114 protein-coding genes and 4 pseudogenes (2 of these 118 running past the window's edge) are annotated in these 109,997 nt (G+C 72.6%); 53 read left to right on the top strand and 65 right to left on the bottom strand.

The features are described from left to right. Together HDA43_RS00255 and HDA43_RS35650 are read left to right on the top strand one after the other, a co-directional pair. On the top strand, nt 1–290 hold the 3' end of the coding sequence (locus HDA43_RS00255; RefSeq protein WP_246423874.1) for a polysaccharide lyase 8 family protein. It extends 2,119 nt beyond the left edge of the window; the window shows 290 of its 2,409 coding nt (coding positions 2,120–2,409); its start codon lies beyond the left edge, outside the window; the stop codon is at nt 288–290. 61 nt (nt 291–351) lie between these two features. After that, nucleotides 352–480: a hypothetical protein gene (locus HDA43_RS35650; protein ID WP_281395001.1), complete on the top strand. Its 129-nt coding sequence runs from the start codon at nt 352–354 to the stop codon at nt 478–480. A gap of 120 nt (nt 481–600) precedes the next feature. Here the strand turns inward: HDA43_RS35650 and HDA43_RS00260 are convergent, their stop codons facing one another. Next, on the bottom strand, nt 601–1,761 hold the full coding sequence (locus HDA43_RS00260; protein WP_179817735.1) for a saccharopine dehydrogenase family protein: 1,161 nt from the start codon (nt 1,759–1,761) through the stop codon (nt 601–603). Nucleotides 1,762–2,128: 367 nt separating this feature from the next. Here HDA43_RS00260 and HDA43_RS00265 point away from each other — a divergent pair, with 367 nt between their 5' ends. Together HDA43_RS00265 and HDA43_RS00270 are read left to right on the top strand one after the other, a co-directional pair. Further along, entirely contained in the window at nt 2,129–2,911 is a 783-nt protein-coding gene (locus HDA43_RS00265) for an ABC transporter ATP-binding protein (protein WP_218911531.1), read from the top strand. After that, nucleotides 2,905–5,292 (top strand): ABC transporter permease, encoded by a 2,388-nt coding sequence (locus HDA43_RS00270; protein WP_179817736.1) that lies wholly within the window; start codon nt 2,905–2,907, stop codon nt 5,290–5,292. Before HDA43_RS00265 ends, HDA43_RS00270 begins: the two co-directional genes overlap by 7 nt. A gap of 110 nt (nt 5,293–5,402) precedes the next feature. Here the strand turns inward: HDA43_RS00270 and HDA43_RS00275 are convergent, their stop codons facing one another. Continuing rightward, nucleotides 5,403–5,636 (bottom strand): formate/nitrite transporter family protein, encoded by a 234-nt coding sequence (locus HDA43_RS00275; RefSeq protein ID WP_218911532.1) that lies wholly within the window; start codon nt 5,634–5,636, stop codon nt 5,403–5,405. An 85-nt stretch (nt 5,637–5,721) separates the two neighbouring features. Beyond that, the gene (locus HDA43_RS00280) at nt 5,722–8,580 is read right to left on the bottom strand and encodes a helix-turn-helix transcriptional regulator (RefSeq protein ID WP_179817737.1); all 2,859 of its coding nucleotides are present in this window, start codon (nt 8,578–8,580) and stop codon (nt 5,722–5,724) included. A 126-nt stretch (nt 8,581–8,706) separates the two neighbouring features. On the opposite strand from HDA43_RS00280, the gene HDA43_RS00285 reads away from it, so the two are divergent. The 3 genes from HDA43_RS00285 (at nt 8,707) to HDA43_RS00295 (ending at nt 11,590) form a co-directional block, all read left to right on the top strand. Next, nucleotides 8,707–9,189: a cation:proton antiporter regulatory subunit gene (locus HDA43_RS00285; RefSeq protein WP_179817738.1), complete on the top strand. Its 483-nt coding sequence runs from the start codon at nt 8,707–8,709 to the stop codon at nt 9,187–9,189. 8 nt (nt 9,190–9,197) lie between these two features. After that, a complete protein-coding gene (locus HDA43_RS00290) occupies nt 9,198–10,358 on the top strand; it encodes a cation:proton antiporter (protein WP_179817739.1) in 1,161 nt (386 codons plus the stop codon). A gap of 209 nt (nt 10,359–10,567) precedes the next feature. Beyond that, on the top strand, nt 10,568–11,590 hold the full coding sequence (locus HDA43_RS00295; RefSeq protein ID WP_179817740.1) for a serine hydrolase: 1,023 nt from the start codon (nt 10,568–10,570) through the stop codon (nt 11,588–11,590). 25 nt (nt 11,591–11,615) lie between these two features. Here the strand turns inward: HDA43_RS00295 and HDA43_RS00300 are convergent, their stop codons facing one another. Both HDA43_RS00300 and HDA43_RS00305 read right to left on the bottom strand, forming a co-directional pair. After that, complete coding sequence (locus HDA43_RS00300; RefSeq protein ID WP_179817741.1) at nt 11,616–12,386, bottom strand: ABC transporter permease subunit; 771 nt, start codon at nt 12,384–12,386, stop codon at nt 11,616–11,618. Then, a complete protein-coding gene (locus tag HDA43_RS00305; protein ID WP_312872853.1) occupies nt 12,383–13,096 on the bottom strand; it encodes an ABC transporter ATP-binding protein in 714 nt (237 codons plus the stop codon). The genes HDA43_RS00300 and HDA43_RS00305 overlap by 4 nt, the downstream gene beginning before the upstream one ends. A gap of 164 nt (nt 13,097–13,260) precedes the next feature. Here HDA43_RS00305 and HDA43_RS35655 point away from each other — a divergent pair, with 164 nt between their 5' ends. From HDA43_RS35655 to HDA43_RS00320, 3 genes are all read left to right on the top strand, one after another. Further along, nucleotides 13,261–14,418 (top strand): sensor histidine kinase, encoded by a 1,158-nt coding sequence (locus tag HDA43_RS35655; protein WP_179817743.1) that lies wholly within the window; start codon nt 13,261–13,263, stop codon nt 14,416–14,418. Nucleotides 14,419–14,421: 3 nt separating this feature from the next. Then, nucleotides 14,422–15,069, top strand: coding sequence for a response regulator transcription factor (locus HDA43_RS00315; protein ID WP_179817744.1), 648 nt, complete (start codon nt 14,422–14,424; stop codon nt 15,067–15,069). 199 nt (nt 15,070–15,268) lie between these two features. After that, nucleotides 15,269–15,820 (top strand): hypothetical protein, encoded by a 552-nt coding sequence (locus tag HDA43_RS00320; RefSeq protein ID WP_179817745.1) that lies wholly within the window; start codon nt 15,269–15,271, stop codon nt 15,818–15,820. Nucleotides 15,821–15,947: 127 nt separating this feature from the next. Here the strand turns inward: HDA43_RS00320 and HDA43_RS00325 are convergent, their stop codons facing one another. The 3 genes from HDA43_RS00325 to HDA43_RS00335 all read right to left on the bottom strand — a co-directional run bounded on the left by HDA43_RS00325 (nt 15,948) and on the right by HDA43_RS00335 (nt 18,772). Continuing rightward, nucleotides 15,948–16,766 carry an ABC transporter ATP-binding protein gene (locus tag HDA43_RS00325; protein WP_179817746.1) on the bottom strand — a complete coding sequence of 273 codons (819 nt, stop codon included), beginning with the start codon at nt 16,764–16,766 and terminating at the stop codon, nt 15,948–15,950. Between the two features lie 131 nt (nt 16,767–16,897). Continuing rightward, nucleotides 16,898–17,914 carry an ABC transporter substrate-binding protein gene (locus HDA43_RS00330; protein WP_179817747.1) on the bottom strand — a complete coding sequence of 339 codons (1,017 nt, stop codon included), beginning with the start codon at nt 17,912–17,914 and terminating at the stop codon, nt 16,898–16,900. Nucleotides 17,915–17,956: 42 nt separating this feature from the next. Next, nucleotides 17,957–18,772, bottom strand: coding sequence for an ABC transporter permease (locus HDA43_RS00335; protein ID WP_179817748.1), 816 nt, complete (start codon nt 18,770–18,772; stop codon nt 17,957–17,959). A 143-nt stretch (nt 18,773–18,915) separates the two neighbouring features. Here HDA43_RS00335 and HDA43_RS00340 point away from each other — a divergent pair, with 143 nt between their 5' ends. Then, nucleotides 18,916–19,998 (top strand): LacI family DNA-binding transcriptional regulator, encoded by a 1,083-nt coding sequence (locus tag HDA43_RS00340; RefSeq protein ID WP_218911534.1) that lies wholly within the window; start codon nt 18,916–18,918, stop codon nt 19,996–19,998. Between the two features lie 281 nt (nt 19,999–20,279). On the opposite strand, the pseudogene HDA43_RS00345 reads toward HDA43_RS00340, so the two are convergent. The 3 genes and pseudogenes from HDA43_RS00345 to HDA43_RS00355 all read right to left on the bottom strand — a co-directional run. Beyond that, nucleotides 20,280–20,933, bottom strand: a pseudogene (locus tag HDA43_RS00345) (RNA-guided endonuclease InsQ/TnpB family protein); the annotation flags it as partial. A gap of 301 nt (nt 20,934–21,234) precedes the next feature. Further along, on the bottom strand, nt 21,235–21,459 hold the full coding sequence (locus HDA43_RS00350) for an HGxxPAAW family protein (RefSeq protein ID WP_179817749.1): 225 nt from the start codon (nt 21,457–21,459) through the stop codon (nt 21,235–21,237). Between the two features lie 25 nt (nt 21,460–21,484). After that, the gene (locus HDA43_RS00355; protein WP_179822532.1) at nt 21,485–21,922 is read right to left on the bottom strand and encodes a MarR family winged helix-turn-helix transcriptional regulator; all 438 of its coding nucleotides are present in this window, start codon (nt 21,920–21,922) and stop codon (nt 21,485–21,487) included. Between the two features lie 89 nt (nt 21,923–22,011). Here HDA43_RS00355 and HDA43_RS00360 point away from each other — a divergent pair, with 89 nt between their 5' ends. From HDA43_RS00360 to HDA43_RS00370, 3 genes are all read left to right on the top strand, one after another. Continuing rightward, a complete protein-coding gene (locus tag HDA43_RS00360) occupies nt 22,012–22,194 on the top strand; it encodes a hypothetical protein (RefSeq protein WP_179817750.1) in 183 nt (60 codons plus the stop codon). A 205-nt stretch (nt 22,195–22,399) separates the two neighbouring features. Continuing rightward, nucleotides 22,400–23,572 (top strand): Gfo/Idh/MocA family protein, encoded by a 1,173-nt coding sequence (locus HDA43_RS00365; RefSeq protein ID WP_179817751.1) that lies wholly within the window; start codon nt 22,400–22,402, stop codon nt 23,570–23,572. A 159-nt stretch (nt 23,573–23,731) separates the two neighbouring features. Beyond that, entirely contained in the window at nt 23,732–23,968 is a 237-nt protein-coding gene (locus HDA43_RS00370; protein WP_179817752.1) for a DUF5302 domain-containing protein, read from the top strand. 24 nt (nt 23,969–23,992) lie between these two features. Here the strand turns inward: HDA43_RS00370 and HDA43_RS00375 are convergent, their stop codons facing one another. The 3 genes from HDA43_RS00375 to HDA43_RS00385 are packed head-to-tail and all read right to left on the bottom strand — an operon-like array spanning nt 23,993 to nt 25,099. Continuing rightward, nucleotides 23,993–24,361: a DUF4180 domain-containing protein gene (locus HDA43_RS00375; protein WP_179817753.1), complete on the bottom strand. Its 369-nt coding sequence runs from the start codon at nt 24,359–24,361 to the stop codon at nt 23,993–23,995. Next, entirely contained in the window at nt 24,354–24,674 is a 321-nt protein-coding gene (locus HDA43_RS34225) for a hypothetical protein (RefSeq protein ID WP_218911535.1), read from the bottom strand. Before HDA43_RS34225 ends, HDA43_RS00375 begins: the two co-directional genes overlap by 8 nt. After that, complete coding sequence (locus tag HDA43_RS00385; RefSeq protein WP_179817754.1) at nt 24,671–25,099, bottom strand: helix-turn-helix domain-containing protein; 429 nt, start codon at nt 25,097–25,099, stop codon at nt 24,671–24,673. Before HDA43_RS00385 ends, HDA43_RS34225 begins: the two co-directional genes overlap by 4 nt. A 211-nt stretch (nt 25,100–25,310) precedes the next feature. Here HDA43_RS00385 and HDA43_RS00390 point away from each other — a divergent pair, with 211 nt between their 5' ends. After that, nucleotides 25,311–25,841 (top strand): shikimate kinase, encoded by a 531-nt coding sequence (locus HDA43_RS00390; RefSeq protein ID WP_179817755.1) that lies wholly within the window; start codon nt 25,311–25,313, stop codon nt 25,839–25,841. 119 nt (nt 25,842–25,960) lie between these two features. On the opposite strand, the gene HDA43_RS00395 is transcribed toward HDA43_RS00390, so the two are convergent. Next, a complete protein-coding gene (locus HDA43_RS00395) occupies nt 25,961–26,434 on the bottom strand; it encodes a TIGR00725 family protein (RefSeq protein ID WP_312872858.1) in 474 nt (157 codons plus the stop codon). 142 nt (nt 26,435–26,576) lie between these two features. Here HDA43_RS00395 and HDA43_RS00400 point away from each other — a divergent pair, with 142 nt between their 5' ends. Beyond that, on the top strand, nt 26,577–27,125 hold the full coding sequence (locus tag HDA43_RS00400; RefSeq protein ID WP_179817757.1) for an AAA family ATPase: 549 nt from the start codon (nt 26,577–26,579) through the stop codon (nt 27,123–27,125). Between the two features lie 65 nt (nt 27,126–27,190). On the opposite strand, the gene HDA43_RS00405 is transcribed toward HDA43_RS00400, so the two are convergent. The 7 genes from HDA43_RS00405 to HDA43_RS00435 form a co-directional block, all read right to left on the bottom strand. Then, nucleotides 27,191–27,754, bottom strand: a complete 564-nt coding sequence (locus HDA43_RS00405; RefSeq protein WP_179817758.1) for an RICIN domain-containing protein — start codon at nt 27,752–27,754, stop codon at nt 27,191–27,193. 454 nt (nt 27,755–28,208) lie between these two features. Further along, the gene (locus HDA43_RS00410) at nt 28,209–28,559 is read right to left on the bottom strand and encodes a hypothetical protein (protein WP_218911536.1); all 351 of its coding nucleotides are present in this window, start codon (nt 28,557–28,559) and stop codon (nt 28,209–28,211) included. 274 nt (nt 28,560–28,833) lie between these two features. Continuing rightward, on the bottom strand, nt 28,834–29,496 hold the full coding sequence (locus HDA43_RS00415; protein ID WP_179817759.1) for an RICIN domain-containing protein: 663 nt from the start codon (nt 29,494–29,496) through the stop codon (nt 28,834–28,836). Between the two features lie 385 nt (nt 29,497–29,881). Next, nucleotides 29,882–30,277, bottom strand: a complete 396-nt coding sequence (locus HDA43_RS00420) for a VOC family protein (RefSeq protein WP_179817760.1) — start codon at nt 30,275–30,277, stop codon at nt 29,882–29,884. A 263-nt stretch (nt 30,278–30,540) separates the two neighbouring features. Next, nucleotides 30,541–31,161 carry an SRPBCC family protein gene (locus HDA43_RS00425; protein ID WP_179817761.1) on the bottom strand — a complete coding sequence of 207 codons (621 nt, stop codon included), beginning with the start codon at nt 31,159–31,161 and terminating at the stop codon, nt 30,541–30,543. Next, a complete protein-coding gene (locus tag HDA43_RS00430) occupies nt 31,158–31,547 on the bottom strand; it encodes an ArsR/SmtB family transcription factor (RefSeq protein ID WP_179817762.1) in 390 nt (129 codons plus the stop codon). Before HDA43_RS00430 ends, HDA43_RS00425 begins: the two co-directional genes overlap by 4 nt. A gap of 186 nt (nt 31,548–31,733) precedes the next feature. Beyond that, nucleotides 31,734–32,360 carry a TetR/AcrR family transcriptional regulator gene (locus tag HDA43_RS00435; protein WP_179817763.1) on the bottom strand — a complete coding sequence of 209 codons (627 nt, stop codon included), beginning with the start codon at nt 32,358–32,360 and terminating at the stop codon, nt 31,734–31,736. Nucleotides 32,361–32,590: 230 nt separating this feature from the next. Here HDA43_RS00435 and HDA43_RS00440 point away from each other — a divergent pair, with 230 nt between their 5' ends. The 4 genes from HDA43_RS00440 (at nt 32,591) to HDA43_RS00455 (ending at nt 37,685) form a co-directional block, all read left to right on the top strand. Next, nucleotides 32,591–33,724, top strand: a complete 1,134-nt coding sequence (locus HDA43_RS00440; protein WP_179817764.1) for an FAD-dependent oxidoreductase — start codon at nt 32,591–32,593, stop codon at nt 33,722–33,724. A 154-nt stretch (nt 33,725–33,878) separates the two neighbouring features. Further along, nucleotides 33,879–34,760 (top strand): carotenoid biosynthesis protein, encoded by an 882-nt coding sequence (locus HDA43_RS00445; protein WP_312872859.1) that lies wholly within the window; start codon nt 33,879–33,881, stop codon nt 34,758–34,760. Between the two features lie 140 nt (nt 34,761–34,900). After that, on the top strand, nt 34,901–36,397 hold the full coding sequence (locus HDA43_RS00450) for a phytoene desaturase family protein (RefSeq protein ID WP_312872860.1): 1,497 nt from the start codon (nt 34,901–34,903) through the stop codon (nt 36,395–36,397). 154 nt (nt 36,398–36,551) lie between these two features. Further along, a complete protein-coding gene (locus HDA43_RS00455; RefSeq protein WP_179817765.1) occupies nt 36,552–37,685 on the top strand; it encodes a glycosyltransferase family 2 protein in 1,134 nt (377 codons plus the stop codon). Here HDA43_RS00455 and HDA43_RS00460 read toward each other — a convergent pair. Then, the gene (locus HDA43_RS00460) at nt 37,627–38,259 is read right to left on the bottom strand and encodes a glycerol-3-phosphate acyltransferase (RefSeq protein WP_179817766.1); all 633 of its coding nucleotides are present in this window, start codon (nt 38,257–38,259) and stop codon (nt 37,627–37,629) included. The two genes, HDA43_RS00455 and HDA43_RS00460, sit on opposite strands and share 59 nt — an antisense overlap. Nucleotides 38,260–38,299: 40 nt before the next feature. On the opposite strand from HDA43_RS00460, the gene HDA43_RS00465 reads away from it, so the two are divergent. Next, nucleotides 38,300–39,055, top strand: coding sequence for a spheroidene monooxygenase (locus tag HDA43_RS00465; RefSeq protein WP_218911537.1), 756 nt, complete (start codon nt 38,300–38,302; stop codon nt 39,053–39,055). Between the two features lie 23 nt (nt 39,056–39,078). On the opposite strand, the gene plsX is transcribed toward HDA43_RS00465, so the two are convergent. The 20 genes from plsX to HDA43_RS00560 form a co-directional block, all read right to left on the bottom strand. Beyond that, complete coding sequence (gene plsX, locus HDA43_RS00470) at nt 39,079–40,065, bottom strand: phosphate acyltransferase PlsX (RefSeq protein WP_179817767.1); 987 nt, start codon at nt 40,063–40,065, stop codon at nt 39,079–39,081. A gap of 165 nt (nt 40,066–40,230) precedes the next feature. Then, nucleotides 40,231–41,130: a phytoene/squalene synthase family protein gene (locus HDA43_RS00475; protein ID WP_179817768.1), complete on the bottom strand. Its 900-nt coding sequence runs from the start codon at nt 41,128–41,130 to the stop codon at nt 40,231–40,233. Continuing rightward, a complete protein-coding gene (gene crtI / locus HDA43_RS00480) occupies nt 41,127–42,596 on the bottom strand; it encodes a phytoene desaturase family protein (protein ID WP_179817769.1) in 1,470 nt (489 codons plus the stop codon). Before crtI ends, HDA43_RS00475 begins: the two co-directional genes overlap by 4 nt. Nucleotides 42,597–42,872: 276 nt before the next feature. Next, a complete protein-coding gene (locus tag HDA43_RS36220) occupies nt 42,873–43,415 on the bottom strand; it encodes an antibiotic biosynthesis monooxygenase (protein WP_218911538.1) in 543 nt (180 codons plus the stop codon). A gap of 102 nt (nt 43,416–43,517) precedes the next feature. Then, nucleotides 43,518–43,991 carry a hypothetical protein gene (locus HDA43_RS00490; protein WP_179817770.1) on the bottom strand — a complete coding sequence of 158 codons (474 nt, stop codon included), beginning with the start codon at nt 43,989–43,991 and terminating at the stop codon, nt 43,518–43,520. A 51-nt stretch (nt 43,992–44,042) separates the two neighbouring features. Then, nucleotides 44,043–45,152, bottom strand: a complete 1,110-nt coding sequence (hypE, locus tag HDA43_RS00495; RefSeq protein ID WP_312872862.1) for a hydrogenase expression/formation protein HypE — start codon at nt 45,150–45,152, stop codon at nt 44,043–44,045. Continuing rightward, nucleotides 45,149–46,276, bottom strand: a complete 1,128-nt coding sequence (gene hypD, locus HDA43_RS00500) for a hydrogenase formation protein HypD (protein ID WP_179817771.1) — start codon at nt 46,274–46,276, stop codon at nt 45,149–45,151. Before hypD ends, hypE begins: the two co-directional genes overlap by 4 nt. 6 nt (nt 46,277–46,282) lie before the next feature. Then, a complete protein-coding gene (locus HDA43_RS00505; protein ID WP_179817772.1) occupies nt 46,283–46,561 on the bottom strand; it encodes a HypC/HybG/HupF family hydrogenase formation chaperone in 279 nt (92 codons plus the stop codon). Next, entirely contained in the window at nt 46,509–46,901 is a 393-nt protein-coding gene (locus tag HDA43_RS00510) for a hydrogenase maturation nickel metallochaperone HypA/HybF (protein WP_179817773.1), read from the bottom strand. Before HDA43_RS00510 ends, HDA43_RS00505 begins: the two co-directional genes overlap by 53 nt. Nucleotides 46,902–46,986: 85 nt before the next feature. After that, complete coding sequence (locus HDA43_RS36590; RefSeq protein ID WP_373287446.1) at nt 46,987–47,091, bottom strand: DUF6893 family small protein; 105 nt, start codon at nt 47,089–47,091, stop codon at nt 46,987–46,989. 22 nt (nt 47,092–47,113) lie between these two features. Then, nucleotides 47,114–47,605: a hydrogenase maturation protease gene (locus tag HDA43_RS00515; RefSeq protein ID WP_179817774.1), complete on the bottom strand. Its 492-nt coding sequence runs from the start codon at nt 47,603–47,605 to the stop codon at nt 47,114–47,116. After that, nucleotides 47,602–49,245 carry a hypothetical protein gene (locus tag HDA43_RS00520; protein WP_218911539.1) on the bottom strand — a complete coding sequence of 548 codons (1,644 nt, stop codon included), beginning with the start codon at nt 49,243–49,245 and terminating at the stop codon, nt 47,602–47,604. Before HDA43_RS00520 ends, HDA43_RS00515 begins: the two co-directional genes overlap by 4 nt. Then, on the bottom strand, nt 49,242–49,874 hold the full coding sequence (locus tag HDA43_RS00525) for a DUF6084 family protein (protein ID WP_179817775.1): 633 nt from the start codon (nt 49,872–49,874) through the stop codon (nt 49,242–49,244). The genes HDA43_RS00520 and HDA43_RS00525 overlap by 4 nt, the downstream gene beginning before the upstream one ends. After that, nucleotides 49,867–50,505: a DUF5947 family protein gene (locus HDA43_RS00530; protein ID WP_179817776.1), complete on the bottom strand. Its 639-nt coding sequence runs from the start codon at nt 50,503–50,505 to the stop codon at nt 49,867–49,869. The genes HDA43_RS00525 and HDA43_RS00530 overlap by 8 nt, the downstream gene beginning before the upstream one ends. Next, nucleotides 50,502–51,197, bottom strand: coding sequence for a NifU family protein (locus tag HDA43_RS00535; protein WP_179817777.1), 696 nt, complete (start codon nt 51,195–51,197; stop codon nt 50,502–50,504). The genes HDA43_RS00530 and HDA43_RS00535 overlap by 4 nt, the downstream gene beginning before the upstream one ends. Further along, nucleotides 51,194–52,999 carry a nickel-dependent hydrogenase large subunit gene (locus tag HDA43_RS00540; protein ID WP_179817778.1) on the bottom strand — a complete coding sequence of 602 codons (1,806 nt, stop codon included), beginning with the start codon at nt 52,997–52,999 and terminating at the stop codon, nt 51,194–51,196. The genes HDA43_RS00535 and HDA43_RS00540 overlap by 4 nt, the downstream gene beginning before the upstream one ends. Nucleotides 53,000–53,001: 2 nt before the next feature. Next, the gene (locus tag HDA43_RS00545; protein ID WP_179817779.1) at nt 53,002–54,093 is read right to left on the bottom strand and encodes an NADH-quinone oxidoreductase subunit B family protein; all 1,092 of its coding nucleotides are present in this window, start codon (nt 54,091–54,093) and stop codon (nt 53,002–53,004) included. 137 nt (nt 54,094–54,230) lie between these two features. Next, nucleotides 54,231–54,923, bottom strand: a complete 693-nt coding sequence (locus tag HDA43_RS00550) for a D-sedoheptulose-7-phosphate isomerase (protein WP_179817780.1) — start codon at nt 54,921–54,923, stop codon at nt 54,231–54,233. Nucleotides 54,924–54,941: 18 nt separating this feature from the next. After that, nucleotides 54,942–55,340 (bottom strand): HypC/HybG/HupF family hydrogenase formation chaperone, encoded by a 399-nt coding sequence (locus HDA43_RS34590; RefSeq protein WP_179817781.1) that lies wholly within the window; start codon nt 55,338–55,340, stop codon nt 54,942–54,944. Then, nucleotides 55,337–55,957 carry a D-sedoheptulose-7-phosphate isomerase gene (locus HDA43_RS00560; RefSeq protein WP_179817782.1) on the bottom strand — a complete coding sequence of 207 codons (621 nt, stop codon included), beginning with the start codon at nt 55,955–55,957 and terminating at the stop codon, nt 55,337–55,339. The genes HDA43_RS34590 and HDA43_RS00560 overlap by 4 nt, the downstream gene beginning before the upstream one ends. Before the next feature lie 413 nt (nt 55,958–56,370). Between HDA43_RS00560 and HDA43_RS00565 the strand changes: the two genes are divergently transcribed. From HDA43_RS00565 to HDA43_RS00575, 3 genes are read left to right on the top strand one after another with little or no spacing between them, the layout of a single operon-like run. Next, nucleotides 56,371–57,108 (top strand): thioesterase II family protein, encoded by a 738-nt coding sequence (locus HDA43_RS00565; protein ID WP_246423875.1) that lies wholly within the window; start codon nt 56,371–56,373, stop codon nt 57,106–57,108. After that, a complete protein-coding gene (locus HDA43_RS00570; protein ID WP_179817784.1) occupies nt 57,105–57,944 on the top strand; it encodes a metallophosphoesterase family protein in 840 nt (279 codons plus the stop codon). Before HDA43_RS00565 ends, HDA43_RS00570 begins: the two co-directional genes overlap by 4 nt. Beyond that, nucleotides 57,941–58,582, top strand: a complete 642-nt coding sequence (locus HDA43_RS00575; RefSeq protein ID WP_179817785.1) for a 4'-phosphopantetheinyl transferase family protein — start codon at nt 57,941–57,943, stop codon at nt 58,580–58,582. The genes HDA43_RS00570 and HDA43_RS00575 overlap by 4 nt, the downstream gene beginning before the upstream one ends. A gap of 130 nt (nt 58,583–58,712) precedes the next feature. Here the strand turns inward: HDA43_RS00575 and HDA43_RS00580 are convergent, their stop codons facing one another. Next, nucleotides 58,713–59,525: a hypothetical protein gene (locus tag HDA43_RS00580; protein ID WP_179817786.1), complete on the bottom strand. Its 813-nt coding sequence runs from the start codon at nt 59,523–59,525 to the stop codon at nt 58,713–58,715. A gap of 254 nt (nt 59,526–59,779) precedes the next feature. Here HDA43_RS00580 and HDA43_RS00585 point away from each other — a divergent pair, with 254 nt between their 5' ends. The 7 genes and pseudogenes from HDA43_RS00585 (at nt 59,780) to HDA43_RS00615 (ending at nt 64,780) form a co-directional block, all read left to right on the top strand. Then, nucleotides 59,780–60,178, top strand: a complete 399-nt coding sequence (locus HDA43_RS00585) for a nuclear transport factor 2 family protein (protein ID WP_179817787.1) — start codon at nt 59,780–59,782, stop codon at nt 60,176–60,178. 122 nt (nt 60,179–60,300) lie between these two features. Continuing rightward, entirely contained in the window at nt 60,301–61,200 is a 900-nt protein-coding gene (locus HDA43_RS00590) for a phosphotransferase (protein ID WP_179817788.1), read from the top strand. Between the two features lie 94 nt (nt 61,201–61,294). Then, a pseudogene (locus HDA43_RS36595) lies at nt 61,295–61,375 on the top strand (NUDIX domain-containing protein); the annotation flags it as partial. Nucleotides 61,376–61,653: 278 nt separating this feature from the next. Beyond that, nucleotides 61,654–62,763: a tyrosine-type recombinase/integrase gene (locus HDA43_RS00600; protein WP_179817789.1), complete on the top strand. Its 1,110-nt coding sequence runs from the start codon at nt 61,654–61,656 to the stop codon at nt 62,761–62,763. A gap of 601 nt (nt 62,764–63,364) precedes the next feature. Next, nucleotides 63,365–63,520, top strand: coding sequence for a hypothetical protein (locus tag HDA43_RS00605; RefSeq protein WP_179817790.1), 156 nt, complete (start codon nt 63,365–63,367; stop codon nt 63,518–63,520). Beyond that, nucleotides 63,520–64,245: a helix-turn-helix domain-containing protein gene (locus tag HDA43_RS00610; RefSeq protein WP_179817791.1), complete on the top strand. Its 726-nt coding sequence runs from the start codon at nt 63,520–63,522 to the stop codon at nt 64,243–64,245. Before HDA43_RS00605 ends, HDA43_RS00610 begins: the two co-directional genes overlap by 1 nt. A gap of 154 nt (nt 64,246–64,399) precedes the next feature. Then, the gene (locus HDA43_RS00615) at nt 64,400–64,780 is read left to right on the top strand and encodes a DUF4238 domain-containing protein (protein ID WP_179817792.1); all 381 of its coding nucleotides are present in this window, start codon (nt 64,400–64,402) and stop codon (nt 64,778–64,780) included. Between the two features lie 321 nt (nt 64,781–65,101). Here HDA43_RS00615 and HDA43_RS36225 read toward each other — a convergent pair whose 3' ends face one another. Then, nucleotides 65,102–65,695: a pentapeptide repeat-containing protein gene (locus HDA43_RS36225; protein ID WP_179817793.1), complete on the bottom strand. Its 594-nt coding sequence runs from the start codon at nt 65,693–65,695 to the stop codon at nt 65,102–65,104. 73 nt (nt 65,696–65,768) lie between these two features. Next, complete coding sequence (locus tag HDA43_RS00625) at nt 65,769–68,366, bottom strand: AfsR/SARP family transcriptional regulator (RefSeq protein ID WP_179817794.1); 2,598 nt, start codon at nt 68,364–68,366, stop codon at nt 65,769–65,771. A gap of 57 nt (nt 68,367–68,423) precedes the next feature. Between HDA43_RS00625 and HDA43_RS35660 the strand changes: the two genes are divergently transcribed. After that, nucleotides 68,424–71,897, top strand: coding sequence for a WD40 repeat domain-containing serine/threonine-protein kinase (locus HDA43_RS35660; RefSeq protein WP_179817795.1), 3,474 nt, complete (start codon nt 68,424–68,426; stop codon nt 71,895–71,897). A gap of 265 nt (nt 71,898–72,162) precedes the next feature. On the opposite strand, the gene HDA43_RS00635 is transcribed toward HDA43_RS35660, so the two are convergent. After that, on the bottom strand, nt 72,163–72,399 hold the full coding sequence (locus tag HDA43_RS00635; protein ID WP_179817796.1) for a hypothetical protein: 237 nt from the start codon (nt 72,397–72,399) through the stop codon (nt 72,163–72,165). On the opposite strand from HDA43_RS00635, the gene HDA43_RS00640 reads away from it, so the two are divergent. Both HDA43_RS00640 and HDA43_RS00645 read left to right on the top strand, forming a co-directional pair. After that, complete coding sequence (locus HDA43_RS00640; RefSeq protein WP_179817797.1) at nt 72,386–72,553, top strand: hypothetical protein; 168 nt, start codon at nt 72,386–72,388, stop codon at nt 72,551–72,553. The two genes, HDA43_RS00635 and HDA43_RS00640, sit on opposite strands and share 14 nt — an antisense overlap. Before the next feature lie 296 nt (nt 72,554–72,849). After that, nucleotides 72,850–73,488, top strand: a complete 639-nt coding sequence (locus HDA43_RS00645) for a DUF4238 domain-containing protein (protein WP_179817798.1) — start codon at nt 72,850–72,852, stop codon at nt 73,486–73,488. Between the two features lie 132 nt (nt 73,489–73,620). On the opposite strand, the gene HDA43_RS00650 is transcribed toward HDA43_RS00645, so the two are convergent. Both HDA43_RS00650 and HDA43_RS00655 read right to left on the bottom strand, forming a co-directional pair. Beyond that, nucleotides 73,621–74,190, bottom strand: a complete 570-nt coding sequence (locus tag HDA43_RS00650; protein WP_179817799.1) for a dihydrofolate reductase family protein — start codon at nt 74,188–74,190, stop codon at nt 73,621–73,623. Nucleotides 74,191–74,975: 785 nt separating this feature from the next. Further along, nucleotides 74,976–75,833 (bottom strand): hypothetical protein, encoded by an 858-nt coding sequence (locus HDA43_RS00655; RefSeq protein ID WP_179817800.1) that lies wholly within the window; start codon nt 75,831–75,833, stop codon nt 74,976–74,978. 484 nt (nt 75,834–76,317) lie between these two features. Between HDA43_RS00655 and HDA43_RS00660 the strand changes: the two genes are divergently transcribed. Both HDA43_RS00660 and HDA43_RS00665 read left to right on the top strand, forming a co-directional pair. Further along, nucleotides 76,318–77,192, top strand: a protein-coding gene (locus HDA43_RS00660) for an IS5 family transposase (RefSeq protein WP_376770444.1) whose coding sequence is annotated in 2 segments (ribosomal slippage) — nt 76,318–76,686 and nt 76,689–77,192 — 873 coding nt in all. Because the reading frame shifts where the segments join, the coding sequence is not laid out codon by codon here. A 194-nt stretch (nt 77,193–77,386) separates the two neighbouring features. Continuing rightward, on the top strand, nt 77,387–78,433 hold the full coding sequence (locus HDA43_RS00665) for an IS630 family transposase (RefSeq protein WP_218911540.1): 1,047 nt from the start codon (nt 77,387–77,389) through the stop codon (nt 78,431–78,433). A 62-nt stretch (nt 78,434–78,495) separates the two neighbouring features. On the opposite strand, the gene HDA43_RS00670 is transcribed toward HDA43_RS00665, so the two are convergent. After that, nucleotides 78,496–78,993, bottom strand: a complete 498-nt coding sequence (locus HDA43_RS00670) for a tautomerase family protein (RefSeq protein ID WP_179817802.1) — start codon at nt 78,991–78,993, stop codon at nt 78,496–78,498. Nucleotides 78,994–79,087: 94 nt separating this feature from the next. Between HDA43_RS00670 and HDA43_RS00675 the strand changes: the two genes are divergently transcribed. After that, nucleotides 79,088–79,579 carry a winged helix-turn-helix transcriptional regulator gene (locus tag HDA43_RS00675; protein ID WP_139578314.1) on the top strand — a complete coding sequence of 164 codons (492 nt, stop codon included), beginning with the start codon at nt 79,088–79,090 and terminating at the stop codon, nt 79,577–79,579. A gap of 529 nt (nt 79,580–80,108) precedes the next feature. After that, nucleotides 80,109–80,339 carry a hypothetical protein gene (locus HDA43_RS00680; protein ID WP_179817803.1) on the top strand — a complete coding sequence of 77 codons (231 nt, stop codon included), beginning with the start codon at nt 80,109–80,111 and terminating at the stop codon, nt 80,337–80,339. A 164-nt stretch (nt 80,340–80,503) separates the two neighbouring features. Here HDA43_RS00680 and HDA43_RS00685 read toward each other — a convergent pair whose 3' ends face one another. Together HDA43_RS00685 and HDA43_RS00690 are read right to left on the bottom strand one after the other, a co-directional pair. Continuing rightward, nucleotides 80,504–81,043 (bottom strand): DUF5313 family protein, encoded by a 540-nt coding sequence (locus HDA43_RS00685; protein ID WP_179817804.1) that lies wholly within the window; start codon nt 81,041–81,043, stop codon nt 80,504–80,506. Beyond that, entirely contained in the window at nt 81,040–81,369 is a 330-nt protein-coding gene (locus HDA43_RS00690) for a PadR family transcriptional regulator (RefSeq protein WP_179817805.1), read from the bottom strand. The genes HDA43_RS00685 and HDA43_RS00690 overlap by 4 nt, the downstream gene beginning before the upstream one ends. Before the next feature lie 270 nt (nt 81,370–81,639). Between HDA43_RS00690 and HDA43_RS00695 the strand changes: the two genes are divergently transcribed. Beyond that, nucleotides 81,640–82,029: a hypothetical protein gene (locus tag HDA43_RS00695; protein WP_218911541.1), complete on the top strand. Its 390-nt coding sequence runs from the start codon at nt 81,640–81,642 to the stop codon at nt 82,027–82,029. A gap of 497 nt (nt 82,030–82,526) precedes the next feature. Here the strand turns inward: HDA43_RS00695 and HDA43_RS00700 are convergent, their stop codons facing one another. Together HDA43_RS00700 and HDA43_RS00705 are read right to left on the bottom strand one after the other, a co-directional pair. Beyond that, the gene (locus HDA43_RS00700) at nt 82,527–82,766 is read right to left on the bottom strand and encodes a hypothetical protein (RefSeq protein ID WP_179817806.1); all 240 of its coding nucleotides are present in this window, start codon (nt 82,764–82,766) and stop codon (nt 82,527–82,529) included. A gap of 351 nt (nt 82,767–83,117) precedes the next feature. After that, nucleotides 83,118–83,250 (bottom strand): annotated as a pseudogene (locus HDA43_RS00705) (transposase); the annotation flags it as partial. A 474-nt stretch (nt 83,251–83,724) separates the two neighbouring features. Here HDA43_RS00705 and HDA43_RS00710 point away from each other — a divergent pair. Beyond that, nucleotides 83,725–85,641, top strand: coding sequence for an ABC transporter ATP-binding protein (locus tag HDA43_RS00710; RefSeq protein ID WP_179817807.1), 1,917 nt, complete (start codon nt 83,725–83,727; stop codon nt 85,639–85,641). Then, the gene (locus HDA43_RS00715) at nt 85,638–87,575 is read left to right on the top strand and encodes an ABC transporter ATP-binding protein (RefSeq protein ID WP_179817808.1); all 1,938 of its coding nucleotides are present in this window, start codon (nt 85,638–85,640) and stop codon (nt 87,573–87,575) included. The genes HDA43_RS00710 and HDA43_RS00715 overlap by 4 nt, the downstream gene beginning before the upstream one ends. 85 nt (nt 87,576–87,660) lie before the next feature. Here the strand turns inward: HDA43_RS00715 and HDA43_RS00720 are convergent, their stop codons facing one another. Further along, complete coding sequence (locus HDA43_RS00720; RefSeq protein WP_179817809.1) at nt 87,661–88,548, bottom strand: EamA family transporter; 888 nt, start codon at nt 88,546–88,548, stop codon at nt 87,661–87,663. Nucleotides 88,549–88,653: 105 nt separating this feature from the next. On the opposite strand from HDA43_RS00720, the gene HDA43_RS00725 reads away from it, so the two are divergent. Next, nucleotides 88,654–89,154 (top strand): MarR family winged helix-turn-helix transcriptional regulator, encoded by a 501-nt coding sequence (locus HDA43_RS00725; RefSeq protein ID WP_179817810.1) that lies wholly within the window; start codon nt 88,654–88,656, stop codon nt 89,152–89,154. Nucleotides 89,155–89,250: 96 nt separating this feature from the next. On the opposite strand, the gene HDA43_RS00730 is transcribed toward HDA43_RS00725, so the two are convergent. Then, nucleotides 89,251–90,096, bottom strand: coding sequence for an MBL fold metallo-hydrolase (locus tag HDA43_RS00730; RefSeq protein WP_179817811.1), 846 nt, complete (start codon nt 90,094–90,096; stop codon nt 89,251–89,253). A 157-nt stretch (nt 90,097–90,253) separates the two neighbouring features. Between HDA43_RS00730 and HDA43_RS00735 the strand changes: the two genes are divergently transcribed. Beyond that, on the top strand, nt 90,254–90,940 hold the full coding sequence (locus HDA43_RS00735; RefSeq protein ID WP_179817812.1) for a class I SAM-dependent methyltransferase: 687 nt from the start codon (nt 90,254–90,256) through the stop codon (nt 90,938–90,940). A gap of 322 nt (nt 90,941–91,262) precedes the next feature. Beyond that, nucleotides 91,263–92,222: pseudogene (locus HDA43_RS00740) on the top strand (RNA polymerase sigma factor); the annotation flags it as partial. A 93-nt stretch (nt 92,223–92,315) separates the two neighbouring features. Here HDA43_RS00740 and HDA43_RS00745 read toward each other — a convergent pair. Continuing rightward, the gene (locus HDA43_RS00745) at nt 92,316–92,687 is read right to left on the bottom strand and encodes a hypothetical protein (protein ID WP_179817813.1); all 372 of its coding nucleotides are present in this window, start codon (nt 92,685–92,687) and stop codon (nt 92,316–92,318) included. 183 nt (nt 92,688–92,870) lie between these two features. Here HDA43_RS00745 and HDA43_RS00750 point away from each other — a divergent pair, with 183 nt between their 5' ends. Both HDA43_RS00750 and HDA43_RS00755 read left to right on the top strand, forming a co-directional pair. Further along, entirely contained in the window at nt 92,871–94,307 is a 1,437-nt protein-coding gene (locus tag HDA43_RS00750; protein WP_179817814.1) for an amino acid permease, read from the top strand. A gap of 29 nt (nt 94,308–94,336) precedes the next feature. Continuing rightward, entirely contained in the window at nt 94,337–95,401 is a 1,065-nt protein-coding gene (locus HDA43_RS00755) for an LLM class flavin-dependent oxidoreductase (protein ID WP_179817815.1), read from the top strand. Between the two features lie 7 nt (nt 95,402–95,408). Here HDA43_RS00755 and HDA43_RS00760 read toward each other — a convergent pair whose 3' ends face one another. From HDA43_RS00760 to HDA43_RS00770, 3 genes are read right to left on the bottom strand one after another with little or no spacing between them, the layout of a single operon-like run. Continuing rightward, a complete protein-coding gene (locus HDA43_RS00760) occupies nt 95,409–96,644 on the bottom strand; it encodes a cytochrome P450 (RefSeq protein WP_179817816.1) in 1,236 nt (411 codons plus the stop codon). Nucleotides 96,645–96,665: 21 nt separating this feature from the next. Continuing rightward, nucleotides 96,666–98,063: an NAD(P)/FAD-dependent oxidoreductase gene (locus HDA43_RS36230; RefSeq protein ID WP_179817817.1), complete on the bottom strand. Its 1,398-nt coding sequence runs from the start codon at nt 98,061–98,063 to the stop codon at nt 96,666–96,668. Then, nucleotides 98,050–98,286 carry a ferredoxin gene (locus HDA43_RS00770; RefSeq protein ID WP_179817818.1) on the bottom strand — a complete coding sequence of 79 codons (237 nt, stop codon included), beginning with the start codon at nt 98,284–98,286 and terminating at the stop codon, nt 98,050–98,052. Before HDA43_RS00770 ends, HDA43_RS36230 begins: the two co-directional genes overlap by 14 nt. Before the next feature lie 344 nt (nt 98,287–98,630). On the opposite strand from HDA43_RS00770, the gene HDA43_RS00775 reads away from it, so the two are divergent. Continuing rightward, on the top strand, nt 98,631–100,232 hold the full coding sequence (locus HDA43_RS00775) for a phospholipase D family protein (protein ID WP_179817819.1): 1,602 nt from the start codon (nt 98,631–98,633) through the stop codon (nt 100,230–100,232). A 106-nt stretch (nt 100,233–100,338) separates the two neighbouring features. Beyond that, nucleotides 100,339–100,857 carry an endonuclease/exonuclease/phosphatase family protein gene (locus HDA43_RS00780; protein WP_376770485.1) on the top strand — a complete coding sequence of 173 codons (519 nt, stop codon included), beginning with the start codon at nt 100,339–100,341 and terminating at the stop codon, nt 100,855–100,857. Between the two features lie 88 nt (nt 100,858–100,945). Here the strand turns inward: HDA43_RS00780 and HDA43_RS00785 are convergent, their stop codons facing one another. The 3 genes from HDA43_RS00785 to HDA43_RS00795 all read right to left on the bottom strand — a co-directional run bounded on the left by HDA43_RS00785 (nt 100,946) and on the right by HDA43_RS00795 (nt 104,553). Further along, on the bottom strand, nt 100,946–102,847 hold the full coding sequence (locus HDA43_RS00785) for an ABC transporter ATP-binding protein (protein WP_179817821.1): 1,902 nt from the start codon (nt 102,845–102,847) through the stop codon (nt 100,946–100,948). An 85-nt stretch (nt 102,848–102,932) separates the two neighbouring features. Next, nucleotides 102,933–103,475 carry a DUF4142 domain-containing protein gene (locus tag HDA43_RS00790; RefSeq protein WP_179817822.1) on the bottom strand — a complete coding sequence of 181 codons (543 nt, stop codon included), beginning with the start codon at nt 103,473–103,475 and terminating at the stop codon, nt 102,933–102,935. 160 nt (nt 103,476–103,635) lie between these two features. After that, nucleotides 103,636–104,553 carry an SDR family oxidoreductase gene (locus HDA43_RS00795; protein ID WP_312872872.1) on the bottom strand — a complete coding sequence of 306 codons (918 nt, stop codon included), beginning with the start codon at nt 104,551–104,553 and terminating at the stop codon, nt 103,636–103,638. A gap of 170 nt (nt 104,554–104,723) precedes the next feature. On the opposite strand from HDA43_RS00795, the gene HDA43_RS00800 reads away from it, so the two are divergent. The 3 genes from HDA43_RS00800 to HDA43_RS00810 all read left to right on the top strand — a co-directional run bounded on the left by HDA43_RS00800 (nt 104,724) and on the right by HDA43_RS00810 (nt 107,196). Further along, nucleotides 104,724–105,575: a helix-turn-helix transcriptional regulator gene (locus HDA43_RS00800; protein WP_179817823.1), complete on the top strand. Its 852-nt coding sequence runs from the start codon at nt 104,724–104,726 to the stop codon at nt 105,573–105,575. 152 nt (nt 105,576–105,727) lie between these two features. After that, nucleotides 105,728–106,600 carry a metalloregulator ArsR/SmtB family transcription factor gene (locus HDA43_RS00805; protein ID WP_179817824.1) on the top strand — a complete coding sequence of 291 codons (873 nt, stop codon included), beginning with the start codon at nt 105,728–105,730 and terminating at the stop codon, nt 106,598–106,600. After that, nucleotides 106,597–107,196: a dihydrofolate reductase family protein gene (locus HDA43_RS00810; protein ID WP_179817825.1), complete on the top strand. Its 600-nt coding sequence runs from the start codon at nt 106,597–106,599 to the stop codon at nt 107,194–107,196. The genes HDA43_RS00805 and HDA43_RS00810 overlap by 4 nt, the downstream gene beginning before the upstream one ends. A gap of 51 nt (nt 107,197–107,247) precedes the next feature. On the opposite strand, the gene HDA43_RS35670 is transcribed toward HDA43_RS00810, so the two are convergent. Both HDA43_RS35670 and HDA43_RS00820 read right to left on the bottom strand, forming a co-directional pair. Further along, nucleotides 107,248–107,370 carry a hypothetical protein gene (locus HDA43_RS35670; protein ID WP_281395004.1) on the bottom strand — a complete coding sequence of 41 codons (123 nt, stop codon included), beginning with the start codon at nt 107,368–107,370 and terminating at the stop codon, nt 107,248–107,250. 83 nt (nt 107,371–107,453) lie between these two features. Continuing rightward, complete coding sequence (locus HDA43_RS00820; RefSeq protein ID WP_179817826.1) at nt 107,454–108,287, bottom strand: IclR family transcriptional regulator; 834 nt, start codon at nt 108,285–108,287, stop codon at nt 107,454–107,456. A gap of 122 nt (nt 108,288–108,409) precedes the next feature. On the opposite strand from HDA43_RS00820, the gene HDA43_RS00825 reads away from it, so the two are divergent. Together HDA43_RS00825 and HDA43_RS00830 are read left to right on the top strand one after the other, a co-directional pair. Then, nucleotides 108,410–109,063 carry an ABC transporter permease gene (locus tag HDA43_RS00825; protein WP_179817827.1) on the top strand — a complete coding sequence of 218 codons (654 nt, stop codon included), beginning with the start codon at nt 108,410–108,412 and terminating at the stop codon, nt 109,061–109,063. Beyond that, a protein-coding gene (locus HDA43_RS00830; RefSeq protein WP_179817828.1) for an ABC transporter ATP-binding protein crosses the window boundary here: on the top strand, nt 109,050–109,997 show its 5' portion. It continues 90 nt past the right edge of the window; 948 of the gene's 1,038 nt are visible here — the first part of the coding sequence; the start codon lies at nt 109,050–109,052; the stop codon falls past the right edge of the window. Before HDA43_RS00825 ends, HDA43_RS00830 begins: the two co-directional genes overlap by 14 nt.

Here is a 109,997-nt window from a genome sequence, read left to right on the forward strand (position 1 = left end):
TCACCGCCGTCAACTTCTGGAACGGCGGGACCGCCGGGCCGCTGACCGCCTCGGCCCCGTGCGCGGTGCTGGTCAGGGAGCGCGGCGACGGCACGGCCACGCTGACCGTCGCAGACCCCCGGCGCGACCTGGACGAGCTGACCGTGACCTGGGAGCGGCCGGTGTCGGCGGTGCCGCGCGGCCACCCGCTCCTGACCGCCGCGGCGGCCGGGCGGAGGCTCACCCTCACCTGGGGCCGGCTGGCGGACCGCGAGGGCGCCTCGCACACGGTCACCGTACGGCTCGGCTAGCGTCCTCACCGCGGCGGGGACGCACGGGACGACCCCGGGCCCGCGGTGAGGTCGGCGGCGGGTGAGCACCATGGTCCAGTTGGTCAGCCAGGTCCTCTCCCCGTCCACGGAGAACGCCTGCGCCCGGCGGGCGGAGTCCCCGGTGATGTCCGACCGGATGAAACGCGCCCGGACCGGGGTGCCCTCGTAGGTGTCGTCGCCGTAGAACTCGCCCCGGCCGCCGGAGTTGCGCGCCCGCCTCGACGGGGCGGCGGCCCGGGCGGCGGCCGCCCGCTACGCGGGCTCCTGATCGGACGGCCCGCCGGGCGGGTCAGGCGCGCGAGTCGCTCAGCACCCGGAAGGTGACGCCCGCGCGGCGCAGCCGGTCGGTCAGCGCGTCGCCCATCGCCGCGGCCGGGGTGAGCTGGCCCGCCGCCTCGGGCAGGTCGTCGAAGGCCAGGCACAGGGCCGACTCGGCGAGCATCTTGGCGGTCTCCTCGTAGCCGGGGTCGCCGCCCGCGACCTCGGTGACGACGCGTTCGCCGCCGCCCCGGCCGAGGAAGGTGACCTTGAACCAGCCTTTGGCGCGCTGCTCCGGGGTGGGGCCGTCGCCCGCGGCGATCCGGCCCGCCAGCCAGGAGCGGGCCGGGGGAACCTGGGCGAGCGCGGCGAGGGCCCCGGCGCCCGCGGCGAGGCCGAGCGCGGTGGGCAGCCGCCGGACGGCGACGTGGTGGCGGTAGGTGAAGTCGGGGCCGTAGCGTTCCAGCGCGCGGGCCGAGCGGGCGATGACCTGCGGGTCGAGCGTGGGCAGCGGCAGCGCCCAGCCGCCGACGTAGCGGGGCGTCCCGGCGCGGCCCCGGGCGCGGCGACCGACGGGGCGTTCCTCGATCCGGCGGCGGGCCAGCGCGGCCTCGGCCGTACGGCGGGCGCGGGAGAGCACCAGGAGCGCGGAGGCCAGGGTGCCGCCGGACGGCCGGCCGCCGGCCCGGACGAACCCGTCCATCTCGATCGGCACGCCCTCGGGGAGCCGCTTGACGGTGAAGTAGGCGCCCAGGTCGTGCGGAACGGAGTCGAACCCGCAGGCGTGCACGAGTTTCGCGCCGGTCCGCACGGCCCGGTCGTGGTGGCGGAGGTACATCAGGTCGATGAACTCCGGCTCACCGGTGATGTCGGCGTAGTGGGTGCCCGCCTCGGCGCAGGCGGCCACGACGTGCTCGCCGTGCAGGGTGTACGGGCCGACCGTGGTGGCGACGACCCTGGCCTGGCGGGCGACGTCCGCGAGCGAGGCGGGGTCGGTGACGTCGGCGTGCAGCAGCGGCAGGCCGGGGAGTCCGACGCGCTCGGTGACCGCTTCGAGCTTGGCGCGGTTACGGCCGGCGACGGCCCAGCGGACGCCGGGACCGGCGTGGCGGGCGAGGTATTCGGCGGTGAGGCCACCGGTGAAGCCGGTGGCGCCGAGGAGCACGATGTCGTACGGGCGATCTTCGGGCATGGGATGAGACTCCCCGCTCCGGGAGCCGCCACACAACTCGCCGGGATGTCCCTGACGGATCCGGGGCGTTCCGGGTGTTCCTGGGCGTTTCGGGGCCCCGGCGCACCGACCCGCCCGGACCGCAGCGGTCTGTCCGTACCGCACCGGCCCGGCCGGGTCCCGGACGGGCCGGACGCCCGATCCGCAGCCGTTCCCGTCCGACAGGTTCCAGTCATCTGTCCGATACCGGGCGGGAGGCGGCCTCCGTAGCGTTCCAGTCGTGAAACTCGCGACTCCTCCGCTCCCTGAAGAGAGCGGCTTCTCGCTTTCCTCGGCGGAGGTGGGCGACGGACAAGCCCTGCCCGTTCTGAACGCAGGAACCGTATCAATGAAGCGATTCTCCCACCGGGTGAACCCGGCAGTCCCCTCGCTAGATCTGATGGAAGCCCTGGGCTCGGCGGTCGAGCTGACGGGGGTCACCAAACGCCACGCGCACGGCGTCGTCGCCCTGGACGACGTGACCGTCTCCTTCGCGCAGGGCACGTTCACCGCCGTGATGGGGCCGTCCGGCTCGGGCAAGTCGACGCTGCTGCAGTGCGCGGCCGGACTGGAGAAGCCGACGTCGGGCCGGGTCATGCTGGACGGCAGGGACCTGACCCGGCTGCCGGAGCGGAAGCTGACGCTGCTGCGCCGCGACCGCGTCGGCTTCGTGTTCCAGGCGTTCAACCTGCTGCCCTCGCTCACCGCGGAGCAGAACGTCGCGCTGCCGCTGAAACTGGCGGGCCGCCGGGTGGACCGCGAGCTGGTACGGCGGAGCCTGGAGGCCGTCGGCCTGGGCGACCGGGCCGGGCACCGTCCCGCCGAGCTGTCGGGCGGCCAGCAGCAGCGCGTGGCCATCGCCAGGGCGCTGGCCGCCCGGCCCGCCGTCCTCTTCGGCGACGAGCCGACCGGCGCGCTGGACACCAACACCAGCCGGGACGTGCTGCGGCTGCTGCGTTCGCTGGTGGACCGGCACGCGCAGACGATCGTGATGGTCACCCACGACCCGGCGGCGGCCGCGTACGCCGACCGGGTGCTGTTCCTGGCCGACGGCCGGATCCGCGGTGAGCTGCTCGACCCGACGGCCGAGGACGTCTCCGCCCGGATGCTGCTGCTGGAGGAGTCGTGCTGAGCGTCGCGTGGAGCACCCTGCGCACCCGGCGGGTCTCCTTCCTCGGCACCTTCCTCGCCCTCGCCCTCGGCACGGCGCTGATCGCCGCGATGGGGCAGTTGCTGGCCGTCACCGTGGACTCCCCCGACCGCGGCCCGCAGCGCTACGCCGCCGCGCCGTTCGTGATCGTGCCGGACGGGCGGGTGCACGTGCGCACCTGGCGGGGCGAGCAGAGCCTGCCCCTGGTGGAGAAGGCCGGTCTGGACGCGGAGCTGGTGGCCCGTTCTCCCGGCGCAGTCGTGGACCGGGCCTTCCCGGCCCGGCTCGCGGGCGGGCCGGACGTGACGGGCCGGCCCTGGGCGGCGCGCCGTACGGCGCCGCAGCGGCTTCTCGCAGGGCGGGCGCCGCGGAGCCCGCGGGAGATCGCGGTGAGCACCGGGGCGCGTGTGGGTGACACGGTGACCGTGCTCACCCGGGCGGGGGCCGAGTCGTACAACGTGGTGGGGGTGACGGACGGCCCGCCCACCGTGTTCTTCACCGACCGGCGGGCCGCCGCCCTGTCGCCGCGCGTCGACGCGCTCGCCCTGTGGAGCGCGCCGGGCGGCACGCTCCCGCCGGGGACGCGGCTCCTCACCGGGCAGGACCGGGCGCTGGCGGACCCGAGCCGGGAGGACGACGCGCGGGCGCGCGACAACGCCGTCACGATCGTCGGCATCGCCGCCGGGTTCGCCGTTTTCATCGCGGTCTTCGTGGTGTCCTCGACGTTCGCGTTCGCGGTCGCGCAGCGGCGCCGGGAGTTCGCGCTGCTGCGGACCCTCGGCGCGACCCGCCGCCAGGTGCGCCTCATGGTGTACGGCGAGGCGTTGCTCGTCGCCGTGGCCGCCTCCGCGCTGGGCGCGCCGGCCGGTCCGGCGCTCGCCGGGCCCATCCTGGACCGGCTGGTGGGTCTCGGGATGGCGCCGTCATGGCTGGTGCCGGGCACGTACACCTGGCCGTCCGTCACCGCCTTCTGCGTCGGCGCGGTGGTCGCGCTGGCCGGGGTGGCCGTCGCGGCGGCGCGGGCCGGGCGCGTCCACCCGGCGGAGGCCATGCGTGAGGCGGTGGTCGAGCCCGGCGTGATGACCTGGGGGCGCCGGATCTTCGGGGTGGGGCTGCTCGGCGCCGCCCTGGCCTCAATGGTGGTGACCGCGGTGCGCGACCCGCTGAGCGCCGCGAACGACAAGTCCTTCATGCCGGTCGTGATGCTGCTGGTGACGGCCGCCGGGCTGCTCGCCCCGGCCGTCGTGCGGCCCGTCACCCGGCTGGTCGCCGCGCCGCTGGGCCGGCTCCGCGGCGCGGGCGCCACCGTGGTGACGGCGTCGGCCACCGCCTCCGCCCGGCGGACCGCGGCGACCGCGGCGCCCGTGCTCGTCGCGGTCGGGCTGGCCACCGCGCTGCTCGGCGCGGCCGCGATGAACGACGCGGCCAAGGCGGCGATGCGGACGGCGCCGGTCAGGGCCGACTACCTGGTGCTGCCCGAGGGGGCGGCGGGCCTGGACGACCGGCTCCTCGGCCGTCTGCGGGACGTGCCCGGCGTGGAGGTCGTCGCCGCGGCGCCGACCGGCGTCTACACCCTTGAGGGCGCGACAGCGCTGATCAGGCGGCCCGCCGAGGCGATGGACCCGGCGGGACTGGTGAACGTGCTGGCCCCGCCGGTGACCGCGGGGTCGTTGACGGCGCTGAACGACCGGACCATCGCGGTCTCCGAGACCTGGGAGCTGGCGCTGGGCGACACCGCGAAGCTGTGGCGGGCCGACGGCAGCCAGGTGTCGCTCAAGGTGGTCGCGCTGCTCGGCGCCGGATCCCCGGCCGACTCCTACGTCACCCCCGCGCACGCCTTCTCCGCGCCGGTGACCACCGCGTACGTGCGGCTGCGGCCGGGCACCTCTCCGGACGCGGCCGGGTCCGCGCTGCGGCGCGCCGCGGCCGGGCACGACGTCCGGGTGCTCACCAGGGACGCCTGGGCCCGCGCGACGGGCGACCGGCACGGCTCGGCCAGCCGTCTCGGGCTGCTGGTGGTGCTCGGGATCATCCTCGCCTACACCGCGATCGCGCTGGTCAACACCCTGCTGATGGCGGCGTCGGACCGGACGGCGGAGCGGGCGGCGCTGCGGCTGCTGGGCGCGACCCGCGGCCAGGTGCTGCGGTACGCCATGGGCGAGTCGCTGCTGGTGGTGGCCGTCGGCGTGGTGCTGGCCGCCGCCGTCGCCGCGGTGGGCCTGGCGGGGCTGTGGGGCTCCCTGGTGCAGATCGCCGGGCCGGTCGCGGTCAGCGTGCCGTGGCCCGAGGTCGGCGCGGTGGCCGCCGGGTGCGCGGTGCTGGCGGCCCTGTCCGCCGCGGCGCCGCTGCTGCGCCGGGGCTGAGCCGCCGCGGCCGGGGCGCGGCGGCGGGCCGCCGCTCCGGACCGGAGTCGGGGCCGGAGCCGCTGGACGGGTGAGTCCGAAGTCCGGTCAGTGGCCTCAGGCGATCGCCGTCAGCCGTGGTGGCCGCGTTCCTCGGCGAGGCGGTGCGGCACCCTCGCCAGCCGCAGGAAGGTCACCAGCCCGACACCGCCGACGAGGTTGCCCATGACGGCCCAGCCCAACGCCGCCAACCAGTCCAGGTAGCCGAACGGAGCCTGGCCGGTGATCAGGGCGGTGAACATCAGGATCGAGTCCAGCACGCTGTGGAACAGCTGACCTCCGGCCAGCAGAGCGCCGAACAACACGGTAGCCGGACTCCGAAGACTCACTCACCGAGGCGTCATGCCCCTTGCGGCGGCCGCTACCCCTCGCGCACCCGGACCTACTCGTCTAGGTCGCGGTGTCGGGGTCCAGGTCCGGGCCGAGACGTGCCAGTTCCACCCGGGAGGAGACGCCGAGCTTGGGAAAGGCCCGGTAGAGGTGGTGGCTGACGGTCTTGGGGCTGACGAAGAGCCTGGCGCCGATCTCCCGGTTCGTCAGGCCCGTCACGGCCAGCCGTACGATCTGCAGTTCCTGGGGCGACAGCGCGGCCAGCCGGTCGGAGGCGGCGGGCGCCGCGGTGGCCTCACCCGCGGCGCGCAGCTCGGCGGCGGCCCGCCGTGCCCACGGGCCGGCGCCGAGCCGCTGGAAGGTCTCCAGCGCGGCCCGCAGGTGGGGTCGGGCGTCGCGCCTGCGACGCTCGCGGCGCAGCCACTCGCCGTAGCCGAGCCCGGCCCTGGCCCGCTCCAGCGGACGGCCGTGCGGCCGCAACGCGGCGGAGAAGATCTCGTCGTCCGGCTCCAGCAGGGCACGGCAGCGGGCCAGCACCGCGTCGGCCCAGTCGAGCCGCGCGACGTCCACCCACTCCGCCAGGCGCTCCAGCGGCTCCTTCGCGCGGTCCGGCAGGCCCGCCCGCACGGCGGCCTCGATCTGGTCGGGGGCGAAGTAGACCGCCTGGATCTGGTGGCGCACCGGCCCGGTCAGGGCGGCCTCCAGCCGGTCCAGCGCCCGCGTGTGGCGGCCGAGACTCAGGTCGAGTGCCGCCAGCGCCCACTCCGACCAGGCCAGGCCGTTGGCGATCCCGGTCGCGGCGAAGTGGTCGGCGCAGCGGACGGCCAGCCCGGCGCAGCGGCCCTCGTCGCCCTCGACGGCGGCGATCCAGGCGAGGATGCCCTCCAGGTAGCCGGTGCGGTGCGGCTGGCCGGTGTCGGCGGCGATGCGCAGCCCCTCAGCGGCGTCGGCGGCGGCGCTGCGGAACCGGCCGAGGTAGAGCTCGGCCCCGGCGAGCGTGACGTAGGCGATCGGCAGCAGGCCGGTCATGCCGAGCGTCCTGCACTCCTCGACCAGCGCGACGGAGATCTGCCGCTGCGTCTCGAACTCGCCGACGAGTCCCGCCACGAACGCGCCGTTGATCCGCAGGCCGTAGGAGCCGCGTTCGATGCCGCGGGCGTCGCGCGCCAGGGGGCGCATGGCCGGCAGCGCCCCGGCCGGGCCGGCGTTCAGCGACACGGCGGCGGCCTCGACCGCGTCCACCGCGGCGTCCAGGCCGTCCTCCGGGCGCAGGCGCAGGCGGCGGAGCCGTGCCGCCGCCTCCTCGACCCGCCGCGGGTCGCTGAGCTGCCAGGCGTTGCGTCCGGCGTCGACGAGCATGAGGCCGGCCGCCACCGGGTCGAGCTCGGCGACCCGGTCGGCTCCGGAGAGCAGGATGTCGTGCGCGGTGTGGACGGAGCCGCGTTCGAAGGCGATCCTGGCGCGCAGTTCGGCGAGCCTGGCGATGGAGCGCGGCTCCTCGACGAGGCGGACGGCCCGTTCGGCCAGCGCCTGCGCCCGCTCCGGCAGCCCCGCGTCGGCGGCGGCCATGGCCGCCTCGGTCAGCCGCCTGGCCAGCGGCCCGGGATCGGCGGTGAGCTCGGCGGCGCGTTCGAGGGCGGCCGCCGCGGCCGCGTGGCCGTGCCGTTCCCTGGCGCGCCCGGCGGAGCGCTCCAGCGCCGCCGCGGCCTGCTCGTCGGGGCCGAACGCGGCGGCGGCCAGGTGCCAGGCCCGCCTGTCGTCCTCGCCGTCCAGCGCGTCGGCCAGCGCCCGGTGTACGGCGAGCCGCCTGTCGAAGGGGGCGGAGTGCGTGGCGGCGGCCCGCATGAGGGGGTGGACGAAGGCGGCGGCACCCCCGCCGACGGTGAGGAACCCGGCGCGTTCCGCCACGCCGAGGTCCGCCGCGTCCAGCCCGAGCCGTCCGGCGGCGCGCAGCACGGTGCCCAGGTCACCGGTGTCCTCGGCGGCGACGAGGAGGATCATCGACCGGGCGCCGTCCGGCAGCCCCGCGATGCGGGCCTCGTACGCCTCCTGGATCCTGCGCGGCAGCGGCATCGGGGTGAACGGATCGGCGGTGCGCGGCAGCTCGATCAGCGCCAGCGGGTTGCCGCGGCTCTCGGCCAGGACGCGGTTCCTGACCCCCTCGGCCAGGTGCGGGTCGCGTTCGGCCAGCAGTTCGGCCGCCGCCCCGGCGTCCAGCGGGCCCAGCCGCCGCCCCGCCAGGCCGGGGGCGTCGAACCCGTCACGCGCGGCGAAGACCAGCGCGACGCCCTCGGCGTCGAGCCTTCTGGCCGCGAACAGCAGGGCGTCCGCCGACGCCCGGTCCAGCCAGTGGGCGTCGTCCACCAGGCAGAGCAGCGGACCGTCCTCGGCGATCTCCGACAGCAGGGACAGTGTGGCGAGCGCGATGAGGAAGCGGTCGTCCCCGGCGGCGTCGCCCAGGCCGAGCGCGCCGTTCAGCGCGAGCGCCTGCGGCCCGGGAAGCGCCCGGACGCGGGCCAGCTCCGGCCGCAGCAGCTGGTGCAGCGCGGCGAACGGCATCTCGGCCTCGGTCTCCACCCCGGCGCTGCGCAGCACCCGCAAGCCCTCCGCGCGGGCGGCCGCGTACTCCAGCAGGGCGCTCTTGCCGATGCCCGGGTCGCCCTGGAGCACCAGGGCGCCGCTGCGTCCGGTCCGCGCCGCCGCCAGGAGGTCGTCGAGGACCCGCCGGTCCTCGTTCCTCCCCTTGAGCGGGGGCGTCGCCGCAGGTGGGGGCGTGCCCCCGGCCGTGGGTGTCGCCCCGGGCGCAGGCGGCCATCCCCCGGGCGAGGCCGACCTGCCGGACGCGGACGGTCCTCCCTCCGGCGTGGACGGCGGCCGAGCCGGTGGCGGAACGGGCGACGGGAGACGCGGCGTGGTCACCGCGGCAGGATAAAGCCTGCCCGGGGGGCCGGGATGGCATCCTCCGGTTCGGTTCAGGAACGCCTCAGCCTATAAGTTCGTTGCAAAAACCAGACATTTTCCTGAACGAACGAAGGGTTGGGAACGGTGGAGGTCGAGCAGACGGCGCTGCCCGGGATCGGTTTGCGGCACGAGTTCACCACGCGGTCGGGGCGCCGGGTCGGGGTCGTCTCCCACCGGACGGGCCGCCGCGACCTGGTCATATACGACCGCGACGATCCCGACCGGGCATGCGAGGCCGTGAAACTCAACGACGAGGAGGCCGACGTCCTCTGCGAGCTGCTCGGCGCCCCGCGCATCGTGCAGCGCCTCAACGACCTGCACCGGGAGGTCGAGGGCCTGGTCAGCGTCCAGCTCCCGGTGCTGGCCGGCACGCCGTACGCCGGGCGGACCATGGGGGACGCGCGGGTCCGCAGCCGCACCGGCGCCTCCATCGTGGCCGTGGTCCGCGGAGGCCAGGTGTTCGCCAGCCCCGGACCCGACTTCGGGCTCGCCGCCGACGACGTGATCGTCGTGGTGGGCAGTCCGGAGAGCACCTCCGCCGTCGCCGACATCCTCACCAACGGATAGGCCACCGGGTGCACGACATCGCGATACTTTTCCTCGAACTCGGTGCCGTCCTCCTCGGGCTCGGCGTCCTCGGCGCGCTGGCCATGCGCGTCGGCATCTCTCCCATCCCGCTCTACCTCCTCGCTGGACTGGCGTTCGGCCAGGGCGGCATCCTGCCCCTGGCCACCAGCGAGGAGTTCATCTCGGTCGGCGCCGAACTCGGCGTCATCCTGCTGCTGCTCACCCTCGGCCTGGAGTACAACGCCGACGAGCTCCTGACGAGCCTCAAGGGCAACGCCCCGGCCGGCCTCGTCGACCTGGTGCTCAACGCGGCGCCCGGCGCGATCTGCGCGCTGCTGCTGGGCTGGGGCCCGGTCGCGGCGGTCGCCATGGCCGGCGTGACGTACGCCACCTCCTCGGGCATCACCGCCAAGGTCCTGTCGGACCTGGGGTGGATCGGTAACCGCGAGACCCCGGTGGTGCTGTCGCTGCTGGTCTTCGAGGACCTCACCATGGCGATCTACCTGCCGGTCCTCACCGCCATGCTGGCCGGGCTGAGCCTCGCCGCCGGCGCGGTCACCGTGGCGATCGCGCTGGGCACGGTCAGCGTCGTGCTGGTGGTGGCGCTGCGCTTCGGCCGGTTCATCGAGTCCTTCGTCTCCAGCCCCAACTCCGAGGTGCTGATGCTGAAGGTCGTCGGGCTGGCGCTGCTGGTCGCCGGGGTGGCGCAGCAGCTTCAGGTGTCGGCCGCGGTCGGCGCCTTCCTGGTCGGCATCGCGCTGTCCGGGGAGCTGGCCCACGACGCCCAGGCGCTGCTGAGCCCGCTGCGCGACCTGTTCGCCGCGGTGTTCTTCGTCTTCTTCGGGCTGCAGACCGACCCGACCAAGATGGGTCCGGTCGCGGGGCTGGCGGCGCTGCTCGCGCTGGTCAGCATGGTCACCAAGCTGCTCACCGGCTTCTACGCCGCCCGGCGGGCGGGGATCGCCCGGGCGGGCCGGGCGCGGGCGGGCATCGCGCTCATCCCGCGCGGCGAGTTCAACATCGTGATCGCGGGGCTGGCGGTCTCGGCGGGGGTCCATCCGGACCTCGGCCCGCTGGCCGCGGCGTACGTGCTCATCCTCGCGGCGTTCGGTCCGCTGGCGGCCCGGCTGGTCCAGCCGCTCATCACCGCCATCGCCAACCGGGCCTGACCCCGGCGGCACCGTGCGGCCCGGCGCGCCACGCGCCGGGCCGTACGCATGCCCGGACCGACCGGCCCCGCCGGCCCCGCGCGTCGGCGGACCCGTCCCGGACGGGCACCGTACGGCCCGGCCACCGGACCCCGGCGCCGCTCCCCCGGCCGCCCTCGACGGAACCGTCCGTCCCCACCGCGGTCCGCCGATCTGGTAGGCATTTGCGCATGATCCGTTCCCTGGCGCTCCTCACCGCGGCCCTCCCCCTCCTGGCGTCCGCCGCCCCCGCCTCCGCGGCGGCTCCGGCCGCGCCGCACGTCCCGGCCGGGGTGGCCGCCGGCTACGCGGTCTTCGACCGGCAGACCGGCAGGCTCACCGCCCACCGCGACGCGCACCGGAGGTTCCGGTCCGCCTCGGTGGTGAAGATCATGATCGCCATCGACTACCTGGAGTCGCACCCGAAGGTCCCCGCCCGGGACCTCGCCCTGCTGAAGGTGATGCTGCGGGTGAGCGACGACGACGCGGCGTCGGCGTTCTGGGACCGGGGCGGCAAGGGGAGGATCATCGAGCGGACGGCGCGGAGGCTGGGGCTGACCGACACCGCCCCGCCGCCCGCCGACAAGCCGGGGTTCTGGGGCTACACCTCGCTGAGCGCGCTGGACACGGTGCGCGTCTACCGCTACCTGCTCGACCGGGCCGAGCCGCGGGTCTCCGACCTGATCCTCGGCCATCTCCGCCGGGCCGGGCAGTGCGGCTCCGACGGCTTCGACCAGTACTTCGGCATCCCCCGCGGGGTCGCCCGGCCGTGGGCGGTCAAGCAGGGCTGGTCGGGGTACGGCCTCAGGCCGCCGGTCCGGTGCCGGCCGTCGTCCCCGGCGGCCCCGGGATCACCGGGAGCGCCGGGTTCACCGGGTTCGCAGTCGGTTCCGGTTCCCTCGGCGGTCCCGGCCGCAGCGGAGGCCCCGGCGCCTCCCGGGCCGGCCGGCGCCCCCGCCCCGGCCGGGCCCGTCTCCGGCGTCCCCGTGCCGGTCGCCCCGGCGGACGCCGCCGGGCCGGCCGCCCCCGGGTCCGCGCCCAGGATCGTGCCGGACTACGGCCGGCCCGTCCTGCACACCACCGGGCTGGTCGGCCCGAGGGAACGCTGGATCATGGTCCTGCTCACCGCCTACCCCGCCGGAACCTCCTGGCAGCGCTCGACGTCCCAGATCACCCGGCTCGCCCGGGAGGTCTATCGCAGCGGGACCTCCTGAGCCCTCCCGGTAGCGTGTCGCGGCGTCAGCCGACCTCCTTGCGGGCCACCCGTACCGCCCCGGCCGCCATGGGAACGACGATCCAGAAGGCGGCCGCCACCGCCAGTCGCGCGGCGGCGCCGCCGGTCATGTCACCGGTCACGAGCGGCGCGACGGTGGCGTTCAGGTCGAGCCACCCGGCCAGGGTCTCGCCGGTGTCGCCGAGCCTGCCGACGACGCTCCACAGCATCGGGTTCACCAGATAGACCACGATCGCGGCGGGCGCGTTCAGCAGCAGGGTGCCCAGGGCGAGCCCCATGGCGACCATGAGGACGTTCGTCCCGGTCCAGCCCAGCAGGGCGAGGGGGTTCATCTCCCAGACGGCCGGGATGCCCCGGACGGCGGCGACCGCGGCCGTCACCGGCACCGCGACCAGCGCCGACAGCAGGGACGCCGCCAGGGCCGCGGCCGCCGCCGGCACGTACTTGGCCGCCAGCACCCGGCCGCGCCGGGGTTCGAGGGTGAACGTGGTCAGGGCCGTGCGGTGGCTCCACTCGCCGGTCACCGCGAGGATGGCGAGCACGGGCATCAGGGTGGCGATGGGCATCCCGGCGGTGAAGGCCAGGGTCTGCAGCTTCGGGTCCGTCACGAAGCCGCGGCCCGCGACGCCCGCGAGCACCAGGGCGGCCAGGACCGCGGTCATGATCTTCCCGCTGCGCGTGTCGGCGAGCTTGCGGGCCTCCACCACCAGCAGGCGGCGGAACGGGATCGGCGCGAGGACCCGCTCGGCGCGGCTCGTGCCGCCCGTGCCGCTCATGCCGCGCCCCGGTCGGCGTGCGCGGTCAGCTCGATGAAGGTCTCCTCCAGGCCGCGGTCCCGGCCGAGCTCGGCGGCGGTGCCCTGGGCGAGGACCCGGCCCCGGCCGATCATCACGATGTGGTCGGCCACCTGCTCCACCTCGTGCAGCAGGTGCGAGCTGAGCAGCACCGCGCGTCCGGAGGCGGCGAGGTCGCGGATCAGCCCGCGCAGCCAGCGGATGCCCTGGGGGTCGAGGCCGTTGGCGGGCTCGTCCAGGACGAGAACCTCGGGCTCGCCGAGCAGCGCCTCGGCGAGCCCGAGGCGCTGCCGCATGCCCAGCGAGTAGCCGCCGACCGTCCGGCGGCTCTCCCGGCCGGTCAGCCCGACCAGGTCGAGGACCTCCTCGACCCGTGTCCCCGGCAGGCCGAGCGCCGTCGCGGTCAGGGTGAGGACCTCCCTGCCGGTGCGGCCGGGATGCCGGGCGTCGGCGTCCAGCAGCGCGCCGACCCGGGCGGCCGGCCGGTCCAGCTCGCCGTACGGCCGGCCGAGCACGGTGGCCGAGCCGGAGGTGGCCCGGGAGAGGCCGAGGAGGATGCGCAGGGCCGTCGACTTCCCGGCGCCGTTGGGCCCGAGGAAACCGGTGACGCTTCCCGGGCCGACGGCGAAGGACACGTCGTCGAGCGCCTTCACCCCTTTGTAAACCTTGCTGACGCGGTTGAATTCGATCACGGGACCAGTCCACCGGGCCGGGGGGCCGGCGGTCATCGGACCGGGGTGGACGGCCGGCGGACCCGGGGCGATTCGGCGCCGCCGCGATTGTGGACCTTCGGCCACCCCGATGTAGACCCAGGTCGCTGAGGAGCGGGCCCGCACGGTGCATAGGCTGTGGGGCCGTGGACGACCGTACGGAGCACCAGCCGCCCCTGACCTGGCGGGACTCCGCGCTGCGCTACCTGTGCGCCGCGGTGCCGATGCTGTTCTTCGGCGCCCTCATGGTGATGACCGCCTCCGGGAGGCCCGATCGCCTCGGGGAGGCGCTGGTCGACGCGGGGCTGGGCGTGGCCGGTCTGGTCCTGCTGCGATGGCGGCGCCGCCTGCCGTGGCAGACCGCGCTGGCGACCGCCCTGCTGACGGCCTTCTCCGCCACCGCCACCGGCCCGGCCTACGTCGCCTACGTGTCGCTGTGCACGCACCGCCGGTGGCGCCGGATCGTCCCGGTCGCGGCCGTCTTCTGGCTGTGCCTGACGGCCTACGCCGCCTGGCACGGCATCGACCAGAGGACGGTCGTCTCCACGGTGACCGGCGCCGCGATCCTCGGCGGGCTGACCGTCTTCGGCCTGTACCTGCGCGGGCTGCGCGACCTGGCCGCCTCGCGGCGGGAGGCGGCGCTGGCCGCCGAACGCGAGCAGGCGCAGCGGGTCGAGCAGGCCAGGCTCGCCGAACGCGCCAGGATCGCCCACGAGATGCACGACGTCCTGGCTCACCGGATCTCCCTGCTGGCGATGCTCGCGGGCGGCCTGGCGTATCGGACGGACCTCACCGCCGGGGAGAGCCGCGAGGTGGCGCTGGCGATCCAGGAGAACGCGCACCAGTCGCTGAACGAGCTGCGCGCCGTACTCGGCGCCCTTCGGTCCGAAGACGCCTCCGGTGCCCCGGAGGCGCCGCAGCCGGGGCTGGACCGGCTGGGCGACCTGTTCGACGAGGTGCGGGCGGCGGGCCAGCGGATCGAGGTGACCGACGCCGTCGAGGACCGGGGGTCGCTGCCGGCGCAGACCGGCCGGCACGCCTACCGGATCGTGCAGGAGGCCCTGACCAACGCCCGCAAGCACGCGCCGGGCAGCCGGGTGCGGGCCGAGATCGGCGGACGCCCCGGTGACGGCCTGCGGATCCGGGTGAGCAACCCGGCGGCGCCGGGAACGCCCGCCGGTCCCGGCGGGCGGCTGGGGCTGGTGGGCCTGGCCGAGCGGACCCGGATGGCCGGCGGCACCCTCAGCCACGCCGTACGAGACGGGTGCTTCGTCCTCGACGCCCGGCTGCCGTGGGAGGCTTGACCGGTGATTCGGCTGGTGATCGTGGACGACGACCCGATGGTGCGGACCGGGTTGCGCCTCATCCTGGGCGGCGAGCCCGACCTGGAGATCTCGGGCGAGGCCGGGGACGGCCGGCAGGCCATGGAGGTGATCCGCGACCTGCGGCCCGACGTGGTGCTGATGGACATCCGGATGCCCGGCCAGGACGGGCTGACCACCACCGAGCTGCTGCTGAGGCGGCCGGGCGCGCCCCGGATCCTCGTGCTCACCACCTTCGACGCCGACGACCTGGTGCTGCGGGCCCTGCGGCTCGGCGCGGCCGGGTTCCTGCTGAAGGACACGCCGCCGCCGAAGATGGTCGAGGCGGTCCGCGCCGTGGCGAGGGGCGAGCCGGTGCTGTCGCCGAGCGTCGCGCGGCAGGTGATCGCCGCGGCCACCGGCGGTCCCGAGCCTCGGGGCCCGGAGGCTCGGCGGGAGCTGGCCAGGCTCACCGAACGCGAGCGCGAGGTCGCGGTCGAGGTGGCCCGGGGCAGCTCGAACGCCGAGATCGCGGGGCGCCTGCACATGAGCGTCGCGACCGTGAAGGCGAACATCACCCGGATCTTCGCCAAGCTGGAGACCGACAACCGGGTCCACGTCGCCATGAAGGTGCGCGACGCCGGCCTCCTCTGACCCGCCCTCCGCCCCCTGCCGTCGTTCCGGGCCGGTCCGCGCCGGCGGCCCGTCGCCGCCGGGCCCCGTACGGAGATCAGGGCGGCCGTACGGTGACCCGGGGCGCGTCGTGGGAGGCCATCGCGGCGGCGCTCGGCGTGAAACGGCAGACGGCGCACCGCAAGCACGCGCACCGGATCATCGACGGCGGGAGATGAGGATGTTCGAGAGGTTCACCCCCGAGGCCCGGCGGACGGTGGTCCGGGCCGGCCTGCTGTCGCTCGACGCCGGCCGCACCGCCCTCGACGACGACATGCTGCTGCTCGCCCTGGCCGAGGCGTGGCCGGTGGGCGGCTTCGCGGTGTCCCCGGACTCCGTCCGCGCGCTGCTGCCGGTGAACCCGGCGGACCGCCCAGGCGACCGCGACCTGCTGGCCGGCCTGGGCATCGACCTGGAAGAGATCCGCCGCAGGCTCCCGGCCCGCCGCGCCGACCCGGCCGCGTGGCGGCTGCACCGACCCCGGACGCGCCCGCTGCGCGTGACGCTCTCCGGTCCGGCCGGCGACCTCCGGCTCACCGTCGCGGCCCGCAAGGCCATCGAGGTCGCCCTGCACCACGGCGCCCGCCGTACCGGGGGCGGGGCCACGGACGAGGACCTGGTGAGGGGCCTGCTGGCCGACGGCTCCAGCGCCTCGGCGGCGATCCTGCGCCGCCTCGGCGTCGACCTCCACGGCCTCGCCGGAAGGCTGTGGCCTCTCCGCGCGTCCGCCTGACCACCGGGCCCACCCCCGTACGGCGACGCCGCGCGGCGGGCGTGGCGCCACACGGCGCGGGAACGGGGCCGGGCGGCTCCCCGGCTCCGCCGGGCCGCCGTACGGGACGCCGGAGCCGGTCAGCCGGTCAGTCCGTCGCCGTGGCGGCGCCGAGCAGATCGCGGATCCGGCCGGTGGCCTCGGCGAACGGGGGCTGCGACATCGTCTCGGCGTAGTCGCGGGAGCCGGGCAGGTCGACGTCGATGATCTCGGCGACGGTTCCCGGCCGCGCGGTCATCACCAGGACCCGGTTGGCGAGGTAGACCGACTCGGCGATGGAGTGGGTGACCAGGAGCACGGTCGTGCCGGTCTCCCGCCAGATCCGGTGCAGCTCGACGTTCATCTGCTCGCGGGTGAGCGCGTCGAGCGCGCCGAACGGCTCGTCCATCAGCAGGACCGGCGGGCGGTGCAGCAGCGCCCGGCACAGCGCCACCCGCTGCTGCATGCCGCCCGACAGCTCGTGCGGCAGAGCGTCCTCGAAGCCGGTGAGCCCGGTCATCTCGATCAGCTCATCCGCCCTCCGGCCCGCCTCGGCGGCCGGCATCCCGCGCATCTCCGCCTGGAGCAGGATGTTGCGGCGCGCGGACCGCCACTCCAGCAGGGCGGCGCGCTGGAACACGTACCCGATGTCGTGCCTGGTGCCGCCGACCGCCTCCCCGAAGAGGCGCACGCCGCCCGCCGACGGCCGCAGCAGGCCGGAGACCAGCTTCAGCAGGGTCGACTTGCCGCAACCCGAGGGGCCGACGATCGAGACGAACTCGCCGGGCGCGACGCTCAGCGAGACGTCGCGCAGCGCGGTCACCTCCTTCTTCTTGGCCCTGAACCGGACCGCGACGGCGTCGAGCTCCACCGCCGCGACCGCGGTCGCGGCACCGGGCGTGCGCTCGGCCTCCAGGTTGCCTTTCATCCCCATCCCTCCAACGTGGTCTCCCCGGCCTTCCGGCTCCCGGGCTTTCCCGCCCCCGAGGGCTCTCCGGCCCTGGGCTCGCCGGTTCCGGGAAGGAAGCCGGCGTGCCCGCCGCCCGAGGGGCGGCGCGCTCACCCCTTCGGGGTGACGCTCTCGTCCCAGTAGGCGGCCGGCGCCTCGGCCTTGGTGATCACACCCGCCTTGACGAAGGTGTCGATCGTCGCCTGCCAGTCCGCGGCGGTGTTGACGCCCGGGGCCATGCCCTTGGTCGCGTCGGTGTGCAGCAGCGTGACGGTGGTCTTGAACTGGTCGAGCAGCACCTGCTTGCTGGGGAGCTGCTCGGAGGCGCCGTCCATCGCGTCCACCGCCGCCTGCGGGTCCTTCTCGGCTGCGGCCCACGCCTCGCCGGTCGCCGCGACCATGCGCTTGACCAGGTCGGCCCTGCTCTCCAGGTTCTTGGTGGAGGTCAGCAGGCCGTTGCTGTAGAAGTTGAGGCCGAACTCGGAGAAGCGCAGGTAGGAGACCTTCTTGCCGGCCTTCTCCTGCATCGTCGGCCCCTGGTCGGAGGCGTAGCCGAGCAGGGCGTCGGCCTGGCCGGAGATCACCGCGGCGATCTTCCCCGCCGGGTCGGTGTTCTGCAGCTGCACGTCGTTCTCGGCGAGGCCGTTCTGCTTGAGGAAGGCCGGGAACGTCCTGGACAGCGCGTCACCGGCGGTGATGGCGATCTTCTTGCCCTTGATGCCGGCGGGTTCGGTGATGTTCTTCTCGTCGAAGAACTGCACGGAGGCCGGGGTGGTCTGCAGGTAGACCCCGAGGCTCTTGACCGGGACGCCCTGGGAGACGGAGGCCAGCAGCGCGGGGGTGTCGGCCCAGCCGAAGTCGGTCTGCCCCGCCCCGGTGGCCTGGATGGTCTTCTGCGAGCCCTGGCCGGCCTGGATCTTCAGGTCGATGCCGTGCTTCTCGAAGACGGCCTGCTTCTTGCCGAGGTAGAACGGCGCGTGCTCGCCGTACGGGTACCAGTTGAGCGTGAGCGTCACCTGGTCGAGTTCCTTGCCCGACGCGCTGGTGGTCGTGCCGCCGTTCTCGCCGCCGCAGGCGGTGAGGAGGAGGGCCGGCAGCAGGGCGGCGATGGCGATCCGGGATTTCACGGGGGTGCCTTCCTTGGGGGGGTCGGTGGCCGGTTCGAGGCTTCAGAGGGTCGTGGTCGCGGCCTCGCCACGCCGGCTGGCGTGCCAGGGCAGCATCAGCTGCTCGGCGATCTCGACGAGGACGAACAGCACGACGCCGATCAGCGACATCACCAGCAGCCCCGCGAACAGCATGGGGGTGTCGAGGTTGCCGTTGGCCTGCAGGATCACGAAGCCCAGCCCCTCGTTCGCGCCGACGAACTCGCCGACCACGGCGCCGGTCACCGCGAGCGTGACGGCCACCTTCAGGCCGGAGAACAGGTGCGGCAGGGAGGCGGGGAAACGGATCTTGGCGAAGGTCTTGAGCGGGCTCGCGCCCATGGTGGCGGCGAGCTGGAGCATCTCGGGGTCGACGGACTTCAGGCCGGTCACCATGGAGATGACGACGGGGAAGAACGCGATCAGCACGGCGACGACGACCTTGGGGGTCAGCCCGAACCCGAGCCAGACCACGAACAGCGGGGCGATGGCGATCTTGGGAATGACCTGCGCGAAGAGCAGGACGGGGTAGAGCGTCTTCTCCACGGTCGTGGAGTAGACCATCACCACGGCCGCCAGGACGCCGATGACGACGGCGATGACGAAGCCGAGGACGGTCTCGTAGGTGGTCACCCAGGTGTGCTGCCAGAGATACGACGACTTCTCCGTCATCACCCCCAGGGTCGTCCCCGGCGACGGAACGAGGTAGGGCGGCACCAGCCGGGTGGAGGTGATCGCCCACCAGACGGCGAAGCAGGCGATGAGCAGCGCGACCGGCCGCCAGCTCCGTTCGAGGACGGTGAGCAGCCGCCCCTCGGACCCGCCGGGGTTCATGCTCATGATGAGCACCCTCCTTTCGCCCGCGTACGGGCGCGGCCCGCGTGCAAGCGCTTTCTGTTGACCGGAAAGCGCTGTCAGAAAGCGCTTTCCGGTGTACGGTAGGGGCCACCTCACATACGGGTCAAGAGGAGGCGAGGGAGGAATTGGACAAATGGTCGCAGGTGACCCTCAACGACGTCGCCCGTGAGGCGGGGGTCTCTTCCGCCACCGCCTCCCGCGCGCTGAACGGCACCACCCGCGTGCGCGCCGACCTCCGCGAGCGGGTCCTGGCCGCCGCGGAGCGGCTCGCCTACACCCCGAACGCGCACGCCCAGGCCCTCGCCCGCGCCTCCAGCCAGGCGGTGGGCGTCATCTGCCACGACGTCAGCGACCCCTACTTCGCGGGGATCTCCGGCGGGGTCATGCGCGCCGCCGCGGAGCACGACCTCCATGTGATCATGGGAAGCACCTTCCGCGACCCGGCCCGCGAGCTGTCCTATGTCTCCATGATGCGTGGCCAGCGCGTCCGGGCGATCCTGCTGACCGGCTCGGGGTTCGAGGACCGTGCCTGGCAGGGCGCGATGCGCGAGGAGCTGGCCCGGTGCGCCGCGGCGGGGACGCGCATCGCCGCGGTCAGCCGCCACCGCGGCCTCCGCGTCGACTCGGTCCTGCCCGAGAACCGCGCCGGGGCCGCCGCGCTGGCCAGGGCACTGCTCGGCCTCGGCCACCGCGACTTCGCCGTGCTCACCGGACCGCCGGCCATCACCACCGTGGTGGACCGCCTCGCCGGCTTCCAGGAGGCGCTCGCCGATGCGGGGGTGAGGATCGCCCCGGACCAGATCGTGGAGGGGGCCTTCAGCCGCGACGGCGGCCACCGGGCCGCCTCCGAACTGATCGCCCGCGGCCTGCGCGCCACCTGCGTCTTCGCCTCGACCGACATCATGGCGGTCGGCGCGCTGGCCGCCTTCCGCGGCCACGGCCTGTCCGTGCCAGGTGACGTCTCGCTGGCCGGGTTCGACGACATCCCGGTGATCGGCGACCTGACGCCGCCGCTGACCACCGTGGCGCTGCCGCTGGAGGAGATCGGCAGGCGCGTCATGGCGCTGGCCCTGCGGCCCGCCACCGCCGGGCGCAGCCGCGTCGAACGCGTCCCCGGAACCGTCGTGCTGCGCGCGAGCACCTCGGCCCCCGCCGTACGACCACTGCGGGAAAGGTCCCCGCGCCCGCTCACCGAGACCCCGGGCTGACACCCGCGCCGTTTCCCGCGCCGTTTCCCTTCGCCACACTGGAGGCGGGGCCACGGGTCAGGCGGTCTCCACGACCTCGCCGGACCTGCCGGGCGGGGTGAGGCCGCGCCCGTCGCCGTTCCCGCCGTCGTGGTCGCCGCGGCCGTGATCGCCGCCGCGGTCGCGGTCCCCGTCGGGTTCGTCGCCGTGCTCGTCCAGGAGGGTCTCCTCGTCGAAGGGGACGCTGAGCCCTTCTCCGTGCGACTCAATGCCTTCTGCGCCTTGCGGAGCTTCTTGCCCGCCCGGCGCAGTAAGCGCGGGTTGTCGACCTTCCGGCCGTCAGAGCCGACCGCGAAGTATGCCAATCCGAGGTCGATCCCGACCTCGTTCAGCGAGCCCGGCAAGGACTCGTCATTCGTCTCGACGACGAAGGAGGCGAAGTACCGATCGGCCGCGTCCTTGACCACCGTGACCGAGGACGGCTCGGACGGCAGATTCCGCGACCAGCGCACCGACACGTCGCCGATCTTCGGCAGACGCAGCTTCCCGCCCGCCGTGACGGCGAACCGGGCATTGCGGGTGAACCGAATCGCCTGCCGGTTGTTCTTCTTCGAACGAAACCGGGGCGGGGCGACCCTCGCCCCCTTGCGCCTGCCGGTGATCGAGTCGAAGGAGTTCCGATACGCCGCGTTCAGATCCGCCAGCGCCTGCTGCAGCACCACGGAAGAGACCTGGCTTAGCCAGGAGCGTTCCGGCGCCTTCTTCGCCTTGGTGATGACCCGCTTGGAAAGGTCCGCGTCGGAGATGTAGGGCATGCCTGCCTGGTGAGCGTCCTGTCGTGCGCGCAGCCCGTCGTTGAACACCACGCGAGCACACCCGAACGCCCGCGCCAGCGCCTCACGCTGGTCAGCGTCGGGATAAAGCCGGTAGTTGAAACGAAGCTGCACGGTAATCATCGTGCCATTTGATCATGACAGTACGCATGCGAATCCGAGCAATCCGTGAACACGTCGGCGGACGCGCCAACACCGCCCGCTACCTTGGCGAGTCCATCATCATCGAACGCAATGCCCGCCCTTTCGCCGCCCTAGTGCCCTACGTTTGTTGGACCGAGCCCGCCTTTCGCCACCGACCTGAAGGGCGGAGCACTCCCTCATTCCGGTAGTGGGCGTGAGAGGACCCGGCCGCGGGCGACGGGTCCGGGCGATCCGTCAGACCGCCCGGGAACAAGGCTCCGGGAGGGCGGGAGCCTCCGAGTCAGCCGCCGTGGTTCAGCGGCTCACGGGGAGCATCGATGATCACGTCGGAGAAGATGTCCACCATCAGGGCGATCAGCCCGCCGACGGCGGCGATCCCGACCCCCACCCAGAACATGATCCAGCTGGGTCCGGCGCACAGGCCCACTCCGCCGACCGTGAACCCGGCCAAAATAACGAGCACCGCAAGCCAAGACTTGGGGCTTCCTCCGTGGCTTCCAGCCATGAGCCTTATCTGTCCTTTCTGTGCATCAACGATGCGTGTCGTCCGCGGCGGCGATCACCCGGGTGAGCACCCGGTGGAGCTCCTGCAGCTCCTCCAGGTCCATACCCAGTCGCCGGGCGACGGACGGCGGGATCCTCTCAGCCTCACTCCTCAACTGCCGGCCCTCCGGAGTGAGCGTGATCGCCAGGACGCGTTCGTCCCGGCTGTCACGCCGCCGCCGGAGGTAACCGATCGCCTCAAGTCTTTTGAGGAGCGGTGACAGCGTACCGGGGTCGAGTCTCAGTAGCTTGCTCAGCTCCTTCACAGAGAGCTGGTCGTGCTCCCACAGGGCGAGCATCACGAGATACTGCGGGTGGGTCAGCCCCATCGGCTGCAGCAGCGGCCGGTAGACCCCGATGACGCCGCGCGAGGCCACCGCGAGGGCGAAGCACACCTGCCGTTCCAGGCGCAGCGCCTCGGTCATATCACTCACATGCACCTCCAACCGACATAGTAAGGTAATTGGTGTACAAAGCATTGCGGCACCAAGCATCACCGGCCCTGAGGAGCTCCATGTTCAACCGCAAGCCGATCGAGGAGCGGATCGCCGAACGCCAGGCGGGGCGTTCCGAGCTCCGCGAGGGCAAGTACTTCGAGCACGGCCCGGCGAGGTTCGTCTTCCTCTTCGTGATCATCTTCGTGGTGCTCGGCCACCTGGGGGGCCTGGTGCTACTGATGATCATGGACATGAACTGAGCCCCCGCCCCCCGACTTCCACGCCGCCGGCGGCCCTCGCCGTACGCCGGGGCCCGTCCTCCGTCCCGCACCCGCCCGGCCCGACCTGGCCCGCATGAGCCTGCACGGACCTGCATGGGCCCGTACAGGCCCTGGCGCTCGTTCGTGCGCGTATCTAGAGTGATCGAGGCAGAAACGATCAAAACGCGCGGCGACGGGAGCGGGCATGGGCGACGACCTGCGTATCGGGGTGGCGGGATACGGCATGAGAGGGTCGCTGGCTCGCGAGGCGCACCGGCCGGGGAACGGCAGCGCGGTGGTGGCCGTGTGCGACCCCGCCCCGGAGGCCCGGGAGCGCGCCCGCGCCGACTTCGGCCCCGGCACGCGCGTCACCGCGGACCTCGCCGATCTCCTGACCCCGGACGTGGACGCGGTGATGATCCTCACCCCCGACCACGCGCACCTGGAGTCGGCGCTGGCCGCGCTGCGGGCCGGGAAACCCACGCTGGTGGAGAAACCCCTCGCGACCACCGTTGAGGACTGCGACCTGATCCTCCGTACGGCGCGCGACCACGGCGCCCGGCTGTACGTGGGGCACAACATGCGCCACATGCCGGTCGTGCGCGTCATGCGGCGGCTCATCACCGAGGGCGCGATCGGCGAGGTCAAGGCGGTGTGGTGCCGTCACTTCGTCGGGCACGGCGGCGACTTCTACTTCAAGGACTGGCACGCCGACCGCCGCAACACCACCGGCCTGCTGCTGCAGAAGGGCGCCCACGACATCGACGTGATCCACTGGCTGGCCGGGGCCAGGACGGAGCTGGTCAGCGCCATGGGCGCGCTGACCGTCTACGGCCGGGTCACCGACCGCTCCCCCGGGACGCCGTCCGACTGGTACGACCCGGAGACCAACTGGCCCCCGCTCGCCCAGCGGGGACTGAACCCGGTGGTGGACGTCGAGGACCTGTCCATGATGCACATGCGCCTGGAGAACGGCGTCCACGCCGCCTACCAGCAGTGCCACTTCACCCCCGACTACTGGCGCAACTACACCGTCATCGGCACCGCGGGCCGCCTGGAGAACTTCGGCGACCACGGAGAGGGGGCCGTGGTGCGGGTGTGGAACGCCGGGCGGCGCGACTACCATCCCGAGGGCGACCTCCAGGTGCCCGTCGAGGTGGGCGCCGGCGGCCACGGCGGCGCGGACGAGGCGCTGGTCGGCGAGTTCGTCCGGTTCGCCGCCGAGGGCGGACCGACCGACACCTCCCCCGTGGCGGCGCGCGACAGCGTCGCGGCGGCGGTCCGCGCCACCGAGTCGCTGCGGGACGGCTCCGTCCCCCGGGAGGTGCCGCCGGTCGCGCCGGACCTGGCCGCCTACTTCGCCGCCGGGCAGGTCTGACCGACGGCGGGCCGCCCACGCCTCGGCCCTTCAGCCGGACCGGACCGCACCCTGCGTCCGGCCGGGCGCGTCTCCCGGCCAGCCGGGTGGTGTTCCGGACATGAGAAGATGATGTTCCGGTCGGCCGAAGCCGGGCCGCCCCGAGACCAGGAGGTTCGTATGCCTGACGTCACGCCGGAGCCCGACGGCACCGAGAGCACCCGGGCCGTCGAAGGCGCCGACGGTGCGGAGAGCACCGACGACGAGCTCAAGCGCAAGTTCCGCGAGGCCCTGGAGCGCAAGAAGCAGGCCCAGATGGAGCTGAACAGCGGTGGCCGCGGCAACGGCGCCTCGAAGATCCACGGGTCCCAGGGCCCGGCCGGGGGCAAGCGCTCCTTCCGCCGCAAGAGCGGCTGACCCGCAAGGGTGGCTGAGCCGCGGTCAGCCGGCCGCGGCCAGCCGGGCGTCGAGCGCGTCGAGGTCGGGGAGGAACCACACGTGCTCTCCCAGGTTCGACTCGTGGACGAGGGCGCGCAGGGCAGAACTGGCCGCCAGGTGCCGGGAGATGTCCCCGACGACGGCCAGCCGCAGCCGGTGGTTCACGAACTTCTGCATGACCTCGCCGGCGAAGCGGGTGCCCAGGGAGAAGAAGTGCCCGTCCAGCCGGCTCGCGGGCACGGCCACCACCTCGGCGCCGAGGAACGCCGCACCGATCAGGTCCAGCGCGTCCTCCATCGTGGCCAGCGGCGGCCCGGCCGGGTCGCACACCAGCACCGGCACCCCGGACAGTTCCCGCATGACGTCAGGCACCGCCGGCCTCCTCGGCCAGCGCACCGGCGGCCTCCTGGGCGAACGCGCCACCGGCGTCGCCGGGCACGGCCTCGGGTGAGCCGCCGACCGTCACCGGCACGGGCACGGTCAGGCGGCGCAGCGTGTCGTCGGGGAACACCGGCAGCAGCACCATGGGCGGCGCGTCCTGCGGGCCGGAGACGACGACGAAGGTCTCGCCCTGGCGGGTGGGCACCCGTACCTGCTCGGCGGGGACCGGCCAGTCGCCCAGCGCATCCCGGTACCGCCGCCGGATCTCCTCCGCGCCGGCCTCGGACCGGTAGATCGCGCTCATGTCGCGAGCACCCCCTCCATGTGGTCGAGCAGCCGTGCGGTGTCCCGCAGGCCGCCCAGGACGATGACCTTCATCCGGGCCCTTTCCTCGTCATAGGTCGTCTCGACCCGAAACGGCTGGTCACCGGGGCGGCGGTCGGTGGCCGCGGCCATCAGGAGGGTGGACAGGCGGTCGGCCGTCTCACGGCTGACCGCGTCGATCTCCACGATGGCCGACACGTCGGTGTGCCTCCGCCGCACCGTCTCACCCGGCGGCGGAGGCACCGGGCGGCCGGTGAACGCCTCCAGGTCCTCGTGCGCGATCCGGTACTGCTTGCCGATGCGGACCGCGGCGAGCCGCCCGTCCCGCACGTAGTTGCGGACGGTGCGCACGTGCAGGCCCAGGTGCTCGGCGACCTGCTCCACGGAGTAGAAACGATCTGCCATGAAAATACCCTATCTTCCTATTAGAGTGAGAATAACAGAGTATTTTACGGAAAATAGGGAGCGTTGGAGCGCGACCGGGAGGCCGGAGGACCGGGCAAGGACCAGACGAGGACCGGGCGAGGACCAGGTGAGGGCTAGGTGCCGGCCTCCGGGGCAAAGGGAGACGAGAAGACCCCTTTTTCGTTTCCCCTGAGGACCGGAGGTGGCGGACATGGCAGACACGGTGGCGGACGTCCCGATCGTGGTGGTCGGTCTGATGGGCGCCGGCAAGACCAGCGTCTCGGAACTGCTGGGCGAGGCCCTGAACCGGCCGGTGCGCGACAGCGACGACTACCTTGAGAAGCGCTACGGCATCACCGCGGCGGCGATCGCCGAGACCGCGGGCGTCACCGAACTGCACGCCCGCGAGGCCGAGCACCTGCTGGACAGTCTCGCCGAACGGCCCGCGCCGATCATCGCCGCCGCGGCCAGCGTCCTGGACGACCCGCGATGCCGGGAGGCGCTCAAACCGGCCCTGGTGGTGTGGCTGGACGCCGAGCCCGAGTTCATCGCCAAGAAGATCGAGGAGAAGCCGCACCGCCCCCGGTTCGGCAAGAAGCCGCTGGATCTGGCGAAGGAACTGTACGAACGCCGGGCCGCGTCCTTCGCCGAGGTGGCCGACCTGCGCTTCAAGCGGCCGAAGATGTCCAAGCACGAGGTGGCCCGCGCCATCCTGGACCACCTGAAGAAGCAGGCCGGGTAGCGGGGACCCCGCGGGCCGGGCGGTCCGGCGAACGCTTCGCGGCCCCAGGGACGTCCGTCCCGCGGGGCGCGGCGGTTTCCCGGTGACCGGACCCACAGGGTGGCGGCCTCCTCGGACGATCAAGCCCACAGGCCGGTGGCCTCCAGCGCCTCCTCCGGTGAGGAGACGTGCCTGACTCCGGGGACCGGACGCCCCTCGTGGTCGAGGATCCGCCACCCGCCGAGCTGGACCACGGGGACGCGGCCGTGGCGCATCGCGAGCGCCAGCTCCGACAGCGTCCCCCACGACCCGCCGATGACGATCACGGCGTCGCCGGAGTTGGCGATGATGCCGTTCCGGGCCTCCCCGACGCCGGTCGGGATGACGACGGAGAGGTCCGGATTGGCCTGCTCCCGATCCGGCCGGGACAGGACGCCGACCACCGTGCCGCCCGCCGAGCGGGCCCCGGCCGCCACCGCGGCCATCACGCCCGCGTAGCCGCCGCAGATCACGACCGCGCCGCGCTCGGCCAGCAACCGGCCGACCTCGCGGGCGTTGGACTCGTCCTCGTCCGTGCAGTCACGCGGGCCGCACACCGACACCTGGATCGCCACGGTGAGATCCTCCCATCCGGTGCGCCCCGGCCGCGGAGACGGATCAACAGCCGAGGACACCGTGGGCGATGCCGTCGCCAGCAGTGAGAGTTTCGCCCGCCTCATCCGGCGAAAGGCCGAACCACGTCATTAAGCTGTGGCGATGCGCATCGGTTCGCCGCACACCCGTCTCATCGTGCTGCGTGGCAACTCCGCCTCGGGCAAGTCCAGCGTCGCCCGGGCCCTGCAGGTCACCCGTGACCGGGATCTGGCCGTGATCGGCCAGGACGCCGTACGGCGCGACATCCTGCGGGAGCGCGACGTGCCGGGAGGGGCGAACATCGGGCTCATCGACGTCATCGCCCGCTACTCCCTCGATCGGGGATATCACGTCCTGCTCGAAGGCATGCTGTACGCCGACCGCTACGAGCGGATGCTTCAGGCGCTGCGCGCCGGCCATCGCGGCCCCGCGCACTTCTACTACCTGGATGTTTCCTTCGACGAGACCCTGCGACGGCACGCCACCAAACCGCAGTCCGGGCTGTACGGCGAGGCCGAGATGCGCCAGTGGTACCGGCCCCGGGATCTCCTCCCGGGCGGCTCCGAAACGATCATCGGGGAGGACAGCTCGATGGAGGAGACCGTACGGCGGATCCTGCGCGAGACCGGTCTGTCCTCCCAGCCGCGGGGCGGCGCCGGCGAATCCCGGTGAACGGCCGGGCGGGTGGCCCGGGTGTCCGGGGCCGCCCACCCGGCCGGTGTGCCGGGCGGTCCGGCTCACATGTAGCGCACGCCCCACATGCGTGAGGGCTGCTTGTCGCAGGTGTACTGGACGGCGGTGCTGCCGTCCGGGCCGATGGTCAGGCACTTGCCGGTCTGCACGTTCTTCAGCTGGTACTGGCGGGCGCCGGCCGTACCCCAGAACATCCAGCGGAACGCGGGGTGGTCGACGCAGGTGTACTGCACGGCGGTGTAGTTGTTGGCGGTGCTGGCGCCCCCGGCGATGGTCAGGCACTTGCCCGTCTGGGCGTTCCGCAGCATGTACTGGCGGGTGCCCGTCGCGTCCGTCATGGTCCACTGGCGGGTCGGGTAGGCGTCGCACTCGTACTGCGCCGCCCGGAGGTTGTCGGTCGTGCGCCCGCCTCCGGCGACGGTCAGGCACTTGCCGGTCTGCCCGTTCACCAGCATCCCGGTCACGGCCGCCGTCTGCTGTCCCTCCGGGGAGGCGTCGGCGGCGGGGTCGGCCTGGGAGCCGGCTGCGGCCGGGAGCACCGGAACGAACAGGGCGGCGGCGGTGACGAGGGTGAGGGCGGAGCGGCGGACTGGGCGGAGAACGGCCATGGGGTTCCTCCCGTGGATGAGCTGGTCGTTTCGTGGTCACGGCGTTCCGGTCCGCGTCCGTGGACCCGCCGCTGGCGCGGCGGCGGAGGTCTCCGGCGGACCGGTGCCCGCGCACGCGGGGAAGCGTGCGCGGGCACCGGGTACGCGGAACCGGGTCGCCTCGGCCTGCCGGGCCCGGGAGGATGCCCGTGGATCGTGTGGTCCGGGCGGCCCCGCAACCGGGCGACGCTCAGTTGTAGCACCGGAAGACGATCTTTCAGGTGGCGACATGCCGTGACCGGGGCAGACGAGCGGGCCCCCGCGGCGGTGCGGCGCGGCGCGCCGCACCGAGGAGCGGCATATGCCGGGAACATCGTGCCGCGCGCCCGATTCTCCCTGCCGACCGGCTACCGGCTCTCCCGGCCTGACCGGTCACGGCCCGGAGCGAGTCGCGGGTGAGGCCGCCCGGCGCGGGTCACCGGCCGCCGATGAAGTACCGGGCGGGGACGAACAGCTCGTGCCCGGTGTCGAAGACCACCCGCACCCCGGCGGTCGTCCACTCGGTGGTCCTCACGGTGTCGGCGGACGTCTCGATGTCCACCAGGTGCCCGTAGGAGAGGCTGGGATCCCGGCCGACGACGATCAGATGCGTCTCCCCGAGAAGGGTCCTCCTGCGAACCAGGCCCAGCAGGTGCTTCGAATCATCGCTGTAGGTCACGGTGGCCGGCTGTTCGCCGCGGTAGACCACCTCGAACCGCGGCCACCTCGCCGCGACGGACAGCGCCACGCTCAGCACCATCCCCAGCACGACGCCGAGAACGACCAACCCGAGTCCCCTCAGCCGCCGTGATCGGCTCGGGCGGCTCGACGGCGGTTCCACGGCGAGGGACGAAATCATCAACGGCCTCCGTAATGATCGACTGCATGGTTCGTCGCTCCGGAGGGATGAAAAGTTCACGAGCGTTCACGCTCGCCCGCCGGATCCTCGACCAGGCACGATGATGCAGGGTCATATACGGGGTGGAATCGACAGGACCCAGCCCATCGGACAGTGAACGATCTCGGCCCGCATCGGGATGACCGCACCGGGCCGGTGCGTCCTACAGGGTGCCGGTCAGGTTCAGGGTCCAGCGGCGCGAGGGGTGGTCGTCACAGTCGTACTGCACGGCCTCGACGTTGTCGGCCGTGCTCACGCCTCCCGCGATGGTCAGGCACTTGCCGGTCTGCGCGTTGCGCAGCTGGTACTGGCCGTTGCCCGTGACGTCGATCAGGGTCCAGCGGCGCGAGGGGTTGCTGTCACAGGTGTACTGCACGGCCGTGACGTTGTTGGCCGTGCTCACGCCCCCGGCGATGGTCAGGCACTTGCCGGTGTTGACATTGTGCACCTGGTACTGGCCGGTTCCGGTCACGTCGGCGAGGAACCAGCGGCGGGACGGGTGGGTGTCGCAGGTGTACTGCACGGCCTGGACGTTGTTCTCCGCGCTCACGCCCCCGGCGATGGTCAGGCACTTGCCGGTCCGCACGTTCACCAGTATCACGGTGAGCTGTGCCGGGCGGCGGGCGGCGACCCCTGCCCCGGCACCGGCCACCGCCGCCCCGGCTCCGGCTCCGGTCCCGCTCCCGGTCCCGACGGGAGCGACGGGTACGGCGTCGGCACGGGCGGCGGGTGCGGCGGCCGGGAGCGCCGGGGTCAAGGAGGCCAGGGCGGGGAGCGCCGAAGCGAGAAGGGCCGTGACGGCGAGGGCGCGGCGGTGGACGGTCATGGGTTCCTCCCGTGGACGAGCGGTCGTTTCGTACTTCCGGCCGCGCGTGTCCGTGCCTGCCGGAAGCACGCTCGCGCGGGACGGGGAAGCGGGCGCGCGTGAGGCCGAGCCGCCCGGGGCACGGGGTCGGGAGGAGGCCCCGGCGATCGTGGATCTCGGCGTGGCGGCCCCGCGACAGGACGACGCCTCTCGTTGTAACAGGTGGGGGTGCCCGCCCGGTGACGCCATGCCGTACCGGGGCGCGGGCACGGACGGATACGGGCTCGCCGTACCGGGCCGCGGGCACGGATGGACTCGGGCTCGCCGTACCGGGCCGCGGGCACGGATGGACTCGGGCCCGCCGTACCGGAGGTCCGGTACGGCGGGCCCGCGCGGGAGGGGACGGTCAGGCGAGGTTGAGCTGCCAGGAGACGCCGAAGCGGTCCGCGACCCAGGCGAAGCGCTTGCTGAAGCCGTAGGAGTCGAGCGGCATCATGGTCCCGCCCCCCTCCGAGAGCGCCGCGTACAGCCGCTCGATCTCCGCGTCGGAGTCGCACTGGACGTACAGCGACACCGCCGGGGTGAAGGTGAAGCCGTGCGACACCGAGCTGTCGATGGCCATGTACTCCTGGCCCGCCAGGCTGAACGTGGCGTGCTGCACGGTGCCCTCCTTGCCGGGGCCCCCGGAGCCGTAGCGGGTGATGTCGAGGATCTCCGCGTCGTCGAACAGCGAGGTGTAGAACGTCATCGCCTCCTCGGCGGCGCCCTCGAACATCAGGAAGGTGGTGATCTTCTGCGTCATCGGTGGACTCCTGGTGGGTGCTGACGGGTCGCCGTCCGGCGGACCCGGGGTTCGCGTCTGGGCTTCAGGGAGGTCTTTTCAGCGCTGTCTAGCGAGGAACCCCGGGCATTTACCCCCGGGAGGAATCGCTTCCCTTTACCCGTCCGGACGCTTCTGATTCTCGATGTACTCCGCATACCAACGACCCCGCCGTGGAAAGCGGGGTCAGTGCGTCCCGCGCCTGCCAGGCAGGCAGGCGCGAGAGGCGCAAGCCCAGGGCTTCTTCAGCCCTGGGTCGTTGACGGGGTGTAGAAGGCGATGGTCCGCTCGGCCGCCGCGGTGGCCTGTTCCTCGGTGGCCCCGGCGGCGCGGTGGGCCTCGCCCCAGGCGCGACCGCTGGCCGCGATGAAGTCCGCGCCCTCTGGGGTACGGCCGAAGCCGTCGGGGTCCGAGACCGACTTGCCCGTCCGCAGGTGCAGGACCAGGCCCAGCAGCGCCAGGTCCCAGCCGAGGCCGACGGCTCCGGGGCCGTACTCGTCCCACATCTCCGGGGGGACGGCGGCGGTGTGGCGCAGCTCCAGCAGCGTGGCGTCGCCGTCCTCGGCCAGCCCTACCTCGACCTCGGAGGTTCCGCCGCCGAAGACCCAGGTGAGCTTCAGGTGGCGGGGCGGCTCGCAGGTGAGGATCTCGCCGCCGGCGTTGCCCTGGATCTGGTAGTGACCGCCTTCCCGCAGGTCGCCGGTGACCGGGGAGAACCAGCGGGCGATGCGGTCGGCGGTGGTGATGGCGTCCCAGACGTCCTTGACCTCGGCGTGGTAGCGGCGCCGGATCAGGATGGTCCTGGTCTCGCCGTCCGCTCCCACCTCCCGGTGGGCGAGGCCGATCTCGTTGACGATGTCCTTCATCGGTTCTCCTCGTGTCCGGGGTCTTCCTCGGGGCCGGGGCCGGGTACGGGGCCGTCGGCGATGCGGCGCTCGCGCCTGCCGCGGGCCAGTTCGGTCGCCAGCGCGTCGAGACGCTGCTCCCAGAACCGGCGGAAGCGGCCCAGCCACATGTCGACCTCCCGCAGTGGCGCCGCTTCGACGGCGTACAGCCGCCTGGTGCCCTCGGCGCGCACCCTGGCGAAACCGTTGTCGCGCAGCACCCGCAGGTGCTGGGAGACCGCCGGCTGGGAGATCCCGTACTCGTCTCTGATCACGGCGGTCACCTCGCCGGAGCTCAGCTCGCCGTCGGCCAGCAGCTCCAGGATCCGGCGCCGGACCGGGTCCCCGAGGACGTCGAATGCGTGCACGCGACAATGATTCAGCCAACGCTTATATAAGTCAAGGCGTATGCTTTGTTTCCTCGGCCGAACCCGAAGCGCCGTGGGCGCCGGGGCGGCGCGACCCGCCCGCCGAGCCCGGCGGGCGGGGGGTGGCCGGCGCCCCGCGAGAGCCGGCCCGCCCGGACGCGCGCCGTTCCGCGGCGAGGCGCCTGCTCACGCCTTGGTCTGGGTGAGCGCGCTCCAGCCGTGTTCCAGGAGGTCGAAGGCCCGGGTGATGGCCTCGCGGGGATCGTCGCAGGCGTAGGCCGCGCGGGGGGCTTCGAGGGCGAAGTGGGCCAGGGCGGCGCAGACGGGGTCGCCCGCGGCGAGGCCGCTCTCCTCGGCGATGGCCTGGGCGAGCAGGGCGGTGTGGCGCAGCCACATGTTCTGGGCATAGTCGCGCAGCGCGGGAGTACCGGCCACCAGCTCGGTGAAGGCGGCGAAGCCGGCGTCGCCGTCGGCGGCGGCCAGCCGGGCGGTCAGGGCGTGTTCGCGCAGCGCGGCGGGGATGGACCGGCCCTCGGGCCGCTCGCGGACGGCGGCGAGCAGGCGGGCCTCCTGGTCTGCGTCCTCGTCGAAGACGAGGGCCTCCTTGACCGGGAAGTGCTTGAACAGCGTGGTGGTGGACACGTCGGCCGCGTCCGCGATCTCGCGAATGCCGACCTCGTCGTATCCGCGCTCCAGGAACAGGCGCAGCGCGGCGTCGGCGATGGCCTGGCGGGTGGCGGCCTTCTTGCGTTCGCGGCGCCCCACCGGCGCGGGAGAGGGACCCGCCGCGGCGTCGGTCGTGGTGCTGGGCATGCCGGCATCCTATCTCCTTGGTTGACCGACTTCAAAAGTTTAGTTGTTGCACTTATTGAGTTGGTGTGCTTTTCTGGGGCGGCGGTTCCGAGGCGACGCCCGGCCGCCCTTTCCTCTCGCCCTCTCGGCGAGGCCCCACCGGCCCCCTGGCCCGGGCGCCCCTTCAGCACGGCACTCACGGCAGTCACGGCAGTCACGGCACTGCCTCATGGAACGAACGGAGCACCACCATGAACACCACTCCGGCACCCCGCATCGCCATCATCGGAGCCGGCCCCGGCGGCCTGACCTGCGCCCGCATCCTCCAGCGGCACGGCGTCACCGCCGCCGTCTACGACCGCGACGCCGGCCCCGCCGCCCGCGACCAGGGCGGCACCCTCGACCTGCACGCCGACAACGGCCAGATCGCCCTGCGCGAAGCCGGTCTCCTGGAGGAGTTCTTCCGACTGGCCCGGCCCGAGGGCCAGGAGATGCGCCAGATGGACCCGGACGGCACGATCCTCTTCCACCACGTCCCCGGGCAGGACGAGCGGTTCAAACCGGAGATCGACCGCGGCCGGCTGCGCGACCTGCTGCTCGACTCGCTTCAGCCCGGCACCGTGCGCTGGGGTCACACCCTGCGGACCGTCGGCGGCCCCGCCGAAGGCCCCCGGCGGCTGCACTTCGCGGGCGGCGCCACCATCGAAGCCGACCTCGTCATCGGCGCCGACGGGGCCTGGTCCGAGGTCCGCCGCGCCGTCTCCCCGGCCACTCCCCGCTACAGCGGCGTAAGTTTCCTGGAAGCCTGGTTCCACGACGTCACGACCCGGCACCCCGACATCGCCGAGCTCGTCGGCCAGGGCAGCGCCGCCGCGGCCGACGGCGACCGCGGCCTGTTCGCCCAGCGCAACGGCGGCGACCACATCCGCGCCTACATCATCCAGCGCGTCCCGGCCGACTGGATCACCGCCGGCGGTCTCACCCCCCAGGCCACCGACGGCATCCGCGCCCTCCTCCTGGAGCGCTACCGCGACTGGTCGCCCCGCCTTCGCCGGCTGATCACCGACAACGACGGCCCCTACGTCGACCGCCCGATCTTCGCCCTGCCCGTCCCGCACGTCTGGGAGCACGACCCCACGGTGACCCTGCTCGGCGACGCCGCCCACCTCATGCCCCCGCTCGGCGTCGGCGTCAACCTCGCCATGCTGGACGCCTGCGAACTCGCCCTCGCCATCGCCCGCCACGACACCGTCGGCGAAGCCGTCCGCGCCTACGAGAAGACCATGCTTCCCCGCTCCACGGAGACGGCCCGGCTCCTCGACGGCGCCGCCGACGGGCTGCTGTCCACCGAGCCACCCGACTTCGCCACCGCCGACGACCACTGACCGTCCCCCACCGCCAAGGTGGTCAGGGCAGGGCGGCGGTACCCGCGCGGATCCCGGCCCGTACCGGCCCCGGCGGGGACGATTTTCCGATCCCGGAAGTGAATCTGACCCTGGGCCGCCGCTCGAATGACCTTGCATGGGGCACAGCCAACAGGTGGACAGGGGAAGATCCGGTCTCGGCGCGGCGGGGGACGCGACGGAGAGGATGCGGCCCGCCGGAAGGCCCGCCGAAAGAGCAGGGAGGCCCGCCGCGCGGGAGGGATCGCCGGTCGCCGGCGGCCCGCGGGTGCTCGGTCTGCTCGGCGGCGCCCTGCTCCTGGCGATGGTCGCGGCCCAGGTCGCGTCCGGGCTGCAGCCGCGGCCGATCCTGCTGACCAGCGTGGTGGTGATCCTGCTGGCGGCGGGCGCGGTGGTCTTCGCGGCGCGGGCCCACACCTTCCCGAGGGCGGTCGCGGCGTTCGCCGCGGCGGTCCTCAGCGGGTACGCCGCGGAGTGGATCGGCATCCGGACCGGCCTGCCGTTCGGCCCCTACCACTACACCGGCGTGTTGCGGCCGCAGCTCGGCTCGGTGCCGGTGATCGTGGCACTGGCCTGGGGCGGCATGGGGCTGGCGGCCCACGCGACGGCCGCGGCCGTCTTCCCGGCGGCGACGGCGTACGGCAGGGCCGCGCGGGTCGCCACGGGTGCGGCGGCGCTGACCGCCTGGGACCTGTTCCTCGACCCGCAGATGCTCCGGCTGGGTCTGTGGGTGTGGCACGACGGCGGGCCGTACCGGGGTGTCCCGCTGAGCAACTTCGCCGGCTGGCTGCTGGTGTCGGCGCTGGTCATGGTGCTGATCGACGTCATCGTGGCCGACCCGGCGGCGCGGAGCGCCGGGCTGCGGTCCGTCTACGCGGTGATGGCGTTCATGGAGACCGTCGGGTTCGCGGCGGTGTTCGACCCGCCGGACCGGCTGGTGGCGGCGACGGGAGGGGCGTGCATGGGCGTGTTCGCCGTACTGGCGTGGTGGCGCGGGCGCCGGGCGGGACCGGCGTGACGCCCCGGGGCCCGGCCCGCGAGGAGAACGGGGAGCCGGGAAAGCCCGTGAAGAGGACGGGCCCCGGAAGCGGAGCGGCGGTGAGCGGGGAAAGGACGGCCGGAACGGCGGAACGGGCGGCCGGGGTGGCGGGAACGGCGGTGAGTGTGGAAATGGAGGCCGGGGTGGCGGGAACGGCGGAGCGGGCGGCCGAGGTGGTCGTGGTCGGCGGCGGGGTGGGCGGCATGGTGTCGGCGCTGCTGCTGGCCCGGCGCGGGTACCGGGTGCGGCTGTACGAGCGGCGTGACCGGCTGGGCGGCAAGCTGGCCGAGCACGTCCGGGACGGCTTCACCTTCTCGATCGGCCCGTCCCTGCTGACGCTGCCCGAGGTGTTCACCGGCCTCGGCCTGGAACTGGACCTGGTGGAGCTGGACGAGCTGTGCCGCTACCGCTTCGCCGACGGCTCGACGCTGTCGGCCCGGCGCGACCCGGGCCGGATGGCGGCGGAGGTGGACCGGCTGGCCCCGGGTGAGGGCCGCAACTGGCTGGCCTTCCACGACTGGGCGCGGGACTGCTTCGCGGCGGCCCGGCGGGCGTTCTTCGCCGGCCCCCTCCTCCCCTCCTGGCCGCCGGCCCGGCCGCCGTCCGGCGGGGCCCGCCTGTCGGACCTGACGGCGGTCGCGCCGGGCCGTACGGTGGCCGGGCTGGCCCGGCGGTTCTTCGCCGACCCCCGGATGCGTCAGTACGTCGGCCGCTACGCGACCTACGCGGGCTCCAGCCCCTACCGGGCCCCGGCGGCGCTGGCCTGCATCCCGGGGATCGAGCACGGCGAGGGCGGCTGGTACGTGCCGGGCGGCCTGCCTCGCATCGCCGACGCGCTGGCCGCGCTGCTGGACAAGGCGGGCGTGGAGGTCCGTCTCGGCGCCGAGGTGCTCGACGTGCTGGACGACGGCACGCGGGTCACGGGTGTACGGCTCCCCTCCGGGGAACGGGACCGCGCCGACGTGGTGGTGGCCAACACCGACGCGGCGGCGCTGTACGGACGGCTGATGCCGGACCGGCGGCGGCTGCGGCGCATCGCCCGGCTGGGCACGTCGTCGTCGGCGTTCCTGCTGCTGGCGGGGGTGGAGGGCCGGACCGAGGGGCTGGCGCACCACTCCGTCGTCTTCTCGGCCGACTACGAGCGGGAGTTCGGCGACATCTTCGACCGGCGGGTGCCGCCCGCCGACCCGACCGTCTACATCGGCTGCTCGGCGGTGCACGATCCGACACAGGCGCCGGAGGGCACGGAGAACTGGACGATGCTGGTCAACGTCCCGGCCCGCGACCCGGGCCGGTGGCCGATGACGCCGGAGGCGTACCGGGACCTGGTGCTGGAGCGGCTGGCCGCCCGGGGACACGACCTGTCCGGACGGCTGCGGTTCGTGGACCTGTTCACCCCGGCCGACCTGCGGGAACGCTACGGCTCCTGGGGCGGGTCGATCTACGGCGGCGCCTACTCCGGGCGGCTGTCCACCTTCCGCCGCCCCGGCAACCGGGGGCCGCGGCGCGGCCTGTACCTGGTCGGCGGCTCAGTGCACCCGGGCGGCGGATTGCCCCTGGTGGCGATGGGCGGGCGCATCGTCGCCTCGCTGGTGGAGGAGGACTTCCCGTATTGAGCGCCACACCGGAGGTCACGTCGGAAGGGATGCCGGAAGTCATATCGGGGGTCACGTTGACGGTCGCCGTGCCGGGAACCGCGTTGGAGACCGTGCCGGGAGTCGTCCCGGGAACGGCCGTACCGGGGACCGCCGTATCGAAGGGAGCCATCGGATGAGGCTCCTCACCGCGGCGCAGGCCGCGGCCGCGGTGGTCGTGGCGGTGCGGCTGGCGCGGGGACGTGACCGGCTGCCCCCGCTGGCGCCCGTCGCCGGCGCCGCCGGGCGGGTCTCGGTGGTGATCCCCGCCCGCGACGAGGAGCACCGCATCGGCCCGTGTCTGGCGGCGGTGCTGGCCGACCCGGCCGTGGCGGAGGTGATCGTCGTCGACGACGAGTCGGCCGACGGCACGGCGCGGCTGGCCGCCGGGCTGGGGGCGAGGGTCGTCGCGGGTGAGCCGCTGCCCGCGGGCTGGGTGGGCAAGCAGTGGGCGTTGCGGCAGGGCGTCCGGGCGGCCTCGGGGGACGTCGTGGTGACCCTCGACGCCGACGCCCGGCCGGAGCCGGGGCTGTTCGGCGCGCTGTCGGCCGCGCTGGACCGCTACGACCTGGTGAGCGTGGGCCCGAAGTTCGTCTGCGACGGGGTGGCCGAGCAGGCGCTGCACGCGTCGTTCCTGGCGACGCTGGTCTACCGGCTCGGTCCCATCGGCCCGTCCACTCCCCCACCGCCGCGCCGCGTGATGGCCAACGGCCAGTGCATGGCCTTCCGTCGTACGGCGATGCTGGCGGCGGACGGGTTCGCCCGGGTGCGCGGGCACATGACCGACGACGTGGCGCTGGCCCGGGAGCTGGCGGCCGGCGGCTGGTCGGTGGGGTTCCTGGAGGCCGGGGGCCTGCTCGAGGTGGACATGCACTCCTCGGCGGCCGAGGTGTGGCGGGAGTGGGGGCGGTCGCTGCCGCTGCGCGACGTCACTTCTCCCGGGCGGCGGGCCGCCGACCTGGCCGTGGTGTGGCTGACCGCCGCGTTGCCGGTGCTGCGGCTGGCGGCCGGGCGGCCGACCGGGCTGGACGCGGGGCTGCTGGCCGTACGGCTGCTGCTGACCGGGGCGCTGCGCGGCAGCTACCTCCGGCCGGGGCCGGGCGTGCCGCTGTCTCCGCTGCTGGACCCGCTGGCGGCGCTGCGGCTGACGCAGGCGACGCTGCGGCCGGTGCGCCACTGGCGTGGCCGCGTCTACCCGGACTCGGCCGGGGTCACGACGGCCGGGACGTCCGTCCGGCCCGGGACGCCTGCCCGAAGCGCAGACCGATGAGGCACATCAGCGCCCCGGTGGCCGCCACGTACCCGGCCGGGGCGAGCAGGAGCTGCAGCACCGGCAGACCGAACACGCCGACCCGCGCGCCGGCGGCGAAGGACCGGGTGACCAGCGTCGTCACGACCAGGGCCGCGACGCCGAGCAGGAACGCGGGCGGGCAGATCACCGCGAAGCCGCCCGCGAAGGTGAGGACGGACCGGCCGCCCCGGAACCCGGCGAAGACCGGCCAGGCGTGGCCGGCCATCGCGGCGGCCACCGCCAGGTACACCGGGACGGCGCCGGCGGCGGTCACCCCGCCGGGCCAGGTGAGCCGCCCTCCGGTGACGGCCAGGGCGAGCAGTCCGGCGAGGGCGCCTTTGAGCATGTCACCGGCGAAGACCGGCACCGCCGCCCGCCGGCCCAGCAGTTCCATGACGTTCCAGAAGCCGGGGTTCCGGTCGCCCGCCTCCCGGGGGTCGAGTCCGTGCGCCCGGGCGACGAGCACCGCGACCGGCACCGAGCCGAGAAGGTAGCCGCCGATGACCGAGACGAGCACCGCGAGCGCGCCGGGCAGGCCGGGCGGAGGAGTCATCGCTTCTTTCCATCTCACGAGATATGCGGACATAGGAGCCATGAAGCACATGGCGTTCGACCGGCCGGTGCTGGGGCGCACCCCCGGGCTGGTGTTCTGGCGGCTGCTGGGGACGGGCCGGGGCGCGTCGATGAGCCTGGGCGCCGACCTGCGCCGCTGGGCGCTGCTGGCGGTCTGGCGGGAGGAGGCGGCCCTGGACGGCTTCCTGGCCGACTCGCCGGTGACGGCGCGCTGGCGCGCGGAGGCGCTGGAGTCGTGGCGGGTACGGCTCCGGCCGCTGTCGTCGCGCGGCCGGTGGGGCGGTGCCGACCCGTTCGGCCTCCCGCCCGGGGCGGCGTCGGACCGCCGGGACGGCGGGCACCCGGGACCGGCACCGGACGGAACCGGCCGGGCGGACGCCGGGTGCCCGGGACCGGACGCGGGCGCCTCCGGGCCCCGGAGCGAGCCGGTCGCGGTGCTGACCCGGGCGGCGATCCGGCCCTCCCGGCTGGTGGCGTTCTACCGGTCGGTCCCCCGGGTGGACCGCCTGCTGGCGGAGCAGGAGGGGTGCCTGGCCTCGGTCGGCGTCGGCGAGTGGCCGCTGGCCCGCCAGGCGACGTTCTCCCTGTGGCGGGACGCGGACGCGGTGCGCGACTTCGCCTACCGGGGGGCGGCGCACCGGCGGGTCATCGGGCGGACGCGGGCCGAGGGCTGGTACTCGGAGGAGCTGTTCGCCCGGTTCGCCCCGTACGGCAGCGAGGGCGCCTGGAACGGCGTCGATCCCCTGGCCGGGCACGGCGGCCCCGGCCGCCTCTGACCTGAGGCGACCGGTGGAGCCGGTCAAATGACCGGCTCCACCGCCAGGTGGTCGCCGACGCGGTCGGTGACGCCGCCGTCGGCGAGGTCGCGCGCGACGGCGCAGGCCCGGGCGATCGTGGCCGCCCGGGACGCGCCGTGCGCGACCACGACGGTGCCGGTGAGGCCGAGCAGCGCGGCACCGCCGTGGGTCTCGGGGTCGTAGCGGCGGGCCACCTCGCGCAGCGCCTCGGGCGTCGCGGCACCGGTCCGCGCCACCAGGGAGAGCGTGGCGCGGACGGAGCCCTCGACGTTCTTGAGCACGACGTTGCCGGTGAAGCCGTCGGTGACGACCACGTCGGTCGTCCCGGCCAGCACGTCGTGGCCCTCGACGTTGCCGTGGAAGCGCAGCGGCAGGGCCGGCAGCAGCTCCCCCGCCCGCCGGGTCAGCCGGTTGCCCTTGCCCGGCTCGGAGCCGATCGACAGCAGGCCCACGGACGGGTCGGCCACGCCGAGCACGAGCCGGGCGTAGGAGGCGCCGAGCAGCGCGAACTGGGCGACCATCTCGGGGGTGGGATCGGAGGTCGCCCCGGCGTCGATCAGCACGGTCGCGCCGGCCGTCGTGGGCAGGGCGATCGCCAGGGCCGGGCGCAGCACGTTCGGGGCGCGGCCGATGCCCCGGATGGCGCACGAGACGACCGCGCCGGTGGAGCCGGCCGACACCAGCGCCGAGACCGTGCCCTGCCGTACGAGCTGGCAGGCGACACCGAGGCTGGAGGTGGCGGAGATCGCGGAGGCGGCGGTGCTGACGGCTCCGGCGCCCCGCTCGGCCATGGGGACGACGTCCTCGGCGTGCACCACGCCGACCTCGCCGACGGCGCCGTGGCGTGCCAGCTCGCGGCGGATCTCCCCGGCGCGGCCGACGAGCACGACGGGGACGCCGTGCTCGCGCGTGGCCGTGACGGCCCCGCCGACCGTCTCGGCCGGTCCGTGGTCTCCGCCCATGGCGTCGACGGCAACAGGCTGGGGCATCGCGTTCTCCTCCGCGAGGGTGTGATGTCGGTGTCCGGCTCGGCGGGCGGTGGCGCCGGGTCCGGGGCGGACCCGCTCCACCGGCGCCACCCGGGTCGGGGTGGTCACCCGGCTCGGGGTGCTCACCCGGTTCGGGGGCGGCCGCCCGGCCCGGGGCGCCCCGGTTCAGGGCGCCCGTACGGTGACCCGGCGTTCGGCCCGATCCGCGGCGGACGCCGCGAGCAGGTGCCGGGTGAAGATCGCCACCCTGCGGCGGCGGGGCACGGCCACGCGGGTGCGCAGCACGTCGTGGCCGGCGGCCTCGATCCGGTCGAGGATGCCGCCGTACAGCTCGTAGGCCGCGCGGATGCATGGCCGTGACGAGGGGATGAGCAGGTCGATCCCCTCCAGCGCGAGGCGGTAGTGGGCGTGCGCCCGCCCCGCCTCGAAGGCCAGCAGTTCACGCAGGGCGGGGGTGGGGGCGGGCCGCCGCAGGTCATCGACGGACACGCCGAACCTGTCGAGGTCCTCCAGCGGCAGGTAGACCCGGCCGCGGGCGATGTCCTCGGCGACGTCGCGCAGGAAGTTGGTGAGCTGGAAGGCCAGGCCGAGCTGGCGGGCGGGCTCGCGGGCCTTCTCGGCGGCGCCGGGCAGGGCCTCCAGGACGGGCAGCATCATCGTGCCGATGACCGCGGCCGAGCCCTCCATGTAGTCGAGCAGGTCGGCGTAGGTGGCGTAGCGGGTGACGGTCAGGTCGGCCCGCATCGACCGCAGGAAGGCGTGGACGTCGGCGTGGTCGACGCCGAACGAGCGGACGGTCTGGGCGAACGCCGGCAGCACCGGGTCGTCCGCCGGCTCGCCGGCCAGCGCGGCGGCGGTCCGGTCGGTGAGGGTGTCCAGCGCGGCGGCCCGGTCGCCGGTCATGGTGAACGAGTCGACGATCTCGTCGGCGTAGCGGGCGAAGCCGTACAGGGCGTGGACGTGGGGGCGTTTCCAGGCGGGCAGCAGCAGGGTCGCCAGGTAGTAGGAGCGGCCGTGCCGCGCGTTGAGCCTGCGGCACAGCTCGTAGCTGCGGGTGAGGGTCATCGGGGGCTCTCCAGGATGCGTTCGGCGGCCAGCCGGCCGGAGATCAGCACCGGCGGCACCCCGACGCCCGGCGCGGTGTGCATGCCGGCGAAGTGCAGGCCGGGAACCCGCCTTGCGGCGCCGGCCGGGCGGAACCAGGCGGTCTGGGAGAAACGGTGGTCCAGGGCGAAGGGGGTGCCGGCCGAGTGGCCGAGCCGCGCCCAGGCGGGCGGGTCGAAGCGGAGGCGGGGGCGGCCGGTCAGGTCGCCGTAGCCGAGCTCGGCCATCCTGGCCAGCAGGCGGTCCTCCAGCTTCGGGGCGAGGCGGTCCCAGTCGGCTCCGCCGTGCAGGTTGGGGGCGGGTTCCAGCACGGTCAGCGTGGCGTGGCCGGCGGGCGCGGCGGCGGTGTCGGTCGCGGGGTAGGTGACCAGCAGGCTGGGGTCGGGTTGCGGCCGTCCGGCGGCGAGGGCGGAGAAGGTCGAGCGCCACTCCCGGCCGAAGTGCAGGGTGTGGTGGGCCTGGCCGCCCAGCCGCCGGTCGAGGCCGACGTGCAGCACGACGCAGGAGGGCGAGTGGCGGGGACGGCGCAGCCGCCAGTCGCCCGCCGCCTTCGGCAGCAGGCCGTCGTGGGCGCCGGGCAGGTCGCAGGCGACCACGACGTGCCGGGCGGGGAGGCGCTCGCCGGTGTCGAGCAGGACCGCCGAGACGCCGTGCGGGCCGGTCTCCAGCTTCAGCGCCCGCGTGCCGTACCTGATCCGGGCGCCGGCCTTCTCCGCGGCGGCCGCCATGGCCTGCGGGATGGCGTGCATGCCGCCGTGCCGGGGGAAGAAGACGCCGCCGACGGTGTCCATGTGGGCGATGACCGCGTAGATGCCGAGAGCCCGCTGCGGGGACAGCCCGACGTAGAGGGCCTGGAAGGTGTGCGCCCTGACGAGGCGGTCGTCGGTGAGGTGGGCGCGCACCAGGCCGTCGAGCCGCCGGAAGCCGCCGAGCGCGGCCAGCCGGGCCAGGACCAGCGGCCGGACGAGGTGACGCAGCCGGGTCATGTCACGGTCGATGAAGGCGGGCCACTCGGCGGCGAACAGCTCACCGAGCCGGGCGCGGAACCGCCGGTAGCGGTCGGCCTCCGCCGCCCCGCACAGCGCGCGGACCTGCTCGATCATGGCGTCCTCGCCGGGGACCACGTCGAGGTGGGTGCCGTCGTGGTAGCGCATCCGGTAGTACGGGTCCAGCCTGCGCAGCGGCAGGCGGCTCTCCATGTCCTCCCCGGCCGCGGCGAAGGCGTCGGCCAGCACCTCCGGCATGGTCAGCACCGACGGCCCGGTGTCGAAGCGGTAGCCGTCCAGGCTCGCGGTCCCGCAGCAGCCGCCCGGCACGTCGCGGGCCTCGACGACCGTGACGTCACGCCCGGCGCCGGCCAGCCGCATCGCCGCGGCGAGACCGCCGAGCCCGGCGCCGATCACCACGATTCCGCCGGTCCCGCTCATCGGGCGCCCCCGGTCGTCACGGCCGGGCCCGCCGAGCGTCGTGGGACGCGGGGCCGGGAGCCCGGGTTCCGTCCGCCGGGCCGGCTCCCGGTCGCCGTGAGGGCCGGCGACCGCCTCACCGGGGGGACGGGGTCGTCCGTCCCGGGCGGCTCGCCGGTGCGGTGCTCGGTCTCGCGGGTGCCGGTGGCCATGGGCATCGCTCCTCTGCGTCGGTGAAGGTGACTTCGCGAACGGGAGCGTGTCCGGATGCGCCTTAACGACGAGGATTCGGTTCCCTCATCCGCCGGGGGCGGGACCGTCCGGTCTGGCGGCGCGCTCCTCCAGGAACGCCCTGCCCTCCTCCAGCAGGCCGCGCCGCACGTCGGAGTTCAGCCAGGCGTTCAGCTGGTCGGGGCTGGAGAAGCGGAACACCACCATCCACGTGTTCTGCTCGCCGGAGCCGGGCGGATATGTCTCCATACGCTCGAATCCGGGAAAACGGCGGGCGGCCTCGTCGGTTCTCTCCTGCCATCGACGGTATTCCTCTTCACATCCCTTACGGACCCGCGAGGAGATCATGACAATGGCGCCGTCGCCGCTTTTCCTGCCACTCACGCTCGGTTCCACCCCGACAACTCTATGCAGTTCATCACGGAGAAGGAGGAGTGCGACACGCAAGGTGATGTGATCACCCGGGACGGATTCCCCCAATTCTTCTTCACGGTTCCCGGTGCCGAACCTCGCGGCGGCTCCTGCCGCGATCGAGCAGCCCCCGCCCCGCACCCGCCCGAGCCGTCGATCACGGCGATACGACCGTTGAACCGCGCGCTCGGCGGCCATGCCGCCGTGACATCGTGGAACGGGCCGGGCGGCCCGTCCCGCGATGGGGATGGAGGCCCGTTCGGATCCGGGGTCCACACGGGCTCTCGGTCCGTACCGGTTCTAACCGGCCTGGTCCCCCGGCGGCATGTAGGGGCTCTCCCCCTCGACCGTCTCCTGCGGCGCGACGCCGGTGGCCTCCTCCGGCCCGGAGGTCCCGTACGGTCTGCCGGTCCGCTCGTCGACGCCGCCCGTCCTTCGGCCCTTCTCGCGTTTCCGGGCCGCGAGCTTCTCCGGGCCGCGGGTCTCGCTGACGCCGACGCCCATCGGCCCCACGGGGGCGTGCTCGGTGGAGGAGATCCCCTCGCGCTCCGCCCGCGACACCTCCCGTTCCGGTCCCAGGCCCTCGGGCGGAGGCCCCCAGGCGCGGTCGCCCGCCCGGACCACCTCCTCGCTCGCCCGGCCCACGGCCGGTGCGAAGCCGTGCCAGACGGTGCCGCCGGTGCCGTCGGACCCGCCGGAGCCGCCGTCGTCCCGTGCCGTGCCCGGCGCCGTGTCCGGTACGGCACCTTGCCGCTTCTCGCGTGGTTTCTTCATGTCCGCCACCCCCGTGGGTCTCGGTTCTCAGTGGTCTTCCGGCGGGAGCCGTCAGCAGATCCTCGGCAGCGGGTCGCCGACCAGCAGGTCGACGATGCGGGTGCCGCCGAAGGACGTCCGCAGCAGCACCAGCCCCGGCGGGTCGTCGGCGATCCGCCCGATGACGGCCGCGCCGGAGCCGAGCGGGTCGGAGCGCAGCGCCGCGAGGGCGGCGTCCGCGGCCTCCCCGTCGACCACGGCGACCATCCGGCCCTCGCAGGCCACGTACAGCGGGTCGAGTCCCAGCAGCTCGCACGCCCCGCGTACGGCGGGCCGCACCGGGATCGCGTCCTCGTCGAGCACGACCGCGACCCCGGAGGCTCCGGCGATCTCGTTGACGACCGTCGCCACCCCGCCCCGGGTGGCGTCGCGCAGGCAGCGCACCCGGCCGTCGCCGCAGGCGGCCAGCAGCCGCTCGGTCAGCCCGTTGAGGGGCGCGGTGTCGGAGGCGAGGTCGGCCTGGATGTCCAGCTCACCGCGGGCGATCATGACGGTGACGCCGTGCTCGCCGATCGGCCCGGACACGATGACCGCGTCCCCGGGGCGGGCGGCGGCGGCGCTGAGCCGTACCGGGCGGTCCATCGTCCCCACCCCGGCGGTGGTGATGTAACAGCCGTCGGCCTTGCCTCTCTGGACGACCTTGGTGTCGCCGGTGACGATCCACACGCCGGCCGCCCGCGCCGCCGCCGCCATCGAGGCGGTCACGCGCCGCAGGTCGGCGACGGGGAAACCCTCCTCGACGACGAAGGCCGCCGACAGGTAGCGGGGGCGCGCCCCGCACATCGCCAGGTCGTTGACGGTGCCGTTGACGGCCAGGTCGCCGATGTCGCCGCCCGGGAAGAACAGCGGCGTCACCACGAACGCGTCGGTGGTGAGGGCGAGACCGTCGAAGACCGCGCCGTCCTCCAAGGGTTCCAGCAGCGGGTTGCGGAACTCCTCCAGGAACACCGCCTCGACGAGGGTGTGCGTCGCCTTGCCGCCCGCGCCGTGCGCGAGGGTGACGCGGTCCTCCCGGACGCGGGCGGGGCGGCGGCGCACCCGCTCGATGCGTTCCAGCACCAGCGCCTCGCGGTCCTGCTCCGCCCTCGCCTCGCCGGCGCCGGTGGTCGCGTCGGTGTTCACGTGCGGGTCGCCTCCCTGACCCGGTCCCGGGAGAACCGGCCGAAGTTGTAGTAGGCCGCGCAGGCGCCCTCCGACGACACCATGCAGGTGCCGATCGGCGTCTCGGGCGTGCACGCGGTGCCGAACACCTTGCACTCCCACGGTTTGAGCACGCCCTTGAGCACCTCGCCGCACTGGCACGCCTTGGGGTCGGCCACCCGCACGCCGGGAAGGTCGAAGATCCGCTCGGCGTCGAAGTCGGCGTAGCGCTCGCGCATCGCGAGCGCCGAGGAGGAGATGAACCCCAGGCCCCGCCACTCGAAGTACGGTCTCGGCTCCATCACCTCGTTGATGACGTCGAGGGCGCGGGCGTTGCCGTCCCAGGGCACGACCCGGGCGTACTGGTTCTCCACCTCGGCCCGCCCGGCGGCGAGCTGCTCCAGCAGCCGCAGGACCGTCTGCAGCACGTCGAGGGGCTCGAACCCGGCCACCACCAGCGGCTTGCCGTAGTCGCGGGCGATGAACCCGTACGGCCGGCACCCGATGACGGCCGAGACGTGGCCGGGCCCGACGAACCCGTCCAGCCGCAGGTCGGGCGAGTCGAGGATCGCCTTGATCGCCGGGATGATCATGACGTGGTTGCAGAGGACCGAGAAGTTGCCGATCCCCTCGGCCCGCGCGCGCAGGACGGTCATCGCGGTGGAGGGCGCGGTGGTCTCGAACCCGATTCCCATGAACACCACCCGCTTGCCGGGGTTGTCCCGGGCGATCCGCAGGGCGTCCAGCGGGGAGTAGACCATGCGGATGTCGGCGCCGCGGGCCTTGGCGTCCAGGAAGGAGCCGCCGCCCCCGGGCACCCGCATCATGTCGCCGAACGACGTCATGATCACGTCCGGCCGCATGGCGACGTGGATCGCGTCGTCCACCCGCCCCATCGGGATCACGCAGACCGGGCAGCCCGGACCGTGCACGAGCGTGACGGCCTCGGGAAGGTGGTCCTCCAGCCCGTGCTTGTAGATGGCATGGGTGTGGCCGCCGCACACCTCCATGAACTTGTAGCGGCGGCCGGGCTCGCACAGCCCGGCGATCCGCGCGGCCAGCGCCCGCGCCCGGCCGGCGTCACGGTACTCGTCGACGAAACGCACCGGTCATCACCCCTGCTCGATCATGGATTCTCGGAGAGCCGCGATCTCCTCGTCATAGGCGTCGCCGATGCTTTCGAGGAAGTCGAGCGCGGCCCGTGCCTCGGTCTCGTCGATCTTCGACAGCGCGAAGCCGACGTGGATGAGGATCCAGTCGCCGGTCGCGAGGGGCTCACCCTCCAGCAGGCCGATGTTGATCGCGCGCCGTACGCCGCTGACGTCGACCATGGCCAGGTCAGGCCGGTCGGTCAGGATTTCCGCGATCTCCCCCGGGATTCCCAGGCACATGGGTGGCCTCCGCCATCTGGATGGATTCGAGGACGAGGTCGTCGCCGCCCTCCATGTCGAGGTCGACGCCACCGCACTCCGGGCAGGTGGCGTAGGGGTCGAGGGACGCGGCCGTCTGGCCGCATGAGCGGCAGATCAGCTGCACGGGCACGACGACCAGGTCGACGTGGGCCCCCTCGGCGGCCGACCCTCCGGCGATCATGGCGAACGCCTGGTTGATCATCGGTTCGGTGACCCGGAGCATGGCGCCCGCCTGCACCCGCGCCCGTTCCACCCTGCGGCCCCTGGCGCGTTTCTCCACCGCGCTGAGGATCGCCTCGGCGATCCCGAATTCGTGCATGTCCGCCTCACTGGTCTTGCCGGTCCCACCGGCCTTCGCTGGTTGTCGCTGGTCCTCGCCGGTCCTCGCCGGTCTTCGCCGGGTGTCACATCCTGCGGATCCGCATGTAGCGCTTGAGGTCGGGGATCGACTGGTAGACCAGCACGCCGATCCCCACCAGGACGGCTCCGACGAACAGGCGTCTCAACACGGTCTCTCCTCCTTACGGCCGGCTACGGCGAGCGGGCGCTCACCGGTGCCGCGGCCATCTCCTGATGGACCAGGTCGGCGACCAGGTCCGCGGCCGCGCCGACGGCCGCGGCCACCGGCGGGCTCAGCTCCATGCCGGGCGACAGGTCGGCGGGCTCGCACCCGACGAGCAGCACCCGTCCGGTCCGGCCGCCGAGCGCGCCGGCCAGGGCCAGCACGGTCTCCGGGGTCATGTCGTGGGCGTCGAGGACCGGCCCGGACACCTCGCCGGGCGTGGGTTCCAGGACGTACAGCGTGCCGGGCGGGCCGCCACGGGCCACGGCGTCGACGAGGATCGCGGTGTCGTGGCCGCCGCCGGTGAGCTCGTAGGCGAGGTGGACGCCGCGGATGCCGAAGTCGGCCACCGAGACCCCGGCGGGCAGGTCGCGTTCCGCCAGGCGCGCGGCCACCGCGACGCCGAACCCGTCGTCGCCGAGGAAGACGTTCCCGACGCCCGCGACGAGGATGCCGCTCATGGGGCGTCCCGCCTCTCCGGCGCGTCCGCCGCGTCCCCCGCGTCCGTCCCGGCGCCGGGGCCGCCCGCCGGGCCGGGGGCATCGAGCGGTTCGATCTCGTCGGGGGCGAAGTAGAGGAAGCGGCCGTGGGAGCGGTGCAGGTCGGCGCCGGGGTCGTCGTCCAGGGTGACCGCCAGGTGGCGCGCCCCGTCGAGGTCGGTGAGCACGGCCTCCACCCGGGCGGTCCGGCCGGCCAGGAACATGTCGTGGGCGTCGGCGCGCCGCCTGCCGGGCGCCAGCCGTACCCGGCTGCCCCTGGCGACCTCCACCCCGGCGACGGACACGGCGTCGGTCTCCGGCGAGGAGCCGGGCCCGGCGGCGAGGTCGCTCCAGAAGGCGTCCCCGGGTCCGTCCCAGGGCGCGGCGCCGGGGTTCGCGGTGCCGGGCGCGGGATCCGGCGGAGGCTCCGCGCGTGAACCGGCCGGGGACGCGCCCTCCTCTGGCGCGGCGCCGGGGCCGGCCGCCGAACCCCAGCGGGGCGCGGTGTCGCCGCGGGCGGGTGTCTCCAGGTGGCGGATCGCGCCGTGCAGCCGTTCGGCCAGCTCCGGTGGCAGGGTCGCCACCATGTCGAGGAGCCGGGTTGCCCGGGGGTCGGTCGCGCGGGCCTGCCGCCGCTCCTCCTCGGTGAGGGTGAGCGTGCGCAGGTGCAGCATCTCGTCGATCTCGGTGGCGTCGAACATGTCGCCCGGGCTCTCCGGGGCGGTGTCCGGGTAGTCGTAGAGGATGATCGGCGACGACAGCAGCACGTCGCGGTGGCCGGGCTCGCCGACGAGGACGGGCCAGGTGCGCTCGTTGCGGCAGGTCTCGGCGGCGGGCCGGGCCCATTCGGGCGGGTCGAGCAGGGAGACGAACGCGCCGCCGGTCACCCCGATGATCAGGTGGGCCGAGATCAGCGAGCGGCGCAGCGCCTGCTCGCGGGTGGCGTCCGGGTCGTCCCAGCCGGTGACGTTCTCCACCCGCACGCGCAGCCGGACGAGGTCGTACGGCCCCGCCACCCGCTCGGCACGGGCCCGCACGACGGCGTGCAACGGCAGGTGCTCGCGGACGACGCGGCCCCGGGCCAGGCCGGACGGCCCGGTGATCGCCTCGACGGACCGGTCCCCGGGCAGGCGCACGTCGGCGGCGCGTTCGCCGTCGAGCAGTTCGGCGACGGGGAAGGCCACCTCCGTCTCGCGCTCGGTGGCCTCCTCGAAGGACAGGTAGGTCGTCACCCCTCCCGGCGCCCCGGCACCCGCCGTCCCCGGGTCCGTCTCCCCGGCCGTCTCCGGGCTCGGAACCCCACCCGGAACCCCACCGGCCGTCTCGACGGTCAGCTCGGCGACGGGCCGGTGGCCGCCGTCCTCGGCCCGTTCGACGAGGCGGGTCCTGACGTGCAGGAACCGCAGCCGCAGCCGTACCTCGGCGTCGTCGGCGCGTTCCAGCAGGCATTCGGTCACGCTGGAGGAGTGCTCGCAGGTGGTGTCGAACCCCGGCGGCACGAGCACCCCGAACTGCCAGCGCATCCGGTTCTTGGCGGCCGACGCCCGGTAGGGGTAGAGCAGGTAGCCCTCGTACAGCACCGCGTCGGCGACCCGGCGGGCGATCTCCATGGGAGCGGTCATCGCCGGCTCTCCTCCAGCAGTAGTTCCACGGCCTCGTCCCAGGTGGCCAGGGCGCGTTCGGTCTTGAGGCGGCGCAGGGCCCGCAGCGTGCCGCGGTTCAGCCGCAGCCATCCGCTGTCCGGGAAGTAGCGGTCCATCAGCTCCCGCCACACCCCGACCGGCAGCCGGTGACGGGCCTCCTGGTGCCAGGGGATCTGGGTCACCGAGAAGCCGTTCCCGGCGCGGGCGAAGACCGTGCCGCCGAACAGCAGGATCAGCGGGATCTCTCCGTCCTCCAGCGCGGCGAAGTACTTGCCCGCGGCCACCTCCAGGTCGTAGCTGCAGGGCACATGCAGGTCGACCTCGGTGACGCCGCGGAAGGCGGGGACGGTGGCCGAGACGGTCGCGAAGTGCAGGGGCTTGAGCGTGTCGCCCCACCGGGACGGGTCGCCGAACAGGTCGCCGAGCAGCTCCGCCTCCGCGGGGCCGTACCGACGCAGGTGCGGCTCCACCCGGATCTGGCACCGCAGCAGTACGGCGTGCACCCCGGCGGTCGACGGCTCGGTGACGCGCAGCCGGAAGACCAGCGTCGGGAAGGCCGCGTACGGCTCGGCCCGCGCGCCCAGGCAGGTGAGGGCGATCTCATCCACGGCCGCCCCCTTGTGACTCCGGGACACGGTGGCCGCGGCGGCGCAGGTCGGCGAAGAAGCCGTCGATGGCCCGCCAGACCTCCGGGCCGCCGTCGAAGCCCTTCCAGTGCAGCCGCACCAGGCCCACCAGGCGGTAGCAGGCGTCGATCGGCGCCAGGTGACAGGTGAAGCCGCCCTCCGGGCGGCGGTCCACCAGCAGCGCCTCGACGTCGGGCAGCACGCCGGCCATCGCCGGGCAGGCCGACAGGACCCGTTCCCAGGTGTCGTGCGGCAGCAGGGACTCGGTGGCCCCGGCGGGGCTGGGGTAGCAGGCGACGATCCGGCCGAGCGCCGAGTTCCGGAAGAAGAACGCGGTGCGCACCGGGATCCGCATCTCCTCCCAGTCGGCCTCGGTCAGGGGGAACGAGGGCGCGTGCAGGTGGCGGCGGGGCACCCCCCGGTAGCGCCGCCGCGAGTCGCCGTCGTGGGAGAACAGCAGATGGCAGCCGGCGCAGGAGCACAGCAGCGCCCGGGTCTCCAGGTTCACCACGTGCCCGTGGTCCTCCCCGGCCGCCTCGCCGCACAGCTCGCACCGGGGCGCGGCTTCGGTGTCCCGTGTCCGGAACCGGCGCAGCCCGGTGGCCGCCGTCATGGCGCTCCCCCGCCCGCGGCGGCCGGGCGGCGGCCGATCTGCAGCAGGGGCGACCGGCCCGCCGCCGGGTCGCCGGCCTCGGTGATCTCGACGCGCGCCGCCTCCGGCACGGCCCCCGTCACGGCGTCCTCCACGGCGCGCAGCAGGGCGCGCCGGGAGGAGGGGCAGCCGTGACCGGCGCCCGTCAGGCGGAGCCGTACGACGCCCGTCTCGTCCACGCCGAGCAGCTCGGCTTTCTCCTCGCGGCCGGCCAGGGCCCGTTCCAGGGCGGCGGCGGCGCGTTCGGCGGCGCCGAGCGGGTGCAGGTCGTGCAGGATGAGCAGACCGGAGACGAGGTCGTCGCCGGTCAGGCGGTGCAGCACGTCGGCGGCCCCGGCCTCCACGACGGCCTCGACGACGCGCTCCAGGCCGGCGCCGTACAGCTCGACGAGGGCGCGGACGAGCTCCTCGGCCCTGGCGCGCGTCGCGGGGTCGGCGTGCGCGCCGAGGTCGGCGAGCAGCGCCTCGACACGCTCGCCGGCCGCCTGGACCTCCCGCCCCCGGGACCCGCCCGCCCGGACGCCGCGGGCTCCGGGCCCGTCGGTCCGGACGTCGCGGGCTCCGGGCCCGTCGGTCCGGACGTCGCGGGCTCCGGGCCCGTCGGCGGGCGGCCCCGCCCCGGGCCGCCGCCCGGTGGCCGCCGGGCCGGTCATGCCGGGCCGAAGGCGTGCGGGCTGTGCAGCTTGCGCAGCTCCTTGCCGCCGCCGAGGTACATGTGGACCCCGCACGGCAGGCACGGGTCGAAGCTGCGCACGGTGCGCATGATGTCGATGCCCTTGAAGTCCTCCGGCCGGTTCTCCTCGAAGATCGGGGTGTTCTGCACCGCGTCCTCGTAAGGGCCGGGTGTGCCGTAGGGGTCGCGGACGCTGGCGTTCCACGGGGTGGGCGGGTAGGGGTGGTAGTTGGCGATCTTGCCGTTCCTGATCACCATGTGGTGCGACAGCAGGCCCCGGACCGCCTCGGTGAACCCGCAGCTGATCGCCTCCTCCGGCACCTCGAAGGGCGTCCAGGTCTGGGTGCGCCCGGCGCGTACCTCGGCCAGGCCCTGCTCGGCGAAGTGCAGTGCGCAGGCCGCCGCGTACGCCTGGAAGTAGGAGCGGGCCCGGTTGCGCTCCAGCGCGTTGGACAGCGGCTGCCCGTTGTGAGTGGGGATGGTCCACTCCAGCGTCTTCTCCGGGCGCGTGGCGGTCTTCGGCAGGTTGATCTGCACGCTGTGGCCGGTGGCCTTGACGTAGCCGATGTCCACCCGCCCGGACAGGGCGGTGGACCACAGGCGGGCGAGGGGGCCGCCGCCGGTGTCCAGCGGGAGCATGTCGGCGCCGTCGAACCAGCGCGGCGACATCACCCAGCTGTACTTGCCGGTGAAGTCGCGCTTCTGCGGGTGGGGGATGGTGTGCTGGTTCCACGGGTGCCGGATGTCGACGGGGTTGCCCAGCGGGTCGTGGGTGACGAACGGCTCCTGCCCGGCCCAGTCGTCGTAGTAGGAGCTGCCCAGCAGGATGCGGATGCCGAGGTTGATGTCGACGAGATCGTTGGTGACCAGGCGGCCGTCCACGATCACGCCGGGGGTGACGAACATCCGCCGGCCCCAGTCGCTCATGGTGCGGTAGTCGAAGTCGCAGTGCTCGGGGTCGTTGAAGCTGCCCCAGCAGCCGAGCAGCACCCGGCGGCGGCCGACCTCCTCGTATCCGGGGAGCGCCTGGTAGAAGAAGTCGAACAGGTCGTCGTGCATGGGCACGACCCGCTTGAGGAACTCGACGTAGCGCGTCAGCCGGATGAGGTAGTCGGTGAACAGCTGCACGGTGGCGACCGTGCCGACCCCGCCGGGATACAGGGTGGAGGGGTGCACGTGCCTGCCCTCCATCAGGCAGAACATCTCCCGGGTGACCCGGCTCATGGCCAGGGCCTCGCGGTAGAACTCCCCCTCCAGCGGGTTGAGGGAGCGCATGATGTCGGCGATGGTGCGGAAGCCGTGGTCGGCGGCGTGCGGGGCCTCGGTGTTCTCGGCCAGCGCGAGCACGCCGGGGTTGGTCTCGCGCACCATCTTCTCGCAGTAGTCGACCCCCACCAGGTTCTCCTGGTAGATGTTGTGGTCGAACATGTACTCGGCGGCCTCGCCGCAGTTGATGATCCACTCCCCCAGCGCCGGGGGGCGGGCGCCGTAGGCCATGTTCTGGGCGTAGACCGAGCAGGTGGCGTGGTTGTCGCCGCAGATGCCGCAGATCCGGCTGGTGATGAAGTGCGCGTCGCGGGGGTCCTTGCCCTTCATGAAGATGCTGTAGCCGCGGAAGATCGACGACGTGCTGTAGCACTCGGCGACCTCCCGGTTGGCGAAGTCGATCTTGCAGTAGATGCCGAGGCTGCCCACGATCCGGGTGATCGGGTCCCACGACATCTCCACCAGCTCCCGGCCGCCGGGCGGCACGGTCTCCTCCGTCTTGGGTGAGGTCTTCATACTCAGCTCCAGGGCGCCTTGTAACCGGTGAGCAGGGCGCGACCCTTGGTGCGCCACTTCGGTTCCTTGTCGACTGTCTTGAGGGTGATGTGGCGCAGGCCGCGCACGACGCCGCCGTAGACGCCGCTGGCCGCGGACGACACCCGCGCCCCGGGCGGTTCGTCCATGAACGGCATGAACTTGTCGGGGAAGCCGGGCATCGTGCAGGCGATGCAGATCCCGCCCACGTTGGGGCAGCCGCCGATGCCGTTCATCCAGCCGCGCTTGGGCACGTTGCACCGTACGACCGGCCCCCAGCAGCCGATCTTCACCAGGCACTTCGACGAGCCGTACTCGACGGCGAACTGGCCCTGCTCGTAGTAGCCGGCCCGGTCGCAGCCCTCGTGCACGGTCTGGCCGAACAGCCACGTCGGCCGCAGCGCCTCGTCCAGCGGGATCATCGGCGCCTGCCCGGTGAGCTGGTAGAGCAGGTACAGGATCGTCTCCGACAGGTTGTCCGGCTGGATGGGGCAGCCCGGCACGTTGACGATCGGCAGCCCGGCCTTGGAACGCCAGTCCCAGCCGAGGTAGTCGGCGACGCCCATCGCGCCGGTCGGGTTGCCCGCCATGGCGTGGATGCCGCCGTAGGTGGCGCAGGTGCCGGCCGCCAGTACGGCGGTCGCCTTCGGCGCGAGGATGTCCAGCCACTCGCTGGTGGTCCGGGGCTGCCCGGTGGCCGGGTCGTTGCCGAACCCGCACCAGTAGCCCTCCTGCTTGATCGACTCGTTCGGGATGGAGCCCTCCACGACCAGCACGAACGGTTCCAGCTCGCCGCGCGCGGCCCGGAAGAACCACTCGATGAACACGTCGGAGCCCTGCATCGGCCCGGACTCGAAGTCGATCAGCGGCCAGTGCACGGCCACCTTCGGCAGGCCGGGCAGCGCCCCCAGGGCGATCTCCTCGATGCTGGGCTGCGTCGCCGCGGTCAGCGCGACCGAGTCGCCGTCGCAGCTCAGCCCGGCGTTGATCCAGAGGATGTGGACGATCGGCTCCTCCTCGAGCTGTTCCGCCGCGCCCCGTTTCCCCTGCCGTTCCTGGTCCGCCGGTGCCGTCATGCCGTCCTGCCTTCCCGGGGCTCCCCATGCCTCGATGCCGGTGGTCGATGGTGGTGGGGGAGGTCTCGTGCGGTGCGGATCATGACGTGTCTCCTCGGGCTCCTCGCGTTCCTCGTGCTCTCGTGTCCGGTTCGCCGTCAGCCGACGTTGCGGACCGGTGGGGCGGGGACGGCGCCGAGGGCGTGCTGGGTCAGCTCCCACAGCACGTGGTAGACCGTCGTCTGCGCCTCCTGGATCCGGTGCACCGAGGAGGAGGGGATGACGAACAGGTAGTCCAGCAGCTCCAGCTCGGCCAGCCTGCCGCCCCTGTCCCCGGCCAGGGCGATGGTGAGCATGCCCTGCCGGGCCGCCTCCTCGAAGGCGCGCACGACGTTGGCGGAGCCGCCGCTGGTGGTCAGGCCGAAGGCCATGTCGCCGCGCCGCCCGAGGGCGGCGAGCTGGCGGGCGAAGACGACGTCGAAGCCGACGTCGTTCGACAGGGCCGTCACCACGGCGACATCGCTGGTCAGTGACAGCGCCGGCAGGGACAGCCCGTGATCCGGGTGCAGGAACGCCGTCGCCACCTCCTGGGCGTCGGTGCTGCTGCCGCCGTTGCCGAAGGCGAACAGCCGCCCGCCGGCGGCGAACCGGATGGCCATCTCCCCGGCGCACTCGACGAGCTCGTCGGCCATCGACTCGGCCAGCTCCCGGCGCAGCCGGACGATCTCGGCGGCCTTCTCGCCGGTGGAGCGCAGCGCCTCGGTCAGCACCGCGTCGAGGTCACCCGGGCCCGGATAGAGAAAGGGGTAGAGCCCGCCCATCCCCTCGGGCGGCTGGTCACCGGTGCTCATCGCCGTTTCCTCTCCTGGTCACCGTGTTCCCCGACGTCCGCCGATCACGGCGTCTCCGACCGCCGCTTCTCCGGCGGTCGCGTCTCCGGTCACCGCGTCCCGGGTCACCGCGTCCCTGACGGCCGCGTCCCCGGTCGCCGCGTCCCTCATCGCGTCCCCGGTCATGGCGTCCCCGGTCGCCGGGTCTCCCGGCGTCCGCCGATGCCTGCCGACGACCGCGATGGCCTCCCCCGCGTGGACGAGGACGGTGTCGCCCTCGGCCGCGTCCACCAGGGCCACGCTCACCTCCGTGGTGACCGGACCCGCGCCGGCGACGGCCAGCCCGCCGTACCTGATGCGGATCACCCGCATCGGCACGGCCTCGTCCGCGCACGTGACGCACGGCCCGGTGTCGCAGCAGCCGTCCTCGTCGCTCATCCTGTCTCCTTTCCGCCGAGCAGGCCGGGCCGGTCGTGGAAGACGTGGACCAGCTCCCACAGCACGTGGTAGACGGTGACGTGGATCTCCTTGACCACCGCCGGGTCGTCGGAGGCGGCGATCAGGATGTGCTCGGCCGCCCGCTCCCGCACCACGGCGCCGCCGTCGCCGCCGACGAGGGCGAGGGTGAACAGGCCCAGCGCCCCGGCCTCCTGGAGGCCGCGCAGGACACCCGGGCAGTCGCCGTCGCGGGAGATCCCGAGCGCCATGTCGGCCGGGTCGGCCCAGCGGCGCAACTGGTGGGCGAACGACTCCGCGGGCCCCTCCCGGGCGCTCACCCCGCTGACGGTGGCGGCGTCGTTGCTGAGGGCCAGGGCGGGCAGTGCCTTCTTGCCCATGATGACCGGGTGCATGAACTCGACCGCGATGTGGGCCGCGTCGGTGCCGCCCCCGCCGCTGCCGAACACGATCAGCTTCCCGCCGCGATGGAACCGGTCCGCCATCTCCCGGCACGCGCGGGCGATGCGCAGGGAGTCCTCCGCGAGAGCGTGACCGGCGGAGTCCCTGCGGGCGAAGGCCTCGCTGACGGCCAACTGCATGGTCGATGTCACTGGCATGTGAACGCTCCGTTATTTACGGTAGTCGTCAGATTACGTTCCGTGTTCGGCGAATCGACACCTTCGACGCCACAAAGCGGAGTAAAGATCTGATCACTCGCCCAACCGCCCGCGGTGGCCGCCGACGGCGGGGATTCGCCGGGATTCCCGTATCCCGCGGGGTTCCCGCCCTTGGTGATGATCAACGTTCCCCGTTATCGTCTCGCAGTGGGGTCGTCTCGCGGCGGGGCACGGGCGGGACGGCGCGCCGCGGGCACCCGGGCCGCCGCCGTACGGCGCGGGTCCGGCACGGCGGCCGCCGTACGGCACGCGCTCCGCGGGGCCGCCGCCGTACGACGCGCGTCCAGCAGGACCACCGCCGTACGGCGCGCATGCGGCACGGCGGCCCGCCGACCGACCGAAGGAGAACGACCTTGACGGCAGCCGCCCGCTGGATCCGGTGCTTCCACCCCTCACCCGGGAGCGACGTCCAGGTGGTCTGCTTCCCGCACGCCGGGGGCACCGCGAGTTACTACCACCCGCTGTCGGCGGCCCTGGCGCCCGCCGCCGAGATGCTCGCCGTGCAGTACCCGGGCCGGCAGGACCGGTTCGACGAACCGCTGATCGACGACCTGCCCCTGCTCGCCGACCGGGCGGCCGAGGCGCTCGGCGGCGGCGACCGGCCACGGGTGTTCTTCGGGCACAGCATGGGGGCCGTCATGGCCTTCGAGGTCGCCCGGCGGCTGGGCCGCGGCGGGCCCGTCGCGCTGTTCGTGTCCGGGCGGCGCGCCCCCTCCACGACCCGGCAGGAGACCGCGCACCTGCTCGACGACGACGAGCTCGTGGCCCTGGCCGCGAGGCTCGGCGGATCGGACCCGGAGGTGCTGCGGCACGAGGAGCTGCGCGGACTGATCCTGCCGAGCCTGCGCGCCGACTACCGGGCCGTCTGCACCCACCGCCCCGACGGCGAGGCGCGGCTCGCCGTACCGATCACCGCGCTCACCGGCGACGCCGACCCGGTGACCAGCGTGGCGGAGGCCGAGGCGTGGGGCCGGCACACCGCCTCCCGCTTCGAGCTGAAGGTCTTCCCGGGCGGCCACTTCTTCCTCGCCCACCACGTACCGGAGATCGCCCGGATGATCCTCGGCTCGCTGAGGGCGGTCCACGCGTGACGGCGCTGCTGGCCGTCAGCGACCTGCACGTCGGCTACAAGGAGAACCGCCGGATCGTCGAGGAGATGCGGCCGTCGTCCGGGTCCGACTGGCTGCTGGTCGCCGGGGACGTCTCGGAGAAGGTCGCCGACATCGAGTGGGCGCTCGGCCTGCTGGCCGAACGCTTCGAGAAGGTCGTGTGGGTCCCGGGCAACCACGAGCTGTGGTCCCACTCCAGCGACCCGGTCCGGCTCCGCGGCGAGGAGCGCTACCGGCACCTGGTGAAGGTCTGCGGCGACCTCGGCGTGGTGACCCCGGAGGACCCCTACCCGGTGTGGGAGGGGCCGGGCGGGCCGGTCGTGATCGCCCCGCTGTTCGTGCTGTACGACTACACCTTCCGCATGCCGGGGGTCGCCACCGCCGAGGAGGCGCTGGCCCTGGCCTACGACAGGGGCGTGGTCTGCACCGACGAGGTGTTCCTGCACCCCGACCCCTACCCCTCGCGCGCCGCCTGGTGCGAGGCCAGGGTCTCCGAGACCGAGCGGCGGCTGGCCGAGCGCCCGGGGGGTCTGCCGACCGTGCTCGTCAACCACTACCCGCTGGTGCGCGAGCCGACCCGGGTCATGCACCACCAGGAGTTCACGATCTGGTGCGGCACCGAGCTCACCGCCGACTGGCACCTGCGGTTCGACGCCCGCGCGGTCGTCTACGGCCACCTGCACATCCCCCGCACCACCTGGTACGACGGTGTGCGCTTCGAGGAGGTCTCGCTGGGCTACCCGCGCGAGTGGCGACCCCGCCCCACCCCGCCGGGCCGGCCGCGCCGCATCCTGCCCGCTCCCCCGGCGGCGTCGTGATCGGGGAGATCCTGCCGTCGTGGGTGGCGAGCGCCGAGGCGTTCGCCGACCCGCCCGACGCCCGGCTGTTCCCCGAGGAGGAGGCGGTCATCGCCCGCTCGGTGGAGCGGCGGCGGCGCGAGTTCACCACCGCCCGGCACTGCGCCCGCCGGGCGCTGGCCCGCCTGGGCGTGCCGCCCGCCCCGATCCTGCCCGGCGAGCTGGGTGCGCCCGTCTGGCCCGCCGGGGTACGGGGCGCCATCACCCACTGCGAGGGGTACCGTGCCGCCGCGGTCTCCCTCAAGGCCCTCACCGTCGGCATCGACGCCGAACCGCACGAGCCGCTCCCCGAGGGGGTCATGGAGACCGTGGCCCTCCCGGAGGAGCGGGCCGAGCTGGCGCGCCTCGGCGGCGCGATCCACTGGGACCGGCTGCTGTTCAGCGCCAAGGAGAGCGTCTACAAGGCGTGGTTCCCGCTGGCCCGGTGCTGGCTCGACTTCGACGAGGCCCACGTCACCTTCGACCCGGCCGGGACGTTCACCGCCCGGCTGCTCGTGGCCGGGCCGGAGGTGGAGGGCCGGGAGCTGACCGGCTTCACCGGCCGCTGGCTCGTCTCCGACGGCCTGGCGGTCACCGCCATCGCCCTGCCGCCCGGGTGACCCCGCGCCGGGAGCGGCGCGGACGCCCCGGAGACCGCGAACACCCCCGAACTGCGACGCCGCCCCGGAACGGCCCGCTTCCTCGTCGAGTCAGGCCGGGGCCGTCCGCAGGTCGGGGAGCCGGAACAGGTCATCGGCGTGGCCGGCCAGCAGACGGGCGACGGATGCCGGCACGAGATCGATCCCGTCGTGCCAGGAGCCCGCCGACCTGGACGACCGCGAACTCGACCTGGCCCTGACCCTCCTCCCAGTTGGCGATCAGCGTGCAGCCCTCGTCGGCGAGCAGGTCGCCGCCCGACCGCTCGGTCCGCAGGTACATCAGCCCCTCCTCGCCTTCGGTGCAGAAGAAACTCAGGTGGGTGGACAGCTCGGGCGGCGTGAGACCGGCCAGTGCCTCCCGCCACTCCTCGGCCGCCTCGGCTTCGAGGGGCAGGAGGCTTTCGGGGCCCGTGCCGAGCGCGGTGGCGACCCGCATCGCGTCGAAGAGCGTGCCGTCCGAGACCAGCCGCGGGTGGCAGACGGTCCAGGTGCCGCGCAGATCGGACGCGGCGAGGTCGTGGCGCGCCAGCAGGGGAGCCAGGTCGCCGCCCAGGATGAGCCGGTCCGAGAAGCACGCCGCCGCGAGATCCGCCTCGAACTCCGGCGGCAGCCCTGCCTTGTCGAACTCGAAGACCGACCGGCTCGCGTCGAACTCCAGCAACGGCTCGTCCAGGTCGAAGACCGGGCAGTCCCAGACGACCGGCTCGGCGCCGCGGAGGGCGGCCGGATTCACCCAGGCGGCGTCCTGCGCGAAACCGAGCTCGTTGATGAGGTTGCCGCCGAAGAACGTCGCATATACGGCGTCGGCGTCGAAACTCGCCAACGGACGGCCGAGCAGGATCTCAAAGGCGCCGCTCAGCTGCTCTGACCACGGACCCGGAATGTTCGCGGAAGCGGAGTTCATGCCGGGACCATATAGGCGCCGGGCACGCCGATGCACCACGTCCGCCGTTTCCTCACGCGGAGCGGCGGCGCGCGCCAGACCCGTGGCGGCATTCCGCACGGCACCCGGCCGCCGCCGAACGCGAGGAGATCCCCCAGGACATCGCCGCCGGGACGTCCGCCCGGACGAAGCGCACCCGAGCCGCCGATCAAGAGCCGCCACCGGCATCCGGCCGGCCCCGGTCACCACGTACGGCTCGGTGTTACTGTCCCGCCATGTCAAAAATCGAGATCGATTCGGTGACCGCCGATTTCTTCGGAGCCTTTGACAACCGGGGCGGCAAGGCTGCCGACGTGGCCCGGATCAAGCGGCTGGTTCTTCCGGGTGGTGTGATCGTGAAGACCGGCCCGGAGCTTACGGTCTACACCGTCGACGAGTTCATCGAGCCCCGCCGGCGACTGCTGACCGACGGCCGGCTCGTCGAGTTCTCCGAGTGGGAGACCTCCGAACGGACCGAGATCGCGGGCGATATCGCGTCACGGTTCAGTGAGTACCGAAAGTCGGGGGTCTTGGACGGCGAACCGTTCGAGGGTGGCGGGACCAAGACCATCCAGCTCGTCCGCACCTCAGAAGGCTGGCGGATCACAGCGCTCGCCTGGTATGACCAGCCCTGACCGCACCGGGGAGGCGGTCGTGAGAGGTGCCTTCCCGCGCTGGAACCTGCCCGGGATCACCATCGCCACCGCCCTTCTGTGCCATCGGACGCGTTGACCCTGCGGACCTGTAGGAGGTCGCGATGCCTTTCGTCGATACGCCGCTGACCGTCCCCATACGGCGCGCGGTCCAGGATGCGTGGGGACGGCGCATCGCCGGCGACCCGGTGCGGCTGTACGGCGGGGAGGAGTCGGCGGCGTATCGGGTCGATGACCTCGTCGTACGCGTCGGCCCCGCGAGACGTACGAGCGCCGAGGCCGAGTGGTGTCACTCGATCGCCGTACATGCCGCCTCCGCCCTTCCTGAGGCGGTGGCCCCGTTGCGCGCACGCGACGGTGCCACGGTCATCCGGGTGGACGGCCGGCCCGTGTCGGTGTGGCCCTATGTCGAGGGCGGGTGGCCCGATGAGGATCAGCCGCAGGTGCGGAGGCAAGGCGCGCGGCTTCTCGCGCGGCTGCACCGTACGCTGGCCTCCCACCGGCCGCCGCCGCGCCCGGTGGCCTCGTTCGTGGAGACCGGCCTGTACGGGGAGGCGCCGCACGATGTCCCCGAGTTGGCCGATCGAGGACTGGACCGCTGGCTGGCGGACTTTCATCGTCGCAACCCCGTACGCCAGCCACTGCACGGGGACTTCTACCCGGGGAACACCCTCGCCAGGGACGGCCGGTTGGTGGCCGTCCTGGACTGGGATGAGGCCATCGTCGGAGCGCCTGAGATGGAGGTGGCGTCGGCCGCGCTCGAATGGGCCGACGAGTACGGCGACAGCCCGGCCCGACGCCGCCGCTTCGTCACCGACTATCACGAGGCCGGCGGGACCGCGGGCGACATGGACGATGAGACGCTCGTCCAGTTGATCAGGCACCGGCTGCGCCGCGAGGCGGCATATTTCGAGCACGCTCGGCGTCAGGGCGCCGAGCATGACGAGGACGGTCTCGAACACCACGAGCGCCGGGTGAAGGCCTTCTTCGATCTCAGGCCGTAGCCTGGGTTGAGGAGCCTGGGGACAGCCGTTGGCACCAAAAAGGATCTTGTGGTGTTCTCCCTGACCAGCCGTAGGACCATCCCCTTTCTACGCGTGGTTCAGGCCGGGAGGCGCTATCGATCCCGGGGAAACCCCGCGGCAGACGGCTGCCCGGGAGCTACGGGAGGAGCCGTGACATGTTGTGGGCCCTCCGCCCGGGTCGGTGTCATAGACCGCAAGGTAGGGGCATATTCCCAGGTCAGGACAGCGCGCCGGTGTTTGGAGTTGCAGGGGCAATCTGTGCCCGCGCCACTTTCACTGAGCCGCGCCACTTACGCGTTCACCGGCACCACTTGCACTGAGTCGGCGCCACCTTCGCTGAGCGAGGACAGTTGGGTCCCGGCGGCTCGGATCGGCCTGGTTCGGATCTCACACAATGCTAATTATGTGAGATCGCTGTGAGGTCATCGGGGAGTGACCGAGATCCTTCCCGCCGCCGTCATCCGGCCCGCCGCCCCCGCGCCGTCTGCCGGCCCCGGTGCTGTCGCCCTGCCGTCCCCGATGGTGACCACCGTGGGCGACATCGCCGGCCTGGCCCCGCGCCGGGCCCGGGGAGACGGCGGCGAGGTGCCGGCGGCCGACGTCGACGCTGTCGACGCGCTGCCCGCCGCCGCATGGTCGACGGTCGCCGCGTGGCCCAAGGCGGGCAAGGCCGTCACCACCCGCCGCGCCCGGTTGGCCGATGTCGCCGCGTTCTGCCGCTGGCTGGAGGTCGAGTCGCCCGGCGTCGGCCTGCTGGCCGTCACCGAGGACCACCTGACGCACTACCGCGACGCCATCGCCACCGGCACCGCCCGCGCCGGCCTGGCCCGCCCCGGCGTCCCGCTCGCTCCCGCCACGGCGGCCCGCCGCCTGTCGACCCTCTCCAGCCTGTACGGCTACGCGCTGCGCCGCCGCGTCATCGGTGCCAACCCCGCCGACCCGGTCGAACGCCCCGAGGTCTCGGTCATCGGCACCACCCCGGCCCACACCGTGGAGGAGGCCACCGCCCTGCTGGGCGGCGCCGAGACCATCGCCGCCACCTACCCGGCCGACGCCGCCGCCGTGTCGCTGCTGAGCGTGTGCGCGGTGCGCGTCGGGGAGCTGGTTTCCCTCACCGTCGGCTCGGTGGCCGCCAGCGTCGGGCACACCGTCATCCTGTTCCGCCGCAAGGGCGGCAAGACCGACCGCCTCCCGGTGCCGCCCCGGGTCCGCGCCCTGCTGGGCCCCCTGCTGGACGGCCGCGCCGCCGGCGAGCCGCTGTTCGTCCGCGACGACGGCCGCCCCTTCGACCGCTGGCGCGCCACCACCGCGCTGCGGCGCGCGGCCACCGCGGCCGGGATCGACCACGCCCGGCTCACCCCGCACACCGCCCGCGCCACCGCGGCCACCGCCGCCCTGGATACCGGCGTGCCGCTCGCCGACGTCCAGGAGCTCCTCGGCCACGCCTCCCCGGTCACCACCCAGCGCTACAACCGCGGCCGCAAGAAGCTCGACGGCCACGCCGCCTACCGGATGGCCGCCCTGCTGGCCGGCGGTGCCTGAGCCGGGACACCCCGTCGGCTCAGCCCTATGAGGTCGTCGGCGTCTCCGGCGACCCCACGACTGCTGTGAATACGCGAAGGGCCTGCCGCGGCAACAGCAGGCCCCTCAAAACCCTTGATTCGTGCCTGGTCAGGACAAGAGAGACATCAAAGGCTTGCCGATGTAAAAGCGGACAAAGTATTACTGTCATGCGCAACTCGGCTCGTTGTAATTGTGCTCGCAATATGTATTACGCGGAACAAGGCGAGGGTGTTCCGAACGATTCTGAACAGCGTCGAACGCCCTCGAGGGCTGCCGAACGTCCTGGGAGGGCGCCGGACAGGGTCGAACGGAAGAACGAGACGATGACGGACGCTAGGCGGCTTTTGCGCATTTCGCCCGAATAGCGATGGCCGCACGAAGAATCCCGACTTTGCGTCATGATTGCTTTACGCACAGGTCTTCGAGGGCGGCAACCCTCACGGCCATGCGTCCGATCCATCTCAGACGAAATTCGCCTGGTCAGGGCAAAGATGTGAAAAGACATGAAAGGTGGTCTCGCGTGGCCAACACGCCATGCATCCATTCCCCCCGCTCGCCTGCCCCTCCGAAGGGCTGGGTGGTGATCATTCTGTTGCTCCTCCTGAGTTTCGCGGCCGGCGCCCACGTGCTCGGGATGTCCGCAGAACTCATCGCCCTGCTGATCACCACTGTGATCGGCGCGACGGTCAAGCTCGCCAAGGCACTGCTCCACCCGCAGAGGCACGGGAGCCTTTGATGGAGGACGCACAAAGCGACCAGGTCGCCCTACAGCGGGCGCTCGTCACTAGAACGCTCGCGGGGTCAGAGCACGTGGCCACGCAGATGCTGGCGGAGGAGCTGAGGCGCATCGTGCTGGCCAGGGGGATGAGCATTCCGGAGCTCGTCCAGGCCACCGGCCTCCCGCCCTCCATCCTCCAGCGGGTACTGCGGGGACAATCTTGGCTGCCGTCCAGGCGTGTGATCAGCACGCTCCTGAAGGCCTGCCACGCCCATCCTGCGCAAGTCCACCGCCTCATGGCCACATGGGAGATGGCGGTCGCACTTCGGAAGAGCGAGAAAGAACGCCCTGCTGCACCGGTCGCTACGGAGCGAGCTCCCCGATGGACGACAGTGGGCACCTCCGACAGGCAGGAAGTGTTCCGAGACGTTCCAAGCCAAGACGATCTGGAACCCGACCCGCTCAAGGCCTCCACCAAGGAGGAGTTCCTCCAGTGCATGAGGGACTTCCAGGTCTGGGCCTACGATCCCTCCTACGGTGAGATCGTCCGCCGTTCCGGCAGGCGCGTCGCGGTCAGCACGCTGTCCGAAGCGCTGAACCCCAATAAGCCCGCTCGCCTGCCGTCGATGAAGGTCGTGACGGCTTTCATCATCGGATGCGGGGGCAACGAGAAGTGCCTGGCGCGCTGGAGCACCGCCTGGCGGCGGATCCGCATGGGGCAGGCAAAACGCACCACCGACTAGGAGATCCGCTGGCCCGGTCCTGGACCGGGCCAGCGGGCTCAACAGCCATCGCCAAGCGCTACCACTGCGGCCGGCGCAGGTTCGGCCCCCAAGCCGTCGACCGGATCACGCCTCTTCCATCCGGCGGGCCGCACTTGCACGAAAGGACCACGTCATGGGCTGGAAGCTCATCAGCAGCGTGCCCAACCCGTGGGGAAAGGTGCCGATGTTCGCCGGTGACAGGAGCGCCGTCCCCCAGGTCGAGGCGTACATGTCCCGCGTTGTGGAAGTCGTGACGAAGCGGGACTGCACGTCTCGCCGGCACCACTACGTCCCCCAGTCCTACCTGAGGGCCTGGAGCCCGGACCGTAAGCGGGTCCGCGTCATCGACATCAGAAACGGGCTCGACAAGCTGCGAGGCATCCGAGACACCTGCGTTGAGGAGAACTTCTACCGGGTGACCGATGCCAGCCACCGGCCTCACAACCAGGTCGAGGCGATGCTCGGTGTCATCGACGATGAGACGGCACCCCTGCTGGAGAGGCTGCGCCGCTGAGCGCCGGGCGATGACCTCCAGTTCGGGGACTTCATGTCCCTGGCCGTTGTGATGGCCCTTCAGCGCAACCGGACACCGCAGGCCCGGCGCCATCTTGCCAGCACGAGCGACTGGTTGGGGTGCCACCGGAATACGGCAGAAACGGGCCGCGTCCGCCGAAGACCGCACGTCAGGCGGTGAGAGCGGAAGCCGAGGTTTCGGCTGTGGATGGCGGTGCCCGGCGTGGGACCGGATTGGCTCCCGAAGTGTCCCCACTGCGCTGACCTGCTCAGACACCGTCTCGGGAACCAGGCAGAATCACCGAACTGTCCGGTATCCGCCTCAGGGCACCGCAGTTGGCCCGCCGCTCCCGGTCAGGCTCCCTGTGGCCGGGCCGCCGTCCGTCTCCTCGCGGGCCAGGTGGGCCGTACCCTCCGGTGTCGTCTCCAGCCGCCACCCCTCCGGCCACACATGCTGGGCCGCAGGATTGACCACCACAGCCCCGCCCAACCCGACATCCCCGGTGAAGGTCGCCGCGCCGAACCCGACACCTTCGGTGAAGGCCGCCCCGTCGAAGTTGGCATCCTCGCTGAAGGTCGCTTCGTCAAAGTCGGCCTCCCCGATGAAGGTCGCCTTGTCGAAGTTGGCCTGAGTGACATGGCCGCTGGCCAGGTCGAAGTCGATGAGGGTAGCGCCGGTCAGATTCAGGCGCATCCGGGTGTCTGGATTCGCGGGCGGGTACTGCCGGGCCGTGGGCACGGTCGGGACGCAGACCGGCGCCGTCAACGCTGCCGCGATGACCACCGGCGGGAACGGCACGAGTCGCGCCGCCCGGGTACGACGCCGACCGTCAACGCGGCGGCCGTGACGATCGCGGCCGACAGTGCGGAGATCGCTGCCGGTCTCCTGGTCACCATCGTTCGGATGCCGATTCACGTCGTCTTCCTCTCGTGTCGTGCGGTGTGAGAGGAAGGCGGGCCGGGCGTGCCGAGGAAACGTCGAGGATCCGTCAGAGCCGGTGAAGCACGTCGAGCGCCTCGCCCCTGCCTCGGTCGTCACCGACTCCGTCGAAGATCTTCAGTGCTTCCTCGGCCAGGTCGCGCGCTCGGCTCGCGGCGCCTTCCGCGAGGTTGACGCGCGCCAGCATCAGCAGCCCATCGGCGTCCAGCAGCCGATCGCCGAGGCGTACGGCGATGCCCCTCGCCTGCTGCGCCGCCTGCCTGGCGTCGGGAACCAGGCCCTGCGCCAGCCGTACCGCAGTCAGCTCCAGCAGCGCGTCCGCGTGCTGGTGGCGGTCGCCCAGGCCGGCCAGGCGCGAGGCCGCGTCCGCAAGCCGCTTGGCCGCCTCCGCGAGGCGGCCCGCCCGGTGCGCTACCGAACCCAGAGCGCAGATCGTCTCCGCCGTGTCCTTCGCGTTCTCGGCCACGGCCAGGCACTTGACGAGGTTACGCTCCGCCTCGTCAAGTCTGCCCTGCTCCAGGTAGACCCGGCCTAGTCTGTGCCGGGTGCGCGCCACATCCCGCACGGCGCCCTCGCGCAGGAAGGCGCTCAGCGCAAGCCTGAGCCGGTCGTGGGCCAGATCCCACCGCTGTTCGGCGCGATGCAGGTCGCCCTGGTCGCGCAGGCTCAGGGCGACGCCGCGGGCGCTGCCCGCACGGCGGGCGGCTTCGAGGCCGGTTTCGCAGATCCGCCGCCAGTCGTGCAGGAACCGCTGTCGTTCGAGGAAGGGGGTGAGCAGGTGCGCCAGCCGCCAGCTCTCCTCCCATAGTCCGGCCTCGTGCAGGTCGTCGACGAGGTACACCAGGAACACCCGCTCGGCGTGGAGCCACTCCATCGAGTGTCTGATGTCCGTCGTCGCGGCGGGCGAGGAGACCGACTCGCCGGAGACGAGGGTGAACCGTGAGGCCAGAACCCTGGCCGTCGCGACCGCCGCGAGATTCGACAGCGCCTCCTGGGCGGTGTCGGCGTTCAGCTGTTCTCGCGCGAAGAGCCGGGTGAGGGCGTGCAGGCGGTAACGGACCTGGCCGGCGACATCGATCACGTGCGTCTCCAGCAGGCCCGCCTCCACCAGCGCCTCCGCGTGATCGCCGAAGACCGCGGCCGCCCAGTCGGCGAAGTCGGGCGCCGACAGCGCGCCGAGCCAGCGCAGCGTGCGCCTGGCCGGCTCGGGAAGGCCGTCGTAACCGAGACGCAACACCCCACGGACGGCCTGGTCGCCCACACGCAACCGGTCGAGCCGCCCATGCTCGTCCTCCAGCAGGCCCACCAGGTGATCGACCGTCCAGGCGGGGCGGGTGGCGAGCTGGGACCCGGCGACGCGCAGCGCGATCGGCAGGCCGCCGCACAGGCGCACGAGCCGTGCCGTCGCGTCTGGAGCCGCCCGCAGCGGCCCGGCGAGCCGGGTGATGAGGTCGCAGGCGTCGTCATCACCGAGGACGCCGACGGGCACGTGGGTCGCGCCGGTGAGCCCGCCGAGCGTGGAGCGGCTGGTGACGACCGTCGGGCACGATGTCAGCAGCGGCCGGACCTGGCCTTCGTCGGTGGCGTTGTCGAGCAGCATGAGCAGGCGCCGGTTGGCCGCGTATGTACGCAGCAGCCGCTCACGCCGTTCGAGGGTGGTGGGGACGGCTTGGGCGGGACAGCCCAGCCAGCGCAGGAAGTCCTCGAGCACCGCGGCGGGAGTGGTCGTCTCACGCAGGTCGGCGTAGAGGATTCCCTCGGGGAAGCGTTCCCTGTGCCGCCAGGCGGCGTGCACGGCCAGCGCCGACTTGCCCACGCCCGCCGGACCGTGGACGACGACCAGGTCGCCGATCACCCGGTCGACCAGGTCCCGTCTGTCGGTGAAGTCGGCCACGTCACGAGGCAGGAGCACGGGCGGGCCGGCGGAGACGTGCAGCGAGACGTCGTCGTGGAGCATCCGGTGGTAGAGCAGCTGAAGGTCCGCGTCAGGCTCGATGGCGTGTCCGTCGTCGAGCTCGTCGCGCAGCGCGGAGTAGGCGTTCAGCGCGTCCACCCGGCGGCCGCTGCGATAGAGCGCGAGCATGTATTGGCCGCGGAAGCCCTGCCAGAGCGGGTGCTGCGCGATCAGCCGCCGTAGCTCCGCGAGGACCTCACGATGGAGACCCGCGTCGAGCTCGTAGCCGATCCGGCGTTCGAGCGCCAGCAGGCGAAGCTCCTGCAGTTCCTCACGCAGCGGCCCGGTCTCCGCCCAGCGCTCGGCGTCGGGGTCGACGTCCTCCAGCACCGGTCCTCGCCACAGGGCGAGCGCCTCCCGGAGGTCCTCCCGCGATCCCCGCGCCACAAGCCGCCTGAAGCGCTCGACGTCGAGCTGGTCCTCATCGATGGCGAGCGTGTAGGTCCCCGACACGGTGGTGATTACATCTTTGCCGATCAGCCGCCGGAGTTGGCCGATGTATCCCCGTACGAGCGAATCGGAGCGTTCCCCGTCCTCACGGGGCCACAGCAGCGCGCGCAGCCGCCCGACCGTCAGCGGCCGCCGGGCGTTCAACACGAACATCGCCAGCAGATCCCGGTGCTTGGGCGCGGTCGGGGTGCGGTCCTCCGCATCGTCGCGTACCTCAAGTGCGCCCATGATGCGAAATTCCATGTGAATTTCCTCAATGCGACGGACAGATGATCATTTGATCCTCAGAATTCCATATTGATGACTCCTCTGGCTCCTTCTGATCCGCAGCGGTTGGGCCGCTACCGGCTGGCGGGGCGGCTGGGCGCCGGCGGTCAGGGAGTGGTCTACGAGGCCTACGGCGAGGCCGGCGAGCGGGTCGCGGTCAAGGTTCCCAGGATCGACGACCCGGCCTCCCGAAGTCGGCTGGCCGCCGAAGCCGCGGCCGCGCAGCGGGTGGCGTCGTTCTGCACGGCCAGGGTCATCGAGGCCCATCTCGATGCGGCCCAGCCCTACATCGTCAGCGAGTTCGTCCCCGGGCCCAACCTGCGCCAGGTGGTCGAGGAGACGGGCCCGTACGAAGGGGACGCGCTGCGGCGCCTGGCCGTCGGGGTCGCCACCGCGCTGGCCGCCATCCACCAGGTCGAGGTGGTCCACCGCGACCTTAAGCCCGACAACATCATCATGGGCCCCGACGGGCCGCGAGTGATCGACTTCGGTGTGGCCCGGCAGGTGGGGCCGACCACGACGGGTCCGATCATGGGTACGCCCACCTACATGGCGCCGGAGGTTCTGACGGGTCGCGGCGCCACGGCCGCCGCCGACATCTGGGCCTGGGCGTTGGTGGTGCTGTTTTCCGCGTCGGGGCGCGATGCCGTACAGGATCGGGACCCCGTGACGGTCATCGGGAGCGTGCTCGGCTTCCGGCCCGATCTGAACGGCCTGGCGGAGCCTCTCGGCGGGCTGGTGGCCGCGGCGCTCTCACGGGATCCCGCCCGGCGGCCCTCGGCCAGGGGCGTCCTGCTGGGCCTGCTCGGCCTGCCCGACGACCTGGACGGCGGCGAACTGCTGATCGAGGGCGGCGCCGCGGCCGCCGCGCTGAAGGGTCCGGCGGATCCGGATCTGGGCACGATCGCCGAGGAGCTCTTCGAGGAACTCTCCGAACGCGAGAGGGCCGTCGCGCCCGAGGTCTTCCTGCGGATGATCGACGTCGACGAGACGATCAGGAAGGTCCCTCGCTCGGAGTTCCCGGATTCCGAGGCCGTCGATGCGCTGCTGTCCCTCTACGCCGCCGCCGGGCTGATCGTCCAGGTGGACGCCGCGGTGGATTCCGCCGTGGACCGCGGCTACACACTGGCCAGGCCCGCCCTGGTCCAGGCGTGGCCGCGGCTGCGGCAGTGGCTGGACGACAACCGTGAGGGTCTGCCCGTCCACCGGCGGCTGACCGAAGCCGCCCGGTTCTGGGACGACCACGGTCGCAAGCCCGGTGATCTGCTGCACGGCTCCAACCTCGACAGGACCCTGCGGTGGGCCGCCACCGAGCGCAGGGACATCACGCTGATGGAGCTGGAACGCGAGTTCCTCGACGCCGCGGCGGGACGGACCAGACGGCAGTCCAGGCGCCGCGGCCTGCTCGCTGCCACGCTCGCCGTCCTGTTGGCGGCCGCGCTTGGCGGGCTCGGCCTGGCGGAGTACCGCCGGGGGGTCTCCGACCGGCAACGGGACGCGGCCACGGCCCGAGCGCTCGCACTGCGCGCGGCCGGCCTGCGGCAGAGCGATCCCAGGCTCGCGATGCTGTTGAGCGTGGCGGCGTGGCGGCTGACCCCCTCACTGCCCGAGTCACGCGGAGCGCTCTACGAGGCGCTGTCCCAGCCCATGACCGACTCCTTCACCGATCCGCACGCGAGTCCCGGCACCGTCTATGCCCTCAGCCACGACGGTCGCGCGCTCGCGGCCGTCCTCGGCGGCCAGGTGCGGGTCTGGGACGTGCGGGCACACCGTCAGACCCGCGCCTTCTCCGGCGTGGGAAAGACGGTCAGGAAGGCCGCGCTCAGCCCCGATGCTAGGACGCTCGCCCTCCAGGACGATCGGAACGTGCGGCTGTGGGACGTCACCACGGGCAGGCCCGTCGGCGGCGGATTCGCGGCCGGGGTCGAGGAGTTCCAGCCGGGTGAGATGACCTTCGACCGAACCGGGCGGTTGCTGGCCCTACCCGAAGGCGCTTACGCGGCCCGATGGTGGGACATGGCCGGCCGCACACCGCTCCGGGCGGGATCGGGGGCGGGTCTGGACGCCGTGAACGCCGACCGGAGCCTCGGCGTGGTCGCCTCCACGGGGCAGGGCCGCGCCGAGTTGTGGGATCTGCGCAGGGGCAGGCGCGTCCCTGCGCCCTGGCTGCCTGTGAAGCATCGTTTCAGCGAGGTCCAGTTCAGTGAGGACGGCCGCACCCTCGCGTTCGTCGTGAACGGGTCGCAACAGAGACGGGTGCTGATAAGACGCGTGCCCTCGGGTGGCCTCGTGACGGACTACCCCGGTGGCGCCGCCGGAATGCGGATCGTCTTCAGCGCCCGGTTCGTGGCGCACTGGAGCCTGCTCGGAGAGCTGATCGTGCGCCGGAGCTCCGACGAGCACATCGTCATGGAGCGACAGCTGCCCGAGCAGTCGGCCACCCTCCGCATCGACGAAGCCGACCGGGTGCTGCGCGTGGCGACGGACGGGGGAAGGGTCCACACGCTCGACATCTCACCGTTGTTCGACCACCCCGTGGCCAGGGGCGCCCTTGACGGCGGCGCGCTGGTGGGACCGGGCGGGCGGACCCTCGCGATCGGCGTGGGCGACGGGACGCGGCTCTGGGACATCCGCGCCGCCCGGCAGGCCGGCGCGCCCGTCCCGGGGCCGGCCAATGTGTTCGCCTTCAGCGCCGACGGCAGACGCGTGGCCGCCGGAGACAGAGCCGGCAGGCGGGTGCGGGTCGCCGACGCGGGCTCGGGCAGGCTGCTCACCTCCTTCGAGGTCTCGAACAGGCAGGCCACGGGCGTCGACGGCCTGGCGTTCAGCCCGGACGGCGGCACGCTGGCGATCACGGTCACCGGGGTGGACGGCATCCTGCCCATGGAGCTGCGGAACCTGAAGACCGGCTCGGTCACCGTCACCGACGTGGCCGCCGGCGGTTCCACGGCCTTCCGCCCCGGCGGGGGGCTTCTCGTGGCCGGCGTGGTCCCCGAACCCCTCGACCCGGTCAGCGGCTCCCGCCGCCCACGTCCCGAAGGGCTCGGCAGCCTCTCCGCCCCCTACGCCTTCCGTCCCGACGGCGGACTCATCGCCTTCAGCGGACCCGGCCGGATCTCCCTGTGGAACTCCGCCCTGACCTCCGCCGTCGGCGACCTGCCCGCCGCGGGCGAAAGCGCCTCCCTCGCCTGGTCGCCCGACGGGCGCACGCTCGCCTCCTACGAGGCCGGCGACCGGATCCGGCTGTGGGACGTGCCGAGCAGGCAATTGCTCGGTGTCGTGTTCGACGGCCTGACAGGCCTCGGCTTCGGAGCGAGCGCTTCGATGGCGTTCAGCGCGGACGGCGAGACGCTCTACAGCACGACGCCGGAGGGCGTCGTGCGACGGCACCCTCTTGATGAGGAGCGGGTCACGGCGGCCGTCTGCGCCAGAGCCGGCCGGACCATGACCCCACAGGAATGGCAGCGACACCTCCCCGGGATCCAGCGCTTCAGGGTGTGTGGATGACGCGCCGAGACGACCACCCGAGCTCACCGCTGTACCAGCCCGAGCCAGGCGGGCGGTCAGCGGCAGGGCGTTTCCGGAACGTCGAGCCTCGACGGACGGGACGCCCGGACACTCTTTTCGAGTGGGTAAGCGCTCCGGTTTTCGAGCGCCACCGTAGCTCGTCATCGTCCGCTGAGATGTCCCTGCTAGCAGCCATGCTCAACAGAAACTCAACATATTCTCAACACAAGGCGCCCTACCTTCTCCACAACCGAGCACCACGTGCTCATCGGGAGAAGGAAGGAAACAACATGAAGGCCACGACGAAGATCAGCGCCGTTGTCGCGGCGGGGGTGTTCTCGCTGGTGCTGGCGGGAGGGCCGAGTGCGTCAGCGCAGAGCGCCGCATCGCCCGCCACTTCGGCATCCATTGCCTCGGCATCCGTGACCTCGGGCGTCCAGGCCGGCTCGCCGAGGCCCAGCATCAAATGGCTCTGCGGGAAGCGGATCGTGAAGAAGTTCATCCCTGCCTGCTCGCACGGTAAGTGGGAGCCGGTAACGATCAAGAAGATGCGCTGCCTTCAGGGCCACGCGCCGTATGTGGGGTTTACCGGCATGTCGAAGCTCACGTACTGGACGATGAAATGCTTCAAAACCAGCGAGTGGGAGAAGTGGTAGCACCTCTCTGCGCTCTACGATCGCTCCTGCCGGCATCTAGCCCAGGGTGAGTGCGGACCCCGGAATACGGCGGAAACAGGCCAGGGCGAGCCGTGGACCGGACAGAATCTTTGTTCTATCCGGTCCACGGAACCGCATCTGTGCAGGTCAGCCACCTGGCGTCAGCGTGGGAGCCAATCCGGTCCCCGCGCGGTACGACAGTCTTCCGCCGAAACCCCGGCCTCAGGCCCTGCTGTCCGACCTGCGGTTTCAGGCGGGCGTGGCCCGTTTCTGCCGCATTCCGATGGCGTCCCTGGTTGACGCGCAGAGCTGACCAGCCGGCGCAGAAGCTCACCACGGATAACTACGTCGATGTGCTCTTTCGCGCGATCTACGAGGCCGCTGACCAGCTCTCCACCCGCCAGTTGGAACCGTGGGACGACCCTCAGGGGCGGTTCATCACCTGTGATCAGCCGGTCCTGTTCTCCCCGCGCGGCTCAGGAGAGCCGTCGATGAGCACCAGCAAGTACGTCTGGTGGCCCATCAGTCCCCACCGGCTGATCGCCTTCAGCAATGCTCATCGGGGGCGCAAGGTCGCCCATCGCATCGCGGCACGCAAGGACGTCGACCACGTGCGCAAAACCTTCATCCGAGGGGCGGAGACCGCGATCATCGCCCTGCCTGAAGACCGGGACCTGCCGGCGGGCAAGCGGCTGCGGAAGATGCCTCAGCTCCAGATCGATTGCCGCGCTCTCCCGGCGGGAGAGTGCGGCCTGACTTCGGGTGGGGCAGTTACGGCACGCAAGCGCTGGACCGGGCTTGCCGGCCGCTGTGTGCGGTGGCTGCGGCCAGGGGAACGGCCTCGTGATCAACTTGAGAGGCGAAAAAGTTTTCGGACTTTTGTGACAGGGCACGCGCGCGGGCGCGCACGCGTGCCCTGTCACAAAGTCACCTAATTCAGGTCTAACCTCTGGCCGCCGAGGGTTTTTCGGCGCCTCTACGCGCGCGTGACCCTGTCGGAAAAGTCGGAGAATTCCGCGCCGACGTGCCGTCGCGAGGGAGCGGCCAACGTGCCAGGATAAATCACGTCAAGCCGTAACTCGCGTGGGCCGGTATCGCAGGGCGACCGCCCCCGACCGGAACTCACGGCGGTCCACGGGCTCGAGCTGGATGCGCTCGCGCAGACCGGCGAGCAACGTCGGCCCGTGTCCGGCAAGGACCGGCTGCACAAGGAACTCGTACTCGTCGATCAGTCCCAGATCTGCCAACGCCAGGGGGAGCGTCACGCCACCCACCCACAGGCCCTCGCCTGGCTCCTGCTTGAGCCGCTGAACCGCTTGCCCGAAGTCGCCTCGCACCAGCTCGGCATTCCAATCGGCCGCGCTCAGCGTGCTCGACACGACGTACTTCTTCGCCCGGCCGATGGTCTCGGCGAACGGGATCTGCCACTCATCCATCCAGTCAGGCCACGTGTCCGTGGCCGGCTTCCGCCACGCCGACTCCATCATCTCGTAGGTCACCCGGCCGAATAGCAGGGCATCGGCTCGCTCCATCTCAGCGGTCCAGTAACGCATCGACTCCTCGTCCGGGGGGAGCCCTGCCTCGTGATGGCAGCAGCCGTCGAGCGTGACGTTGATCGAGTATCGAAGTGGTCTCATCTCGTTGCTCTCCCTTGATGCGCGCAGCGCGTTTTCACCGGACGTCTACTTAGACGGCTGTCGGCGCCATTTCTCATCGGCGCCCGATCACAGCGCTCCGTCCCCGGGGTTGAGGAACCTGGGGACGGCCGTTGGCGCTGAGAAGGATCATGAGCCTCAGTTCGGTGGGTTGACCGGACAGAAGTACAGCTCCGTCCGGTCTTCGAAACCGCATCACCGCAGCTCACCGTCTCGGCGCCGATTCCCGCACCATTCCGGTCCTGTGCACCGCACGGTGGTCTGTCACCGAAATCCCGGTTACCGGGAGCGCGAACCCCGCCGACAGCTCGTGGCAAAGCGGTACGACGCCAAGGGAACGGCCCCATGACCGAGCAGGGAAAACATCACAAGATCCTTCTCAGCGCCAACGGCCGTCCCCAGGCTCCTCAACCCCGTTCATCGCCGTATGACATGAGCCGGGGTTCGTGTTCTAGGCCGCTCTCGGGCGGTGCGCTCGGCCTCCAAGACGGCGGCCAGGCACGCGCCGAGCCGTATCGACCAGATCTCGCGCGGGCCTCCGGCACGACCCCAACGTCACGGACGTCGACGTATCAGTGCACGGGCCCCAAGGTCGTAGGCCATGGAGCCCATGGCGAGAATGACGAGGGGCCAGACCAGGGGCGAGTCGGCCGGAACCGTACCGGTCAGCAACGCCGTTCCCACCGAGCCGGTGCTCAGCACGGCAGTGGTGGCGGGACCACCAGGCATCCGTACGTAGACGGGGTGCTGCGTTTGGGGGGAGGGGCTCACCGGGCACCGTCCCGGGTGGTGGCGGCGTGGGACCGCGCGGTGTAGCGGTTGCCGAGCCGCTTCAGCTTGCGGCGCACCCGTTCGCCGTATGCTTCCGGACTGGCGGCGCCCGCGAAGCGGGCCGCTTCGGTCCAGGTGGCGATGGTCGGGTGGGCCCAGGCCATCGCAACGCGCCGCTCGGCCGGGTCCAGCTGCGCAAGGACGGCGTTGATGCGTTCGTCGTCGAAGGCGGCCTCGAAGACCAGATCGTCCATCCGTAGCTCGCCGGCGACCAGGTCGTGCAAGGTCAGGTTATCGCCGAGCTGGGTCTCCAGGAGGAGCACGCGGGAGCGGCGCACCCGCCTTCGCCAGATCGGCACCAGCTGCCGGTGGATGGTCTGGGCGTCGGACTTGATGCGGCTCAGCACCGAGGGGTCGATGCGGCCGCCGTTCGTCAGTGGATCGGCCCAGTCTCCGAGCAACGCGGTGTGGATGGCCTGGTCCCACTGGGGCCCGCGGGGCAGTACCAGCTGCTTGCTGGGAAAGGACTCCGAGCCGCTGCAGCCGCAGTCGCGGCCCAGCGCCCAGTCCCGGGCCTGCAGCGCGTTGTACACAGTCCACCCTCCGTGCGAGGCTCCGGTGAATCGGAATTTGCGGCGAAAGCCTCTCGGCTTGGTGCTGCAGGTTAGCCCGATGGCCTGGTCGGGGGTAGGAGGGCCGCTGTCCACCGAGACACCGCCATCGGGATCGATCACCAAGACGTAGTCGTCGCTCCAGGGCAGGCCGAACTCGCGGTGCATGGTCGGTGTCTCAGAGGTCGGTGCCTGCATGGAGCTGGTGGGCACCGCCGGCTGGGGGGCGTCGATGCGGGACACTGGTCTATCTCCTCATCCTCGTAGGTCGTACCTTCCCTTCTCGGTCTCGGGAGGAGCCCCCATCGGCAAAAAATTTCAAGTCGTGGGCCACCGAAGCCGCACCAGGTACATCTTGTTCAGCAAAGCGACCTTCACCATGAGCGTCCAGCTGCGCGGGGCTGTGGCGGTCGATCCATCGGCCGATCATGGTCCGTCATGAGCTGTCGTCTTCCAGTGCCCGGTACAGCGTGGAGGGTAAGGACTGAACCGCCTCTACCAGCTCGTCTCCGCCTAGGACCTGTTTTGTGGATCACTGAACGGTGAATGGCGCGACCCGCGTCTCGGACCTCGCTGGGTCTTCGCGCTGCGCGCGTATCACGCTCGGGCTGTGTCTATTTGGGGCGTTGCCCCAAACCCCAGGTGAGGGGCCTTGCGGCCCCTCACACTCCCCAGCCACCGGCCGGTTCGCCTGACGCGGCACCGATGATGTGGCTGGATAGGACACATGGTTCGCCGCCATGAACTGACCGATGACGCCTGGGCGCGCATCGCCCCATTGCTTCCGGCCAACCCCGAACGCGGTGGCCGCTGGCGCGATCACCGCCAGGTACTCAACGGCATCGTCTGGAAGATCCGCACCGGCGCCGACTGGCGCGACATCCCCGACCGCTACGGCCCCTGGCAGACCATCTACCAGCGCTTCCGCCGCTGGTCGGCCGACGGCACCTTCGCCCGACTCCTGGAACACATCCAGGTCCACAACGATGCGATCGGCCAGGTCGACTGGTCGGCCATCTGCGTGGACTCCACCATCGTGCGCGCCCACCAGCACGCCGCCGGCGCCCGTAAAGGGGGAACCGGCACCGGACGCCCGGGCAGCAATCAGCTCAGACCGATCAGGGCCGACAGGCGCTCGGGCGCTCGCGCGGCGGACTGACCACCAAGATCCACCTGGCCGCCGACGGACGCGGCCTGCCCCTGGCATTCGTGCTCACCGGCGGCAACGTCAACGACTGCACCCAGTTCACCACCGTGATGGAGGCCATCCGCGTCCCCCGCCCCGGCCCCGGCCGGCCACGCACCCGCCCCGCCCATGTGATCGCCGACAAGGGCTACAGCTCCCGCACCATCCGCGCCTACCTGCGCCGACGAAAGATCGGCGCGACCATCCCCGAACGCGCCGACCAGCTGGCCGGACGAGCCCGCCGCGGACACCGCCGCCACGCCTTCGACCCGATCCGCTACAAGCGGCGCAACGTCGTCGAACGCTGCTTCAACCGGCTCAAGCACTTCAAAGGCATCGCGACCCGCTACGACAAGCTCGCCGCCCACTACCGATCGGCCGTGACCATCGTCTGCCTACTGCTCTGGCTCAGATGATCCACAAAACAGGTCCTAGTGCCGCATCAGAGAACCTTTGCCCCGTAGCGACGTGACGCGCCGTTCGGATGCTGGTCCGTGCGGCGCGGTGTCGTCAGGCTGCCCGGGTAGCAGAACGGGTACGCGTCCGCGAGATCAATGACGACGAGGGCCAGCGCCTGCTGCGGATTGTCCGCAGAGGCACCGGGTCGGTGGTGACCTGGCGGCGGGCCCAGATGGTGCTGCTGTCCGCGCAGGGCATGCCGGTTAGGAAGATCGCCGAGGTGACGTTCACCAGCGCCGACCGGGTCCGGGACGTGATCCACGACTTCAATGCCGACGGCTTCGACTCGCTGTATCCGAAGTACTCCGGCGGGCGCCCGAAGACCTTCACGCTGCCCGAGCGGCGCGAGATCAAGAAGATCGCCAAGTCCAAGCCAGCCGAGCACGGCCTGCCGTTCTCGACCTGGAGCCTGGCCAAGCTGACCGACTTCCTGGTCGCCGAGGGGGTGGTCGACGACATCAGCCACGAGGGCCTGCGGGTCCTGCTCCGGGAGGAGCGCGTGTCGTTTCAACGCATAAAGACCTGGAAGACCTCCCGCGACCCGGACTACGCCACGAAGAAGGCCCGCGTCGAGCACCTCTACGCGATCGCCGACGGCGAGGTCATGCCAGAGGAGGGTGAGTCTGAAGTCGTCTTCTGCCTGGACGAGTTCGGCCCGCTTAACCTCCAGCCCCACCCTGGGCGGCAGTGGGCCGAGCGCGGTGGGCGGCACAAGGACCCCGGCCGGGAACCGAGGCCCCGCCGACGGGCGACCTACACCCGCCTGCACGGGGTCAGACACCTGTTCGCCGCCTACGACCTGGGCAAAGACAAGCTCTACGGCCACATCAAGCCGAGGAAGCACCGGACTAAGTTCCTAGAATTCTGCCGCTATCTGCGCGGTCTCTACCCGCCCGAGATCCGCATCGCGTTCGTGCTCGACAACTTCTCCCCGCACCTGACCACGAAGAAGGACAGCCGCGTCGGCGACTGGGCCGCGGCGAACAACGTCGAACTCGCCTACACGCCGACCAACAGCTCCTGGCTCAACCGTATCGAGGCCCAGTTCACCGCCCTGCGCTACTTCACCCTGGACGGCACCGACCACGCCACCCACAAAGAGCAGGGCAGCATGATCCGCCGTTACATCATCTGGCGGAACCAGCACGCCGCCGACGAACGCCTCCGCGAGGTCGTGGCCAAGGCCAACGTCGCCTGAATCGGGCTGATCCTAAAGACTGTGTCACCGGCCGCATCGATCCCCACTTCGTTCGCCGCTCATCAGGGCAGGCGGGCGTGTTCGGCTCGGGTGGCAGCGATCCGCTCACGCGCGAGCGTACGGGCCCGCTTGGTGTCATCGCCGGTGAGTCGGGCGAGGATCGTTGCGAGCGGCCTGATCTGGCCCCAGCCGCCCCAGTGACCTTCAGGGATCTCGGTGGGGAATACCCAGATCCGGCTGGCGTCACGCGGCCAGGCGCCGTTCTCCGCGTCGAGGATTGCCTCGGTGACCTCGGCGATGACGCTCGCACGCTTCTGCTCGTCGAGCTGGCCCTCGGGGACGGACGGGACGACCTTGTAGCGAGGTGCGTCCGCGGGTTCTCCGCCGACGTAGATGCCGGCCGGTCGGTGCAGCCAAAGCCAGGAGACGGAACGGCTCACCGGGTCGGCGGGGTTGAATCCCTCGTTGCGGACGAGGATCTCGGTGATGCGGTTCAGCAGGGCCGCCTCGGCGTCCGGCTGGAGCGCGCCGTCGGGAATGTACACGTCGAGCATGGGCATGGTCGATCTCCTTTATGAGTTTAGTTCTTCAACTCAGGCCGGAGTCTACGAGGGCTAAGTACAGCTTGTAAACTCAGATGGGTACACTCGTCCCATGGAGACGCGGCGAATCGACCCAGTGAACTGCTCGGTGGCGCGCGCCCTCTCGGTGGTGGGGGAGCGCTGGTCGCTGCTGATCGTTCGTGAAGCGCTGGACGGCGCGCGCCGGTTCGGAGAGTTCCACTCCCGCCTCGGGATCGCCAGAAATCTCCTGGCGACTCGGCTCGAGACTTTGGTGACCGCGGGAGTGATGCGCCGCGTGCCCTATCAGGAGCCCGGGGATCGGCAGCGCTTCGCCTACGAGCTCACCGAGCAGGGCCGGGCGTTGCGGCCCACGCTCGTGGCGCTCCTGGAATGGGGCGACACGTACCTTGCCGACCCGCAGGGCCCGTCGGTCATCGTCCGGCACCGGCCCGTCGACGATGCGAGCTCCTGCGACGAGCCGGTCAAGGTCGTCCTCGAGTGCGCTGCGGGGCACAGCCACCTCGCCCCGGAAGACGTCTGCCGCACGCCCGGGCCGGGCGCGCGCTTCGTGGAAAGCTCCTGAGATCCCAGGATCATACTGAGCAGCTCATATCGCGAGAAGCATGATCCAAGCAGTGGGGCCGGCGCCTGGGCCATGGGGCAAACGTTGGATGCTGCGGCACTAGCATCAGCAGCCGCGCCTCGGCCAACCGCTCGATGGGTGCCCGAGCAGCCATCTCAGCCGCTGTGGCATCCATGCAGTCAATCCGGCTGAAGACTCCTTGGGCCAACCGATGAAGCAGCTCAGCTTCGGCCCGGTCGCTCTCGGGCTCGTCCTCAACCGCAGGGGTCTCGGGAGTATCCACGCGCTCGACGGTAACCCGCGCTGGTAACTGACACCGCTGAGAATTGCCGAATTGTTCTTATAGGGGGTCAAGCGGCGGCGCGCCGCACCGCCGTACCCGGCCCTCCGCCGCCCGCCGGCCGGGCGTGCGGCCTGAGGGCCGGTCCCGACCGGTGGTGCCCCGGGCCGTAGCCGTACCGCGCATTCACCGTATCCGACGCACTCGCCGACTCCTGCGACACGCCGCCGGGCACCATATGCTGCCCGGATGGACGCGATCATGATGCTCGGATGGCTTCTGGAGCACGATGTGAACGCCCTGATCAGGGTGGATGCCGAGCGCGGAGGTATTCGGCCCTGGACCTTCCATGCGAGCGGCGGACCCCAAGATGACCGATGGACCGTTCGAGCCGATGCCTACTCGGCGGAAGAATGCCTCCAGCAGGTTCGTAAGGCGCTTAGGGCTCATGGGCTGGATCTGCCCGAGCAAGGCAGCTGACCAAGGTCAGGCACCTGCCCAGTACCACCCTCACGATCGCCTGATGGAGGTGATGACGTGCGATCAGGTTCGGTGCAGCCCGGGGAAGCACTTCGACCCTCTCGAAAGACACATGATCATCTGAGGGGCACGTGAAGAGGTCATTACGGCTCGCCATCGGCAGGCTACGGGGCGATAGGAGTGCCGTTGGAGTTGAACCGGTGTTTGGCCAGCAAGTCGCGTCGGATCCGTCGGCGGCTGGCAATGGCGGTCATACAGGCGCCCAGCAGAGCGCCGACCTTGAGCCCCCAGGAACCGGGCTCGCCGATCAACCCCAGGCCGTCCACCAGTGTGTACGGCAGGAAAACCAGGAACGTCCACGTCCCGAGAAGGCGCAGGAGAAAGAACCGGCCACGGACGTCGTCACGGACCCACCGGCGGTAGTGCAAGGGAAGCCGCTTGCCGAACAGGCGGTAGCAGAGCCAGCGCCACAGGGGCGGGCGCTCCCGCAGGCGCCAGGCCGCGCCGGCGCGCAGCACGTTCAGCACGGTGCGCAGGTCCGGCAGGGATCGGTCGGGCTCGGCCAGGTCGAGAAGGGTGCCCAGGAACTCCTCGCCGCGCGCGTGCAGGAAGCGCGGCGGATATGCCACACGCAGCAGCAGGCGGCAGCGGTCCGTGTAGGCGTCGCTGGGGCTTTCGGCGGCGAGGTGCTCGTGTCCGGTCATCGCGTTCCCCACTGCGGCCGCAGGGACAGGCGGTGCTGGGCGGTGGCGGCCAGGCGGGTCAGGCGAGAGGTCTCCTCGGCCAGGACGGTGCGGCCGTGGCCGGTCAGGTCGTAGTAGCGGCGGTGGCGGCCGGCGACGACCTCTTCTTTGACCACGGACACCAGGCCGTCGCCCGACAATCGGTCGAGCGCGCCGTACAGGGTGCCCGCGCCGAGCCGTACCCGCTCCTCCGACAGGTCCCGGACGGCTTTGATCACGCCGTAGCCGTGGAGCGGGCCGTCGGCCAGGGCCAACAGGATGAGGTAACTCTGCTCGCGTAGCGACATATGCGATATATATCGTTAAGCATATATCGTTAAGCGTTATATGGATCAATGGGTGATCATATTCGGGTCGCGCTGAACGGCCTGTCGTTAACGAAGCTGCCACGAAGTACATTCGAGGGCCGTTAGCCCTGCTCAGCACGCATGTAGATCAACGAGCCGGGCGACGGGCCGCCGGGGCGTGCTCGGCGGTGATGCGGGCGGAGGTCTCCTCGCTGAGGCGGGCAACTGGACGTACTGCTGACCGCGGGCTTCGCCTGGTACCGGCTGCTGATGACCGGTAGCCACCTCGGGGCCGCCGGCGCACTGGTCGAGCGGGTGCTGCTCGATGACCGGGTGCCCGAGTCCGAGCGGGTCCAGCTGCTGGTGGAGACCGAGGGCGCGATGTCGGCCGCGGAGGGCGTCGCCCGCCGGATCGACGACGGCTTGGACGAGTCGACGCTCGCCGACTCGCTGTACGTCCGGTACCGCGTGCAGGACGCCCTCTCCCGGGTGGTCCCGCGTGCGGCCGAACTGCTCGGCGACCTCGGCTCCACGACCTCCGACGAGGTCGGCCACCTCGCCACCTGCGCCAACGGGCTGGCCCTGCATCCGCCGGCACGGTTCCGGATGACCGGTCCGCCGGCGGCGCACCTGGTCGACGGACCGCTCACCATCGCCTGATCCCAGGCGTCCTCGCCCCGGGCCACGCCCCGCCGTCCCGCTCAGCCAAGATCGCAATTGTGGGTTTTGGGCTCACCGTGGCTGCACCCCTACTTGGCCCTCCGCCCGGGTCGGTGTCATAGACCGCAAGGTAGGGGCGTATTCCCAGGTCAGGACAGCGCGCCGGTGCCTGCCGGAATCCGCTCACCGGCCGGTTCACCGACGTTGGCTCTCGGCACGAGTTCTTGATGCTCACTACCTGCGGCCTCGTAGTTTCCCGGTGGAGTGTCGACAGAGGAGAGTCTGTCGACACTGACACGCGATTACACAAAGCCACTTTGCGCCCTATGACGCCGGCCCGAGCACTGGGCCTGGTCGGAGACGCCATCATTCAAAGGGCATAGAATGGATCAATGGTAAATTCTCCGATTTCCGCGACCGGCATCCGGGCCGTGGTTCCTGGGTCACCTACACGGACTCTGCTCGATCTGGCGGTACGGGCGTGTTGAACCTGAAGTTCAAACCTGATTGTCATTGATTCCGATGCGATCGAGTACACCCAGGAGCGGTGTGCGGCCGCTCCTGGCCATGCTGGGCGCCACCATCTTGTTAATGACGGCGCTGGTCGGATCGGCGGCGGCCGAGCGGCCGGTGTTCGAGAGGTGCCGCGGCGCGCATTCGGCATCCCCCGGATGCACGCAGGGACGCGTCATGGTCTCCGAATGCCGGCAAGGATCCGGGCGCTGGGGAGAAATCATCTGTGCGGGCGCTCTCCATGTCGTCGACCGGTGTGCGCGCGTCGACGTCGACGGTGCGGGAGCGTCCACCTGTGCGGCTCTCGGCTCCGATTATCTGAGTTGCGTCGAGCGAGACCTCTCCCCTCTGTCATGTCAAGAGCTGGGCATCATATTTCTCGGCTGCATGCGACGGCTCGGGATGAACGAAAGGAGTTGCCGGGCGGACTGGGGAGAACTGGTGGCATGTAAGACGCGCGCCGTCGACCCCGAATTCTGCCCGGTGACCGGGAATCCCAGGCCCTGGCGGGTTCGTCCAGGCGAGGAGCTCGGCGGCCAAGGCGCTGGTTCTCACCTTGCGATGGTGGACGGCCAGGCTCTTACCCGAGGCGCGGGTGATGGGCGCCGACCCGGCGTAGGCCTTTAGCGCGCGGGCGACAGCGAAGCGGGCGCGGTCGTCACCGATCTCGGCGAGCACCCGGACGCCGGTGAGGTCGGCCAGACCGGGAAGCCGGTGATGATGGCGGCGCCGGGGTGCCGGCCGCGCGGGGCGGAGTGCCCGGGTGACCTACCCGGGCCCGCACGAGCCCGCCCGAAGGGCGGGTGGCGGCGCGGGGACGCGCAGCCCCGCCTGCCGCCGCGGTTACGGCAGCGCCACCCCGGAGGGAGTTGCCGAGGCCGTACGGCGGGCGGAGACTCAAGGAACCCCTCCGCCAGATGAGCCACCGTGAGCCGCCGTGAGTTCTGGCGGGTCACGATGGGTCATGACGGGTCGCGGCGGGCCGCCGTGGGCGACGCCGGGACGCCGGCCCGCCGGGGCGGTCCCGGGTGAGCCCGCGGCACCGAGGCCCGGTGTCCGCGGCCCGGGAAGCCCGGCCCCACCGACCGGAAAACCGGTTGACGGCTGCCTTAGCCTAGGCGGGTTCTGTGCGCCGGTCGGCGATCAACCACCCCTAGACCGTGAGGAGAGTGCTGCCTGCTGATGCCCCCTGATACGGACCCCCTCGAACAGAAGGACTCCAAGGACTCCACCGCAGACGACACCGCCGGGCACGCGGAGGACGCCCGCCCGGTCCCCGCTGCCCCGCCGCGCCGCCGCGGCCTGACCTCCCTGTGGCGGATGAGGTCCTATCTCCGCCCCCATGTCACCCGCATGGTCTTCATCTGGCTGCCCGCCCTCGTGGCGACCGGCATCGCGATCGTCATCCCGATGGTCGCCCGGAAGATCATCGACGGTCCCGTCGCGCACGGCGACACCGACGCCCTGGTCCCGCTCGCCCTGCTGGCCCTGGCGCTGGGCGTGCTGGAGGCGGGCCTCATCTTCGCCCGCAGATGGCTGCTGTCCGACGTCGTCCTGGACGTGGAGACCAGGCTCCGCGACGACGTCTACCGGCACCTGCAGCGGCTGCCGATGAGCTTCCACGGCTCCTGGCAGTCCGGGCAGCTGCTGTCGCGCGTGACCACGGACCTGTCGGTGATCCGGCGGTTCCTCGGCTTCGGCATCCTCTTCCTCGTCCTGATCACCGTGCAGATCGTGACGGTGACCGGCCTGCTGCTGAACATGTACTGGCCGCTCGGCCTGCTCGTCGCCCTGTCCGCGGCGCCGGTGGTGATCACCTCGCTGCGCTTCGAGCGGGGGTACATCGACGTCTCCCGGCGGGTCCAGGACGAGCAGGGCGACCTCGCCACCGTGATCGAGGAGTCCGCGGTCGGCATCCGGACGATCAAGGCGTTCGGCCGCGGGCGGCACGTCGCGGGCCTCTTCGGCGAGGGCGCGGACAAGGTCTACCGCTCCTCGATGGAGAAGGTGCGGCTGTCGTCGAAGTTCTTCACCTTCCTGGAGGTGGTCCCGAACGTCACGCTCGCGCTGGTGCTGCTGCTGGGCGCGCTCGCGGTCGGCTCGGGTTCGCTGACGCTGGGCACGCTGGTCGCCTTCACCACGCTGATGCTGCAGCTCGTGTGGCCCATCTCGGCCCTGGGCTTCATCCTGGTGCAGGGCCAGGAGGCGATGACCGCGGCGGACCGCGTGCTGGAGGTGCTCGACACCGAGCCGGAGATCGTCGGCGGTTCCGGGGAGATCGAGCGGCCCCGGGGGCACCTGCGGTTCGAGGGCGTGGAGTTCCGCTTCCCCGGCGCGGCCGAGCCGGTGCTGCGCGACGTCTGGCTGGACGTGCGGCCCGGTGAGACGGTCGCGATCGTCGGCGCGACGGGCTCGGGCAAGACCACGCTGACCTCCCTGGTGCCGCGGCTGCACGACGTCACCGCGGGCCGGGTCACGATCGACGGGCACGACGTGCGGGACCTGTCGCTGCCCGCGCTGCGTTCGCTGGTCGCCACGGCCTTCGAGGAGCCGACGCTGTTCTCGATGAGCGTCCGGGAGAACCTGACGCTGGGCCGGCACGACGCCACCGAGGAGGAGATCGAGGCGGCGATCGAAACGGCGCAGGCCGGGTTCGTCCACCGGTTGCCGTGGGGGCTGGAGACCAGGATCGGCGAGCAGGGGATGTCGCTGTCCGGCGGGCAGCGACAGCGGCTGGCCCTGGCCCGCGCCGTGCTGAGCCGGCCGAGGATCCTCGTGCTGGACGACACGCTCTCGGCGCTGGACGTCGAGACGGAGATCCTCGTGGAGGAGGCGCTGCGGCACGTGCTGCGCGACGCGACCGGGATCGTCGTGGCGCACCGCGCCTCCACCGTCCTGCTGGCGGACAAGGTGGCGCTGCTGCTGGACGGCACGATCGCGCACGTCGGCCGGCACCACGAGCTGCTGGCGAGCGTGCCGGAGTACCGCGCGCTGCTGTCGGCCGCCCTGGACGACGATCCCGTCCCGGACACCGGCCCGGACGGGGAGACCGGCCTGGGCGCCGACATGGACCTGGACAGCGAGGGGGCGCTGCGATGAGCACGACGGACCACGCGGGACCGGCGGAAACGGCGGGAACGGCCCGCCCGGACCGGCCGGAGCACGGGCAGGACGGGCAGCACGGGCAGGACGAGCGGGCGTGGCGGGGGGTCGCCGCCGAGAAGGACGACGACTCGCCGCAGCAGGAGTCGCTCGTGCTGCGCTCCCAGTCCAGGCGGCTGCTCGGCGAGCTGCTGCGCCCCTATCGCAGGCAGATCGCGCTGCTCGTCACGGTCATCGTCGTCTGCAACGCCGCCGCCCTGGCCATCCCCTTCCTGGTCAAGGTGGGCATCGACTCCGGCATCCCGCCGATGGCCGCCGGCCAGGGGCCGGGGACGCTGGTGACCGTCGTGGCGGCGATCCTGGTCGCGGCGGCCGTGCAGGCGGTGAGCCGGCAGGTGTTCCTCAGGATGGCGGGCCGGATCGGCCAGAACATCCTGCTGGAGCTGCGGCGGCGGGTGTTCGGCCACTTCCAGCGGCTGTCGCTGTCGTTCCACGACGACTACACCTCCGGGCGGGTCGTCGCGCGGCTCACCTCCGACATCGAGGCCATCTCCGAGATGCTGCAGTCGGGCTTCGACGGGCTGGTCACCGCCGTGCTGACGCTGGTCGGCACCGCGGTCCTGCTGCTGGTCCTGGACGCCCCCCTGGCGCTGGTCGCCCTGCTGCCACTGCCGGTCCTGCTGCTGTTCACCCGGTGGTTCCGGCGGCAGTCGAGCATCGCCTACCGCCGGACCCGGGAGACGGTCGCCCTGGTGATCGTCCACTTCGTGGAGTCGATGACCGGCATCCGGGCGGTCCAGGCGTTCCGCCGGGAGCCGCGCAACCAGGAGATCTTCGCCGGGCTCAACGTCGACTACCGGGACGCCAACGTCCGCAGCATGCGGCTGATCGCGATGTTCATGCCGGGGGTCAAGCTGATCGGCAACATCACGATCGCGGCCGTCCTGCTGTACGGCGGCTGGCGGGCCATCGGCGGTGACGTCAAGGTGGGCGTGCTGGCGGCCTTCCTGCTCTACCTGCGGCAGTTCTACGAGCCGATGCAGGAGATCAGCCAGTTCTACAACACGTTCCAGTCCGCGGCGGCGGCGCTGGAGAAGCTCGCCGGCGTGCTGGACGAGCGGCCGGCGGTGGCCGAGCCGCGCGAGCCGGTGGCGCTGGAGCGGCCGCGCGGCGAGGTGCGGTTCGAGGAGGTGGAGTTCTCCTACCTCGACGGCACGCCGGTCCTGCCGCGGATTGACCTGGTGATCCCGGCCGGGCAGAGCGTGGCGCTGGTCGGCACCACGGGGGCGGGGAAGACCACGCTGGCGAAGCTGGTCGCCAGGTTCTACGACCCCGTCGCCGGCCGGGTGCTGCTCGACGGGGTCGATCTGCGCGACCTCGCCGAGGAGACGCTGCGCGGCGCGGTGGTCATGGTGACCCAGGAGAACTTCCTGTTCACCGGTACGGTGGCCGACAACATCCGGTTCGGCCGCCCGGACGCGACCATGGACGAGGTCATGGCGGCCGCCCGGTCGATCGGCGCCCACGACTTCATCTCGGCGCTCCCGGAGGGCTACGACACCCAGGTCGGCAAGCACGGCGGCCGGCTGTCGGCGGGCCAGCGGCAGCTGGTGGCCTTCGCCCGCGCCTTCCTCGCCGACCCGGCGGTGCTGATCCTCGACGAGGCCACCTCCAGCCTCGACGTGCCCGGCGAGCGGCTCGTGCAGCGGGCGATGCGCACGATCCTCGCCGACCGGACCGCGCTGATCATCGCCCACCGGCTGTCGACCGTGGAGACCGCCGAGCGGGTGCTGGTGATCGAGGGCGGCCGGATCGTGGAGGACGGCTCCCCCGACCGGCTCATCGCGGAGGAGGGCCGCTTCGCCGGCCTGCACCGGGCCTGGCTGGACAGCGTGTCGGAGGGGTCCGGGGCCCCGGCCGGCCGCGGGTGAGCGCCCCCGGCGTCCCGGCGGAACGGCGACGGCCGTCTTCGCCGGGACGCCGGTCCTGAGCGGTGGGCGCCCGCGACCTGCGCGGTCATGAGGATCTCCTGTTCAGGGTCTGGCCGACGACGAGTGCGCCGAGGGCGATGGCGAAGCCGGTGACCTGCCAGCCGGTGAGGGTCTGGCCGAGCACGATGAGGCCGGCGAGGGTGGCGACCAGGGGGTTGGTCAGACCGAGCAGGGACAGTGAGGTGGGCGGCAGCTGCTCGATGCCGCGGAACCACAGGGTGTAGGCGAGGGCGGTGCCGATGACGCCGAGGTAGGCGAAGCCGAGGATGTTCTGGCCGGTGAGGGTCTCGGGCACCCCTTCGACGGCGAGGGTGAGCGGGGCCAGCACCAGTCCGCCCGCGACGAGCTGCCAGCTCGTCATCACGAGGGGCGACTCGGGCCGCCCCCATTTCTTGGCCAGCACGATGGCCGTCGCCATCAGCGAGGTCGCGGCGAGCATGGCGGCGATCCCGAGCGGGTCCAGCCGGGCCTTGGAGGTCAGGGTCAGCAGGGCGACGCCGCCGGTGCCGGCCAGCGCGGCGTACAGGATGGGGCGGGTCGGCCGGACCCGCAGGACCAGCAGCGAGAGCAGCGCGACGACCAGCGGCTGGACCGAGGAGATCGTGGCGGCGACCCCGCCGGGCAGGTGGTAGGCGGCGAAGAAGAGGAGCGGGAAGAAGGCGCCGAAGTTGAGCATGCCGAGCACCGCCGACTTCCACCACCATTCTCCCCTGGGGAGCCGGCGGGTCGCGGCGAGCAGCACCAGGCCCGCCGGGAGCGCCCGCAGGGTCGCGGCCAGCATCGGCCGGTCGGCGGGCAGCAGGGTCGCGGTGATGACGTATGTGGTCCCCCAGCTCGCCGGCGCCAGGGCGGCGAGGGCGAGGTCGCCGGTGCGCTGGGCGCGCGCGACCGAGGGGAGGGCGACAGTGGCCATGGGATTGCCTCTCATTGATAATCTCAACGTTGAGATGACATCATGTTCGTTCTGCGAACGTCAAGTATGTGAACGTTGAGATTATTCCCATTGAGAGGAGTGCCGATGAGCGACGCGGTGGACGCCGTCACCGCCCAGTGGAACCGGGAGCGGCCCGACATCGACGTGTGGCCGATGGGGATCGTCGGGCGGCTCTCCCGCCTCTCCATCCTGTTCGAGCGCGAGCTCAAGGAGTTCTTCGCCCGGCACGAGCTGGAGCGCTTCGAGTTCGACGTGCTGGCCACGCTGCGCCGCTCCGGCGCGCCGTACGAGCTGACGGCCGGGGCGCTGCTCAAGGCGGCCATGGTCACCTCGGGGGCGATCACCAACCGGATCGACCGGATGGAGGCCAGGGGCCTGGTCGAGCGGGTCCGCGACGGCGGGGACCGCCGATCGGTGCGGATCCGGCTCACCCCGCGCGGCCTGGAGATCGTCGACGGGCTGGTCGGGCCGCACGTGGACAACGAGGCGCGGCTGCTGGCCGCGCTCGGCCCCGCCGAGCGCGATCAGCTCGCCGGACTGCTGCGCGTGCTGCTGGAGTCCATGGGCGACACCTCGCTCACCTGATCCGCCCCGCAGGATCCACCCGGCGCGGGCCGTACGGACGTCCGGGAGCCCCGGGCGGGCCCGCGGACCCGGCGCCGGGCGGATCCGGCCGGACGGTCAGGACCGCTGCGACGCCGGGGCCTCACTGCGGGCGGTGCGCACCGGCAGCGGGCAGGTCTCGCCGCGGGCGAGGTAGCGCACCCGGTCGGACATGCCGCACCGCTCGACCTCCTCGCGGAAGTCGTCGAGGCCCGAGGAGAACGCCTCGTAGTCGTCGTAGTGGATCGGCACGGCGTGCCCGGGGCCGATTAAGGAGAGCCACTCGGCTCCCTGCGCGCCGTCCATGGTCACCATCATGCCCAGGATCATGGTGCCGCCCAGGTGGACGACGCCCACGTCGATGTCGGGGTAGCGCTCCGGGATGGGCGCGAGGAGCTCGCGGTCCATCAGCGTGTCGCCGCTGATGTACATGCGCAGGCCGACCGAGCCGTCCTGGCGGCAGAACTCCAGCATGCTGCCCATCACCGGCGGCAGCAGCACCTGGGCCGCCCCGGGCGCGTGCCGTCCGGGCAGCGCGGTGACCTTCAACGTGCGGCCGTCGCGGCGGAGGGTCCGCTCCTGCCAGGTGCTCAGTCCCTCCGCCCCGCCGAAGCCCTGGCGCCGCAGCCGCCGCGCCGCCTGGCGGGTGGTCACGATCGGCACGGACCGGTCGAGCCCGTGGCGGGCGACCCGGTCCCAGTGGTCGCCGTGCATGTGCGACAGGACGACGGCGTCGAGCGGGGGCAGGTCCTCCACCTGTATCGCCGGATCGGTGCGGCGCCTGCTGGTCAGGCCGTAGCCGAGGTAGGCCCGCTGGCCCCGGTGGAGGAAGTTGGGGTCGGTGAGCAGGGTGAACCCGTCGTAGCGGATGAGCATCGTGGCGTTGCCGACGAAGAAGACGCCGGAATCCGGGAAATCGACCATGATGGGCCTCCAGCTGGTGCGGCACCCGGGCCGCGACCCCGGCCACGCTTCGGGTGCTCCCTCGGTCTCCAGCGTGCCATGCCCGTTCCGGAGGTTTCCTCACCGGGCTCGCCGTACCGCCGCGCGCGGCCCCCGGCGGCGGCGCATGATGGGGATCATGGAAGCGAAGCGGCTCTACCAAGGCACCGGTCCCGGCCCCATCACCCCGGACGGCTGCGCCGTCGACTACTACGCCATGCTGACCCCGCGCGGCGAGCCGGAGCTCGTGCACGGCGCCGTCCCGGCCGGCGCGAGCATCCTGGAGCTCGGCGCGGGCGCGGGAAGGATCACCCACAGCCTCCTGGCCCTCGGCCACCCGGTGACCGCCGTCGACGAGTCGCCCGAGATGCTCGCGCACATCGAGGGCGCCGAGAAGGTCTGCTCCCCCATCCAGTCGCTCTCCCTGGGCCGGACGTTCGACGTGGTCCTGCTCATGTCGTTCGTGATCGAGACGGCCGACGACGAGCTGCGCCGGGCGTTCCTGCGCGCCTGCCGCGAGCACGTCGCCGACGGCGGCCTGGTGATCCTCCAGCGCAAGCCCCCGGAGTGGTACGACACGGTCGGGCCCTCCGAGCGGCTGACCGACGACGGCCACGTCCTGCGCATGACGGATGTCAGCCGGCCGGAGCCGGGCCTGCTGGCGGCCACCATGGAGTACACGGTCGGCGACCGGCGCTGGACCCATTTCTTCCTCAGCAGGCGCCTCGACGACGACTTCCTGGCGCGGGAGCTCGACGACGCCGGCCTGGCGATGGACGGCTTCATCGGCGGGGACCGCGGATGGGTGCGGGCCGTACCGCGCTGACCCATCCGGTGACGTGCTCTGTTCGGCCCCCTCGGCCGGCGGTGCGGCGCCGCCGCGCGGGACGTGCCCTCCCGGCGCCGGGCGCGGCGCCGGGGGGACGTCCGGGCAGGTCACCATGGGTGGCGCGGGCCGCGTGGTCGGGGCGGGGCCGATTCAGGCGGAGGGGAACGGGGCAGAAGACCGAGGTGGTCCCGGGCCGCGGGCGGAACTCCGCGTGTCCGCAGCACGTCGGCGCGGGACGTACGTTGAAGGAGTAGGTGTTCGCCCTGCTCGGCTCATGAAGGGTGTGATCGCGGTGACGGCCCCGGTTGACAACGACACGCTGGTCCTGACCGACGATGACGACGACTTCAGCGGCGTCTCGGCGGGCGCGACCTCCGACCCGGTCAAGGACTACCTCAAGCAGATCGGCAAGGTCCCCCTGCTCAACGCCGAGCAGGAGGTGGAGCTGGCCAAGCGCATCGAGGCCGGTCTGTTCGCCGAGGAGCAGCTCGCCACCGACGGCGACGGCCTGTCCACCGACGTCCGCGCCGAGCTGGAGTGGATCGCCGAGGACGGCCGCCGGGCCAAGAACCACCTGCTGGAGGCCAACCTCCGCCTGGTGGTCTCGCTGGCCAAGCGCTACACCGGCCGCGGCATGCTGTTCCTGGACCTCATCCAGGAGGGCAACCTCGGCCTGATCCGCGCGGTGGAGAAGTTCGACTACACCAAGGGTTTCAAGTTCTCCACCTACGCCACCTGGTGGATCAAGCAGGCCGTCACCCGGGCCATGGCCGACCAGGCGCGGACCATCCGCATCCCGGTCCACATGGTCGAGGTGATCAACAAGCTGGCCCGCGTGCAGCGGCAGATGACGGCCGACCTGGGCCGCGACCCCACGCCCGAGGAGCTGGGCCGCGAGCTCGACATGCCGGCGGAGAAGATCGTCGAGGTGCAGAAGTACGGCCGCGAGCCGATCTCCCTGCACAGCCCGCTCGGCACCGAGGGTGACAGCGAGTTCGGTGACCTCATCGAGGACTCCGAGGCGCCCACCCCGGCCGACGCGGTCAGCTTCACGCTCCTGCAGGAGCAGCTGCACTCGGTGCTCGACACGCTGTCGGAGCGCGAGGCGGGCGTGGTGTCCATGCGGTTCGGCCTGACCGACGGCCAGCCCAAGACGCTCGACGAGATCGGCAAGGTCTACGGCGTGACGCGCGAGCGCATCCGGCAGATCGAGTCCAAGACCATGTCGAAGCTGCGCCACCCGTCGCGGTCGCAGGCCCTGCGCGACTACCTGGTCTGACGCGACCCCCGGTCCGAAGGGCCCGCGACGCGTCCTCCGCCCGGCCGGTGACCGGGCGGACGGCTCCGGCGGGCCACCCGTCCGGTGGGTCGGTCACCCGTCCGGCGGGTCACCCGTCCGCGGGTCCCCGCCTCCGCCGTGACCGGCCGGTCCGTGCGGGGGCCGGGCACGCGGGCCCGCGTGTATCAGGTGCCGCACCGGGGAGTTCTCCAGCACGGCGGCGAACGCCTCGATCACCCCCTCGCCCAGCGGGCGGACGGCCTCCACCACGGCCTGCGTGCGGGCGCCGACCTCCTGGAGGATCCCCTCGACGATCTGCGGCAGGGGCGGCGCCGGCAGGCCGAGCCGCTGCCGGGGCGGGGCTTTCTCTGGTGGCGCCCAGCGCATCGAGTCCTCGCTCATGGCGAGCCATTCGTCGACGACTCCGTCGATGGCGTCGAGCACATGGTCGGGATCGCTTGCCATAGCGGCCCCCCCGGGTGGCTTATGTCCTATAACACGACGGTACCCCGCCGGGTCCGGCCAGGCCACGGTCAGCCCCGCCCGGTTCCGCCGGGCAGGCTCGCATATCCGCAGGTGAAAGAGGGTAAAAGGGGGCCGGGCAGGCGGCGGTGCTCCGCCGCGGGCGTCGCGCGGGGGAGATGGGTCGTGGCCGGACTGCGGACGGGAAAAGGCGTGCTGCGCCGCAAACCCTTCGAACAGATCGAAGAGACCGGGGGCGGTGAGACCGGGCAGCTCACCCGCGTACTGGGCGTGTGGCAGCTCACCGCGATCGGGGTGGGCGGCATCATCGGCGCGGGCATCTTCACGCTCGCGGGCGCGGTGGCCAACGGCAAGGCCGGCCCCGCCGTCGTACTGTCGTTCCTGGTCGCCGGGATCGCGAGCGCGGCGGCGGCGTTCTCCTACGCCGAGTTCGCCGGGCTCATCCCGAAGGCGGGGTCGGCCTACACCTACGGCTACGCGGTGCTCGGCGAGCTGCCGGGCTGGTTCATCGGCTGGGACCTGCTGCTGGAGTACACCGCGATCGTCTCGGTGGTCGCCATCGGCATCTCCGGCTACTTCTCCTTCCTGCTGGGCAGCCTCGGCGTCGATCTCCCGGCGTGGATGCTGGGCGCGCCGGGGACGGGCGACGGGCACCGGATGGACCTGTTCGCCGCGCTGCTGTGCCTGCTGATCGCCTGGCTGCTGAACCTCGGGATGCGCAACGCGGCCCGGTTCGAGATGGCCGTCGTCGGGCTGAAGGTCGTCGTGGTGATCGTGGTCATCGTGGTCGGCGCCTTCCACATCAGGTCCTCGAACTACGTCCCCTTCTTCCCCTACGGCGTGGGAGGCGTGTTCGCGGGCGCGGCCACGGTGTTCTTCGCGGTGTTCGGCTACGACGCGATGAGCACCGCGGCGGAGGAGTCCAAGGACGCCACGCGGCACATGCCGAGGGCGATCCTGTACTCGCTCGCCATCGCCATGACGCTGTACGTGCTGGCCTGCCTGGTGCTGACCGGCATGCAGAAGTACACCGAGATCGACCGGGTCAGCGGCTTCTCCACGGCGTTCAAGTCGGTGGGCCTGACCTGGCTGGCGGACGTGATCGCGGTCGGGGCGATCATCGGCATCCTCACCGTGATGTTCACGTTCATGCTCGGGGTGACCCGGGTGTGGTTCTCGATGAGCCGCGACGGGCTGCTGCCGAAGTGGTTCGCCAAGACCCACCCGGTACGGCACGTGCCGACCCGGGTGACCTGGATCGTCGGCGTCGTCTCGGCGCTCATCGCCGGATTCCTGCCCATCGTGGAGGCGGCGGAGCTGACCAACATCGGCATCCTGCTGGCGTTCGTGGTGGTGTGCGCGGCGGTGATCGTGCTGCGCTACCGGCGGCCCGACCTGCCGCGGACCTTCCGCACCCCGGGCATGCCGTTCGTCCCGGCCGTCGGCATCGCCTTCTCGCTCTGGCTGATCACCTTCCTGGCGTGGCAGACCTGGGTGCGGTTCGTGGTGTGGTTCCTGATCGGCCTGGTGGTGTACTTCGCCTACTCCTACCGGCACTCGGAGCTGGCCGGGGCCGAGGCCGGGGAGCGTGCGCCGGAATAAACGCGGGCCGGGGCGGGTTCGCCGCAGACATGGCTCACGATGACATCCCCGGTGACATCCGCGGCGTGGCGCGCGGCTCCGCCGAGGTCCCGCTGTCCATCCTCGACCTCGCCCCCGTCGGCAGGGGCTTCACCGCCACGCAGGCGCTGGCGGGGAGCACCGAGCTGGCCAGGCGCGCCGAGGAGTGGGGTTACCACCGCATCTGGGTGGCCGAGCACCACGGGATGCCATCGGTGGCCAGCTCCTCCCCCGCCGTACTGATCGCCCACCTGGCCGCGGCGACCCGCACGATCAGGCTGGGCTCCGGCGGCGTGATGCTGCCCAACCACGCGCCGCTGATCATCGCCGAGCAGTTCGGCACCCTGCACGCCCTGCACCCCGGCCGCATCGACCTCGGCCTCGGCCGCGCCCCGGGCACCGACCCCGCCACCGCGCGGGCGCTGCGCCGTGGCGACCTGGGCGCCGACGACTTCCCCGAGCAGCTCGCCGAGCTGACCGGCTTCCTCGACGCCTCCTTCCCCGCCGACAATCCCCTGCACCGGCTCTCGGCCGTCCCCCGCTCGCCGGAGTCCGGCCGCCCGCCGGTCTGGCTGCTCGGATCCAGCGGCTTCAGCGCCCAGCTCGCCGGCCTGCTGGGGCTGCCGTTCGCGTTCGCCCACCACTTCAGCTCCGCCAACACCATCCCCGCGCTGGAGCTGTACCGGTCGACGTTCCGGCCGTCGGAGGCGCTGGACCGGCCGTACGCGATGATCGGCGTCGCGGCCGTGGCGGCCGGGTCCGCCGAGGAGGCGCTGCGCCTGGCCCGGCCGGGCGCGCTGGCCATGCTCCGCCTGCGCCGCGGCGCCCCGGAGCCGATCCCCACGCCCGAGGAGGCCGAGACCTACCCCTACTCCGCGGCCGAGGCGGCCTTCGTCCACGACCACCTGTCGAACGTGGTGCTGGGCGACGCCGCCGCGGTGCGCACGGGGCTGGAGGAGCTGCGCAAGCGCACCGAGGCCGACGAGCTGATGATCACCTCGCAGGTCGCCGACCCCGAGGCGCGGATCCGCTCCTACGGCCTGATCGCCGAGGCGTACGGCCTGCCCGGCGCCTGACCTCGCGTCAGGGCACGCAGCCGTCGAAGGCGACGGGCAGGTGGCGGGGGCCGCGCAGCACCGGGTTGCGCCGGTAGGGCGGCGGATCCTCCACCAGCCGGGGTTCGACGAGCCGGCGGGCGAGCTCGGTGAGCGCGACCTGCGCCTCCAGCCGGGCCAGCGGCGCGCCGAAGCAGTAGTGGATACCGCCGCCGAACCCGAGGTGCTCGTTGCCGGTCCGGCCGGGATCGAACCGGTCGGGGTCGGGGAAGCGCCGGGGGTCCCGGTTGCCGGAGGCCAGGACCAGCCAGACGGGCGCGCCCCGGGGGATGGTGACGCCGCCGACGTCGATGTCGGCCAGCGCGGTGCGCTGCGGCAGGAGCTGCACCGGCGGCTCGTAGCGCAGCAGCTCCTCCACCAGCGGCACGGCCAGGCCGGGCTCCTCCCGCAGCCGTCGCAGGGCGTCGGGGTGGCGCAGCAGGGTCAGCATGCCGTTGGTGATGAGGTTCACCGTGGTCTCGTGGCCGGCGATGAGCAGCAGGACCGCGGTGACGACCAGTTCCAGCGGTGACATGCGTTCCCGGTCGCCGTGCCCGGCGGCCAGCGCGGACAGCATGTCGCCGCCGGGCGCGCGGCGGCGGTCCTCGATCAGCCCGGCCAGGTAGCGGCCCAGCTCCATGCGGGCCCGCTGGGCGGCGCGGAGCCGTTCGGCCGGGCCCTCCCCCTCCTCGCCGGGGTCGAGCCCCGCGACGATCGCCTCGGCCCAGACGTGGAAGCGCCCCTCGTCCTCGTGCGGCACCCCGAGGAGATTGCAGATCACCATCACCGGGAAGGGGTAGGCGAAGTCCTCGACGATGTCGGCCTGCTCCCGGTCGCGCAGGCCGTCGATCAGGCCGGAGACCATCCGGGCGAGGTCGCCGCGCATGTCGCTGACCCGCCGCAGGCTGTCCGGCGGCCCGAACGGCCGGGTCGCCAGCCGGCGCAGCCGGTCGTGCTCGGGCGGGTCGAGCCGCAGGAAGCTGGGCGGCAGCCCCTGCTCCTCCTCCAGGATGTCCTCCTCACCGGCGGTGGGCACCCGGTTGCGGGGGTCGGAGCTGAGGCGCGGGTCGTGCAGCAGCCCGGCGATCTCCCAGTACGTGCTCACCGCGTACACGCCGTCCTCCTGCCGCGCCACCGGCGTCCTGCGCAGCTCGGCGTACAGCGGGTAGGGGTCGGCGCGGGCGGCGTAGTCGGTGATCCGCCGCAGCAGGGTGGCGGAGGTCATGGCGGGCTCCTCGTGCGGTTCTCAGACGCGGGCCGGGACGAACGTGACGCGCCGCTCGCTGGGCGCGTAGCCGCTCAGGGTGACGGTGGGGCCGTGGGTGGGCAGGGCGGGGTCGGGGAACTCCGCCGGGATCGGCCGCGGCCCTCCGGGGGCGCGGTCCACCTGGGCGAAGTCCGGCGGGAAGGGCGCGGCCGACTCGATGAGCCGGCCGTAGAACGGCAGCCACCTGCCGTGGTCGAAGGTGACGGCGGCGATGACGCGCCCCTGGTGGCCGTAGACGGCGGCGAACCGGCGCTCGGTCAGGGATCCCTGGACGACGGCCAGCTCGCGGCCCATGGGCGGGACGCCGACGGACTTGATGTTGACGCCGAACTGGGCGGACCAGAAGGCCGGCAGCCACAGGTGCGGGCGGCGTTCCGGGCCGGGGCTGACCATGTTGTGCGCGGCGACCTCGGCCTGGGCGACCGCGTTGCCCCAGTGCTCCAGTGACAGGAACTGGTAGCCGAACAGCGGGTGCGGGGACCGGGCGACGTCCCCGGCGACGAAGACGTCGTCGGTGACGATGCCGTGCACGTCGAAGGCCCGGCATCCGGCGTCGCAGGCGATCCCCCGCGGCCCGGCGGCCAGCCCGGACCCGGCGAGCCACTCGGTGTTGCGCACCGCGCCCAGCGCGACGACGGCCACGTCCGCCTCCAGGACGGTGCCGTCGGACAGGTGGGCGCACCGCAGCCGCCCGGCCTGGTCGCCCTCCAGCGCGGTGACCGTGATACCGCAGCGCAGGTCCACGCCGTGCGCGCGGTGCAGCTCGGCCGCCACCGCGCCGACGACGCCGCCCAGCGCCCCGACGAGGGGGGCGGGGCCGCGCTCGGCGACCGTGACGTCGATCCCCCGCTCCCGGCAGGCCGAGGCGATCTCCGATCCGGTGAACCCGGCGCCGATGACGAGCACCCGGCGGGGCCGCGCGTCCAGCCGCCGGGCCAGCCGGGCCGCCTCGCCGGCGGTGCGCAGGGTGAGGACGCCGTCCAGGGTGGCCTCGGTCTCCTTGATCCACGGGCGGGCGCGGGTGCCGGTCGCGATCAGCAGGCGGTCGTAGCGCACCTCCTCCCCGCCGGCCAGGCGCACCCGCCGCCCGGCGAGGTCCAGCCCGGTGGCGGCCGTCCCGAGCAGCCAGCGCGCCTCCAGCGCGCGGCGCCGGGGCAGCAGGGTGTCGCCGGCGCCGGTACGGCCCAGCAGGACCTGCTTGGACAACGGCGGCCGGTCGTAGGGCTCGTGCGGCTCGTCGCCGATCATGGTCAGCGTCCCCGCGAAGCCCTCCTCGCGGAGCGTCTCGGCGGCCCGCAGGCCCGCCAGGGACGCGCCGACCACGACGGCGTGGCCGCGCCGCCGGAACTCCTCGGCCGATCCGTCAGCCGCGGGCACCGGTCCCCGCCTCCTCCGGTACGGCCGGTCCGCCGGGCCACTCGACGAGGATCGCCTGGACCGGGCAGGACGCGGCGGCCCGCATGACCTGCTCGCGCCGCTCGTCCCCGGGGCAGGGCTCGTACATCAGCGCCTCCTCGCCGTGCATGGCGAAGACGTCGGGTGCCTGGAAGGCGCACTGCGCGTACGCCTCGCACCGGTTGAGGTCCACGACGATCCTCACGTGAGCTGCCCCCATTCGGCGGGTGCGGCGTCGGACGCTGCCAGCCTAGGGAGCCGGCCTGGGGAAACATCATCCGGAAATCGGGGTGTTGCGGCTTTTGGCGGGGTCTTTGCCACCGCCCTCCCGAACGGCCGGGGCCTTTGCCGCCGCCCTCCCGAACGGTGGGGATCTTCCCCGCCGTCCTCCCGAAGGGCGGGGATCGTCCCCGCCGTCCCCCCGAGCGGCGGGGACCACCCGCGCCGCCTCCCCTCCCGCCCCGGCGGCGTGCCCGCGCCCGGTCCCCGGAAGGTCCGCCGTGCCAACCAGCGGGTGAAACCAGGTCAAAGGCGGGTAGAGCATCCGCGATGAAGGTAAACGACTGGCTCCTCACCCCCGAGGAACGGGGAAACCCGGCGTCGTCCGTCGACGGCCGGCACGACCCCGGCGTCGCCTGGTCGGGCGGCAACGCGGTCCGGCCCATCCCGCACGGCGCGCCGTACTTCGCCGAACTGCTCGCCCGGGTCCGCGACCTGCGCGCCGGGGACCTGCTGCTGTTCACCGACTGGCGGGGCGACCCCACCGAGCGGCTGGACGGCCCGGGCACGGAGGTCGCCCGGGTCTTCGGGGAGGCCGCCCGGCGCGGCGTCGTGGTCAAGGGACTGCTGTGGCGCTCGCACTGGGACGGACTCCGCTTCAGCGAGGCCGAGAACCGCCACCTGGGCGACGAGATCGAGGCCGCCGGCGGCGAGTGCCTGCGCGACATGCGCGTCCCGCCCGGCGGCTCCCACCACCAGAAGCTCGTGGTGCTGCGGCACCGGGACCGGCCCGAACGCGACATCGCCTTCGTCGGCGGGATCGATCTGTGCTGGAGCCGCCGCGACGACGCCTCGCACGCCGGCGACCCGCAGGCCGCGCCCATGGCCGGGGTGTACGGCGAGCGCCCGCCCTGGCACGACGTGCAGGCGGCGATCCAGGGCCCGGCCGTGGGCGACGTCGAGGCCGTCTTCCGGGAACGCTGGGAGGACCCCAGCCCGCTGACCCGCAATCCCGTGCACCGCCTGGCCGACCTGCTGCGCCGCGAGGACACCCGCCCCGACCCGCTGCCGCCGCAGTTCCCCGACCCGCCCGCCCGCGGGCCGCACGCCGTACAGCTCCTGCGGACCTACGCCCACCGGCTGACCCGCTACCCGTTCGCGCCGCGGGGCGAGCGGAGCGTCGCCCGCGGCTACCTCAAGGCCCTGCGCCGCGCCCGCGCCCTGGTCTACATCGAGGACCAGTACCTGTGGTCGCCGCAGATCGCCGAGTCCTTCGCCGACACGCTGCGGGCCAACCCCGACCTGCTGATGATCAGCGTCCTGCCGCTGCACCCCGACGAGGGCGGCGCGCTGGGCGGTGTCCCCCAGGTGCTGGGCCGCAACCAGGCGCTGTCGGTGCTCCAGGAGGCCGGCGGCGACCGCTTCGCGGTGTACGGGCTGGAGAACGGGCACGGCACCCCGGTCTACGTCCACGCCAAGGTCTGCGTCATCGACGACGTGTGGGCGACCATCGGCTCCGACAACTTCAACCGCCGCTCCTGGACCTACGACTCCGAGCTGACCTGCGCGGTGCTCGACGAGACCCCGGACGGCCGGGCGCCGCTGGACCCCGGCGGTCACGGCGACGGCGCCCGCCGGTTCCCCCGCGACCTGCGGCTCACCCTCGCCCGGGAGCACCTCGACCGGCGGGAGGACGACGACGGCGACCTGCTGGACCCGCGGTCCTTCTTCGACGCGTTCGCCGCCTGCGCCGCCCGCCTCGACCGCTGGCACGAGGAGGGGCGGCGCGGACCCCGGCCGCCCGGCCGGCTGCGCGCCTACCGGTCGCCGCGGCTGTCCCGGTGGGCCGCCCTGTGGGCCGACCCGCTCTACCGGATCGTGCACGACCCCGACGGGCGACCGCGCGCCCTGCGCCGCGCCGGCTCCTACTGACCGGCGAAAACCCGCTCCCACCGGCCGGGAAGCCCCCGACCGGAAAGGCCCCCGGCCGGAAAGGCCCCTCACCCCCGCCGCGCGCGGCCGCCTGGACGGGGCGGGTCTGCGGGGGCTCATGCCGTACGTCGTGGACCGCTCCCGCCCGGGGGTGTCCGGGTCGGGCATCTACCCCCGCCATCCGCTCGCCGAGGCGCCGATGATCGAACTGGGCGGCTTCCGCCAGTCGCGGGCCGTCGTCGCGCTGCCGGGCGGCCGGGAGGTCGAGGTCGTCTCGGTGCACCCGTGCGCGCCCCGGCACACCGGCGAGGTGCCCTGCTGGGGCGCGGGCCTGGCGGCACTGCCCCGGGCGGGCGGCCGGCCGCGGGTGCTGGCCGGCGACTTCAACGCCACCCTCGACCACCCGCCGGTGCGGGAGCTGCTGGCGGGCGGCTACCGCGACGCGGCCGACGCCGCCGGGCGGGGGCTGACGCCGACCTGGCCGCGGCTGGGGTGGACGTCCCTGCCCGGCGTGACGATCGACCACGTGCTCGCCGACCGGCGGATGCCGGTGAGCGCGTTCGGCGTGCACTCCCTGCCCGGCAGCGACCACCGCCCGGTCTTCGCCGAGCTCGGCCTGCCCTGACCGCTCCGTTCCGGGTGACCGCCCGGCCGCGGCGGGCCGGGCCGGTTCACCGCTCGTCCCGGCCGGCCGCCGACGGGACCGCCCCGGCTCAGTCGGCCGTACCCGCGATGACGGGTACGGCGGGGCCGGCGTCCTCGTCGAACTGGGTCCGGTAAAGCTGCTCGTAGCGACCGCCCGCCGCCAGCAGCTCGGCGTGGGTGCCGCGCTCCACGACCCGCCCGCCCTCGATCACCAGGATGAGGTCGGCCGCGCGGACGGTGGACAGCCGATGCGCGATCACCACCGCCGTCCGGCCGTCCAGGGCCTCCCCCAGCGCGGCCTGCACCGCGGCCTCGGAGGTGGAGTCCAGGTGCGCGGTGGCCTCGTCGAGGATCACCACCCGGGACCTGGCCAGCAGGACCCGGGCGATGGTCAGCCGCTGCCGCTCGCCGCCGGAGAGCCGGTAGCCGCGCTCGCCCACGACGGTGTCCAGGCCGTCAGGCAGCGCGTCGACGATCTCGGTCAGACGGGCGCGGCGCAGCACGTCCCGCAGCTCCTCCTCGGTCGCCTCCGGCCGCGCCAGCAGCAGGTTCGCGCGGATCGTGTCGTGGAACAGGTGCCCGTCCTGGGTGACCATCCCGACCGTCCCGCGGACCGACTCGGCCGTCAGGTCGCGCACGTCCACCCCGGAGAGCCGTACGGCGCCCGCGTCGACGTCGTAGAGCCGCGGGATGAGCTGGGCGATCGTCGACTTGCCCGCCCCCGAGGAGCCGACGAGCGCCACCATCCGGCCCGGCTCGGCACGGAAGGACACTCCGTGCAGCACCTCCACACCGCCGCGCGTGTCGAGCCGGGCGACGTCCTCCAGGGAGGCGAGCGACACCTTGTCCGCCGACGGGTAGGCGAACCGGACGTCGTCGAACTCCACCGACACCGGCCCTTCGGGCACCGCGCGGGCGCCGGGCCGCTCGGCGACGAGCGGCTTGAGATCGAGGATTTCGAAGACCCGCTCGAAGCTCACCAGCGCGCTCATCACCTCCACGCGGGCGCCGGCCAGGGAGGTCAGCGGCGCGTACAGGCGGGTGAGCAGCAGCGCGAGCGCGACCACGGCGCCCGGGTCCAGCAGCGACCGCAACGCGTAGAACCCGCCGACCCCGTAGACGAGGGCCAGCGCCAGCGCCGAGACCAGCGTCAGCGCGGTGACGAACACCGACTGCGTCATCGCCGTGCGCACCCCGATGTCCCGCACCCGGCGGGCCCGGGCGAGGAACTCGGCCGACTCCTCCGCCGGGCGGCCGAAGAGCTTCACCAGCGTCGCCCCCGGCGCGGAGAACCGCTCGGTCATCTGCGTGCTCATCGTCGCGTTGTGCGCGGCCGCCTCGCGCCGCAGCCGGGCCAGCCGGGAGCCCATCCGCCGGGCGGGCAGCACGAACACCGGCAGCAGGAGCAGCGAGAGCAGGGTGATCTGCCAGGAGACGCCGATCATCACCACCAGCGTGAGCAGCAGCGTGACGAGGTTTCCGGCCACGCCGGAGAGGGTGTCGCTGAACGCCCGCTGCGCGCCGATCACGTCGTTGTTCAACCTGCTGACCAGCGCCCCGGTACGGGTCCGGGTGAAGAAGGCGACCGGCATGCGCTGCACGTGGTCGAAGACGGCGGCGCGCAGGTCGAGGATGAGCCCCTCGCCCAGGGTCGCCGACAGCCACCGCGTCGCCAGGCCGAGCCCGGCCTCCGCCAGCGCGATGACCGCGATCAGCGCCGAGAGGCGGACCACGGCCTCCACCGGGGCGCGATTGACGATCGCGTCGACGACCCGGCCCGCGAGCACCGGCGTGGCGACGGCCAGCGCCGCACCCACCACGCTGAGCAGCAGGAACAACACCAGCTTTCGGGTGTGCGGCCGGGCGAAGGCTCCGATCCGGCGCAGCGTGGCCATGGAGAACGGCCGCCTGTCCTCCTGCGCCTGCATCGTGGCGTACATCGAGTGCCACGCCGCCATTTCCATGTTCATCAGGGCACCACCGGGTTCTCAGGGATCGACGGATCGACCCTAGGGCCTCAACCAAAGTCGAGGTCAAGGTGGCGCCCGGGGCGGGTCAGCTCGGGCTGCCGCTGGGGCTCGGGCTCTCGCTCGCGCGGGCCTCGCGCACCAGGCGCAGGTGCCCCTGGACGATCGGCCTGGCGCCCTCGGCCAGCTTCTTCACCACCGGGGAGGAGCCGTCGGTCAGCTCCCGGTCGATGAGCTTGAGCGTCGTGCGGTGGCTCGCGGCCTGCGCGGCCAGCCACGCGCTGTCGAAGGACGAGCCGCTGAGGCTCGACAGTTTCTTGATCTGCTCGCGCTGCATCTTGTTCGGCCGGTCCGGCAACTGCACGCCCGCCCGCTCGGCCACCGGCCGCAGCTTGCCGTCCAGGGTCGTGTGGTCGGTGATGAGCTTCTGCGCGATGTTCTTGATGTCCGGGGAGTCCGACTTCCTCAGCGCGAGCCGGCTCGACAGGATCTCGGCCAGGTTGCCCCGGTGCGCCTGGACCAGGAACTTCCTGTCCTGCTCGTTGAGGTTCGGCTGGGCCACGGCGGCCTGTACGGCGCCGCCCAGCACGACGAGCATGGCGGCCAGCAGGACGACGATCCTTCTGATCATTGGGTCCTCCGTCGGGATGCGGCTGAACAACCACCTCCTGACGGCGTGCTCCGTTGTGCACATTTATAGCCATATGAAGAAATAAATGATCATAAAAGGCTTTTGGGGCTTTTCATTCGGTTGTTCCAGCGCGCACCTTCGGGTTCCTCCGTTTCGCGGGTCACGCCTGGCGGGTGGGCAGGACGACGATCTGGCGCAGGTTGACGTGGCGGGGGCGGCTGGTCACGTAGGCGACGAGGTCGGCGATCTCGTCGGCCGACAGCGAGCCGAGCGCGTCGAACATCTCCCCGAGCCGGCCCTCCTCCCCCAGGGCCGGGTTGTCGACGTGCGAGGCCAGCTCGGTGTCGGTCAGGCCCGGCTCGATGTTGGTCACCCGCACGTCCCGCGGACCGAACTCGGTGCGCAGCGACGCCGACAGGTGGGTCAGCGCCGCCTTGGTCGCGGCGTAGACGGCGTAGCCGGGGAAGAGCGCGTGCGCGCCGATCGAGGAGATGTTCACCAGGTCGGCGGTGGCCCCGCGGGCCGCGGCGGCGACGAGGTCGGCGGTGAACGCGCGGATGATCCGCAGGGCGCCGGTGACGTTGGTGTCGATCATCCGGGTCCACTCGTCGGCGCGGCCGTCGTCGATCGGGTTGGGCAGCATCACGCCGGCGGCGTTGACCACCAGGTCGGCCGCGCCCAGCTCGGCGTGGACGCGGGCGGCTCCGGCATCGACCGACGCCTGGTCGGTGACGTCCACGGCCACCGCGATCGCCCGGCCGCCGTCCCGTTCGATCTCGGCGGCGAGTTCCTTGAGGCGGTCCTCGCGGCGGGCCAGCAGCGCCACGCGGGCGCCGTGCGCGGCCAGCAGCCGGGCGGTCGCGGCGCCCATGCCGCTCGCGGCCCCGGTGACGACGGCGGTGCGACCGGAAAGGGAGGTGTGGTTCACGGTGTTCTCCATGTTCTGCGTAGTCCCGCGTAGCTCGGCGAAGTCCTGCGAGGTCCCGGCCGGGTCGTCCCGGGTTCCGGTCGCTCGCTCCGGGATGTCCTCCCGGCGTGAGACCACTCTGCCGCCGGCCGCGCCGCCCACCCAGAGCACCGGTTTTCCTGGGTCTGCGGTTACCACCTTCGCCGGGGACGCCCCCCGGCGCCGGGACGGCCTTCCCGGCCGTCCGGCCGCTCCCGCCGGAACCGCGGACTCCGGCCGTCCGCGCCCCAGCGGATCACCACGCCGGAGCCGTACCGGGGGCCGCCGTTAAGGTCACGGGCATGAACGGAACCAATCTGGACGAACTCGGCGGCTTCCTGCGGTCCCGCCGCGCCCGCATCCGGCCCCAGGACGCGGGCCTGCCGGACGCGGGACGGCGGCGGCGGGTGCCCGGACTGCGCCGCGAGGAGGTGGCCCGGCTCGCCGGGGTGAGCGTCGACTACTACGTCCGGCTGGAGCAGGGACGCGGTCACAACGTCTCGGACGCCGTGCTGGACGCGGTCGCCCGCGTGCTGCGGCTCGACGCGACCGAGCGGGCGCACCTGTACGACCTGGCCCGGCCGCCGCGCGAGGCGGTGCCGCCGGCCCCGGCCACCGTCCGCCCGCAGGTGCGGACGATGCTGGACGCCATCCAGGCCCCCGCGTTCCTGCTGGGCCGGTGCATGGACGTGCTGGCGTGGAACGCGCTGGGCGACGCCGTCGTCGGTTTCTCCGCGATGCCGCCCGGCGAGCGCAACATGGCCCGGCGGGCGTTCCTGGACCCCGAGGCCCGGACGCTCTACCCGCGCTGGACGGAGGTCGCCGCCGAGACCGCGGCGCACCTGCGGCTGGACGCGGCGCGCCACCCGGGCGACCCCCGGATGGCCGCCCTGGTCGCGGAGTTGTCCGCGGGCAACCCCGAGTTCCGTGCCCTGTGGGAGGACCACACGGTCCGGGAGAAGGCCGGCGGCCGCAAACTGATCCGCCACCCGGTCGTCGGCACGCTCGACGTCGGCTACGAGACGCTGGCCCTGCCCGGCGACCCCGACCAGCTGATCGTCGTCTACGTCGTGGCCCCGGACTCGGCGGAGGCGGAGAGACTCGCCTTCCTCGCCACCGCGGCGTCCGGCTCCAAAGCCGACGCCATGGTTTGAGGCGGAGTCCGGAGCCGGACGCCGCTGCTTGAGGCGGAGCCCGGCCCCGGAGCCGACGTCACGGCTTGAGAGGACATGGCCGGTCCGCCGCCATCGAACGAACCACAAATATTCTTTGACACGAATATTCTCCTTGGAGAATAATGATGGCCATGGACGCACTACTCGCCGCCCTGGCCGATCCGGCCCGCTGGCGGCTCGTGAACCTGCTGGCCGAACGGCCCCGTTCGGTCGGCGTCCTCGCCCGGCTCGCCGAGGCGCGCCAGCCGCAGACGACCAAGCACCTGCAGGCCCTTGAGCGCGCCGGCGTCGTCACCTCCCAGCGCACCGGCCAGCGCCGCGTCTACGCGCTCCGGCCCGCTCCCCTGCGGGACCTGGCGGCCGTGCTCACCCGGCTCGCCGACACCGCGGACCAGGCCGACGGCCCGCACGCGACCTACGACCGGTACGGGCTCAGCCTTCACGCGGAGCGGCTCGCCGCGGAGGAGCCGGGGTGGGCCGACGGACGCTCGTTCAGGTTCCTCCGGTCGCTGCCGGGACGCCCCGAACTGGTCTGGCGCCACCTGACCGAGACCTCCCTGCTCGCCCGATGGTGGACCCCCGACGACCTCCGCGTCTCCGAGCTCGTGTTCGAGGCGCGGCCGGGCGGGCGGATCGTCCACGAGTACCGCGACATCGAGGACGCCGACGGCTCCGACCCGGTCGCCGGGCGCGCGGAGGGGGTCGTCGACGACGTACGGCCCGCCGAGCGCCTGACCTACCGGCTCTCCCCGCTGCTTCCCGGCGGCGGCCCGGCCTTCACCGCGCACGTCGACCTCGGCCTCCGGCCCACCGGCACCGGCACGGACCTCGACGTCCGCTGGCGGATCGCCGACAGCACGGTCGGCTCCGCGGACTTCATCGCGGGCATCGAGCTCGGCTTCGGCCAGAGCCTCGACAAGCTCGCGGCGGCCCTCGCCGCGGGCCCGCACGACACCGCCGTCGCCGACGGCACCGACGGCACCGATATAAGGAGCACGAAATGACGGAGCAGACCGGCCGCAGGGTGACCGCGAACCTGAGCCTCACCCTCGACGGGCGTTACCACGGCCCCGGTGGACCCGGTGATTTCGCGGCTTTCGCCCCGTATGTGACCAGCGAGCTCGCGCGAAACCACATGAACCGCATCTGGGAGAACGCGACGACGGCGCTGCTCGGCCGGAACAACGCCGAGGGATTCATGGGGCACTGGTCGTCCGTCGCCGAAGACGACAACGCCGATCCGCGTGACCGCGGATACGCCAAGTGGCTGGTCGACACGGAGAAGGTGGTCCTGTCGACCGCCCTGACCGAAGCGCCGTGGGAACGCACCCGCGTGGTGAACGCCCCCGCCGCCGACGTCGTCACCGAACTCAAGGCCACCGGCGAGGGTGAAATCCTCGTCAACAGCAGCCCCAGCGTCATCAAGCCGCTCCTGGCGGCGGACCTGATCGACCGGCTGTATCTCATGATCTTCCCCGAGATCGCCGGAGGCGGGCAGCGGCTGTTCGACGACGGCCTGCCGGCCACGAAGTGGACGCTCACGCACCGGGAGACCGGCGAGCTGGGCGAGCTCGCCATGGTCTACGACCGGGTCCGCTGAGCCGGCCGGCCACCGTCGCCGTCCGCGGGCGGACCGGCCCTCACCTCCGGATCACCGCAACGCGGCGTCCCGGTCGATCAGCACCCGACCCCGGGGCGACCTGACGAGGTTCCACGGGGCGGCGTCGTTGTGGCAGACGAGCTCCTCGGCGTCCGGGGGATGATCCGGTTCCACACCGCGGGCCCGGGCGGGACGAAGCCGGCCGAGGCGGCGTGCAGGTCGGCCGGCAGGCGGCCGATCTCCGCCCTGCCGGGAGTTCAACGACCGCCGGCGGACCCCGCCGGATCCGGGGAACGATCCGCGCCGGAGCCGGGGGCGCCCGGGGGCAGGCCCAGGGCGGTCGAGAGCCGGCGCGCCGTCTCCGCGACGACGGCCCCCATCTCCCTCATCCGGGACTCGGCGGGGGTGCGGGTGACCGACACGCTGATGGCGGCCGCGATCAGTCCCCGGTGCTCCCGCACCGGCGCCGACACCCCGGCCGCGCTGTCCTCCAGCTCGACATCGGTCACCGCGTACCCGGCGGTGCGCACGTGCTCGATGTCGGCCAGCCACTGCTCCTCGCCACCGATCGCGGAGTCCAGGCCGCTGGGCAGGGCCGCCCGGAGCAGCTCGCGGATCTGCTCGTCCTCCCAGTCCGCGAGGAGCGACCGCCCCGCGGCCGCCATGATCACCGGGACGGAGACGCCCTCCCAGATCCGGTGGTAGGCCCGGGACGACGGCACCGATGACAGTGTGAGAACCATCTCACCGCGCAGTACGCACAGGTGCGTGTCCTCGTCGAAGAGCGTGGCCAGGTGCCGCAGGAAGGGCTCGGCCACCCGGACGAGCCTCGACTGCTGGGTCCGCGCCGCGAGCGAGAACAGGCGCCAGCCCAGGCGGTAGCGGCGCGTCACCGGGTCGCGCTCCACCATGCCCTCGGCTTCGAGCGCGCGCAGCGCCCGCGACACCTGGCTCTTCTCCCGGCCCAGGCGCTGGGCGATCCAGTTGACGCCGAACCCGTCGGCGTCGGGGCCGTCCCCGTGGCCGGCGAGCACCTCGAGGATCTCCATGTCCCGGCGCAGCCCGGCCGAGGACACCGGCTTCTCGCTCATCCCCATCCGTTCATAACGAAAGCATTGCGTTATGTTGCGATGACCGCAACTTATTTTGCGCTGAATGCAACCAACCGCATACGTTTACAAACCCTGCAAGCGTAAGCGAAGGTGGTTCCCCCATGAACTTCAGCGAGTACGTGGTCTCTCGCTGGGACACTCTCTCGCTGGCCGCAGCCGAACACGTCCTCGCCGTGGCGATCGCGATCGGGGTCGCCGCGCTCGTCGGGATCGGGACGGGCCTCCTCGTCCACGAGACGCCGAAGGCCCGGAACGCCTCACTGGCGCTCTCCGCCGCGATCCTGACGGTTCCCTCCCTCGCCCTGCTCACCCTGTTGATCCCCCTCACCGGTCTCGGCTGGGGCTCCACGCTGGTCGCGCTGACCGCGTACGCGCTCCTGCCGATCATCCGCAACACGGTGACGGGGCTGAACGGCGTGGACGCCACCACGGTGGAGGCCGGGCGCGGGATGGGCATGAGCCGAGCCCGCGTCCTGATGAAGGTGCAGCTCCCGCTGGCCTGGCCGCTGATCCTGACCGGGGTCCGCGTCTCGACCCAGATGATCATCGGCATCGCGGCGATCGCCGCCTACGTCGACGGGCCGGGCCTCGGCACGCAGATCTTCGAGGGGCTCTCCCGGCTCGGGTCGGTGAACGCTCTCAACGCCACGCTCGCGGGCACGCTCGGCATCGTGGTCATCGCCGTGCTGTTCGACCTGTTCTTCTACGCCGTTCGCCAACTGACCGTCCCCAGGGGGCTTCGTGTTCGACACTGAGACAGAGGGAGCGCGCATCGAACTGCGCGCATTGACCAAGCACTATCCGGGGCAGCCCGCACCCGCGGTCGACAACGTCGACCTCGACATCCCCGCCGGTGAGCTGGTGGTCTTCGTCGGCCCGTCGGGCTGTGGCAAGACGACCACCATGAAGATGATCAACCGTCTGGTCGAGCCCACGTCGGGTGAGATCCGCATCGGCGGCAAGGACGTCCTGAGCCTGCAGCCCGATGAGCTCCGCCGGCACATCGGCTACGCCATCCAGCAGGTGGGCCTGTTCCCCCACCTGACCATCGGGCAGAACATCGGGCTGGTGCCCAAGCTGCTGGGCTGGCCGGCGGCGCGGATCGCCGCGCGGGTGGAGGAGCTCCTCTCGCTGGTGAACCTGGAGCCGTCGCTGTTCCACGACCGCTACCCCCGCCAGTTGTCCGGCGGCCAGCAGCAGCGCGTGGGCGTGGCCCGGGCGCTGGCGGCCGACCCGCCCGTGATGCTGATGGACGAGCCGTTCGGCGCGACCGACCCGATCACGCGCGAGCACCTGCAGAAGGAGTTCGTCCGGCTGCAGAAGCGGCTGCGCAAGACGATCATCTTCGTCACCCACGACTTCGAGGAGGCCATCAAACTGGGCGACCGCATCGTCGTGCTCCGGGAGCGCTCGCACATCGCGCAGTACGACACCCCCGCCGAGATCCTCGCCCGGCCCGCCGACGACTACGTCGCCGGGTTCGTCGGCCAGGACGCCACGCTCAAGCGGCTCGCGCTGCTGCGCGTGGAGGACGTGGCGCCCGTCGGGCCGCCCCAGCCGACCGGGCTGCCGCAGGTCGCGGCCGGGACCAGCCTGCGTGAGGCCCTGGACGTCATGATCGCCCACGGCTCCGACCGCTGCAGCTCCCCCTCCGGCGTCCTCACCTACGCCGCGCTGTGCGGGGTCGTG

Source organism: Streptosporangium sandarakinum (assembly GCF_013409935.1).
Taxonomy (GTDB): Bacteria; Actinomycetota; Actinomycetes; order Streptosporangiales; family Streptosporangiaceae; genus Streptosporangium; species Streptosporangium nondiastaticum.

Coding starts and splice junctions, on each gene's coding strand:
- HDA43_RS00760 (WP_179817816.1), bottom strand. CDS start 96,644: ATGACCTCCGCCACCCTGCTGCGGCGGATCACCGACTACGCCGCCCGC.
- HDA43_RS34225 (WP_218911535.1), bottom strand. CDS start 24,674: ATGAGCGCGATCTACCGGTCCGAGGCCGGCGCGGAGGAGATCCGGCGG.
- HDA43_RS00585 (WP_179817787.1), top strand. CDS start 59,780: ATGTCAAAAATCGAGATCGATTCGGTGACCGCCGATTTCTTCGGAGCC.
- HDA43_RS00535 (WP_179817777.1), bottom strand. CDS start 51,197: ATGACCGGCCCGGCGGCCACCGGGCGGCGGCCCGGGGCGGGGCCGCCC.
- HDA43_RS00560 (WP_179817782.1), bottom strand. CDS start 55,957: ATGCCAGTGACATCGACCATGCAGTTGGCCGTCAGCGAGGCCTTCGCC.
- HDA43_RS00405 (WP_179817758.1), bottom strand. CDS start 27,754: ATGGCCGTTCTCCGCCCAGTCCGCCGCTCCGCCCTCACCCTCGTCACC.
- HDA43_RS00455 (WP_179817765.1), top strand. CDS start 36,552: ATGAGGCTCCTCACCGCGGCGCAGGCCGCGGCCGCGGTGGTCGTGGCG.
- HDA43_RS00400 (WP_179817757.1), top strand. CDS start 26,577: ATGCGCATCGGTTCGCCGCACACCCGTCTCATCGTGCTGCGTGGCAAC.
- HDA43_RS00490 (WP_179817770.1), bottom strand. CDS start 43,991: ATGAAGAAACCACGCGAGAAGCGGCAAGGTGCCGTACCGGACACGGCG.
- HDA43_RS00650 (WP_179817799.1), bottom strand. CDS start 74,190: ATGAGACCACTTCGATACTCGATCAACGTCACGCTCGACGGCTGCTGC.
- HDA43_RS00350 (WP_179817749.1), bottom strand. CDS start 21,459: ATGGCTGGAAGCCACGGAGGAAGCCCCAAGTCTTGGCTTGCGGTGCTC.
- HDA43_RS00440 (WP_179817764.1), top strand. CDS start 32,591: ATGAACACCACTCCGGCACCCCGCATCGCCATCATCGGAGCCGGCCCC.
- HDA43_RS00335 (WP_179817748.1), bottom strand. CDS start 18,772: ATGAGCATGAACCCCGGCGGGTCCGAGGGGCGGCTGCTCACCGTCCTC.
- HDA43_RS00675 (WP_139578314.1), top strand. CDS start 79,088: ATGGAGACGCGGCGAATCGACCCAGTGAACTGCTCGGTGGCGCGCGCC.
- HDA43_RS00745 (WP_179817813.1), bottom strand. CDS start 92,687: ATGGCAAGCGATCCCGACCATGTGCTCGACGCCATCGACGGAGTCGTC.
- HDA43_RS00550 (WP_179817780.1), bottom strand. CDS start 54,923: ATGAGCACCGGTGACCAGCCGCCCGAGGGGATGGGCGGGCTCTACCCC.
- HDA43_RS00515 (WP_179817774.1), bottom strand. CDS start 47,605: ATGAGCGGCATCCTCGTCGCGGGCGTCGGGAACGTCTTCCTCGGCGAC.
- HDA43_RS00635 (WP_179817796.1), bottom strand. CDS start 72,399: ATGAACTTCTTCACGATCCGCTTCCCGCAGAGCCATTTGATGCTGGGC.
- HDA43_RS00700 (WP_179817806.1), bottom strand. CDS start 82,766: ATGATTTCTCCCCAGCGCCCGGATCCTTGCCGGCATTCGGAGACCATG.
- HDA43_RS00265 (WP_218911531.1), top strand. CDS start 2,129: ATGAAGCGATTCTCCCACCGGGTGAACCCGGCAGTCCCCTCGCTAGAT.
- HDA43_RS00460 (WP_179817766.1), bottom strand. CDS start 38,259: ATGACTCCTCCGCCCGGCCTGCCCGGCGCGCTCGCGGTGCTCGTCTCG.
- HDA43_RS00530 (WP_179817776.1), bottom strand. CDS start 50,505: ATGACGGCGGCCACCGGGCTGCGCCGGTTCCGGACACGGGACACCGAA.
- HDA43_RS00695 (WP_218911541.1), top strand. CDS start 81,640: ATGACCGGTAGCCACCTCGGGGCCGCCGGCGCACTGGTCGAGCGGGTG.
- HDA43_RS36220 (WP_218911538.1), bottom strand. CDS start 43,415: ATGGCCGCCGAGCGCGCGGTTCAACGGTCGTATCGCCGTGATCGACGG.
- HDA43_RS00725 (WP_179817810.1), top strand. CDS start 88,654: ATGAGCGACGCGGTGGACGCCGTCACCGCCCAGTGGAACCGGGAGCGG.
- HDA43_RS00360 (WP_179817750.1), top strand. CDS start 22,012: ATGTTCAACCGCAAGCCGATCGAGGAGCGGATCGCCGAACGCCAGGCG.
- HDA43_RS34590 (WP_179817781.1), bottom strand. CDS start 55,340: ATGAGCGACGAGGACGGCTGCTGCGACACCGGGCCGTGCGTCACGTGC.
- HDA43_RS00735 (WP_179817812.1), top strand. CDS start 90,254: ATGGAAGCGAAGCGGCTCTACCAAGGCACCGGTCCCGGCCCCATCACC.
- HDA43_RS00390 (WP_179817755.1), top strand. CDS start 25,311: ATGGCAGACACGGTGGCGGACGTCCCGATCGTGGTGGTCGGTCTGATG.
- HDA43_RS00820 (WP_179817826.1), bottom strand. CDS start 108,287: ATGAGCGAGAAGCCGGTGTCCTCGGCCGGGCTGCGCCGGGACATGGAG.
- HDA43_RS00710 (WP_179817807.1), top strand. CDS start 83,725: ATGCCCCCTGATACGGACCCCCTCGAACAGAAGGACTCCAAGGACTCC.
- HDA43_RS00260 (WP_179817735.1), bottom strand. CDS start 1,761: ATGCCCGAAGATCGCCCGTACGACATCGTGCTCCTCGGCGCCACCGGC.
- HDA43_RS00420 (WP_179817760.1), bottom strand. CDS start 30,277: ATGACGCAGAAGATCACCACCTTCCTGATGTTCGAGGGCGCCGCCGAG.
- plsX (WP_179817767.1), bottom strand. CDS start 40,065: ATGCCCCAGCCTGTTGCCGTCGACGCCATGGGCGGAGACCACGGACCG.
- HDA43_RS00720 (WP_179817809.1), bottom strand. CDS start 88,548: ATGGCCACTGTCGCCCTCCCCTCGGTCGCGCGCGCCCAGCGCACCGGC.
- HDA43_RS00805 (WP_179817824.1), top strand. CDS start 105,728: ATGGACGCACTACTCGCCGCCCTGGCCGATCCGGCCCGCTGGCGGCTC.
- HDA43_RS00730 (WP_179817811.1), bottom strand. CDS start 90,096: ATGGTCGATTTCCCGGATTCCGGCGTCTTCTTCGTCGGCAACGCCACG.
- HDA43_RS00615 (WP_179817792.1), top strand. CDS start 64,400: ATGGGCTGGAAGCTCATCAGCAGCGTGCCCAACCCGTGGGGAAAGGTG.
- HDA43_RS00505 (WP_179817772.1), bottom strand. CDS start 46,561: ATGTGCCTGGGAATCCCGGGGGAGATCGCGGAAATCCTGACCGACCGG.
- HDA43_RS00690 (WP_179817805.1), bottom strand. CDS start 81,369: ATGTCGCTACGCGAGCAGAGTTACCTCATCCTGTTGGCCCTGGCCGAC.
- HDA43_RS00320 (WP_179817745.1), top strand. CDS start 15,269: ATGTTCGAGAGGTTCACCCCCGAGGCCCGGCGGACGGTGGTCCGGGCC.
- HDA43_RS00520 (WP_218911539.1), bottom strand. CDS start 49,245: ATGACCGCTCCCATGGAGATCGCCCGCCGGGTCGCCGACGCGGTGCTG.
- HDA43_RS00475 (WP_179817768.1), bottom strand. CDS start 41,130: ATGACCCTCACCCGCAGCTACGAGCTGTGCCGCAGGCTCAACGCGCGG.
- HDA43_RS00810 (WP_179817825.1), top strand. CDS start 106,597: ATGACGGAGCAGACCGGCCGCAGGGTGACCGCGAACCTGAGCCTCACC.
- HDA43_RS00355 (WP_179822532.1), bottom strand. CDS start 21,922: ATGACCGAGGCGCTGCGCCTGGAACGGCAGGTGTGCTTCGCCCTCGCG.
- HDA43_RS00435 (WP_179817763.1), bottom strand. CDS start 32,360: ATGCCCAGCACCACGACCGACGCCGCGGCGGGTCCCTCTCCCGCGCCG.
- HDA43_RS00425 (WP_179817761.1), bottom strand. CDS start 31,161: ATGAAGGACATCGTCAACGAGATCGGCCTCGCCCACCGGGAGGTGGGA.
- HDA43_RS00790 (WP_179817822.1), bottom strand. CDS start 103,475: ATGATCAGAAGGATCGTCGTCCTGCTGGCCGCCATGCTCGTCGTGCTG.
- HDA43_RS00365 (WP_179817751.1), top strand. CDS start 22,400: ATGGGCGACGACCTGCGTATCGGGGTGGCGGGATACGGCATGAGAGGG.
- HDA43_RS35660 (WP_179817795.1), top strand. CDS start 68,424: ATGACTCCTCTGGCTCCTTCTGATCCGCAGCGGTTGGGCCGCTACCGG.
- HDA43_RS00685 (WP_179817804.1), bottom strand. CDS start 81,043: ATGACCGGACACGAGCACCTCGCCGCCGAAAGCCCCAGCGACGCCTAC.
- HDA43_RS00385 (WP_179817754.1), bottom strand. CDS start 25,099: ATGGCAGATCGTTTCTACTCCGTGGAGCAGGTCGCCGAGCACCTGGGC.
- HDA43_RS00465 (WP_218911537.1), top strand. CDS start 38,300: ATGAAGCACATGGCGTTCGACCGGCCGGTGCTGGGGCGCACCCCCGGG.
- HDA43_RS00825 (WP_179817827.1), top strand. CDS start 108,410: ATGAACTTCAGCGAGTACGTGGTCTCTCGCTGGGACACTCTCTCGCTG.
- HDA43_RS00785 (WP_179817821.1), bottom strand. CDS start 102,847: ATGAACATGGAAATGGCGGCGTGGCACTCGATGTACGCCACGATGCAG.
- HDA43_RS00295 (WP_179817740.1), top strand. CDS start 10,568: ATGATCCGTTCCCTGGCGCTCCTCACCGCGGCCCTCCCCCTCCTGGCG.
- HDA43_RS00370 (WP_179817752.1), top strand. CDS start 23,732: ATGCCTGACGTCACGCCGGAGCCCGACGGCACCGAGAGCACCCGGGCC.
- HDA43_RS00680 (WP_179817803.1), top strand. CDS start 80,109: ATGGACGCGATCATGATGCTCGGATGGCTTCTGGAGCACGATGTGAAC.
- HDA43_RS00610 (WP_179817791.1), top strand. CDS start 63,520: ATGGAGGACGCACAAAGCGACCAGGTCGCCCTACAGCGGGCGCTCGTC.
- HDA43_RS00300 (WP_179817741.1), bottom strand. CDS start 12,386: ATGAGCGGCACGGGCGGCACGAGCCGCGCCGAGCGGGTCCTCGCGCCG.
- crtI (WP_179817769.1), bottom strand. CDS start 42,596: ATGAGCGGGACCGGCGGAATCGTGGTGATCGGCGCCGGGCTCGGCGGT.
- HDA43_RS00415 (WP_179817759.1), bottom strand. CDS start 29,496: ATGACCGTCCACCGCCGCGCCCTCGCCGTCACGGCCCTTCTCGCTTCG.
- HDA43_RS00590 (WP_179817788.1), top strand. CDS start 60,301: ATGCCTTTCGTCGATACGCCGCTGACCGTCCCCATACGGCGCGCGGTC.
- HDA43_RS00670 (WP_179817802.1), bottom strand. CDS start 78,993: ATGCCCATGCTCGACGTGTACATTCCCGACGGCGCGCTCCAGCCGGAC.
- HDA43_RS00325 (WP_179817746.1), bottom strand. CDS start 16,766: ATGAAAGGCAACCTGGAGGCCGAGCGCACGCCCGGTGCCGCGACCGCG.
- HDA43_RS00755 (WP_179817815.1), top strand. CDS start 94,337: ATGGCTCACGATGACATCCCCGGTGACATCCGCGGCGTGGCGCGCGGC.
- HDA43_RS00580 (WP_179817786.1), bottom strand. CDS start 59,525: ATGAACTCCGCTTCCGCGAACATTCCGGGTCCGTGGTCAGAGCAGCTG.
- HDA43_RS00800 (WP_179817823.1), top strand. CDS start 104,724: ATGAACGGAACCAATCTGGACGAACTCGGCGGCTTCCTGCGGTCCCGC.
- HDA43_RS00625 (WP_179817794.1), bottom strand. CDS start 68,366: ATGGAATTTCGCATCATGGGCGCACTTGAGGTACGCGACGATGCGGAG.
- HDA43_RS00545 (WP_179817779.1), bottom strand. CDS start 54,093: ATGACGGCACCGGCGGACCAGGAACGGCAGGGGAAACGGGGCGCGGCG.
- HDA43_RS00715 (WP_179817808.1), top strand. CDS start 85,638: ATGAGCACGACGGACCACGCGGGACCGGCGGAAACGGCGGGAACGGCC.
- HDA43_RS00510 (WP_179817773.1), bottom strand. CDS start 46,901: ATGCACGAATTCGGGATCGCCGAGGCGATCCTCAGCGCGGTGGAGAAA.
- HDA43_RS00540 (WP_179817778.1), bottom strand. CDS start 52,999: ATGAAGACCTCACCCAAGACGGAGGAGACCGTGCCGCCCGGCGGCCGG.
- HDA43_RS00775 (WP_179817819.1), top strand. CDS start 98,631: ATGAAGGTAAACGACTGGCTCCTCACCCCCGAGGAACGGGGAAACCCG.